At 64.8% G+C, this 115,343-nt stretch carries 95 protein-coding genes, 1 tRNA gene and 2 pseudogenes (1 of these 98 cut by a window edge); 52 read left to right on the forward strand and 46 right to left on the reverse strand.

The window, feature by feature from the left end; translation table 11 throughout:
- The 3 genes in view from ABIG06_RS13560 to ABIG06_RS13570 are tightly spaced (each overlapping or abutting the next) and all read right to left on the reverse strand, a layout consistent with a single transcriptional unit that may run on beyond the window.
- On the reverse strand, positions 1-144 hold the 5' end (the start) of the coding sequence (locus ABIG06_RS13560; RefSeq protein WP_370137048.1) for a hypothetical protein. 1,722 nt of this gene lie to the left of the window's left edge; 144 of the gene's 1,866 nt are visible here — the first part of the coding sequence; the start codon lies at positions 142-144; its stop codon lies off the left edge, out of view.
- Positions 145-1,425 (reverse strand): metallophosphoesterase family protein, encoded by a 1,281-nt coding sequence (locus ABIG06_RS13565; RefSeq protein ID WP_370137050.1) that lies wholly within the window; start codon positions 1,423-1,425, stop codon positions 145-147.
- Positions 1,418-2,242, reverse strand: a complete 825-nt coding sequence (locus ABIG06_RS13570; RefSeq protein ID WP_370137052.1) for a DNA adenine methylase — start codon at positions 2,240-2,242, stop codon at positions 1,418-1,420. The genes ABIG06_RS13565 and ABIG06_RS13570 overlap by 8 nt, the downstream gene beginning before the upstream one ends.
- A gap of 353 nt (positions 2,243-2,595) precedes the next feature.
- Between ABIG06_RS13570 and ABIG06_RS13575 the strand changes: the two genes are divergently transcribed.
- Positions 2,596-3,048: a hypothetical protein gene (locus tag ABIG06_RS13575; protein ID WP_370137054.1), complete on the forward strand. Its 453-nt coding sequence runs from the start codon at positions 2,596-2,598 to the stop codon at positions 3,046-3,048.
- Positions 3,049-3,331: 283 nt separating this feature from the next.
- Positions 3,332-4,192 (forward strand): DMT family transporter, encoded by an 861-nt coding sequence (locus tag ABIG06_RS13580; RefSeq protein ID WP_370137055.1) that lies wholly within the window; start codon positions 3,332-3,334, stop codon positions 4,190-4,192.
- Between the two features lie 10 nt (positions 4,193-4,202).
- On the opposite strand, the gene ABIG06_RS13585 is transcribed toward ABIG06_RS13580, so the two are convergent.
- Positions 4,203-5,417 (reverse strand): EAL domain-containing response regulator, encoded by a 1,215-nt coding sequence (locus tag ABIG06_RS13585; RefSeq protein WP_370137058.1) that lies wholly within the window; start codon positions 5,415-5,417, stop codon positions 4,203-4,205.
- A gap of 357 nt (positions 5,418-5,774) precedes the next feature.
- Here ABIG06_RS13585 and ABIG06_RS13590 point away from each other — a divergent pair, with 357 nt between their 5' ends.
- Positions 5,775-6,221 carry a hypothetical protein gene (locus ABIG06_RS13590; protein WP_370137060.1) on the forward strand — a complete coding sequence of 149 codons (447 nt, stop codon included), beginning with the start codon at positions 5,775-5,777 and terminating at the stop codon, positions 6,219-6,221.
- On the opposite strand, the gene ABIG06_RS13595 is transcribed toward ABIG06_RS13590, so the two are convergent.
- The gene (locus ABIG06_RS13595; protein WP_370137062.1) at positions 6,218-7,381 is read right to left on the reverse strand and encodes a hypothetical protein; all 1,164 of its coding nucleotides are present in this window, start codon (positions 7,379-7,381) and stop codon (positions 6,218-6,220) included. The genes ABIG06_RS13590 and ABIG06_RS13595 overlap by 4 nt on opposite strands.
- Before the next feature lie 324 nt (positions 7,382-7,705).
- Here ABIG06_RS13595 and ABIG06_RS13600 point away from each other — a divergent pair, with 324 nt between their 5' ends.
- Positions 7,706-8,329, forward strand: coding sequence for a helix-turn-helix transcriptional regulator (locus tag ABIG06_RS13600; RefSeq protein WP_124163580.1), 624 nt, complete (start codon positions 7,706-7,708; stop codon positions 8,327-8,329).
- Between the two features lie 72 nt (positions 8,330-8,401).
- Here the strand turns inward: ABIG06_RS13600 and ABIG06_RS13605 are convergent, their stop codons facing one another.
- The 3 genes from ABIG06_RS13605 to ABIG06_RS13615 form a co-directional block, all read right to left on the reverse strand.
- Positions 8,402-8,650: a hypothetical protein gene (locus ABIG06_RS13605; protein ID WP_124163581.1), complete on the reverse strand. Its 249-nt coding sequence runs from the start codon at positions 8,648-8,650 to the stop codon at positions 8,402-8,404.
- 201 nt (positions 8,651-8,851) lie between these two features.
- A complete protein-coding gene (locus ABIG06_RS13610) occupies positions 8,852-9,229 on the reverse strand; it encodes an Hpt domain-containing protein (RefSeq protein ID WP_370137065.1) in 378 nt (125 codons plus the stop codon).
- Between the two features lie 157 nt (positions 9,230-9,386).
- Positions 9,387-10,085: a Crp/Fnr family transcriptional regulator gene (locus ABIG06_RS13615; RefSeq protein ID WP_370140836.1), complete on the reverse strand. Its 699-nt coding sequence runs from the start codon at positions 10,083-10,085 to the stop codon at positions 9,387-9,389.
- Between the two features lie 902 nt (positions 10,086-10,987).
- Between ABIG06_RS13615 and ABIG06_RS13620 the strand changes: the two genes are divergently transcribed.
- The 6 genes from ABIG06_RS13620 (at position 10,988) to ABIG06_RS13645 (ending at position 16,597) form a co-directional block, all read left to right on the forward strand.
- The gene (locus tag ABIG06_RS13620) at positions 10,988-13,774 is read left to right on the forward strand and encodes a hybrid sensor histidine kinase/response regulator (RefSeq protein ID WP_424578297.1); all 2,787 of its coding nucleotides are present in this window, start codon (positions 10,988-10,990) and stop codon (positions 13,772-13,774) included.
- 29 nt (positions 13,775-13,803) lie between these two features.
- Positions 13,804-14,277 (forward strand): chemotaxis protein CheW, encoded by a 474-nt coding sequence (locus tag ABIG06_RS13625; RefSeq protein ID WP_370137069.1) that lies wholly within the window; start codon positions 13,804-13,806, stop codon positions 14,275-14,277.
- 32 nt (positions 14,278-14,309) lie between these two features.
- Positions 14,310-14,696 carry a response regulator gene (locus ABIG06_RS13630; RefSeq protein WP_028181013.1) on the forward strand — a complete coding sequence of 129 codons (387 nt, stop codon included), beginning with the start codon at positions 14,310-14,312 and terminating at the stop codon, positions 14,694-14,696.
- Positions 14,697-14,756: 60 nt separating this feature from the next.
- Positions 14,757-15,635: a CheR family methyltransferase gene (locus ABIG06_RS13635; protein WP_370137072.1), complete on the forward strand. Its 879-nt coding sequence runs from the start codon at positions 14,757-14,759 to the stop codon at positions 15,633-15,635.
- Between the two features lies 1 nt (position 15,636).
- The gene (locus tag ABIG06_RS13640) at positions 15,637-15,954 is read left to right on the forward strand and encodes a PilZ domain-containing protein (RefSeq protein WP_370137074.1); all 318 of its coding nucleotides are present in this window, start codon (positions 15,637-15,639) and stop codon (positions 15,952-15,954) included.
- A 139-nt stretch (positions 15,955-16,093) separates the two neighbouring features.
- The gene (locus ABIG06_RS13645) at positions 16,094-16,597 is read left to right on the forward strand and encodes a response regulator (protein WP_124163971.1); all 504 of its coding nucleotides are present in this window, start codon (positions 16,094-16,096) and stop codon (positions 16,595-16,597) included.
- Between the two features lie 54 nt (positions 16,598-16,651).
- Here ABIG06_RS13645 and ABIG06_RS13650 read toward each other — a convergent pair whose 3' ends face one another.
- Positions 16,652-16,954, reverse strand: a complete 303-nt coding sequence (locus ABIG06_RS13650) for a hypothetical protein (protein ID WP_124163972.1) — start codon at positions 16,952-16,954, stop codon at positions 16,652-16,654.
- Positions 16,955-17,103: 149 nt separating this feature from the next.
- Between ABIG06_RS13650 and ABIG06_RS13655 the strand changes: the two genes are divergently transcribed.
- Positions 17,104-17,739, forward strand: a complete 636-nt coding sequence (locus tag ABIG06_RS13655) for a response regulator transcription factor (protein ID WP_061880295.1) — start codon at positions 17,104-17,106, stop codon at positions 17,737-17,739.
- A gap of 159 nt (positions 17,740-17,898) precedes the next feature.
- Here the strand turns inward: ABIG06_RS13655 and ABIG06_RS13660 are convergent, their stop codons facing one another.
- Entirely contained in the window at positions 17,899-21,417 is a 3,519-nt protein-coding gene (locus tag ABIG06_RS13660) for a PAS domain S-box protein (RefSeq protein WP_424578298.1), read from the reverse strand.
- Between the two features lie 74 nt (positions 21,418-21,491).
- A pseudogene (locus tag ABIG06_RS13665) lies at positions 21,492-21,592 on the reverse strand (response regulator); the annotation flags it as partial.
- Between the two features lie 266 nt (positions 21,593-21,858).
- Between ABIG06_RS13665 and araD the strand changes: the two are divergent.
- Together araD and ABIG06_RS13675 are read left to right on the forward strand one after the other, a co-directional pair.
- Positions 21,859-23,598, forward strand: a complete 1,740-nt coding sequence (gene araD, locus ABIG06_RS13670) for an L-arabinonate dehydratase (RefSeq protein ID WP_370137077.1) — start codon at positions 21,859-21,861, stop codon at positions 23,596-23,598.
- Between the two features lie 128 nt (positions 23,599-23,726).
- Complete coding sequence (locus ABIG06_RS13675) at positions 23,727-24,446, forward strand: ribonuclease activity regulator RraA (protein ID WP_370137078.1); 720 nt, start codon at positions 23,727-23,729, stop codon at positions 24,444-24,446.
- A gap of 219 nt (positions 24,447-24,665) precedes the next feature.
- Here ABIG06_RS13675 and ABIG06_RS13680 read toward each other — a convergent pair whose 3' ends face one another.
- Together ABIG06_RS13680 and ABIG06_RS13685 are read right to left on the reverse strand one after the other, a co-directional pair.
- Positions 24,666-26,771 carry a S9 family peptidase gene (locus ABIG06_RS13680; RefSeq protein WP_370137080.1) on the reverse strand — a complete coding sequence of 702 codons (2,106 nt, stop codon included), beginning with the start codon at positions 26,769-26,771 and terminating at the stop codon, positions 24,666-24,668.
- On the reverse strand, positions 26,768-26,914 hold the full coding sequence (locus ABIG06_RS13685) for a hypothetical protein (protein ID WP_370137082.1): 147 nt from the start codon (positions 26,912-26,914) through the stop codon (positions 26,768-26,770). The genes ABIG06_RS13680 and ABIG06_RS13685 overlap by 4 nt, the downstream gene beginning before the upstream one ends.
- A gap of 107 nt (positions 26,915-27,021) precedes the next feature.
- Between ABIG06_RS13685 and ABIG06_RS13690 the strand changes: the two genes are divergently transcribed.
- The gene (locus tag ABIG06_RS13690) at positions 27,022-28,458 is read left to right on the forward strand and encodes an MBOAT family O-acyltransferase (RefSeq protein ID WP_124163994.1); all 1,437 of its coding nucleotides are present in this window, start codon (positions 27,022-27,024) and stop codon (positions 28,456-28,458) included.
- The gene (locus ABIG06_RS13695) at positions 28,458-29,558 is read left to right on the forward strand and encodes a hypothetical protein (protein ID WP_124163995.1); all 1,101 of its coding nucleotides are present in this window, start codon (positions 28,458-28,460) and stop codon (positions 29,556-29,558) included. Before ABIG06_RS13690 ends, ABIG06_RS13695 begins: the two co-directional genes overlap by 1 nt.
- 176 nt (positions 29,559-29,734) lie before the next feature.
- Here ABIG06_RS13695 and ABIG06_RS13700 read toward each other — a convergent pair whose 3' ends face one another.
- From ABIG06_RS13700 to ABIG06_RS13710, 3 genes are all read right to left on the reverse strand, one after another.
- Positions 29,735-30,922, reverse strand: coding sequence for a pyridoxal-phosphate-dependent aminotransferase family protein (locus ABIG06_RS13700; protein WP_370137085.1), 1,188 nt, complete (start codon positions 30,920-30,922; stop codon positions 29,735-29,737).
- A gap of 102 nt (positions 30,923-31,024) precedes the next feature.
- Positions 31,025-31,750, reverse strand: a complete 726-nt coding sequence (locus ABIG06_RS13705) for a thermonuclease family protein (protein ID WP_124162087.1) — start codon at positions 31,748-31,750, stop codon at positions 31,025-31,027.
- A gap of 260 nt (positions 31,751-32,010) precedes the next feature.
- Positions 32,011-33,741, reverse strand: coding sequence for a hypothetical protein (locus ABIG06_RS13710; protein ID WP_424578299.1), 1,731 nt, complete (start codon positions 33,739-33,741; stop codon positions 32,011-32,013).
- Between the two features lie 420 nt (positions 33,742-34,161).
- Here ABIG06_RS13710 and ABIG06_RS13715 point away from each other — a divergent pair, with 420 nt between their 5' ends.
- Positions 34,162-35,010, forward strand: coding sequence for a caspase family protein (locus ABIG06_RS13715; protein ID WP_124162089.1), 849 nt, complete (start codon positions 34,162-34,164; stop codon positions 35,008-35,010).
- 159 nt (positions 35,011-35,169) lie between these two features.
- On the opposite strand, the gene ABIG06_RS13720 is transcribed toward ABIG06_RS13715, so the two are convergent.
- Complete coding sequence (locus ABIG06_RS13720) at positions 35,170-36,063, reverse strand: efflux RND transporter periplasmic adaptor subunit (protein WP_199751972.1); 894 nt, start codon at positions 36,061-36,063, stop codon at positions 35,170-35,172.
- A gap of 286 nt (positions 36,064-36,349) precedes the next feature.
- On the opposite strand from ABIG06_RS13720, the gene ABIG06_RS13725 reads away from it, so the two are divergent.
- The 3 genes from ABIG06_RS13725 to ABIG06_RS13735 all read left to right on the forward strand — a co-directional run bounded on the left by ABIG06_RS13725 (position 36,350) and on the right by ABIG06_RS13735 (position 37,671).
- Positions 36,350-36,961, forward strand: a complete 612-nt coding sequence (locus ABIG06_RS13725; RefSeq protein WP_124162091.1) for a PAS domain-containing protein — start codon at positions 36,350-36,352, stop codon at positions 36,959-36,961.
- 299 nt (positions 36,962-37,260) lie between these two features.
- The gene (locus tag ABIG06_RS13730; RefSeq protein ID WP_370137087.1) at positions 37,261-37,437 is read left to right on the forward strand and encodes a hypothetical protein; all 177 of its coding nucleotides are present in this window, start codon (positions 37,261-37,263) and stop codon (positions 37,435-37,437) included.
- A gap of 111 nt (positions 37,438-37,548) precedes the next feature.
- Positions 37,549-37,671 (forward strand): hypothetical protein, encoded by a 123-nt coding sequence (locus tag ABIG06_RS13735; protein WP_370137088.1) that lies wholly within the window; start codon positions 37,549-37,551, stop codon positions 37,669-37,671.
- Positions 37,672-37,701: 30 nt separating this feature from the next.
- On the opposite strand, the gene ABIG06_RS13740 is transcribed toward ABIG06_RS13735, so the two are convergent.
- The gene (locus tag ABIG06_RS13740) at positions 37,702-38,073 is read right to left on the reverse strand and encodes a hypothetical protein (protein ID WP_370137090.1); all 372 of its coding nucleotides are present in this window, start codon (positions 38,071-38,073) and stop codon (positions 37,702-37,704) included.
- Positions 38,074-38,264: 191 nt separating this feature from the next.
- A complete protein-coding gene (locus tag ABIG06_RS13745) occupies positions 38,265-39,314 on the reverse strand; it encodes a GlxA family transcriptional regulator (RefSeq protein WP_370137092.1) in 1,050 nt (349 codons plus the stop codon).
- A gap of 139 nt (positions 39,315-39,453) precedes the next feature.
- Here ABIG06_RS13745 and ABIG06_RS13750 point away from each other — a divergent pair, with 139 nt between their 5' ends.
- A complete protein-coding gene (locus ABIG06_RS13750) occupies positions 39,454-40,500 on the forward strand; it encodes a class I SAM-dependent methyltransferase (RefSeq protein WP_370137094.1) in 1,047 nt (348 codons plus the stop codon).
- 335 nt (positions 40,501-40,835) lie between these two features.
- On the opposite strand, the gene ABIG06_RS13755 is transcribed toward ABIG06_RS13750, so the two are convergent.
- On the reverse strand, positions 40,836-43,499 hold the full coding sequence (locus ABIG06_RS13755; protein ID WP_424578300.1) for a bifunctional diguanylate cyclase/phosphodiesterase: 2,664 nt from the start codon (positions 43,497-43,499) through the stop codon (positions 40,836-40,838).
- Positions 43,500-43,859: 360 nt separating this feature from the next.
- Here ABIG06_RS13755 and ABIG06_RS13760 point away from each other — a divergent pair, with 360 nt between their 5' ends.
- Together ABIG06_RS13760 and ABIG06_RS13765 are read left to right on the forward strand one after the other, a co-directional pair.
- Positions 43,860-44,888, forward strand: coding sequence for a LysM peptidoglycan-binding domain-containing protein (locus tag ABIG06_RS13760; RefSeq protein WP_370137096.1), 1,029 nt, complete (start codon positions 43,860-43,862; stop codon positions 44,886-44,888).
- Between the two features lie 189 nt (positions 44,889-45,077).
- A complete protein-coding gene (locus ABIG06_RS13765; protein ID WP_370137098.1) occupies positions 45,078-46,346 on the forward strand; it encodes a Spy/CpxP family protein refolding chaperone in 1,269 nt (422 codons plus the stop codon).
- Between the two features lie 129 nt (positions 46,347-46,475).
- On the opposite strand, the gene ABIG06_RS13770 is transcribed toward ABIG06_RS13765, so the two are convergent.
- The 10 genes from ABIG06_RS13770 to ABIG06_RS13815 all read right to left on the reverse strand — a co-directional run bounded on the left by ABIG06_RS13770 (position 46,476) and on the right by ABIG06_RS13815 (position 58,274).
- Positions 46,476-47,519 carry a uroporphyrinogen decarboxylase family protein gene (locus tag ABIG06_RS13770; protein ID WP_370137100.1) on the reverse strand — a complete coding sequence of 348 codons (1,044 nt, stop codon included), beginning with the start codon at positions 47,517-47,519 and terminating at the stop codon, positions 46,476-46,478.
- A 51-nt stretch (positions 47,520-47,570) separates the two neighbouring features.
- Positions 47,571-48,440 carry a fumarylacetoacetate hydrolase family protein gene (locus tag ABIG06_RS13775; RefSeq protein ID WP_370137102.1) on the reverse strand — a complete coding sequence of 290 codons (870 nt, stop codon included), beginning with the start codon at positions 48,438-48,440 and terminating at the stop codon, positions 47,571-47,573.
- A 3-nt stretch (positions 48,441-48,443) separates the two neighbouring features.
- A complete protein-coding gene (locus ABIG06_RS13780; RefSeq protein ID WP_370137105.1) occupies positions 48,444-49,103 on the reverse strand; it encodes a polysaccharide deacetylase family protein in 660 nt (219 codons plus the stop codon).
- Between the two features lie 9 nt (positions 49,104-49,112).
- The gene (locus tag ABIG06_RS13785) at positions 49,113-49,922 is read right to left on the reverse strand and encodes an ABC transporter permease (protein WP_370137106.1); all 810 of its coding nucleotides are present in this window, start codon (positions 49,920-49,922) and stop codon (positions 49,113-49,115) included.
- A gap of 7 nt (positions 49,923-49,929) precedes the next feature.
- Complete coding sequence (locus ABIG06_RS13790) at positions 49,930-50,736, reverse strand: ABC transporter ATP-binding protein (RefSeq protein WP_424578301.1); 807 nt, start codon at positions 50,734-50,736, stop codon at positions 49,930-49,932.
- Positions 50,715-51,470 (reverse strand): ABC transporter permease, encoded by a 756-nt coding sequence (locus ABIG06_RS13795; protein WP_370137110.1) that lies wholly within the window; start codon positions 51,468-51,470, stop codon positions 50,715-50,717. The genes ABIG06_RS13790 and ABIG06_RS13795 overlap by 22 nt, the downstream gene beginning before the upstream one ends.
- 6 nt (positions 51,471-51,476) lie before the next feature.
- Positions 51,477-52,439, reverse strand: coding sequence for an ABC transporter substrate-binding protein (locus ABIG06_RS13800; RefSeq protein WP_370137113.1), 963 nt, complete (start codon positions 52,437-52,439; stop codon positions 51,477-51,479).
- A 48-nt stretch (positions 52,440-52,487) separates the two neighbouring features.
- The gene (locus ABIG06_RS13805) at positions 52,488-53,195 is read right to left on the reverse strand and encodes a GntR family transcriptional regulator (RefSeq protein ID WP_370137115.1); all 708 of its coding nucleotides are present in this window, start codon (positions 53,193-53,195) and stop codon (positions 52,488-52,490) included.
- Between the two features lie 318 nt (positions 53,196-53,513).
- Positions 53,514-55,961 carry an adenylate/guanylate cyclase domain-containing protein gene (locus tag ABIG06_RS13810; protein ID WP_370137116.1) on the reverse strand — a complete coding sequence of 816 codons (2,448 nt, stop codon included), beginning with the start codon at positions 55,959-55,961 and terminating at the stop codon, positions 53,514-53,516.
- A gap of 249 nt (positions 55,962-56,210) precedes the next feature.
- Positions 56,211-58,274, reverse strand: a complete 2,064-nt coding sequence (locus ABIG06_RS13815) for an AsmA family protein (protein WP_370137118.1) — start codon at positions 58,272-58,274, stop codon at positions 56,211-56,213.
- A 234-nt stretch (positions 58,275-58,508) separates the two neighbouring features.
- Here ABIG06_RS13815 and ABIG06_RS13820 point away from each other — a divergent pair, with 234 nt between their 5' ends.
- On the forward strand, positions 58,509-59,183 hold the full coding sequence (locus ABIG06_RS13820; protein WP_124162107.1) for a Crp/Fnr family transcriptional regulator: 675 nt from the start codon (positions 58,509-58,511) through the stop codon (positions 59,181-59,183).
- Between the two features lie 95 nt (positions 59,184-59,278).
- Here ABIG06_RS13820 and ABIG06_RS13825 read toward each other — a convergent pair whose 3' ends face one another.
- The 4 genes from ABIG06_RS13825 to ABIG06_RS13840 all read right to left on the reverse strand — a co-directional run bounded on the left by ABIG06_RS13825 (position 59,279) and on the right by ABIG06_RS13840 (position 65,862).
- The gene (locus ABIG06_RS13825; RefSeq protein WP_370137121.1) at positions 59,279-62,428 is read right to left on the reverse strand and encodes an efflux RND transporter permease subunit; all 3,150 of its coding nucleotides are present in this window, start codon (positions 62,426-62,428) and stop codon (positions 59,279-59,281) included.
- On the reverse strand, positions 62,428-63,357 hold the full coding sequence (locus ABIG06_RS13830) for an efflux RND transporter periplasmic adaptor subunit (protein ID WP_370137123.1): 930 nt from the start codon (positions 63,355-63,357) through the stop codon (positions 62,428-62,430). The genes ABIG06_RS13825 and ABIG06_RS13830 overlap by 1 nt, the downstream gene beginning before the upstream one ends.
- Positions 63,358-63,513: 156 nt before the next feature.
- Complete coding sequence (locus ABIG06_RS13835) at positions 63,514-64,179, reverse strand: OmpA family protein (protein ID WP_370137125.1); 666 nt, start codon at positions 64,177-64,179, stop codon at positions 63,514-63,516.
- 144 nt (positions 64,180-64,323) lie between these two features.
- Positions 64,324-65,862 (reverse strand): caspase family protein, encoded by a 1,539-nt coding sequence (locus ABIG06_RS13840; protein WP_370137126.1) that lies wholly within the window; start codon positions 65,860-65,862, stop codon positions 64,324-64,326.
- 367 nt (positions 65,863-66,229) lie between these two features.
- Between ABIG06_RS13840 and ABIG06_RS13845 the strand changes: the two genes are divergently transcribed.
- Entirely contained in the window at positions 66,230-67,036 is an 807-nt protein-coding gene (locus ABIG06_RS13845) for an N-acyl homoserine lactonase family protein (RefSeq protein ID WP_124162112.1), read from the forward strand.
- Positions 67,037-67,144: 108 nt separating this feature from the next.
- On the opposite strand, the gene ABIG06_RS13850 is transcribed toward ABIG06_RS13845, so the two are convergent.
- Positions 67,145-67,687: a MarR family winged helix-turn-helix transcriptional regulator gene (locus tag ABIG06_RS13850; protein WP_370137127.1), complete on the reverse strand. Its 543-nt coding sequence runs from the start codon at positions 67,685-67,687 to the stop codon at positions 67,145-67,147.
- Between the two features lie 110 nt (positions 67,688-67,797).
- Between ABIG06_RS13850 and ABIG06_RS13855 the strand changes: the two genes are divergently transcribed.
- The 5 genes from ABIG06_RS13855 (at position 67,798) to fahA (ending at position 73,349) form a co-directional block, all read left to right on the forward strand.
- On the forward strand, positions 67,798-69,411 hold the full coding sequence (locus tag ABIG06_RS13855) for an FAD-dependent oxidoreductase (RefSeq protein WP_370137128.1): 1,614 nt from the start codon (positions 67,798-67,800) through the stop codon (positions 69,409-69,411).
- 8 nt (positions 69,412-69,419) lie between these two features.
- Positions 69,420-69,644 carry a DUF2783 domain-containing protein gene (locus tag ABIG06_RS13860; protein ID WP_124162115.1) on the forward strand — a complete coding sequence of 75 codons (225 nt, stop codon included), beginning with the start codon at positions 69,420-69,422 and terminating at the stop codon, positions 69,642-69,644.
- 18 nt (positions 69,645-69,662) lie between these two features.
- Complete coding sequence (locus ABIG06_RS13865) at positions 69,663-70,619, forward strand: MBL fold metallo-hydrolase (protein WP_124162116.1); 957 nt, start codon at positions 69,663-69,665, stop codon at positions 70,617-70,619.
- Positions 70,620-70,621: 2 nt separating this feature from the next.
- Positions 70,622-71,968, forward strand: a complete 1,347-nt coding sequence (gene hmgA / locus ABIG06_RS13870; protein WP_370137131.1) for a homogentisate 1,2-dioxygenase — start codon at positions 70,622-70,624, stop codon at positions 71,966-71,968.
- A gap of 109 nt (positions 71,969-72,077) precedes the next feature.
- Complete coding sequence (gene fahA / locus ABIG06_RS13875) at positions 72,078-73,349, forward strand: fumarylacetoacetase (RefSeq protein WP_370137132.1); 1,272 nt, start codon at positions 72,078-72,080, stop codon at positions 73,347-73,349.
- Positions 73,350-73,358: 9 nt separating this feature from the next.
- Here the strand turns inward: fahA and ABIG06_RS13880 are convergent, their stop codons facing one another.
- Together ABIG06_RS13880 and ABIG06_RS13885 are read right to left on the reverse strand one after the other, a co-directional pair.
- On the reverse strand, positions 73,359-73,670 hold the full coding sequence (locus tag ABIG06_RS13880) for a DUF1272 domain-containing protein (RefSeq protein ID WP_370137134.1): 312 nt from the start codon (positions 73,668-73,670) through the stop codon (positions 73,359-73,361).
- A 74-nt stretch (positions 73,671-73,744) separates the two neighbouring features.
- Positions 73,745-74,224, reverse strand: coding sequence for an Lrp/AsnC family transcriptional regulator (locus ABIG06_RS13885; protein ID WP_124162120.1), 480 nt, complete (start codon positions 74,222-74,224; stop codon positions 73,745-73,747).
- A 121-nt stretch (positions 74,225-74,345) separates the two neighbouring features.
- On the opposite strand from ABIG06_RS13885, the gene hppD reads away from it, so the two are divergent.
- Entirely contained in the window at positions 74,346-75,464 is a 1,119-nt protein-coding gene (hppD, locus tag ABIG06_RS13890; RefSeq protein WP_370137136.1) for a 4-hydroxyphenylpyruvate dioxygenase, read from the forward strand.
- Positions 75,465-75,562: 98 nt separating this feature from the next.
- Here the strand turns inward: hppD and ABIG06_RS13895 are convergent, their stop codons facing one another.
- The 4 genes from ABIG06_RS13895 to ABIG06_RS13910 all read right to left on the reverse strand — a co-directional run bounded on the left by ABIG06_RS13895 (position 75,563) and on the right by ABIG06_RS13910 (position 80,595).
- A complete protein-coding gene (locus ABIG06_RS13895; RefSeq protein ID WP_370137137.1) occupies positions 75,563-76,669 on the reverse strand; it encodes a CaiB/BaiF CoA transferase family protein in 1,107 nt (368 codons plus the stop codon).
- Between the two features lie 199 nt (positions 76,670-76,868).
- A complete protein-coding gene (locus ABIG06_RS13900; protein ID WP_370137139.1) occupies positions 76,869-77,669 on the reverse strand; it encodes an FAD binding domain-containing protein in 801 nt (266 codons plus the stop codon).
- 13 nt (positions 77,670-77,682) lie between these two features.
- The gene (locus tag ABIG06_RS13905; protein WP_124162124.1) at positions 77,683-80,025 is read right to left on the reverse strand and encodes a xanthine dehydrogenase family protein molybdopterin-binding subunit; all 2,343 of its coding nucleotides are present in this window, start codon (positions 80,023-80,025) and stop codon (positions 77,683-77,685) included.
- A gap of 84 nt (positions 80,026-80,109) precedes the next feature.
- On the reverse strand, positions 80,110-80,595 hold the full coding sequence (locus tag ABIG06_RS13910) for a (2Fe-2S)-binding protein (protein WP_370137141.1): 486 nt from the start codon (positions 80,593-80,595) through the stop codon (positions 80,110-80,112).
- 688 nt (positions 80,596-81,283) lie between these two features.
- Here ABIG06_RS13910 and ABIG06_RS13915 point away from each other — a divergent pair.
- The 6 genes from ABIG06_RS13915 to ABIG06_RS13940 all read left to right on the forward strand — a co-directional run bounded on the left by ABIG06_RS13915 (position 81,284) and on the right by ABIG06_RS13940 (position 86,746).
- Complete coding sequence (locus ABIG06_RS13915; protein WP_124162125.1) at positions 81,284-81,730, forward strand: SRPBCC family protein; 447 nt, start codon at positions 81,284-81,286, stop codon at positions 81,728-81,730.
- A 251-nt stretch (positions 81,731-81,981) separates the two neighbouring features.
- Complete coding sequence (locus tag ABIG06_RS13920) at positions 81,982-83,697, forward strand: PQQ-dependent methanol/ethanol family dehydrogenase (RefSeq protein ID WP_370137143.1); 1,716 nt, start codon at positions 81,982-81,984, stop codon at positions 83,695-83,697.
- A gap of 165 nt (positions 83,698-83,862) precedes the next feature.
- A complete protein-coding gene (locus ABIG06_RS13925) occupies positions 83,863-85,041 on the forward strand; it encodes a c-type cytochrome (protein WP_370137145.1) in 1,179 nt (392 codons plus the stop codon).
- Positions 85,042-85,194: 153 nt separating this feature from the next.
- Positions 85,195-85,887 (forward strand): response regulator, encoded by a 693-nt coding sequence (locus tag ABIG06_RS13930; protein ID WP_370140837.1) that lies wholly within the window; start codon positions 85,195-85,197, stop codon positions 85,885-85,887.
- Positions 85,884-86,051 carry a hypothetical protein gene (locus tag ABIG06_RS13935; protein WP_370137147.1) on the forward strand — a complete coding sequence of 56 codons (168 nt, stop codon included), beginning with the start codon at positions 85,884-85,886 and terminating at the stop codon, positions 86,049-86,051. Before ABIG06_RS13930 ends, ABIG06_RS13935 begins: the two co-directional genes overlap by 4 nt.
- Positions 86,051-86,746, forward strand: a complete 696-nt coding sequence (locus ABIG06_RS13940) for a response regulator (protein ID WP_370137149.1) — start codon at positions 86,051-86,053, stop codon at positions 86,744-86,746. Before ABIG06_RS13935 ends, ABIG06_RS13940 begins: the two co-directional genes overlap by 1 nt.
- 140 nt (positions 86,747-86,886) lie before the next feature.
- Here ABIG06_RS13940 and ABIG06_RS13945 read toward each other — a convergent pair whose 3' ends face one another.
- On the reverse strand, positions 86,887-88,239 hold the full coding sequence (locus ABIG06_RS13945; protein ID WP_370140838.1) for a hybrid sensor histidine kinase/response regulator: 1,353 nt from the start codon (positions 88,237-88,239) through the stop codon (positions 86,887-86,889).
- Positions 88,240-88,244: 5 nt separating this feature from the next.
- Positions 88,245-89,411 carry an FIST N-terminal domain-containing protein gene (locus ABIG06_RS13950; RefSeq protein ID WP_370137151.1) on the reverse strand — a complete coding sequence of 389 codons (1,167 nt, stop codon included), beginning with the start codon at positions 89,409-89,411 and terminating at the stop codon, positions 88,245-88,247.
- Positions 89,412-89,673: 262 nt separating this feature from the next.
- On the opposite strand from ABIG06_RS13950, the gene ABIG06_RS13955 reads away from it, so the two are divergent.
- Positions 89,674-91,713, forward strand: coding sequence for a methyl-accepting chemotaxis protein (locus tag ABIG06_RS13955; protein ID WP_370137152.1), 2,040 nt, complete (start codon positions 89,674-89,676; stop codon positions 91,711-91,713).
- A 308-nt stretch (positions 91,714-92,021) separates the two neighbouring features.
- Positions 92,022-94,055 (forward strand): methyl-accepting chemotaxis protein, encoded by a 2,034-nt coding sequence (locus tag ABIG06_RS13960; protein ID WP_424578302.1) that lies wholly within the window; start codon positions 92,022-92,024, stop codon positions 94,053-94,055.
- Between the two features lie 143 nt (positions 94,056-94,198).
- Here the strand turns inward: ABIG06_RS13960 and ABIG06_RS13965 are convergent, their stop codons facing one another.
- Positions 94,199-94,573, reverse strand: coding sequence for a DUF3175 domain-containing protein (locus tag ABIG06_RS13965; RefSeq protein WP_370137154.1), 375 nt, complete (start codon positions 94,571-94,573; stop codon positions 94,199-94,201).
- Positions 94,574-94,752: 179 nt separating this feature from the next.
- Here ABIG06_RS13965 and ABIG06_RS13970 point away from each other — a divergent pair, with 179 nt between their 5' ends.
- From ABIG06_RS13970 to ABIG06_RS13980, 3 genes are all read left to right on the forward strand, one after another.
- On the forward strand, positions 94,753-96,240 hold the full coding sequence (locus ABIG06_RS13970) for an MFS transporter (RefSeq protein ID WP_370140839.1): 1,488 nt from the start codon (positions 94,753-94,755) through the stop codon (positions 96,238-96,240).
- 4 nt (positions 96,241-96,244) lie between these two features.
- Positions 96,245-97,063, forward strand: a complete 819-nt coding sequence (otsB, locus tag ABIG06_RS13975) for a trehalose-phosphatase (RefSeq protein ID WP_370137156.1) — start codon at positions 96,245-96,247, stop codon at positions 97,061-97,063.
- A 241-nt stretch (positions 97,064-97,304) separates the two neighbouring features.
- Positions 97,305-98,768, forward strand: coding sequence for a trehalose-6-phosphate synthase (locus ABIG06_RS13980; RefSeq protein WP_370137158.1), 1,464 nt, complete (start codon positions 97,305-97,307; stop codon positions 98,766-98,768).
- Between the two features lie 140 nt (positions 98,769-98,908).
- Here the strand turns inward: ABIG06_RS13980 and ABIG06_RS13985 are convergent, their stop codons facing one another.
- Positions 98,909-99,250 (reverse strand): hypothetical protein, encoded by a 342-nt coding sequence (locus ABIG06_RS13985; RefSeq protein ID WP_370137160.1) that lies wholly within the window; start codon positions 99,248-99,250, stop codon positions 98,909-98,911.
- Between the two features lie 196 nt (positions 99,251-99,446).
- Between ABIG06_RS13985 and ABIG06_RS13990 the strand changes: the two genes are divergently transcribed.
- The 4 genes from ABIG06_RS13990 to ABIG06_RS14005 all read left to right on the forward strand — a co-directional run bounded on the left by ABIG06_RS13990 (position 99,447) and on the right by ABIG06_RS14005 (position 104,829).
- A tRNA-Ser gene (locus tag ABIG06_RS13990) sits at positions 99,447-99,536 on the forward strand.
- Positions 99,509-99,907 (forward strand): hypothetical protein, encoded by a 399-nt coding sequence (locus ABIG06_RS13995; protein WP_370137163.1) that lies wholly within the window; start codon positions 99,509-99,511, stop codon positions 99,905-99,907. The genes ABIG06_RS13990 and ABIG06_RS13995 overlap by 28 nt, the downstream gene beginning before the upstream one ends.
- Before the next feature lie 578 nt (positions 99,908-100,485).
- The gene (locus tag ABIG06_RS14000) at positions 100,486-101,658 is read left to right on the forward strand and encodes an efflux RND transporter periplasmic adaptor subunit (RefSeq protein ID WP_370137165.1); all 1,173 of its coding nucleotides are present in this window, start codon (positions 100,486-100,488) and stop codon (positions 101,656-101,658) included.
- A gap of 24 nt (positions 101,659-101,682) precedes the next feature.
- Positions 101,683-104,829 carry an efflux RND transporter permease subunit gene (locus ABIG06_RS14005; RefSeq protein WP_370137166.1) on the forward strand — a complete coding sequence of 1,049 codons (3,147 nt, stop codon included), beginning with the start codon at positions 101,683-101,685 and terminating at the stop codon, positions 104,827-104,829.
- A gap of 22 nt (positions 104,830-104,851) precedes the next feature.
- Here the strand turns inward: ABIG06_RS14005 and ABIG06_RS14010 are convergent, their stop codons facing one another.
- The gene (locus ABIG06_RS14010; RefSeq protein WP_370137169.1) at positions 104,852-105,805 is read right to left on the reverse strand and encodes a LysR family transcriptional regulator; all 954 of its coding nucleotides are present in this window, start codon (positions 105,803-105,805) and stop codon (positions 104,852-104,854) included.
- Positions 105,806-105,903: 98 nt separating this feature from the next.
- On the opposite strand from ABIG06_RS14010, the gene ABIG06_RS14015 reads away from it, so the two are divergent.
- The 7 genes and pseudogenes from ABIG06_RS14015 to recQ all read left to right on the forward strand — a co-directional run bounded on the left by ABIG06_RS14015 (position 105,904) and on the right by recQ (position 115,258).
- Positions 105,904-107,085, forward strand: coding sequence for an MFS transporter (locus ABIG06_RS14015; RefSeq protein ID WP_370137170.1), 1,182 nt, complete (start codon positions 105,904-105,906; stop codon positions 107,083-107,085).
- A gap of 15 nt (positions 107,086-107,100) precedes the next feature.
- The gene (locus ABIG06_RS14020) at positions 107,101-108,135 is read left to right on the forward strand and encodes an aldo/keto reductase (protein ID WP_370137173.1); all 1,035 of its coding nucleotides are present in this window, start codon (positions 107,101-107,103) and stop codon (positions 108,133-108,135) included.
- A gap of 120 nt (positions 108,136-108,255) precedes the next feature.
- Positions 108,256-109,842 (forward strand): amidase family protein, encoded by a 1,587-nt coding sequence (locus ABIG06_RS14025; RefSeq protein WP_124162189.1) that lies wholly within the window; start codon positions 108,256-108,258, stop codon positions 109,840-109,842.
- Positions 109,843-110,094: 252 nt separating this feature from the next.
- A complete protein-coding gene (locus tag ABIG06_RS14030) occupies positions 110,095-111,396 on the forward strand; it encodes an O-acetylhomoserine aminocarboxypropyltransferase/cysteine synthase family protein (protein WP_124162190.1) in 1,302 nt (433 codons plus the stop codon).
- Positions 111,397-111,408: 12 nt separating this feature from the next.
- The gene (metA, locus tag ABIG06_RS14035; protein ID WP_424578303.1) at positions 111,409-112,410 is read left to right on the forward strand and encodes a homoserine O-succinyltransferase MetA; all 1,002 of its coding nucleotides are present in this window, start codon (positions 111,409-111,411) and stop codon (positions 112,408-112,410) included.
- A gap of 104 nt (positions 112,411-112,514) precedes the next feature.
- A complete protein-coding gene (locus tag ABIG06_RS14040; protein WP_370137175.1) occupies positions 112,515-113,258 on the forward strand; it encodes a polysaccharide deacetylase family protein in 744 nt (247 codons plus the stop codon).
- A 133-nt stretch (positions 113,259-113,391) separates the two neighbouring features.
- A pseudogene (gene recQ / locus ABIG06_RS14045) lies at positions 113,392-115,258 on the forward strand (DNA helicase RecQ).
- Positions 115,259-115,343: the final 85 nt, after the last annotated feature.

A 115,343-nucleotide genomic window follows, 5' to 3' on the forward strand; every position in this document is an offset into this window, starting at 1 on the left:
AGTCCCGCGCGCGCCCACAAGGAGTGAGTTCCCTGGCTGGATGAGTTGGCGAAACTGACTGGGCGCGATGAACGTGTCCGCGATCTGCGAAGGCGCTACATGGCGAGCGTTTAGGACATCGAAAATCGTTCGGGGTGTAGACATTTACGTTCCCCCTTCGTCGGCATGGGTGCACGCGAAGAGAAGTTTGGTCTTCTCCCTGGGACTTCTCCCCACGGATATTCCCTTCTGTTCGAGGCAATCCCTAAACTTCTCTCTCTCGCTGGGCAGGAGGAATGCGACATCGGGGTAAGCCTTGGCGATGTCGTCTTCCAGCATGATGACGTCACCGCCGCTCTCTGATGCGCGGGATTTCATTAGTGATGCGACTTGGTCCGCGAGAAAGGACGCCGGCAGTCTATTTCCAAAGCCACTTTGGGCGGGGATGGGGTCGTTCTCGCCGGCGGGATGCCAGCCTATGCCTAGATTCCAATTCCAAGCATTCACCCGCCCAAAAATGCCTGTACCTCGGCTCTCGATTTCCTGGAGATCAAACTGCAGTACGTAAAATTGATTAGGTGGCCGGCTTGGATAGAAATGAGTACTCAGTATAACGCCTACACTGCCAGCTGAAAATACGTATGCGCGATCAGTGTCGCCAGATGCCGCGTGGAAATGTGGGACATGGCGATGGCCGTGAATAACCATCCACGAGCCATACTTTCCCGAGCCGAGGATGTTCAGTAGACGGTCGCCCCGAACCATCCTTGATCCGTCGGTAAATGTTAGATCAGTAATGGTTTGAGGATGATGGTGAGTGAGCAGAATGTTTATTGGGCGTGGGGTGGATTGTTCAACTAGCTCAAGCAGCTTTGCTTCGGCTTCTTCAGAAAATCGCCCCTTAGTGTATTCGTCGGAGGACTCAAAGATGTAACCGTGACTAGCGCAGCTATTCAAAGTGATTACTTGGCAATGGCTGTCGGCATATTGGGCTATTTGGTCGGACCAATACCGTAGGCACTCTGCTTCGTTCGGCAACGGGAATCGAGGAATAAGGTCTCGAATCTTTGCATGAGGCGACGGGCTGACCCTAGTCGGATCGCTTCCCGCGGCGCGGCTATGTAGGTCGTGATTCCCTGCTGCGCCAATAAGCAGTTTGCACTTCATTGCTCGCGCAATTGATTGGAGTTTGTCCCAAGCATACTCCAATCCGGAGACGTCAGCTTTGTCAGAAAAATCACCCGGGCATAGTAGTAGGTCGACCTCGATCTTATGAGCGCTCACGTACTCTTCAAGATCGCGAAGGGGATTTCGATTCCGAGAAACTTCGGCCTGGGTAACCCATGAGGGCGGCGTTGCGTCGGCAGCGATTGAGGAAGCAGTGTAAGCGTGAATATCTGAGATGACTGCTACGCTATAGACTCGTTGCTGGGAGATTTCAGACATTCGTGATCAAGACCTCCTTAGCCAACTTTTCCCGTCTATCTCTGAAGCCCGCGATGTTGCCCAATCGCCAAGCGGTCTGAGTCCTCCAGCCTTTGGAAAGCATTTTCGCTTCGGGGGATGCCGCATAACTTACGACAAAGGCACTGCCTTGCTTATCGATCCACGCCATGAGACCACGCAGTCTCGCGATATCCTCGGTCCCGAAATCATCGTAGCGATACTGAAAAAAGATTCGCCGATTCCGCAGCGCAAACGGTGGATCAAGATAAACAAGATCGCCTGATTGGCAGTGGTTTTTGACAACACTCTCAAAATCACCTCTTACAATCTTTGCCCTTCTTAGGAGCCTTGCGGCCGAAGCCAGCTTCTCTTCGCTCGGGCATTTGCCAGCTCTGTCTCCGCCGTACGGCACGTTGAACTTTCCAGCCCTATTGAGGCGGAATATCCCGTTGAAGCAATTTGCGTTGAGGTAGATAAAATTTGCTGCAAGCTGGCAGTTGTCGCGCTCGGAAAGTGCTTGATCCCTCGCCTTGTAGTAGCCGTCCTCTGACCATTTGAGGCGCTGGAGCGTCTGAAAGACTTCGTGCGGTTCTCGACGTACCGCCTTGATCGTGCGGATTAGCAGCGGGTTTATATCGCTGAGAACGGCTGATTTGGGTTGGAGGTGAAAATACAACGCACACGAACCACAGAAGGGTTCGATGTAGCGGGAGAAGGGGGGCAAAATAGAGGTTATCGACGAAAGCATTTTTGATTTGCTTCCGGCCCAGCGCAAGAACTTCGGGTTCTCACTTCGATTGTAGGAGATCTCTGTCATACCAAGTCCAAAGCGGACCTCTGAGCGAATCTGAAACCTTCAAGAAAAGACAACAATTAATGGAACTTAAGCGATGGAGCAACCGTCGGCTGCTCTCCATCCCCGATTTGTCGCAGCAGGACGACGGGCGGGTTTGAGTTGCTAGGTCTGCAGCAGTGAGCCTAGCCGAGAGCTCGCGCCGCGGCGCGCTTGATCTGACACGGTGTTGTCGATGCCGGCCGCAATCGCCTTCCCGTAGACCTTGTCAACACGCGAAATCACCAAGATGATCGGCGCGTCGTAGCATCTGAGGCCTTCATGCGAAAATGCGAAGTCGCCGTGCTGGGTCTGGGGCTGATGGGCGGAGCAGCGCATTGCTGGATGCCGGCGTCGATGCGCTGGGCTTCGACCCTGTCGCAGCAGGTTCAGATCGAGGCTCGTCACATGGTTCATGTCGCATTTTCCGTCGCTTCAATTTCGAAAACCCCAACTACACCAGCCTGAGCGACGAGGCTCATGCTGGCTGGATTCGGCTGCAGACCGACAGCGGTCAAACGCTTCTGACGGAAACCCCTGTTTTGGACGCCGGCCGCCCCGGCTCCGCCATGGTGGCGTCCTTGCGCGCGGCCGCGATAGCGGAAGGGCGGCCGGATCCGATGTTGACCGCGGCTCAAGCGAACAAAGAATTCCGGCTTTCACTCCAGCCGACGACCGGGACGTCGTCGTGCAGGACGGACGCCTTCAAGAGAGCCGGGGCCAAAACCTTGCCTGTCCGACCTCCTGCGATGATGCCACTATGCTCCTGTTTTGCCCGACGAAGCAAATGACGGGAGGCGTTATTCGGAATGGACGACGACGACCGCGGCCGATTCTCGTCGGCTCACATGGGTACGCCGGACAGGCGTTTCAAACCACGCTCCCTCGACTTTTTGCCTCCCGAAACCCCGCCCGACCCGCCCCTCACCCAGCCCCCCACCTAACCCATTGATCTTGCAACCCCCGTCTACTGTGCATGGGGTTGTTTTCGCGCTTTTGTTATCCCATGCCATCACGCGAGGCGTTCAACCGCCCCGCAACCACCTCCTGGCCCCCCACCCAAGCGAGACCAACATGCACTCTTCGGCCAGCGGCTGGGGCAACGGGCTTCTCGGCGTCATCATCTTCAGCGGCTCGCTGCCGGCGACACGGGTGGCGGTTGGCGGCTTCTCGGCGCTGTTCCTGACCTCGGCGCGGGCGGTCATCGCGGCGCTGATCGGGGCAGTGGTGCTCGCCGTGCTCCGGCAGGCGCGGCCGCAGCGGGGTGATCTCGCCTCGCTTTCGATTGTCGCCATCGGCGTCGTGGTCGGCTTTCCCCTGCTGACGGCGCTCGCGCTGCAGCACATCACGTCGGCCCATTCGATCGTCTTCATCGGCCTTCTGCCATTGTCGACGGCGATCTTCGCCGTGCTGCGCGGCGGCGAGCGGCCGCAGCCGCTGTTCTGGCTGTTCGCGGGTCTCGGCAGCGCCACGGTGGCCGGCTTTGCCTTGTCCGGCGACGGATCGGCCTCGCTCACCGGCGATCTCCTGATGGTGGCGGCGATCGTGCTGTGCGGCCTCGGCTATGCCGAAGGCGCCGCGCTGTCGCGCCGCCTCGGCGGCTGGCAGGTGATCTCTTGGGCGCTGTTGCTCGCGCTGCCGTTGATGGCGGCGCTCGCGATTCTGACATGGCCGCCCGTCTGGAGCGGCGTCACTATGCCCGCCTGGATCGGGCTGGCCTACGTCTCCGTCTTCAGCATGTTCGTCGGCTTCATCTTCTGGTACCGCGGGCTCGCAATCGGAGGCATTGCCCGTGTCGGCCAGTTGCAGCAGCTGCAGCCGTTCTTCGGTCTCGCGCTCGCGGGCTTCCTGCTGCATGAGCCCGTCGCCTGGAGCATGATCGCCGCGACCGCGCTCGTGGTCGTCTGCGTCTTCTTCGCGCGGCGGTTCGCGTGAGGCCCGTGCCTCACGCCTCCCCCATCACGGTCCGCGTCAGCGCGCTCCTTGCAAACTTCTTCAGCGGCATCGGCTTGCCGAACAGAAAGCCCTGCACGAAGTCGAAGCCGAGCTCGTTTGCCGCGACGAGGTCGGCGCGGCTTTCGACGCCCTGCGCCACCGTGCGCGCGCCAAAGCCCTGCGCCAGCTCGACGATGTGACGGCACACCGTGCGCTTCAGCCGATCACTGCCGCTGCCGGTGACGAATTGTCGATCAGCCTTCAGCTTGACGAAGGGAATTCTGTCGAGCCCCATCAGCGACGGCCAGTTGGTGCCGAGATTGTCGATCGACAGGCCGATATTGTGCAGGCCCACCTCGCGCGCGACCTCGGTCAAGAGATCGACCTCGCGGATCGCCTCCTCGCTGTCGATCTCGACCGTCAGCCCGCCGAAGGCCGGATGCGTCGGCACGCGGCGGCAGAGATCCCGCACCGCCTGCGGTTCCCTCAGATAGGAGGCGGGGAGATTGATCGACAGATCGATCGGGCTTTGTTGCTCCAGAAGATAGTGCCAGTCCTGCACGGCGCGATCGATCACGAACTCCGACAGGCCGCGGAAATGCGGATCGTGCGGCTCCGGGATGAAATAGGCCGGCGGCACCACGCCCCAGGTCGGATGCCGCATCCGCACCAGCGCCTCGGCGCCGCTGCGGACGAGCGTGCGCGCGTCGATCTTGGGCTGGTACCAGAGTTCGAGCCAGCCAGCGTGCAAGGCCTCGCCGACATGCACCGCCGGGCTCGGCGCCGGCTCCTCCGGCAGCAGCATCGCAACACGCTCGCGCAGCGTCTCCGCGGCAAACGGCGTGGTGAGCGGCGGCAGCATCGCAAGGCCATATTCCTCACCGACCTGCCGCACGGCCTTGACGATGATCGACTCGCGGGCACCGACGGCGAGGACCCTGCCGGCAAATGCCTCGCGCACCAGGATTTCGAGGAATCGTCCCGGCTCGATGCCATCGGCGGCGACGCCGAGCAGGATCAGGTCCGGCAACTCGGTGGCGAGCACGGTCCGCAGCTCGTCGGCGCTGGCGCACTCGCAGGTGACGAAGCCGAGATCCTCGAGCACCTCGCTGAGAAAGGCGCGCAAGTGACGCTTGCTGTCGGCCACGCAGGCGCGCGGCGTCACCTTTCGCCGTCCGAAGGTCACAGGCCTTCGTACGGCGAGTTCAGTCGTCCCATCGTTCATCGTACACCACTCCCGTTCCGTGACGGTTTTTTAAACGGCGAGCGTGGGTTCAAATAAGGAGAGCTTCACTTCGTTCTTGAATAATTTGAGTAACGTTAAGCTCTGCAATTCGAGCTAATTTGTCGACAGAATCTTCAAAAAGAAACTGGCGTGACGAGACATCACGCGGGCGGCGACGGTCGAGGCGCGTGAAATGTCTCCCGCGCGCAATGGGCGTGCAACTTGCCAATCGACGGCGTCGCGCAATGCGGTTGCGCAGTCGCCGCGACACAGCGATGAGTCCGGCGGAGGATCAATTGCCGGCGATTATTTCGCGTCACGCCAGTCCGTGTGCTCGTTCAAGGAGCGCGGCTGGTCGTGTTTGTCGGCGTGGTCGGTGGTGCAATTGCGTTGCAGCGGCGACGTCTGCGCCATTGTCGTCGACGTGAGCGTCGGCGCGCGCACTGGCAACGCTACCATCATCAATCTCGTCGAGCCGAGCTCATCGGCATTCTACTTCCGCAGCTCTTGTCGCGCACCGGAGCGACCGCAGCACTGGAAGAATGCGTCTACCCGCCATGCGCGCATATCGCGCCTTCGCTCGTGACGGTTCTGCGAAAACGGGTCCGGGCCGGCGGCGGCGAATGTGAAGTGCATCACATGCACATTGCTGCACTTGCGCTATTGCTCCGCGCAGCCGGTGGTGGGCTGTCGAGGACTACAGCAATGACGATGCGGCGAATGATGTCTTGGTGGTTCAGATTCGTGGTGTCGGGGCGGTTTTTCGATCGCTTCCTGAGCCTGCCGCGCGCGCCGCGCGCCTAGTTCTGCCCGATCAGTTTGCGGAACGCCGCCGCACCGTCCTGCATCGCGTCGCGTCCCTTCCAGGCGAGATAAGTCAGCTTGCCGCCGAGCGTGTCGTGGCTGCGCAGCCGCCGCGATCCGAGAATATGGCCGACATTGGCGGGGAAGCGGCTCACCTCGGCGGATACCAGCGCCGCGATCGCGTCCATCAATTGCTGGAGGCGGACGCCCCATTCGCAGTGTTCGATGCGGTCGATGCGGACCTTGAGCGCATACTCGGTGTCATAGATCTCGGCGAGCAGGTCGCGGGCAACCAGCACCCGGTTGTTCCGGAGCGCGATACGAAGCGCGAGGCGCTTGTCGTCGAGCCGGTCGAGAACCATATGAACGACGCAGGCATAGGGCGTGGCGGCGACGTCTGCCGCGGCCTTGCTCGCAGCGGCCTTGGTGGCAAGCCGCACCAATTGCCAGGACGTCTTCAGACGTCGCGCGACCAGCGCCAACGCGAAGGGCAGCGCCTCGGGATGAGCTTTCTTGAAGGCGTCGAGCTGCATAGCGATCTGGACGACCTGGCCGTCGTCGAATTTCGCGATCCTCTCGGGCAGCTTCTCGTTGAACTTCGGTAGCGCATCGCCGGCGCGCAGCACATGCAGCATCTTCAAGACGTCATCGAAGGCGGTGCGCGAGGCCGTGTATTGCGCGAGCTTGGCGCGCGCCAGTTCGGTGCTCTCGGACGAGGTGAGGGTGCTCTCGAGGACCTTGACGACCTTGGTCTGGAAGGTCGACGCGATCTTCTGCACCTCCTTGGGGTTGTTGGCCGCGACCTGGTCGTTGACAGCCTTGATGTAGTCGCGCGCCATGGTCGGCAGCAGGTCGCGGCAGATCCACTCCCAGATCGGGGTGAGGGTGTTGCGCGAGATCCGCCCCATGTTGGCGTGCTCGGGCGCGCCGTCGATCAGCAGCAGCTCCAGCGGCGCGAAGAAATAGCGCGAAGGGCTGGTGGCGCGTGCCTGGGTCGATCCGTCCTTGCGGAACTCGGCGCGCAAGCGGGACTGGATGTCGGCCGATCCCGGCATGTCGATACCGCACAGTTCGAGCCGTTCGAGCTCGCTGAGCAGACAGCTGCGCGACAGCGGCGTCAGCCTCTGCAGGAATTCCGACAGTCGATCGATCTCGTTCATAGCACGCAATCTTTCGCAGCGTATCCCGCGGGCTCGCGGGCCCATGCGTGGAGGCATTTGCGCGCTCAACCTCCCTAGAGAAGCAAGTCGCCGTTAATTAATCCGTAAAACCCGGGGGACGGGCGGGCATCGGGGACCAAGAGGAGCCGTCCGACCGCTCAAGATCCGCGGCGGGAACTCAACCCCAGCGCGGTCGAGGGCGGCCGCACGCAAGCACAAATTGTGCCGAAGCCGCCTTTTCAGCGCAGAACTGCCCAAATCACCGTAGTCTTACGGAGAAGAAAGTTAAGCACAGACCCGCCCCGGTTCCGCTAAACGAGTGACATGGGGTCACAGAATGATACGGCCACTGATTCGCGGCCGTCGGAATGGGACGAAGGCGGCGCTGAGCGAGCTGAAGAGCGCGATTTCGTCCGTCTGAGCGCCGCCCGTGGCAAGGCGGCTGACGAAATGGCCGCTGCCATCGCCCGCGAGCTCAATGGCCCCCTGACTGCGCTCCTGCTCTACATGGGCGAGATCAAGCATCACAGCGATCAACTCGTGCCTGTTGCGGGCGATCGAGCCTATCTGCGGCGGGTGGTGGAGAACGCGCTGATACAGACCGAGCGCGTTTGCGGTCTGGTCAAGCAGCTTGCCGGCCCTGACAAGGGCGGCTTGCCGATTCCGTCCAGCACCGAGGAGGCGCAGTCGAAGGCCGCCCGCGCGCTGCAGCCGCCGCGCGCGCTGAGCGCCGAACTCGTCGGCCCGTCGGGCCAGAAACGGTTGACGAAGCGCGAGCGCGAGGTGCTGAGGCTGATCAGCGAAGGCTATTCGAACAAGCAGGGCGCGCTTCGCATGCAGATCAGTCCGCGCACCTTCGAGAGCCATCGCGCCGAGGCGATGCGCAAGCTCGGTGCGCGCAACACTGCGGATCTCGTCCGTGCGGCGCTGCTGCATTCGATCGATTGAGGCGGGCGCGTTGCGCCGCCGGCGAGCGGTGCGCCCGCGACATTTCTCGAGAGGCTCGGAAACCTGCCGCGGTCAGAAATAATCTTCGGCAAATGGGCGCGCGTGGGTGGCGGGACGCAGCGGCTTGATCTCTTCCTTCGGCGCGTTCGGAATGATCGTGATGATCCAGCGGGGAGGCACGCTCGATTCCTGCTCAAGCACCGAACGCACGAAGCCGGTCACGGTGGACCCCCCGGCCTTCACCGTCGCCATCCGGCCATTGAACTGTGCGATGCGGAAGCGACGAACCTCCTTCTGGTCGGCCGTCTCGTACTTGAACATTGGAAACCCTCCTGGTTTTCCAAGGACTATCGCCACCTATGATTAGCCATCTATGAAAATCCCAAACCGTAGAAGTACGGCGGGTTTGGCGCGGTCTGTGCCGGGGCGGCTTCGAGCGGAGTGGATGCCGGTTCGCGCGAGAACGCGTCAACGCGAGATGCTGCGCGATTTCCGTACGATTCCATAGAAAGGAAGATGGCTCTAGACCTGCGGCTCTTGCGCACGCGCGGCGGCATAGGCGGCATCCATCAGGTCCAGGAGAGCGTGGAAATCGGCCTCGCCGAGGCCCTGCGCGGTCTCCTCGAGCCGCAACGCCAGCGCGGCAAGCTTGAGATAGCCGAACGTCCCAGCCGCGCTCTTGAGCGAATGCGCCTCCCGCGCGATCCGCGCGTGGTGCTGCGCAAGCGAGAGCGTGCGGAACAGTTGCAGGCGCGCACAGGTCTCGCTCCAGAATACGTCGCGCACTTCACAGGCAGCATCCTCGCCGATCTCGCGGACCAGCGCTTCGTACGCGCCCGGCTCGCGCGCGGGGTCGGCATCGAGCGCCTTCCGCGCAGACGCGACGGTTACGTCAAACATGGCCTTGCCTGCCTTGAGCATCGTTCGTTGTCGCGCGGCACGTAACCGGCGCGAGGGCACATCCCGTGTCTACGGCATCCGAATTTCAGTTCCGGTAGCAGGATGGCCGGTGTTTGCAGGCCGATCTTAGCCGGCGGTTTACCACTCGCCCGGGGCTTCAGCGCGTGCCGAGCAGCCGGTCGTACTGGGCTTTCACGGTGGCGTAGCATTCGCACGCCGTCTGTCGCAGGCCATCCAGGTCGATGATCTGGATGTGTCCGCGGCTGTAGTGGATGAAATTGGCCTGCTGCAGGGAGTGGGCGACCAGCGACACGCTGTTGCGCCGCGCCCCGATCATCTGTGCCAGGGTCTCCTGGGTCAGCAGCAGTCGGGAGTCGCCCGACAGATCATGGGTGTGCAACAGGCACCGCGACAGCCGCGACTCCACCGGATGGGCCGCGTTGCAGCCCGCGGTCTGCTGCGCCTGGACGTAGACCGCCAACCCGTGGCGCGTCAGCGACGTGCGCAGGCTGCTGCTCTGGTCGGCGGCGATCCGCAGCGGGTCCAGATCCACCACCGACGCGACGCCGGGTACCTGCACAAGGGCGGTGTTCAACGCCGACGCCTCGCCCATGATCGAGAGCGTTCCGAGCAGGCTGTCGCGGCCGATCATGGCGACCTGCACATGCTCGTCCTTAGCCAACTCCACCACCAGCGAGATGACGCCACGGTGGGGAAAATAGGCACGCTTGAGCGTCTCGCCGGTCTGTACCAGCACCGCGTCATGGGGCAGATCAACCGTTCGCAGGTACGGACGGATCAATTCGTAGTCGTCCGCCGACAATGCGCTCAGAAAGCCGTTGGGTGGACGCGCCATCGTTTCCAAAGCTGCCTCCCCAGTACCTGCCCCCTCGAAACCGCGACGCGCGAAACCATGCCCTGCGCGGTGAGTTCATCATGTTCAGGCCGGGATATATTGGCAATTGAAATAGGTTGTCCGGCCGCGGCAATCGGTCCCTGCGGCGCTGTGTGCTTGCGAAACGATGCGCTTGCGGCAGCGACTGCACGGGAAGCTCCGATTCAAGCATGGAAGCAGTTCCGGGGAACATCACGACCGCGTTCCATCGGATGCCGTCGGCAAGTCCCCGGCTGTCATTTAGTTGTATGTTGAGAAAATACTACCTTAGAGATTGTGGCGCAGTCCAACAATTTTTGAGTGACGATCGTCAAGCCGGACTGTGCGCGCTTGAACACGAACAGTTCGATCCGGCGATCATCGACGTCGTCATGCCGCATTGCCTGGCAGGGCATCGCCGCGGCAGCGACATTGCCACGGCTGTGTGGCTAGGTTAGCGCCGCGCGAGCCGCTATGGCCGCAGGGTAAGAGTTCGTTTACCCCATGCGCGGACTGCGCACATCGGAGCGATGCTGCGAAACGCCGATCACGGGAGCATTGCTGGTTGCGGGCGGCTCGATCCAACCTCCCGCAGGCCGTCTCCAAATGCTCTTCACGAACAGGACTTTCCCGCGCGCCTCGCCCAGCTGTTGTCGGACCGTTTACCTCGCACATCGACTCGGTTGCGGCGTGGAGCCGGTTCTGCCGAAAAGCGCTGGGGCATGCCGACGAACCGCAAATTTCTCTTCAATATCCGTAGTAGGACGGAGGATGAAATTAACGGGACTGTGAAAGGGGATGTCTAACGATCGAGGAGAGGGCGTCCGTCCGTGCCAAGGGTGGCTCAGGCGTCCAGTTCAAGTCAGGTCAGTAAGGCGTAGCTCATGGATGATCTGTTGCGGGAGTTTTTGACGGAGACCAGCGAGAGCCTGGACACCGTGGACAATCAGCTGGTGAAGTTCGAGCAGGAGCCGAACAACGCCAAGATCCTGGATAACATCTTCCGCCTGGTCCACACCATCAAGGGCACCTGCGGCTTCCTCGGTTTGCCGCGGCTCGAAGCGCTGGCGCATGCCGGCGAGACCTTGATGGGCAAATTCCGCGACGGCATGCCGGTGACCGGGCAGGCGGTGACGGTGATCCTGTCCTCGATCGACCGCATCAAGGAGATCCTGGCTGGCCTGGAGGCGACCGAGGCCGAGCCCGAAGGCAACGACCGCGACCTCATCGACAAGCTGGAAGCGATGGTCGAGCAAGGCATGGCGGCAGGTGCAACTGCGGCCGCTCCTGTCGCTGACGCCCCGCCGCTGGCGCCGGAAGCACCGGCCGCCGCACCCGCCAAGGAGCTGACCACGGGCACGCTGATCGAGCAGACCCTGGAGCGCCCGTTGCGCCCGGGCGAGGTCTCGCTCGACGAGCTCGAGCGCGCCTTCCGCGAGACCGCGATCGAAGCGCCGGTGCCCGCGCCGGCTGCCAAGGCTGAAATAAAGGCTGAAGTGAAGGCTGAGCCCGCCCCCGAGGCGCCTGTCGCGAAGGAAGCAAAGCCCGCCAAGGAGAAGGCCGCGCCGAAGAAGTCGACGGCCGACGAGGGCGCCTCCGAGGGCGAGCGCATCGCCAACCAGTCGATCCGCGTCAACGTGGATACGCTGGAGCATCTGATGACCATGGTCTCCGAGCTGGTGCTGACCCGCAACCAGCTGCTGGAGATCTCGAGGCGCAACGAGGACACCGAGTTCAAGGTGCCGCTGCAGCGCCTGTCCAACGTCACCGCCGAGCTGCAGGAAGGCGTCATGAAGACGCGCATGCAGCCGATCGGCAATGCCTGGCAGAAGCTGCCCCGCATCGTCCGCGATCTGTCGAGCGAACTCGGCAAGCAGATCGAACTGGAGATGCACGGCGCCGACACCGAGCTCGACCGCCAGGTGCTCGATCTGATCAAGGACCCGCTCACCCACATGGTGCGCAACTCCGCCGATCATGGCCTGGAGACCCCCGCCGAGCGCCTCGCCAGCGGCAAGGGCGAGCAGGGCACCATTCGCCTGTCCGCCTATCACGAGGGCGGCCACATCATCATCTGCATCGCCGACAACGGCCGCGGCCTCAACACCGAGAAGATCAAGGCCAAGGCGATCTCCTCAGGTCTCGTCACCGAGGCCGAGCTGGAGAAGATGAGCGAAGCCCAGATCCACAAGTTCATCTTCGCGCCGGGCTTCTCCACCGCGGCCGCCGTCACCTCGGTGTCGGGCCGCGGCGTCGGCATGGACGTGGTGCGCACCAATATCGACCAGATCGGCGGCACCATCGACATCAAGAGCGTGGCCGGCGAAGGCTCATCCGTCACCATCAAGATCCCGCTGACGCTGGCCATCGTCTCGGCCCTGATCGTGGAAGCCGCCGGCGACCGCTTCGCCATCCCGCAGCTCTCGGTGGTGGAATTGGTGCGGGCCCGCGCCAACTCCGAGCACCGCATCGAGCGCATCAAGGACACCGCGGTCCTCAGGCTCCGCAACAAGCTGTTGCCGCTGATCCACCTGAAGAAGCTGCTCAAGATCGACGACGGCGCGGCCTCGGATCCCGAGAACGGCTTCATCGTGGTGACCCAGGTCGGCAGCCAGACGTTCGGCATCGTCGTCGACGGCGTGTTCCACACCGAAGAGATCGTGGTGAAGCCGATGTCGACAAAACTGCGCCACATCGACATGTTCTCCGGCAACACCATTCTCGGCGATGGCGCGGTGATCATGATCATCGATCCCAACGGCATTGCGAAAGCGCTCGGCGCCGCCGGTTCCTCGGCCCATGACATGGCCGACGAAGCGGCCGGCCATCACATCGGCAGCGGCGAGCAGACCACCTCGCTCCTGGTGTTCCGCGCCGGCTCGTCCCAGCCCAAGGCAGTCCCACTCGGGCTCGTCACCCGCCTGGAAGAGCTCCCCGCCGACAAGATCGAGTTCAGCAACGGCCGCTACATGGTGCAGTACCGCGAGCAGCTGATGCCGCTGGTGGCCATGGAAGGCGTCACCATCGCCAGCCAGGGCGTCCAGCCGATCCTGGTGTTCGCCGACGACGGCCGCTCCATGGGCCTCGTCGTCGACGAGATCATCGACATCGTCGAGGAGCGGCTCAACATCGAGGTCGGCGGCTCGTCCTCGGGCATCCTGGGCTCGGCCGTGATCAAGGGCCAGGCCACCGAGGTGATCGACGTCGGCCACTTCCTGCCCATGGCGTTCTCCGACTGGTTCACCCGCAAGGAGATGAAGCCGTCGATGCACTCGCAGTCGGTGTTGCTGGTCGACGACTCGGCCTTCTTCCGCAACATGCTGGCCCCGGTGCTCAAGGCCGCCGGCTACCGCGTCCGCACCGCGCCGACCGCGCAGGAGGGACTGGCTGCGCTCCGCGCCCAGAGCTTCGACGTGGTGCTGACCGACATCGAGATGCCCGACATGAACGGGTTCGAGTTCGCCGAAATGATCCGTTCCGACAACAACCTCGCCGCGACGCCGATCATCGGCCTGTCCGCGCTGGTGTCGCCGGCGGCGATCGAGCGCGGCCGTCAGGCCGGCTTCCACGACTATGTCGCCAAGTTCGACCGTCCCGGCCTGATCGCGGCGCTGAAGGAGCAGACCGCGGGCGCCGCCGGCGCTTCCGAGCTGAGCCGGGCCGCGGCTTGAGAGCAGGACAGGGACGAGGAGATACGCCTATGACCAGCAAGACCCAGTCCACCGAAGGCGCCATGGTCGAATACGTCACCGCGATGATCGGCGGCCAGCTGTTCGGCCTGCCGATCTCCCGCGTCCAGGACGTGTTCATGCCCGAGCGCGTCACCCGCGTTCCCCTGTCCTCGCGCGAGATCGCGGGCGTGTTGAACCTGCGCGGCCGCATCGTCACCGTGGTCGACATGCGCGCCCGTCTCGGCCTGCCCAGGGCCGAGGACGGCAAGGTGCCGATGGCGGTCGGCGTCGACCTGCGCGGCGAATCCTATGGCCTCTTGATCGACCAGATCGGCGAGGTGCTGCGCCTGCCCGAGGACGGCAAGGAGGAGAACCCGGTCAACCTCGACCCCCGCATGGCCAAGCTCGCCGGCGGCGTCCACCGCCTCGACGGCCAGCTCATGGTCGTCCTCGACGTCGATCGCGTCCTCGAGCTCGAAACCAAAACGCAAATGGCTGCCTGAACCGACGAAACCATCGAAGCCGGAGAAGCAAAATGAAGACGTGTTTGGTGGTCGATGACTCCAGCGTGGTGCGCAAGATCGCGCGCCGGATCCTGGAAGGACTGGAATTCGAAGTTACCGAGGCCGAGGACGGCGCGAAGGCGCTCGAAATCTGTCAGCGGCAGCTGCCCGATGCGGTGCTGCTCGACTGGAACATGCCCGTCATGGACGGCTTCGAGTTCATGGGCCACATGCGCCGCCTGCCCGGCGGCGACCAGCCCAAGGTGGTGTTCTGCACCACCGAGAACAACGTGGCTCATATTGCCCAGGCGCTCAGCGGCGGCGCCAACGAGTACATCATGAAGCCTTTCGACAAAGACATTATCGCCGACAAGTTCGCTGAAGTTGGTTTGATCCCGGTCGGACAAGCCATGGTCTGAGTGTGTCTGACCCGAGTGTTCGGGCCAGAGTGTTCCAGTACAGCTTCCGAGAGGCCATCCGTGACCCCGACCGAGTATGAGTATCTGCGTAAGTTCCTGAAGGACAGTTCCGGTCTCGACCTGTCCGCAGACAAGCAATATCTGATCGAAAGCCGGCTGCTGCCGCTCGCCCGCAAGGCCGGGCTCTCGGGTATCGCCGAACTGGTGCAGAAGCTGCAAGCCGGCTCGCGTACGCTGATCACCGACGTGGTCGAGGCGATGACCACGAACGAGACCTTCTTCTTCCGCGACAAGGTCCCGTTCGATCATTTCCGCGACCACATCATGCCCGAGATCATCAAGGCGCGGGCCGGCCGCCGCAGCGTGCGGATCTGGTGCGCCGCCGGCTCGACCGGGCAGGAGCCTTATTCGCTGGCGATGTGCCTGAAGGAGATGGGCGCGGCCCTCACCGGTTGGCGGGTCGAAATCATCGCGACCGACCTGTCGCAAGAGGTGTTGGAAAAGGCGAGAGCCGGCGTCTACAGCCAGTTCGAGGTGCAGCGCGGCCTGCCGATCCAGATGCTGGTCAAATATTTCAAGCAGACCGGCGAGACCTGGCAGATCAATCCCGAATTGCGGGCGATGATTCAGCATCGCCAGCTCAACCTGCTGCACGATTTTGCCCAGCTCGGCACCTTCGACGTCATCTTCTGCCGCAACGTGCTGATCTATTTCGACCAGGACACCAAGATCAACATCTTCAACCGGCTGGCACGCCACATCGAGCCGGACGGCTTCCTGGTGCTGGGCGCCGCCGAAACCGTGGTCGGACTGACCGATACGTTCAAGCCGATTCCGGAGCGGCGCGGCCTCTACAAGCCGAACGATCCGCGTGCGGCAGCAGCCAGGCCGGCTCTCGCCGCAGCGACGCCACGCATGGTGGCGATGGCGGGACAATAACATGGCCGAGGATGGCAAGGGCGCGGAGCGCGTGACGTTCAGCCGCGGTTATGATGTCTGCATCATGGCCATCGACGGCACCTGGCGGCGGGACTGCAAGCTCAACGCAATCTCCGACACCGACGCCATCCTCACGGTGGAGGGCTCGATCCAGGGATTGAATCTGAAGGAGTTCTTCCTGCTCTTGTCGTCAACGGGCCTCGCCTACCGCCGCTGCGAGCTGGTCCGCGTCAACGGCGCCGAAATGGACATCCAGTTCCTGCGCGGCAAGAACAGGAAGAAGCGCGGTGCGGCCAGCGACCACGACGCCGCGGCGTGATCTGGCCGCAGCTGCCGCCACTGTTTCCGGCACGTTGCTTCACATTCGCTGAACACATTCGAATCAATTGGCCGCAGCAGCTTTACATCGCCTAAGCGCGGGCCGTGTATCCATTGATGGTCTCAATCAGGATACGGCAATGCCCAGAAGTTCTCTCTCCCCCATCCCGTCAAACCTGCCCGACGTCGCCGAGCGGCGTCCGCTCCAGCTCCTGGTGGTCGACGACGACGCCACGCAGCGCCACCTGATCACGGTCGCGGCCAGGCAGGCCGGCCACGAAGTCACCGTGGCGCCATCCGTGACGGACGCGATCGAGAAGCTCCGCACCGCGCGCTTCGACTGCGTGACGCTCGATCTCGTGCTGGAGGATGGCGACGGCATCGACGTGTTGCGCGAGATGGCGAGCGCGAAATTCGCGGGCTCCGTGATCGTCATCAGCGGCATGGACGGCAGACGCCGCAGCGCCGCCCGCAGCTTTGCCCGTTCCGTCGGGATCGAGCTGCAGAGCCTGCCGAAGCCGCTCGATCTCGCGGCACTGCGCATCAGCCTCGCCAATCTCGGCAAGATCGCGATGGGCCTGCCTGCGATCCACACCTGGGGTGGTGTCGTCAACGACGCGATTGTGGAACGGCACCGCGCCTGAGCCGCGGAGCTGCCATGCAAGCGGCTGCGGCGGCTCCGCCGCGCTGATTGCGGCTTAGGCCGGACTGCCGGACTCCGACAATTGTTGCAGGGCGTGGTCGAGCCCCGCCCGGCAGGCAATGAGCGCTGCGCTCGCCGTGGCGTAGCGCGGCGTGACGTCGTCGAGCACGATAATTTCATGGGAACCCGCGACAACGCTCACGTGCCCTGCCGCGTCTTCCTCCGCCATGACTGCGTCGATCAGGCGCAGACTGATGTCGATGCGTGCGATCAGAGAGCGAAGATCGGTTGCGATCAACTGACGGCTGTCAGTTGCACGCGCCGTGACAAGCGGGGCTTTGCCAGCGAAATTTAGCATGGATAATCTCCGTGTCCCGCAATTAGGCACCTTGCCGCTACTTGTGCGTTAAGTCCATGTCCCGTACAAATACGGGTGGGCCGAATCCGCGCCGAGCGCCATAAGGGTTGGCGCGGACGCGAGTCCTTCATGCCAACCGGATGTGGCACATGGCCGAACAAAGCTCTCGCGGTGAAATCTTCGTAGTGGACGACGACCCTGCCGTTCGCGACACCTTGTCCATGGTGTTGAAGGCGGCGGGCTATGACGTGATCTGTTTTGCGGACGGTGCAGCGCTGCTCTCCGTCGCGCGAAGCCGCACACCGGCTGCGATTTTGCTCGACGTGCATATTCCAGGAAAGTCGGGCCTCGACATCCTGAAGGAGTTGCACGGCGAGGACTATCCGGCGCCGATCTTCATGATCTCCGGTCAGGGCGACATCGCGATGGCGGTGGGGGCGATCAAGAGCGGCGCCCTCGACTTCATCGAGAAGCCGTTCCGCGGCAGCGAGATCGTCGGCCGGCTCGACGAGGCGATCGGCGCCTATGCACGCAGGCAGGCGCAGAATGCGGCGCCGAAGTTCGGCTCGCTGCATTTCCCCGGACGCGAGCCGTTGACGCGCAGGGAGCGCGAGGTGCTGGAGCAGTTCGCCTCCGGTGCATCCAACAAGGAAGCCGGCCGCACGCTCGGGATCAGCCCGCGCACGATCGAGGACCATCGCGCCAACATCATGAAGAAGCTCGGCGCGCGCAATGCCGCCGATCTGATCCGCATCGTGATGACCGCAGCCCAGCGCGCGTCGTAGGCGGCTGATCTCTCTCGCGCCCCGGACGCGGTGCATCATGAAAATGATGCGCCGCTGAGCCGGGGGCTCATCTCTCCAACTTCACGGCTCAACATTCTCGGTCCCGGCTGCTGCACAGCAGCGCTCGCGCGCCGCAGTGCGTCCGGGACACGAGAGCAATCACCCGCTCAGCGCCTTGCGGATGATCCGCGCCAGGTCCGATTTGCGATAGGGCTTCGCCAGCAGGAGAACACCCGAATCCAGCCGGCCGTGATGGATGATCGCGTTCTCGGTATAGCCTGACGTGTAGACCACCTTGAGATCCGGACGCGTCTTCATCAGTTCGTCGGCGAGCTGCCGTCCGTTCATCTTGCCGGGCATGATGACGTCGGTGAACAGAAGGTCGAACGGCTTTCCGCTGGCGACGATCGCGAGCGCCTCCGCAGCGTTCGCAGCCTGCAAGGTGACGTAACCCAGCGAATGCAGTTGCGCCAGCACGTAGTCACGCACCAGCCGGTCGTCCTCGACCACGAGGATCGTCTCGTGTCCGCCCTCGATCGTCGCCGGCGTCACGCCCTCGCCGACCGCTGTCGCCGTCTTCCCGGGCGGCAGGTACATCTTGATCGTGGTGCCGTGGCCCTCCTCGCTGTAGATCTTGATGTGACCCGCGGACTGCTTGATGAAGCCGTAGACCATCGAAAGCCCGAGCCCGGTGCCCTTGCCCGGTCCTTTCGAGGTGAAGAAGGGGTCGAACACCCTGGGCAACATACTCGCAGGGATCCCGGTGCCGGTGTCGCTCACGGCGATCAAAACGTAATGCCCCGGCGGCGCATCGTTCGCACTGGCATAGACCTCGTCGAGATAGGCGGCGCCGGTCTCCAGGATCAGCTTGCCGCCGCCGGGCATGGCGTCGCGAGCATTGAGCGCGAGGTTGAGGATCGCGGTGGTGAGCTGGTTGGGATCGACGATCGCGACGCAATTCTCGTCCTCGAACACCGATTCGATCTGGATCTGCTCACCCAGCGTCGGCCGCAACAGTTTCGCGGTGTCGACGATCAGCGAGTTGATGTCGATCTCGCGCGGCTGGAGCGGCTGCTTGCGTGCGAAGGCGAGTAGATGCTGGGTCAGACCGGCGCCGCGCGCGGCAGCCTCGTCGATCATCTTCGTGATGGCCGCGAGCTGTGGTTCCCTCGCGACCGCCTCCGCGAGAATCTCGATCGTCCCGGTGATGACGGTGAGAATGTTGTTGAAGTCATGCGCCACGCCGCCGGTAAGCTGGCCGACAGCCTCCATCTTCTCGGCATGACGGATGCGTTCTTCGGCGGCGACCTTGTCGGTGAGGTCGCGGCAGAAGACGTTGAACAGAAGGCCCTCGCGACGCTTCAGGGCGGTGACGCTCAGCTCGGCTTTGAATTCCTTCCCGTCGCGGCGGCGGCACATGAGCTCGCGGCGGCGGTTCAGCGTCCTGCCGTCCTCATCATCGAGGAAGCGCCTCAGTCCCGCCCTGACCCTCTCGCGCTCGCTCTCGGCGACGATCAGATCGATCGCGCTCTTGCCGAGCACCTCGTCGCGGCGCCAGCCGAAGAGCTGTTCGGCCTGCGAATTCCAGCTCAGGATGCTGCTGGTCTCGTCGCTCTGGACGAAGGCGTCGAGCGAGGTCTCGACGATGTTGCGGGCGAGCCGTTCACTCTCGCGCAGCGATTCCTGCGCGAGCCGTGCTTCTGTCATGTCGCGACCGACGAAGAAAAATCGATGCGCCGGCTCGGACCAGTTACCGAGCCAGGACAGCCAGACTTCGTGCCCGTTCTTGTGGAAGCAGCGGGTGTCGGCGAGCTTTGGACGCTCGCCGTGCCGCAAGGCGCGCATCTCGGCGCGCGACTGCTCCAGATGATCGGGATGAATGAAATCGGCGCCGCTGCGGCCGATCATCTCGTCCGGCCGGTAACCGAGAATGGCTTCGCTGCTCGGGCTGATCTGCGCGATATGGCCCCGCGCATCCATGATCATGATCAGGTCCTGCGATGTCTCGAAGATCTGTCGCCGCTCCTCGAGCTGGTGCTGCAGCGCCCGCTCGGCGCGCCGCGCCTCGGTCAGGCTGCTCGCGCTCCCGGAGACGCCGACGATCTCGCCGGATGGGCCCCTGATCGGCGAGAGGCTGAGCGAGATTTCGACCGGCGTGCCGTCCTTGCGCAGGCGCACGGTCTCGAACCGTTCGATCGGCTCGCCCCGCGCGATCCGCTGCAAATAGTCATTGCCCTGCGCGCGACGGTCGGGCGGGACAATGATCGACGTGGGCCTGCCGATCGCCTCATCCGCCGAATAGCCATAGAGACGTTCGGCGGCCGGGTTCCAGCCCGTGATGACCGCATCGAGCGTCTGCATCACGATGGCATCGTCGGACGATTCCACCGCGGCGCTGAACAGCCTCTCGCGTGCCGCGTGATGGCTTCGCGCGGCCTCGGTGCGGCGATGCTCCTCGATCTCGCGTTCGAGAGCGGCCGTTTTAGCACGCGTCTCCTCGACCATCCGGGCAAAAGCGCGCGCCAGCACGCCGGTCTCGCCGCCGGCATCGACGGGAATCTCCGCTGGACGTCCGCTGCCGATGGCCTGCACCGCCGCGGTCAGGCGCCCGATCGGGCGGGTCAACGAACGCGCCAGCAGCACCGCGAGCGCGGCCGCCGCGAGGACGGCCAATATACCGACGAGCAAGGAGGTTTTCTGGATGGCACCTGGCACGAGGCCGAACACAGGCGCCGGAATCGTCTCGATGATTGCGACCCATTCCTTGCCCACGAGCAGCGCCGGCGCGATGGCCGCACCGCTCGGCAGGCCCGATCCATCCGTCATGAGCCGCGTGGATACGTCGAGCGTGCCGGCCAGGGCGGCGAAATATGGAAAGTCCTTGCGCCAGTCGTTGGGACGGTCACGCAATGCGCCGAATTCCCGCGTGCGATCGGGATGGATGAGATAATCGCCGCGCGAATTCACGACGTAGATCCCTCCTCCTGAGGTTGCGGTGGAGCGGAGGCGGTCGAGTGCCGGGCGCATGTCGATATTGGCGACGATGATGCCGAACGGCTTGCCGTCGTCTGCGAACAGAGGCATCGCAACCCGCAAAGTCGGAGCGTGAGCGGCCGTGGTTCCCCCGTGCCGGGTCGCGAGATCGACGGGGGATACGTAGATCTCGCCGGGTCCGAGCCGCATCGTTTCCTTGAAGTAGGCTCGGTCGCCCTTGCGCTCCAGTTCCCGATCCGGGGCGATCCGTGCCGTTCCGCCCGGCCCGGATCGGTCGACGCGGACCAGCTCGCGCTGGTCGTGGTCGACACCGATGATCCGGAACTGCCCATAGATGGGCTTGGCGTCGATCTCGGCCGCGAGCCGCGTCGCGATACGCTCGCGCCAGGTTTGTTCCGAGACGCCATCGATGGGATCGATTCCTCGCTCGGTGTGAGCGCGGATGAGGCCATTGATTGCCGCTGCGGCGCGATAGCCGATCAGATCGCCGCGCACTCCGGCAACGTAGGATTCGAGATTGGTCGCGAGCAGGCGTGACTGGGCTTCAACCCGCTCCAGGACCCGCGGAATGACGGCCTGTGTGGTGTTGCGATAGCCCAGCCATCCGACTGCGGCCACGGTCACCGCCACCAGCAGGATCATCGCGATGGCCAGCCGCGTTGCCAGCGTCGTTGCGAGTCTCATGGGGATTTTCGCCGGACTTGCCGTATCGCGCCTGTTCCGGCCCGGAGCAGAGGAGGTGTCCTGGTCATCTGCAAGCCATCGCCGGCGGCCGTCACGTGATGACCAGTCCGTTCCAGCAACGGCCGGCTCGTGATCTGTGCGGCCGGATCGTCCCGACGATCAGGATGTTGGCCACGTCTGAAATCCTCCGGGTCGGTGGGGAAGTCCCCGACGACCATAATCAAAGCCATGAAAAACATGAAATTGTTGCGCGGATTCTCGTCTGCCGGCAAGCACTTCGAAACCCCTGTGGTCTGAGGCGCCGGCTTATTGCGCTGCACCGCCGAATATGCACGCCTGAGTGCATAGCAGGGGTTCGCCTCCGGCCCGCCCAGCGCCTTGCCGGGTATGGACGGCCTGTGAGAAGAGCAGGGCGAATCCTTCGGACGGACAAGGAATAAAATGACCGACAAGAAGAAGACGCCCGACCAGCTCCGCAGCGCGCGCTGGTTCGCGCCCGACGATCTGCGCTCGTTCGGCCACCGCTCCCGCGCCATGCAGATGGGCTATGCCCCCGAGGAGTGGAAGGACCGCCCGATCATCGCGATCCTCAACACCTGGTCGGACGCGCAGCCGTGTCACATGCACTTCAAGTCGCGGGTCGACGACGTCAAGCGCGGTATCCTGATGGCCGGCGGCCTGCCGCTGGAGCTGCCGGCGCTGTCGCTGTCGGAATCGCTGCTGAAGCCCACCACCATGCTCTACCGCAACCTGCTGGCGATGGACGCCGAGGAATTGCTGCGCAGCCATCCCGTTGATGGCGTGGTGCTGATGGGCGGCTGCGACAAGACCACGCCGGCACTCCTGCTGGGCGCCACCTCGATGAACATTCCGGCGATCTATCTGCCGGCAGGCCCGATGCTGCGCGGCAACTGGAAGGGCAAGACGCTCGGCTCCGGCTCGGATGGCTGGAAATATTGGGACGAGCGCCGCGCCGGCAAGATCTCCGACAAGGACTGGCTCGACATCGAAGCCGGCATCGCCCGCAGCTACGGCACCTGCATGACCATGGGCACAGCCTCGACCATGACCGCGATTGCCGAGGCGATCGGCATGACGCTGCCGGGCGCCTCCTCGATTCCCGCCGCGGACGCCAACCATATCCGCATGGCCTCCGAATGCGGCCGACGCATCGTCGAGATGGTGTGGGAGGACCTGACGCCGAAGGTGATCCAGACCCGCAAGGCCTTCGAGAACGCGATCGCGGTCGCCATGGCGATGGGCTGCTCCACCAACGCGATCATCCATCTCATCGCGCAGGCCCGTCGCGCCGGCCAGGACATTGGCCTCGACGATTTCGAGACCGCGAGCCGCAAGGTGCCCGTCATCGCCAACGTCCGCCCAAGCGGCGATACCTATCTGATGGAGGACTTCTTCTATGCCGGCGGCCTACCGGCGCTGATGAGCCAGATCAAGCCGCACCTGCATCTCGACTGCATCACCGTCACCGGAAAGACGCTGGGCGCGAACATCGAGGGTGCCGAGGTCCACAATGCCGATGTCATCCGCGGCATCGACAACCCCATTTACAAGGAAGGCGCGCTCGCGGTGCTCAAGGGCAACCTCGCGCCCGACGGCTGCGTCATCAAGCCCAGCGCCTGCGCGCCGCGCTTCCTCAAGCACACCGGGTCGGCGCTGGTGTTCGACGATTACCCCTCGATGAAGAAGGCGGTCGACGATCCCGATCTCGACGTCACCGAGGATCACATCCTGATCCTGCGCAATGCGGGGCCGCAAGGCGGGCCGGGCATGCCGGAATGGGGCATGCTGCCGATCCCGACCAAGCTCGTGAAGCAGGGCGTGCGCGACATGGTGCGCATCTCCGATGCGCGCATGAGCGGCACCAGCTATGGTGCCTGCATCCTGCATGTCTCGCCGGAATCCTACATCGGCGGCCCGCTGGCCCTCGTGCAGAACGGCGACCGCATCACCCTCGACGTCGCCGCGCGCACCATCAATCTCGATGTCCCCGAGGCCGAACTGGAAAAACGCCGCGCCGCCTGGAAGCAGCCCGAGCGCCGCTTCGAGCGCGGCTATGGCTGGATGTTCACCAAGCACATCAAGCAGGCCAATGACGGCTGCGACTTCGACTTCCTCGAGACCGATTTCGGCGCGCCGATCGGCGAGCCGTCGATCTACTGATGACCCTGTCATTCCGGGGCATCGCGAAGCGATGAGCCCGGAATCCATCGGGCCGCACACTATGCCGCTCGATGGATTCCGGGCTCGCGCAGCGCGCGCACCGGAATGACGAGAAGTGAGAGTATGACATGACAAAACTATCCGAAGCCACCCGCACCAAACTCAAATCCGTCTCCACCGCCACCGTCGCCACCGCCTTGTTCAAGCGCGGCCTGCGCATCCAGATGATCCAGGACGTGCACCCGGTCGGCCCCGGCCAGCCGACCATGGTCGGCGAGGCCTTCACGCTGCGCTACATGCCGGCGCGCGAGGACCTCAACACCATCGACGTCTTCAAGGACCGTTCGCATCCACAGCGCAAGGCAGTGGAAGATTGCCCGCCCGGCGCCGTGCTGGTGATGGACAGCCGCAAGGACGCGCGTGCGGCTTCGGCCGGTGCGATCCTGGTGACGCGCTTGATGAAGCGCGGCGTCGCCGGCGTCGTCACCGACGGCGGCTTTCGCGACTCGGCCGAGATCGCCAAGCTCGGCATTCCCGCCTATCACCACCGCCCCAGCGCGCCGACCAATCTCACGCTCCACCAGGCCATCGAGATCAACGTCCCCATCGGCTGCGGCGATGCACCGGTGTTTCCCGGCGACGTCATCCTCGGCGATGACGACGGCGTCATCGTGATCCCTGCGCATCTTGCCGACGAGATCGCCAATGAGACTTTCGAGATGACCGCGTTCGAGGATTTCGTCACCGAGGAAGTCGGCAAGGGCCGCGGCATTTTCGGCCTCTATCCCGCCACCGATCCGCAGACGCTCACCGATTTCGCGGAATGGCGGAAGAAGAACAGGCGCTGAAGCAAACGAGTTCACGTCGGGAAACGAGCCGGCGCAACAAGCGCCGGCCCTACATTGCATAGCGAAAGAAGTGACGGACAATGCTGCCGTAGGGTGGGCAAAGCGTCCGACGCAGCTCGAAGAGCGAAGGCGGATGCGTGCCCACCTCGCCTTAGCTATTGAGAGATGGTGGGCACGGCGCTACGCGCCTTTGCCCACCCTACGAGACTGTGCGTGTGGCTATACCCCGGCCTCAGCCATCCCCGCCGCCCACAGCGCGAACGCATAGACGATCGCGACCTCATCGAGCCGATCGAACCGACCCGACGCGCCGCCGTGGCCGGCGCCCATGTTGGTGCGCAAGAGAACCGGGCCGCCGCCGGTCATCGTCGCGCGCAGGCGCGCGATCCATTTGGCGGGCTCCCAATAGGTGACGCGCGGATCGGTCAGCCCGCCCATCGCCAGGATCGCCGGATAGTCCTTTGCCGCGACGTTGTCGTAGGGCGAGTAGGACAGGATGGTGCGAAAATCCTTTTCGCTCTCGATCGGGTTGCCCCATTCCGGCCACTCCGGCGGCGTCAGCGGCAGCGTGTCGTCGAGCATGGTGTTGAGCACGTCGACGAACGGCACCTCGGCGACGATGCCAGCGAACAGCTCGCCGGCGCGGTTGGCGACCGCGCCCATCAGCATGCCGCCGGCCGAGCCGCCATGGCCGATGATGCGCTTGGCGCTGGTGTATTTCGCGTCGATCAGCGCGCGGGCGCTGGCGGCGAAATCGTCGAACGAGTTCGTCTTCTTCTCGCGCTTGCCGTCGAGATACCAGCCCCAGCCCTTGTCGGCGCCGCCGCGGATATGGGCGATGGCGTAGACGAAGCCGCGGTCGACCAGCGACAGGCGATTGGCATTGAAGGAGGCCGGCATCGCCATGCCGTAAGAGCCGTATCCGTAAAGCAAGAGCGGCGCGGTGCCGTCGAGGCTCAAGCCGCGGCGATACAGGATCGAGACCGGCACTTCGGCGCCATCAGGCGCCTTGGCCAGGATGCGCGTGGTGACGTAGTCGGCCGCGTTGTGCCCTGACGGAATCTCCTGCCGCTTGCGCAAGATGCGCGTGCGCTTGACCATGTCGTAGTCGTAGACCTCGGACGGCGTCGTCATCGACGAATAGGCAAAGCGCAAATTCGTCGTCTCGAATTCGTAGGAGCCCATCGTATCCAGCGAATAGGCGGCCTCGTCGAAGGCGATGGCGTGCTCTTCGTTCGTGTTGAGGTCGCGGATCACGATCGACGGTAGCGCGTTGGCGCGCTCCAGCCGCACCAGATGGCCGGCATAGAGATCGAGGTCGATGATGTAGATGCCGGGCCGATACGGGATCAAATCGCGCCAGTTCTTGCGCTCGGGCGAATTGAGCGGCGCGGTGACGATCTTGAAGTCGATGGCATCGTCCGCATTGGTGAGGATGAAGAGCTGATCGCCACGGTCGGCCAGCGAGTACTGCACGCCTTCCTCGCGCGCCGCGACGAGGCGCGGCGGCGCCTCGGGATGAGCGAGATCGATCAGCCGCTGCTCGCTCGTTTCGTGGTCACCGCCTGCGATCACGCAGAAGCGGCCGCTGGTGCTCTCGTGCAGATGGGTGAACCAGCCGGCATCCTGCTCTTCATAGACCAGTGTGTCTTCGGCCTGCTTGGTGCCAAGCTTGTGCCGCCACACCTGCATCGGGCGGTGATTGTCGTCGAGCTTCACGTAGAAGAAGCTCCTGCAGTCCGCGGCCCAGACCACGCCGCCATCGGTCTCCTCGACTAGATCGTCGAGATCCATCCCCGTCGCCCAGTCGCGGACGCGGATCGAGAAATATTCCGACCCCTTGGTGTCCGCGCTCCAGGCCTGCAGCTTGTGATCGTTCGAATGCCGGCTGCCGCCGAACTTGAAATATTTGTGGTCCTTGGCGAGCGCATCGCCGTCGAGCACGATCTCGCCGTCGCCGCCCTCGCGCGGCATGCGCCCGAACAGCTCGTGCTGCCCGCCCTCGCGAAACCTGCGGAAATAGGCGAACGGACCGTCGGGCGACGGCACGCTGGAATCGTCCTCCTTGATCCGTCCGCGCATCTCCCGCACCAGCGTCTTCTGCAACGGCGCGGTGTGCCCGAGCAGGCTGTCGGTGTAGCCGTTCTCTTCATCCAGATACTTGCGGATGTCGGGATCCAGTACGGCGGGATCGCGCAGCACCTCTTGCCACTTCGCGTCCTTCAACCAGGCATAGTCGTCGGTCACGGTGATCCCGTGATGCGTAAAGGAATGCGGCCGGCGCGGGGCGACGGGGGGCTGGGAGGGGGTCTTCGCTTGTGTCACTCGGTCCTCGTTCGTGTCTCGCCGGAAACCAGCTCGTCATGCGCGGGCTTGACCCGCGCATCCATCAAGACAAATTCCTTATCGATGGATTGCCGGGTCAAGCCCGGCAATGACGCCAGGGAAGGCGTCAGGTCGCGCATCATATGGCGACGCGCCTGCGGATTGCCAGCACGACTGCCTGTGGCCACCGGGTTGTTGATCGGCCCCCTGTATGCTTTAGGAACGATATCCCCACCGCCGGTCCAGCCTGATGCTGTTCAATTCCTACCCGTTCCTCCTGCTGTTCCTGCCGCTCGTGCTGGCGGGCTATTTCTGGCTGGGGCGGCGCAGCAATCTGACGCCGGTGATCTGGCTGGCGCTGGCCTCGATCGCCTTCTACGCCATCGGCAGCTGGCAATTCGTGGCGCTGCTGCTGTTGTCGATCGCCTTCAATTACGGCATCGGACATCTCCTGATCGTCGCGGAGCTCGGTCCATCGCAACGAAAGGCCGCGCTCGCGCTCGGCGTCGCCGGCGATCTCGTCGTGCTCGGCATCTTCAAATATGCCGGCTTCGCTGCCGAGAACATCAATGCGCTGCTCGGCACGCATGCCGCGGTCCACATCCTGCTGCCGGTCGGCATCTCCTTCTACACCTTCACGCAGATCGCCTTCCTGGTCGATGCCTATCGCGGCCAGGTCGCCGCTTACGCGCTGCCGCACTACGCGCTATTCGTGACGTACTTCCCGCATCTGATCGCAGGGCCCATCCTCCACCACAAGGACATGATCCCGCAATTCGAGCGCGAGGAGACCAAGCATCCGGATGCGCATCTCATGTTGTGCGGAATCATCATCTTCGCCATCGGCCTGTTCAAGAAGACCTGCCTCGCCGACGGCATCCAGCCGCTGGTCGCGCTCGCCTTCGAGGCGCGCTCGCCGAGCTTCGATCAGGCCTGGCTGGGTGCGCTCGCCTACACCTTCCAGCTCTATTTCGATTTCTCCGGCTATTCCGACATGGCCATCGGGATCTCGCTGATGTTCGGCATCTTCCTGCCGGTGAACTTCAACTCGCCTTACAAGGCCACCAGCATCGTCGAGTTCTGGCGCCGCTGGCACATGACGCTGTCGCAGTTTTTGCGCGACTATCTCTACATCCCGCTTGGCGGCAACAGGCGCGGCCGCGTGCTGCGCTACGTCAATCTGCTGATCACGATGCTGCTCGGCGGCCTCTGGCACGGCGCGGCCTGGACCTTTGTCATTTGGGGCGCACTGCACGGCGCCTATCTCTGCGTCAATCACGCCGTCAACGCGCTGGTGCCTGACGTGCCGGGCTTGCTGGTCCGTCCGGTTCGAATCGCAGGCGGCGTGCTGACATTCCTCGCCGTCGTGGTCGCCTGGGTGTTCTTCCGTGCTGCGAGTGTGGAATTTGCGCTCCGGATTCTCCATGCCATGGCCGATCCCTCGGCTATCGTGCTGGGCCGCGAGGAGATCGCAGCGCTGGTGATGGTCGCCGTCTACGCCGCGCTGGTGTGGCTGGCGCCGAACACCCAAGCGCTGATGGGCTACGACCATTCGGGCCGCAGGGTCGGCGAGGCCTTGCGGGCCGGGCGGATGCGCCCGCTGTTTCTCTATGCGGCGTCGCTGGTACTCGCATTCGGCATCCTGGGCATCCAGAGCCACAGCGAATTCATCTATTTCCGGTTCTGATGCGCGGGTCGTTCACACATCTGGGGCGTCTTCTGCTCGCGAGCATTGTATGCGTGCTCGGCGCCGCTTTGCTCACCTACGCCGTCGATCCCTTGCAACTGTTTCGCCCCTCGCCGCGCGCCTTCTATTCCGACGACACGCGCGTGCAGAATGCCGGGCTGATCCGCAGCCGGCCATTCGACACGGTCTTCATGGGCACCTCGCTCGCGATCCATTTTCGCCAGAGCGATATCGACCGTGAGCTGGGTGTCCGTTCGCTCAAGCTGGCGATGACCGGTTCCAATTCGCGCCAGCAGGCCTTCGTGCTGGAGCAGGCCATCGAGCACGGCGCAAAACGCGTGATCTGGGAGATGGACGATTTCATCTTCGTCGATGCCGCCGACATCGAGACCGACCCATATCTGTCGGTCGATCTCTATCGCCGGACCGCGAAAGGCATCGCCTCCTATCTGTTCAGCGCGACGATGACGAAGGAATCCCTGTTCACGCTGCTGCGGTCGATTCCGCCGCTGCAGGGGCCGCTGACCCGGGCCGCGCCTTACCTTCCCGTGAAGTTCGCGCTGCCAGACATCGACGACATCTACGCGCTGCCCAGGGATTTCGACGTCGCACGCGACTACAACGCGAAGAAGACGCTTGCCGCCTTCGCCTATATCACCGCTCCGTCGCGCCGCAGCTTCCTCGGCGAAGGCTACGGCTTCGAGGCCATGGTCCGGCATTTCGAGCAGGATGCCGCCAGCCTGATCGCGCGCCATCCCGACGTGAGCTTCGACATCTACTTGCCGCCCTATTCGATCCTGCAATTCGTCGCCATGCGCGATGCCTCGCCCGAGACGCTGAAGATCGTCACCGATCTCACGGCCGTGATTGTACAACGCCTGACGCAGCGTCCCAACGTGCGCCTGCACGATTTCCGCGCGATCAAGGCGGTAACTCACGATCTGAACAACTACGGCGACGTCATTCACCATTCGCCGGTGGTGGACGCGATGATATTGAAATGGCTGAGAAGCGGGGAGTATCGGGTTGACCCCCGCAATCCGACCGCATCGCTGGATGAGCTGAAGGCCCAGGTCGAGGCGTATCGCCTCGGTCGCTGATCTTCCCCTCTCCCCTTGTGGGAGAGGGTGGCTCGCCGCGAAGCGGCGAGACGGGTGAGGGGTCTCTTTCCTCACGAACAATCTTGCAAGAGGAGAGACACCCCTCATCCGGCGCTTCGCTGGACAAAGAAGCCTTGCGCTTGTCCGGGACGACAGCCGTGATTGTGGCCCGCGTCCTACACCGCCACCTCGTCCCCGAGATACGAAACCGCCGCTTCCAGCCCGCCCTTGCCGTGCGGGATCTTCAGCGCGTTCAGGCCGATCTCGATCACCCCGAGCGTTCCGAGCAGCATCGGCGCATTCACATGGCCCATATGGGCGATGCGGAAGGCTTGCCCCGAGAGATCGCCGATGCCGGTGCCGAGCACGACCCCGCACTTCTCCTTGCAATAGCGTTGCAGCACTGCGGGATCGTGGCCGTTGCTCATGGTCACGGTGGTCACGGTGTTGGACCGCTCGCTGGCCTCGGCCACGTTGAAGCCGAGCACCTGGCCTTCCGACCATGCAGAGACCGCACGGCGCGCGGCTTCGCCAAGCAGGCTGTGGCGGCGGAAGGCGTTCTCCAGGCCCTCCTCATGCAACAGGTCGATCGCCCGGCGCAGCGCGAACAACAGATGCACCGGCGCGGTGCCGGCATATTTGCGATAATTCTCTGTGCCTTCGCGTTCGCTCCAGCTCCAATAGGGCGTCGACATGTTCGCCTTCTTGTGGACCTCGAGCGCGCGCGCATTGGCGGCGACGAAGCCGAGGCCGGGCGGGGTCATCAGGCCCTTTTGCGAGCCGGACATCGCGACGTCCACGCCCCATTTGTCCATCTCGAACGGCATGCAGCCGAGCGAGGCCACGGTGTCGACCATGTACAGCGCGGGATGGCCGCTCGCCTTGATCGCCTTGCCGATCGCCTCGATGTCGTTCTGCACGCCCGAGGCGGTGTCGACCTGGACCACGACGACGGCCTTGATGCTGTGCTCCTTGTCGCGGCGCAGCCGCTCCTCGACCTCGTGCGGCCGCACCGCGCGGCGCCAGTCGCCCTTGAGCACCTCGACCTCGGCGCCCATCAGCGCGGCAGCATTGCCCCAGCCGATCGCAAAGCGCCCGCTCTCCAGCACCAGCACCTTGTCGCCGCGCGACAGCACGTTGCTGAGCGCCGCTTCCCAGGCGCCGTGGCCGTTGGCGATGTAGATGTAGGATTTGCCCTTGGTCGCGAACAGTTTCGAGATGTCGCCGAGCAGGCTCTCGGTCAGGTCGAGCATCTCTTTCGAGTAGATGTCGATCGCCGGACGATGCATTGCCCGCAGCACCTCGTCGGGCATCGTGGTGGGCCCGGGGATGGCCAGAAATTCCCGGCCCGCGCGAACGGTCATTGCTCTTGGTCCTTGTTGCTGGAGGACAGGTTGATGGGTCGCTGAGTCACACTCTTACGCGCTGCTGGAAGCCAAGAAAAGCACGCAAAATGCAGAGCTGGGTTATCGCTTGGTCTCGCGGCAGCCGGCAGCTTCGGCCTCTTCCACCGAGCAGAACCAGCGGGTGCCCTTGCTGATCTTCATCTTGATCTGGGTGTACCAGCGGCTGGTCGGCTGGTGGAAGATGCACTCGCCGGCGCTGTTGACGTTGCCCTTGATCGTGCAGTCCGGGGACGGCGCCACCGGCCCCGAGGCCGAGGCGAGCAGCACCGCATGCGCGCCGTCGGGTGGCTTGGTCGCGCCGAGGATGTTGGTCTTCTTGTTGCGGACGCGCCAGTCCCAGGGCGCGATGAAGGCGCCCTGCCACATTCCGGCCTTGGCCTCGCGCGCGGCCTTTTCATCCGCTTCATAGTCGTGCGACATGCGGGTGTAGGCCAGGGCCCAGCCGTTGCGCACCAGCCATTTCTGGATGTCCTCGCCGCCGACCTCGCAGCGCGCCACCGTGCGGCCGCGCCGGTCGATAGACCTCGTGTGGCAAGCCCAGCTTTTGCCCTCGGTGTATTTGGCAAGCTCGTCGCGAGCGGCGACGCCGCAGGTCCAGCGCTCGGTCTTTGTGTTGAGGCAGAGCTGGTCGACCGCGGGCGCGTCGATGCCGCCGAGACGAATCCGCGTGTTGCCGATCACGACGGCATCGCCGGCGCGCACTTTTGCGACGCCGGTGATGTCGGCGGCCTCGGCCAGCGAAGGGAGAGCGAACAAGGACAGCGCAATCAGGACTTTTCGCAACATGCCGATCCGGGTGTTCAGGAAAACGTCGATAAGCCGCGCGATTGTGGTCGGCTTTTGTCCGCCCGGCCAGCATGCCGAGCAGATTGGCTTTCAACTTCCTGTCATTCGCTCTCGTGTCCCGGACGCGGCGCGGCGTGCAACGCCGCTCCGCAGAGCCGGGACCCGGAGATTCAAGGGCACGTCTCGCGGTGGCATGGGCCCCGGCTCTGCAGCGCACCGCCGAGGAGGCGCTGGGCTGCGTCCGGGGCACGAGAGTGTCTCTATCCTCGGCCTGCCATCGCCCGCTTCGCCACCGCCAGTCCCATCAACACGAACGCCGACGTCACCTCGGGACCGCCCACCAGAATCCGCGTCGGCGTCTTCATCTTGTTCCATTCATAGGCGCGGAACGGGCCGCGGCGGCCGCCTTCGCCCAGGCTTGCGATGATGACGTTCAAGGCCGGCGCAAAGGCTCGCGGGTCGGCGCCGAGATGGCCGAGCGCGATCAGTGCCAGCGCGGCGTCGAACACGTTCATCTCGGCCGCCATCAGCTCGCCCTTGACGTAGGACAGCACGCGGTGGCGGATGAAATCGAAATCGCCGTCGGGATCGATCGCGGCCTGCGCCGCCAGCGGCATTGCCAGGAAGGCGGCATAGCAGCGGCCGAAATAGGCGCTGTAGAGCTCCGGCAGGTAATAGATGTGCGAGCGCGGATTGGCGAAGGCGCCGCTGGCCGCCAGACGCTTCTGGAAGCCGATGATCCGATGCACGGTCGCGAGCCGCGCCGGCGTCTCGAGGATTTTCCAGCGCGCCAGGTTGCGGAAGCTGACCTCGAGAATGTCGAGATTGAGCGTCGGATCGAGATCGTTGCCGTAGGGACGCTCGCCCGCGAGATTGTCGATCCAGGTCGCGACCCCGCCCTCATAGTCGATATTGTCGTTGAGCGGTACGGTCACGCGCGGCGCGTTGACGCCGGCGCGCACCTGATAGCCCGCGTAGAAATCCAGCAATGGCTGGTCGATGATCGGATCGGTGCAGCCGGCCTGCGTGGCCGCGGAGATCGAGCACGCCGTGGTGTCGCAATCCGGCACGTAGATGCCGAAGCCGAGATCCTGCTTGATCTGGGCGAAGAACCGGGAGAAGCGCGGATGCGGCGCCGGCGCGAGTGCGGTGATGACGTTGAACCGTGCGCCGTCGATGCCCTCGACCTCCTCGCGGCTGATGTTGACACAGAAATCGACCATGTCGGCGATCGCGCGCTCCGCCGCGATCTTGTCGGCAACCGAGGCGAGCCCGGTCTCGACGTAGCTCAGCAGCGCCTCGATGAAGAACGCATCGTAATAGGCCGAGCGGTGGCGGATCTGCACCGGCTCCCACATCGGCTCGGCAATGCCTTTCCAGGGCGGATTGACCACGGCGCGCGCCGACGAGCGCGCGATGAAGACGCGGGCGAGGTTGAACAGCAGCGAGGAGTTCTTGTAGCCGCGCGCGTTGAGGCCCGTCAGGGCCATGATCAGCTCGCGTCCGCGGAAATCGGGATCGCCGATCAGGTTGAAGGCGGCATAGGTCGGCAGGAAGCCGTTTCGGCGATACGAGCCGAGCAGATGCTGTGCGCAGTCGCGGATCGCGCCGTCGATCTGCGCGCTCTGCGGCATCGCGGCGGTGAACGGCGCCGGCGGCGGCTTGGGATGGTCGAGTGCGATGCTGTCGACGAGATCGGCGATCGGCCGCCCGACCGCTGCCCAGTCGGGCTCGACCTCGTCGCGGGCGTGGACGAGTGCCTCGCGCAGCTGGGTCAGCCTGGCCTCGTCCCGCAGCTCGGGCAGGCCGGCGCGACGGAGCAGCATCCGCAGCGCGGGATTGCCGAGTGCGGTCTTGTAGAATTTGGCCAGATGCAGATCGCCCCTGGCCGTGTCGGACAAGATGGGATCGCAGACGTCGTAAAGCGACGGGCCGTCCTTCCGCGCCGTCAGCGCCCGGCAGGCGGCGCCGGCAAAATAATGAAAGCTCATGAAATACCTGGTCGCGGGGGGCTCGTCGGGGCCGGCGAGCGCGCAGCCGTCCGCACACCACCCCCTGCAAGTCTTTGAAAAGGCTACCCGGATTCGCAGGAAAAACAAACGTGATGAACGTCACAGAAAAAGCCGGCACGCGGCCTGCATGATCGGTCTCCGGAATGCTACGGGGGAGGCAAAAATGTAGCAATCTGGACTGGGGAATTAATAAATACCTTCAATCACTTATCCCAAATTCCGAGCAATCTATTGCCGGAAGGCCTATATGCGGTTAAGGGTTTGTTTGGTGCGGCGCCGCAAATTGCGCGCAATTCGGGGGCACTCCCCCGGCCGATCCCTCAAACCTAAAGACGCTATCGCGCTACTCAAACAGTGTGCGCGCGCGTGGCTGGTCTTTGGCACAGGAAACGAACCGAGATGAATGTAAAGCAGCTCGACCTTTCCAGACGCACGATCGCCCTCGCCGCGGCCCTCATCGGCACGGTGTCGCTGGTGATCGGCGCCCATGCTGCTCTCAACATGCGTGCGATCGATGCCGCCAAGGCGGTCTCGACCGACCAGATCACCGGTTCGACGGGCCAGACCTCGCGCCTCGCGCTGGTCATCGGCAATGGACATTATCCCGACGCCAGCGCGCCGCTGACGCAGTCGATCAACGACGCCCGCGCGCTGTCCTCGTCGCTGCGCAAGAACGGCTTTGACGTCGACATGGTGGAGGACGCGACCAAGGACGACATGGTCCGCGCCGTCAACCGCCTGAAGTCCCGGATCAAGCACGACAGCGTCGTCATGCTGTTCTTCGGCGGCTTCGGCGTGCAGGCCGGCCGCGAGAGTTACATGCTGCCGGTCGATGCCGTGATCTGGAAGGAAAGCGATGTCCGCCGCCATGGCGTCTCCATCGAGGGCGTGCTCGAGATGATGAAGGAGCAGGGCGCCAAGGCCAAGCTCGTCGTGGTCGACGCCTCCCGCCGTAATCCCTACGAGCGCCGCTTCCGCTCCTACAGCCACGGCCTCGCGCCGATCAGCGCGTCGGACAACGCGCTGATCCTCACTTCGGCTTCGCCCGGCAAGGTCGTCGACGACGGCAAGGGCGAGCACAGCGTGCTGGTCAGCGAGTTCCTCAACAATCTCGGCAAGCAGGGCAGCGCCGAGAGCGTCTTCAACAAGACCCGCCTCGCCATCTCCCGCGCCAGCGAAGGCGACCAGGTCCCGACGGTTTCCTCCTCGCTGCTCGAAGACGTCCAGTTCGGCGAAGCCGGCGGCTAGTTTTTCTAGCGAAGTCCCGTGCCCCGGACGCGGCGCATCATGTAATGAGCCGGGGCCCGGGTCTCTCAGGCTGTCACTTCGCGATGAGATGGGTCCCGGCTCTGCGCAGCAGCGTTACACGCTGCAGCGCGTCCGGGACACCGGCCAAATCTTCGAGATCTACTTCGCGGCTTCCGCGCTCGCCATCACCGGGCGCACCGGATCGCCTTCGCGCAGCAGTGCGCCGGCGCGGGCGACGACGACGTCGCCTTCGTTGAGGCCGTCGCGGACCTCGATGTTGCCGGCCGACATCAAGCCGACCTCGACGCGCTTGGTCTCGACGCGGTTGCGGCGGATCACCTGCACCACGGTGCCCGCGGATGAATACTGCACGGCGGTCAGCGGCACCGCGACGTTGCAGCTCTGCCCGGTCTTGATCAGCGCGCGCCCGCTCGCGTTCAGGAGCAGACGCTTCTGCGAAGAGATGCCGATATAGACCATCCCCTGCTGGATGTTCGGCTCGACGGTCGCGCCGATGCGGCGCACCTTGCCGCTGATGTCGTCGGCGCCTGCGATCCACACGGTCGCCTGCTGATTGGCCGCGAGCTTGCGCACATCGGTGGTGGCGACGAGGCCGACGAGATCGTATTCGCTGCGCGCCACGATCGTGAACAGCGCCTCGCCCTTGGCCGAGGCGAAGTTGCCGATCTGCGCAGTCGATGTCGCGATCACGCCCGCCACCGGTGCGGTGACCTGAAGCGTGCCGCCTTCGGGCAGCGCCAGCCGCGCCAGCACCTGGCCGGCGGTGGTGGTATCGCCCGCTTCCGCCAGCACGTCCGTGACCTTCAGGCCGGGCCGCTCGGGCCGCACCGAGGTTTGCTCCCGCGCGACGATCGTGCCGGTCGCCTCGACGATATCCGAGAAGCAGGATTTCGCGACCTTCAGGACCGTGACCGCCGGCCCCTTGGGCGCGTCGTCATCGGCGGCTCCGGCCGGACAGGGGCTGAAGACGAGCAGGCCGGCGACGGCTGCGGGACACAGGCTTCGAACAACGGCACGAGGCAAATGACGCATCGGAAATTCCACAGGGGCTATGTCTCCAATCGATAGCAGATGGCCGCCGCCCACACTATGGCCGCGTCGTCCCAAAACAGGATGGCGCGCCGCAGGCGGTCGCGGCAAGCCTTTGATTAGTCGCGGGATTGGCGAACAGGTTCGCTCCTCTGGGCTCCTTCGCCGTGGGCCGTCCGGCCGCCCAGGCGCGGCGGATCACGATCTTCTCATCTGCCAGAACCACCTGTATGGAATTAGGATCAGGAACGATGCGGCGTTGCCGCCGTACAACTCATGGTCGAACGGAATGCAGCAGTTCGTTTGCGAGCAGAATATCGTCCATTTCGAGCGGCTGCTCAATGAGACGAGCGACCCGACCGTCCAGAGTACCGTGCGCGCGCTGCTGGCATCGGCGAAGCGCCAGCTGGCGCTGCTGAACTCGGCTGCGTCCGGTGCCGATACGACGCCGTTCGAACAGCGCCGGCGGCAGCACATCGACCCCGCAACGATCCGGCGGCAATTCCAGCCGGAGTTCGATGGCTCGCCGCACCCCTACATGTTGCTGGACCCCGGCCCGGGCCTGTCGATCGTCGACATCAACGACGCCTATGCGGCGGCGACCTTCATCAGCCGGGCCGACGTGGTCGGCCGGTCCCTATTCGAGATATTTCCCGACAATCCCGACGATCCGCTCGCCGATGGCGTCAGCAATCTCTACGGCAGCTTGCGGATCGTCGGCGAGACGGGGCAGGCCCATGCCATGGCGGTCCAGCGCTACGACATCCGGGATCCCGACGGCTCCTTCGTGGAGCGTCATTGGCAGCCGATCAACTCGCCGATCCATGATACGGCGGGCCATCTGGTCTTCCTGCTGCACCACGTCGAAGACGTCACGGCGCAGGTTGCGGCGCGGCGTTAACCGTCAGCCGCGTCGATCACCCAGCAGCTTGCCGGAGGCCCGATCGATCAGGTGTAGCCGCGTGCAGGCCGGGCATGACACGGACACGTGTGTGCGATCAGAGGGCTCATCGGTAAGCCGGTGCTGCACGTTCAAGCCGGTCTGGGGGCATTTGAAGACAATCTGTCGATCCATGGCCGGAGATATGCCGCCAAGCCGGACCTTGCGAAATTACGGATGTTTACGTAGGTCGGCCGCGGTCTCTCACGACAGGTCCAATGCTGTAGTGAACCAACGCCGCGCGAACGCATTGAACCGGCATGCCCCGTGAAAACGATCTGGAAGGCAAGCCCGACATGGGCGGCAAGCATGGCGGTCAAGCCGGCCAGCCCAAGCTTCCGCCGCGCCCGCACGAGGGCGAGCGCGACGAGGACGACGTGGCAAAGCGCCACACCGGCCAAACCGATCGCGCGCCGCCACCGACCAAACCAGAATAGCGCCTTGTCCGCCCGCGTGCTGCTGGACGGTCGTCGCGCCGGGGAACGGCGGCATCGCCACGCCGTTAGCGTGGTGCGGCGGGCGTGCGAGATGGAAACGGAGGCTGGCTCGTGTGTTGGATCTACTGGAACACCGCCTGGTCGCTGATCATCAGCGGCATCATGGTCGCCACCATCGTCAGCCACCCCGACGCCGAATTCGCCGAAGTGCAGGCGGCCCGACGATCGATGTGAGTTTTCCGCTGCTGCTGGATTCGTCTCGGTTCAGGTCATGCTGCCGGGCATGAAGCAGCGGATCATGGGACGGCCGTTGACGTAATAAGGCCAGACCATGGTGCGCCCGGCGCGGTTGGGCGCGGTGATCACCGCGTCGTCGGGCACCTCGATCCAGTTGCCGAGGAGCCGCACCAGGTAATGTCCGTCCCGCGTCTGCCAGTCGACATCGGCCAGCGCAGTGCCGTCGGCGTCGGCACAGCAGGGAGCGCCGCCCTTGCTGCGCAGGCTCTCGAACCAGTCCTTGAGGGGGGAGTTTGCGTAGCGCCCGTCGTCGCGGGCTTCCGCGGGGAGGCTGATCACGGCAGCAACTGCCAGGAGAGCCGCGGGGAGAGGGATCATTCTGAAAGCCACGATCGCCATGTCACCTCGTTCGATCTCGCACGCGCGCATCTAGGCGCAGGCAGAATTCGCCTGCGATGCGCGTGATGCAAGGTTGGCCGATACCCGCCGGCCGGAGTTCCCGGCCGTCTCAGCGAGGCGATAACCGCGGGGTCCGGGGTTTGATCCTATTTTCCAACCGGAGGGCAGAGAAGACGGGGGCGGAGCAGCTGCTATCCGCCGGCAGCCCGCCGCGGCCTGACCGGTTTGCCGGAGGTCGGGGGCCGCGATCCCGTCACGTAGTCGGGAAGCTGAAACTTGCGCCGGTAGTCCTTGGGCGATACGCCTGCCTGCCTTCGAAACAAACGACGAAAGGACGCCACGTCCTCGTAGCCGACCTCGCGGCAGATGTCCTCGATGCCCGTTTCCGTCGTCTCGAGCAGTTGCTTGGCTTCCTCGATGCGCAGCGTCTGCACATAGGCGAGCGGCGAATAGCCGGTCGCTGCGCGAAAGCGGCGATCGAATGAGCGTTTCGGCAATCCGGAGTGATGCACCAGCGCCGCAATGAGGTCCTGCCGCTGGTAGTTCTGCGCGATGTAATCCTGGCATCGCGTGATCACGCCGTCGCCGTGATCCACGTTCTGCACCATCGAGGCGAACGGTAATTGTCCTTCGCGATGCCATTGGTAGAGAAACAGCTTCGAGATACGGATCGCCTCTTCCGTGCCGCCGTATCTCGCGACGATCAGCAGCGCGAGATCCTGCCAGGACGATGCGCCGCCTCCGCAGACGAGATTGTGTCCGGGGCCGTTCTGCACCAGGACGCGGTCCATGCGGAGCTTGACCTCCGGGAAATGCTTTCGAAACACCGGCTCGTAGACCCAGTGTGTGGTCGCCTCGTACCCATCGAGCAAACCGGCTTCGGCGAGCACGAGCGACCCGCCGCAGGATCCGTACATCTGCGCGCCTGCCTCGTGCATCTGCCTGATCCATGCTATGAGCCGGCGATCGAGCACGGCGGTGCCCGTCTCTGTGGTGACGATCACATTCGGCACGAACACGATGTCGGTCGCTACGACGTGATCGGCGATGTCCTGCGGCATGATGCTGACGCCGGTGACCAACGTGATCGGGCCGGGCTCGGCGCCGACCAGCCGCGGCTCGAACAAGCCGTCCGGCGTGCCGCCTTTGACGCCGTCCCATATGCGCCCTGCGCCCCACAATGTGTCGAATACGCCGTAAATGATCGACGGATCGCATTCGGCAAACACCGGAATACTCACGCGTACACGTCCACGTGACATTCTGCAGCCTCTGGCTCGATTGGCTCGAAACTGACTATTCTGCCTCTGCATCCGCAAGTCCAGACCCCGTATGTCGCACCTCAACGGCGCATTGTCCGTGCCTTCGAAGGAGCAGGTCATGAACTTGGATGAGAGAAAGCTCGAGCAGTTGCTCGGACTCGTGGTCAACGAACTCGGCGCGGCCTCCAATGCGGCGCTCGTCGTGCTCGGCGACCGCCTGGGGCTATTCCGCGCGCTGGCGGAAAGCCCGATGACGTCAGCCCAACTGGCCGACCGAACCGGGACTCACGAGCGCTACGTTCGTGAATGGCTGTCGGCACAGGCGGCCTCGGGCTTCGTGAGCTACGATGCGACGAGCGATGCGTTCAGCATGACGCCGGAGCAGAGGGCGGTCTTCGCGGATGAAAACAGTCCGGTCGCGATGGTTGGCGGCTTCAGCCTGCTGCCGGCGGTCTATCACGACGAGCCGCGATTGGCCGAAGCGTTCAAAACCGGCAAGGGCCTGCGCTGGAGCGATCACTGCAATTGCATGTCCTGCGGCGTCGACCGCTTCTTCCGGCCCGGCTATCGCGCGCATCTGATCGCCGAATGGCTGCCTGCGCTGGGTGGCGTCGTCGAGAAGCTGGAGCGGGGTGCCAAGGTCGCGGACGTCGGCTGTGGCCACGGCTATTCGACAAGGCTCATGGCCGAAGCATTCCCGAACTCGGATTTCACCGGCATCGACTACGACGAGGCCTCGATCGACTGCGCACGCGCCGAGATCGCCGGCGTGCGCAATTTGCGATTCGAGGTCGCCAAGGCGCAGGATTTCGCCGGATCTGGCTTCGATCTCGTGACGATGTTCGATGCGCTGCACGACATGGGCGACCCCGTCGGTGCTGCCCGTCACATTCGTTCAGCGATGAAGGACGACGGCACGTTGATGCTGGTCGAACCGGCGGCGGGGGACAGCCTGGCTGACAATCTCAATTCGGTCGGGCGGGTCTATTACGCCGGCTCCACCCACATCTGCCTTCCGACGTCGCTGAGCCAGGACGTCGGTCTGGGACTAGGAGCGCAGGCCGGCGAAAAGCGTATCGCGCAGGTGTTGCGGCAGGGCGGCTTCTCGCAGATCGGCAAGGCGGCCGCGTCGCCCTTCAACATGATCCTGGAGGCGCGGCCATGAGGGCCGCGCACATCCTCGCGCGAGGCGCATCAGCGCGATGGCAGTCCAGCCGCACGCTGCGGATGCGAGGCGAGAACGGCCGTGATTGACATCGTCTCCCACCTCCTTCTCGCTCGTGCCTCGCTGGTGGCCGGCCTCTCCCGTCTGTCCTGGAGGCGGTTGGCTGCGCTCGGCCGCCGCAGGTGGCGCGCGTTCTGGACGGTCACGGCGGGGGCGTGAATGATGCCGGCGTGCGAGAGCGTTTTCGAGCGAAGTGGACGCCGGTTCGCGCCAAGAAAACGCGTCAAGACAGGAATCCAGAGCCCCGTTCCGATTCCGTCGGAAAGGAAAAGGCTCTAGGCCGCCACCGCCTGCGCCGCCAGCAGCTGCTTCAGCTTCGCCGCGGGCACCGCAGGGCTGAACAGCCAGCCCTGCATCTGGCTGCATCCGAGCTGACGCAGCACCTCGCGCTGAGCCTCGGTCTCGACGCCTTCCGCCGTCGTCGCCATGCGGCGGGCGGCGGCCATGTGCACCACGGCCTGCACGATCGGCGATGAGTCCTCGGGCTCGCCGATGTCGCTGATGAAGCTGCGGTCGATCTTGATCTTGTCGAACGGGAAGCGGTGCAGATAGCTCAGCGAGGAATAGCCGGTGCCGAAATCGTCGAGCGCGATGCGCACGCCGAGCTCGCGCAGCTGCTGCAGGATCGTCAGCGCTTCCTCGTCGTCGCGGATCAGCACGGTTTCGGTGATCTCGAGCTCGAGCCGCCCCGGTGCGAGCCCCGACTCCGCGAGCGCGGCCGCAACCTTGAGCGCCAGTGTCCGCGAGCGGAACTGGACCGGGGAGACATTGACCGCGACGTGGATCTGGCCGGGCCATGAGGCGGCCTCGAGGCAGGCCTGCTTCAGCACCCATTCGCCGATCTCGCCGATCAGGCCGGTGTCTTCCGCAACGGGAATGAAGTCGGCGGGCGAGACCATGCCGCGCTCGGGGTGACGCCAGCGCAGCAGCGCCTCGCAGCCGGTGACCACATTGGCCGCGAGGTCGACCAGCGGTTGATAATGCACCTCGAACTCGCCGCGCCCGAGTGCCTGACGCAGATCGAGCTCGAGCTGCCGGCGCTGCCGTGCCTTGGCGTCGTATTCGGGTGCGAAGAGGCGAAAGGTGCGGCGCCCTTCCGACTTCGCCGCATACATCGCAAGATCGGCGCGCTTGAGCAGATCGTCGAGATTGTCGCCGTGATCGGGCGCGATGGCGATGCCGATGCTGACATCGGTCGGGATGTCCTGGCCCTTGCAGTTCACCGGCGCGCGCAACGCCCCGAGGATCGTTTCCGCCAGCGCCGTCAGTTCGCCGGCGTCGTTCGTTCCGGCCTTGACGATGGCGAACTCGTCGCCGCCGAGCCGCGCGACCATGTCGTTGCCGCTCACGCAGGCGCGCAGGCGGTTCGCCACCTGGCGCAGCAATTCGTCACCGACCTCGTGACCCAGCGAATCGTTGATGCCCTTGAACTCGTCGACGTCGATGTAGAGGATCGCGAACGGCTTGCCCTGGCCGAGCTCGGTGATGCGACGCTCCAGATGCCCGCGCAGCAGCACGCGGTTGGGAAGGTCGGTCAGCGCGTCGTAATGCGCCATATGGGCGATGCGCTCGTCGGCGCGGATGCGCTCGGTGACGTCGTCATGGGTGGCGAGCCAGCCGCCGGCGGCGGCGGGCTGGCTCTTGATCTCGATCAGGCGGCCCTCGGCGGTCTGGACGATGGTGCTCTGGGTCCGGCCTATATTGTTCAGGATGCCGTCGCAATAAGCCTCGACGTCGCCCTCGAACGAGCCGGTGTCCCGGCGATGCCGGATCACGTCGCGGAAATGAACGCCGGGCTTCACCACCTCGGCCGACAGCCCGTACATCTCGACGTAGCGCCGGTTGCAGACGATCAGGCGCTCGTCCTGATCGAACATCAGGAGCCCCTGCGTCATCGTGTTCATCGCGGTGTCAAGCCGCTGCTTCTCGAGCGAGAGCCGGTTCGTCATCTGGCGGAAGATCAGATAGAGCGTGAGCACCAGCAGGCCCATCGACAGCACGGCAATGGTGACGAAGAATTTCGTCTGCGTGCGCCAGGTCGCCAGCGTCGCATCCAGCGACCTGGTCGCCAGCACGACCAGCGGCTCGCCCGCGAGCAGGCGCGAGGCGACGATGCGGTCCTTGCCGTCGATCGGGCTTGCGAGCTGGGTTGTGACGAAGGTGCGCTCGAACACCGCCATCTGCTCCGGCGTGCCCTTGCGGAAATTCTGCCCGATCATCGCATCCACATGCGGAATGCGCGCGAGCAGCTGGCCGTTCTGGTGGTGCATCGCGATCGAGGATTCCTCGCCGAGCCCCGTCGAGGCGAAGAAGGATTCGAGCTGCTCCGGCGCGATCGCGCGCGAGACCAGTCCGAGGAATTCGCCATGCGGGCCGGAGACACGCCGCGCGAACACGATCGCCGGTCCGCTGCCGAGCCGTCCGGGCACGACATCCACCTCTTCCTGCGAGGCGGGATCGTTCTTGAGCCGGTCGAAATAGCCGCGGTCGGCGACCGAGATATCGGCGACCGGCCATTGCCGCGACGAGTTGATCAGCACGCCCCGGGAATCGAACAGATTGGCGCCGGCGACGTCGGACCAGCCGCTGGCCTTGGCACGCAGCACCTCGTGCACGGCGAGCGTGCCCATCTCGCTGCGGAAGATGTCAGCGGATTCGATGCCGTGGCTCTCGAGTTCGGCGATGATGCTCTTCTGGAGCACCGCAAAGTCCTCGAACTCGCGGTCGAAATGCCCGGCCAGCATGCGGACGGCATTTTCCAGGCTGTCGCGGCCGCTCTCGATCGCGTTCTGCCGGAAGCGGTCGACGGTGAGCGCGGTGCCGATGGCGGTCGCAAGCATCAGCACGAAGCCGCCGATGATCAGCCAGGTCAGCGGCGCCCTGTGCCAACGGCGGAGCAACGCGCGCATTCGCGCGGTCCATCGGATCGATGCGCCCATCCAGCCCTCCCGTGGGATGCAAGATGCAGCAAAACCGACAAGACCCCGTTACCATTGAGGGTTAGGAAAATATGAATCGGAGCGGATTCAGCGGATGGTTTGGAAATTTTCGTTGCAGACGCCGCGCTTCCGCATTCGCCTTGGCGACCATTGCCGGCACGTCGAAGTTGCCGGTCTCGCGATCGTAGCGGTAGCGCCAGTCGGCCCGTCCCTTCGCGAATGAGGGGCGGCGGCGGGTAGCGCCGGTTCATCCCGGGCGCTGGGACGAAGGCTTGTCATCCCATCGACCGTCTTGCTGCCGCAGCCAAATCGGCGCACTTTGCCGCCTTCGGCTGATTTGCCACTCAAGGTCCTTTTCCGATGATGACCGCATCCAAGGCCTTTATTGCCCTCTGTCTGCTCGCACTGGTCGGCACCGCATTGGTGGTCGGCCCGACCGAGCTGCGCCGCCTGCTGCCGGACGGGACCAAGACCGCCGTTGCCGCCAGGCCGGAGGCCAAAGTCGAGCCCAAGGCGGAACAGCCCAAATCAGCGCTCAGGCCGGAACAGCCAAAGCTCGCCGCCGGCGCGCCGTCTGCGGCGCCGCCCGCCGAGCCGAAGGCGGGCGCGCTGGCCGAGACCCAGAGCCAGGTCACGGCCGCGCTCGCCGATCTCGCGCCGGTCAAGCCGCTGCCGCCGGTTGCGGATAGCGGTCCTCGTTTCGACGTCGCCCGCGTCGACGATCACGGCGAGGCGGCGGTGATTGCGGGCCGCGCCGCGCCGGGCGCAAGGGTCGAGCTGCTGCGCGACGGCAAGCCGCTCGATAGCGTGGTCGCGGACGCCTCAGGCCAGTTCGTGATGACTCCGCCGCAGCTTCCGCCCGGTTCTTATGAACTGACGCTCCGGGCCAAGGCACCGGACGGCACCGTGACCGAGTCCGGCCGGACCATGCCGGTGACCATCGCCGAGGCGGCGCCGCCGCCCGCGCGGCCCGCACCGGCAGCGAAGCAAGACGCGGGACAGGAGCCGAAGCAGGCCGAGAAGCCCGACGACAAGCCGGATGTCGTGGCCGCCCTGCCATCGGCCTCGCCGCGTCTGGCTTCAGCGCCTGACAGGCAGGCGGCCCGGCCGAGATTGACCGGCGCGCCGAAACCCAAGGTCCTCGCGCGTGCGCCGGCGGACACCGCGGTCGCATCGGCCTCGCCGGCAGACGTGCTCACCGCCGCACCGGCGCAGGCCGGCGGCAGCCGGGTCATCGCCCGTGGCGACAGTCTGTGGGCTCTGAGCCGGCTCGCCTACGGTGACGGCGCCCGTTACGCGGTGATCTTCAAGGCCAACCGCGACAAGATCAACAACCCCAATCTGATCTATCCCGGCCAGACTTTCGTGATGCCGCAAAAGGCGGAGTGAGGGCGCGGTCCGTCCTCTCCCCACCCAGGGGGCGACTTGAAAGTCGCTGTCCGCGAGCAGAGCGCGCGGTCGCCCGCGACGCTTTGCCCTGTGTCTCTCCGGAACAATCGGTTCCCTCGCGCGTCATTGTGATGCGGCGCATTGCGCTTGGCGCTGGGAGGAGGGGCCGAGGTGCTCAGGTCCGCGATCATGGCGAGACGCATGAAGCTGGCGCTGGCTGGCGCCGCTCTCGCGATTGCGGCAATGCTGCTGCCTGACAGAGCCGAGGCGCAGTTCGGATTGCGCGGCGGTCCGCTCGGGGTCGCACGTTTCGCCTTCGGCCATATGCTCGGCCTGTCGCGCCTGCGCCACTCCCGCATGGCCGTGCGCGGCAGCCGATACCGCTCCGCCGCGCTGAGGGCGCAGGATCCGCGCGGGGCCGAGCGCGGCCGGCTGACCAACCCATACGTCCTGCGTGCGGCCCTCACGGCGCAGGCCGCGCTGTCGGGCTGGCATGGCGGGCGCCGCCCGCAGGGCTGGTGGCGTCATCCCGACGGCAGCTACGGATGGACCGGCCCGGTGTTCTGGCCGTTCGCGCATGACGATCTCACCACAGCGATCATGTTCGGCGACACCACCAGCCTGTCATTGTACGGCTATGGCGACATCTATGCCGCGATCTTCTCGCCCTATGCGGTGTCCGAGCTCGCCGCCTACACCGCGCCGCAAAGCCGGCGCGGACGAAGGGTCCCGACGGCTGAGACGCTCTGCGAGGCCAGCGACACCGGCGGCCTGCCGGTCGACCGCATCGCCGCGGCCGTAACACCGAACGAGTTGCAGCGCACTGCGCTCGACGAGCTCGCATCCGCCTGGAATGCGGCGCGCGACACCATCGGCACCGCCTGCCCGGCGCAGGCGCCCGCCAATGCGTCGGAGCGCCTCGGCCTGATGCGCGGGCGCATCGAGGCCATGATCAGGGCAATTGACGCAATCGAAGCGCCGCTTTCGAAGTTCGTCGATCTCCTCAATGACGACCAGAAAGCCAGGCTCAATGCCCTCGCCAACGAGCGTCGCGCCGCGCTTGCCGCGGTTCAGGGCAAGGACACGCAGGCCGCCGCCGCCTGCCAGCCCGACTACGATCCCCGCTATGACGAAAATGCGCAGCGCCAATATGAGCAGCTCGTGCAGCAGCAATGGCCCGCCGCCGAGATCGCCTCGACGCTTCGCCTCGACGAGGTCGGCCGCGCCCGCCTCGAGGTGCTCCAGGACACCACCCTGCGCACCATGCAGACGCTCAGCGCCTGCCCGGCCGAGCCCGCCGCGACACCGCAAGCCCGCCTCGCGGCCGTGAAGGCGCGGCTGCAGACGATGCTGCAGGAACTCGGCGGCGTGACTGATGCACTCGACGATTTCCAGGCAGATCTGAGCGACGAGCAGAAGGCCGGGTTCGAGGCGATCGGGCCGAAGCGGGGGGCGTGAGACCGAAGCCGCAGTGCCCCTCGTGAAGGTCGGAGCATGATCCGGAAAAATGCGCAGCCGTTCTCCGAAAGATCATGCCGAAACAACAACCTCAAGCGCGATGACGATTCATTCTAATCGCATCGCGCTTTAGCCGATTTCCCGCCGGACCTTCGCCGCTGCGTCGCACATGGCCTTCAGCTTCCCGAACGCTGTCGCGCGCGGCATGTATTTCATGCCGCAATCCGGCGCCGGGACGAGACGATCCGGCGAGACATATTTCAGGCCCTTGCGGATGCGGTCGGCGACGGTATCGACGCTCTCGATGGCGGGATCCGCGAGGTCAAGCACGCCGAGCATGATCTTCTTCGACGAGAGGTCCTTGAGCACGCCGAGGTCGAGCTTCGGCTGGGCCGCCTCGATCGAGATCTGGTCGGCAATGGTGTCGTCCAGCTCGGCAAGGAAGGAATAGCCGGCGGGCTTGTTCGAGCCGGGCACGACGGCGGCATAGCCAAAGCAGAGATGCACCACGGTCGGCACCGTGATGCCCTGCAGCGCGCGATTGATCGCCTTGACGGCATAGCGCTTGGCGAGCTCCGGATTGTTGCGCACCCAGGGCTCGTCGAGCTGGATCACGTCGGCGCCGGCTTTCTGCAGGTCGAGCGCCTCGGCATTGACGGCCTCGGCGAGCGCCATCGCGAGCTCTTCCTCGTCCTTGTAGAACTCGTTCTTGGCCTGTTGGCTCATCGTGAATGGGCCAGGAAGGGTGATCTTCGCCGCGCGCTCGGTGTTCTCTCGCAGGAACCGCATGTCATGCAGCTCGACCGGGCCTTTGCGCCTCACAGGGCCGACGACGCGCGGCACCGGCGTCTGGGTGTTGCCGGTGCGCGCCACGATCATCGCCGGATTGTCTCCGTCGATGCCGTCGAGCGCGGTGGCGAAGCGATTGGAGTAACTCTCGCGGCGGATTTCGCCGTCGGTCACGATATCGATGCCGGCGCGCTCCATGTCGCGGATCGCGACGATGGTGGCGTCGTCCTGTGCTTCTTCCAGGTGTTCCGGCGGCAACCGCCACATGTCGTGCAGGCGGGTGCGCGGCACCACCTTCGACAGCATCGCGCGATTCACCAGCCATTCCGGCTGCGGATAGCTGCCGACCACCGTGGTCGGCAGGATGTGCGCTGGCATGGGCATGGGGTTCTCCTTCTTCTTGTTGTTGTGGCTTGTCGTTGATGAGCGCGGCTGTCAGGCCGCGCGCGTTGCCGCGGCCGATTTCTCGTCCTTGACGGGATTGCGCAGGATGCCGATGCCGGAGATCTCGATCTCGACGACGTCGCCGCCCTTCATCCACAGCGGCGGCGTGCGATAGGCGCCGACGCCGCCGGTCGTGCCTGTCACGATCACGTCGCCGGGCACCAGCTCCGTGAAGGTCGAGCAATAGGCGATCAGGGCCGGCACGTCGAAGACGAGATCGGAGATCGGAGCCTTTTGCACCTCGACGCCGTTGAGCCGGGTGATCAGCGTCTGCCTGGTGACATCGGTCAATTCGTCGGTCGTGACCATCCACGGCCCGAAGCCGCCGGTGCCGACGAAATTCTTGCCCGGCGCGAATTGCGAGGTGTGGCGCTGCCAATCGCGGATGCTGCCGTCATTGTAGCAGGCATAGCCGGCGACATGGCTGAGCGCAGCCTCGCGCGAGATGCGGCGGCCGGCCTTGTCGATGATGACGGCCATTTCGCCCTCATAGTCGAAACGCTCGGACTCCAGCGGCCGGATCATCGGCTGGCCATGGCCGACCTGGCTGTTGGCGAAGCGGGTGAAGATCATCGGATGCGCCGGCGTCGGGTGGCCGCTCTCCGCCAGATGGGTGGCATAGTTGACGCCGATGCAGAAGATCTTGTCTGGATCGGGAATGGTCGGCAGCAGCGCGACGTCCTCGAGCGCGTAATCGGGCTTCTCGCCGGCGAGCTTCTTCAACTCGTCCAGCGAGCCCTTCGCGAGCAGCGCCTTCAGCGTCGGATAGGCCTTCACGCGCTTGCCGGCGTCGATGACACCCTTGTCGGTGACGATGCCATAGCTCGCCGCGCCTGATATCGTGAAGCTTGCAACTTTCATCGGTCAAACACTCTCTTCGATGGAGGAAACATAATCGTCGATGGGAAGCGCGATCTCCCCGTCGCGGATGGGAACGCAAGGCGGCGGAAAGTCTTGGCGGAAGCGAGCGCCGGCCGCAGTGGCGCGATCGAGAAAGCGTTCCAGATGATCCATCGCGCCGGTCGGCAGATCGTGCAGCACCATCAGCGTCCAGGGCTGCCGGCTGCACTGGTCGAGTGCGCGCTCGGTCCAGCCGTCGGGGTCGTCCCAGTCGCGCGGAATGGAATTCCAGAGCACGCAGCTGTGCTTCTTGCGCGCGAGATAGTCGATGACGGACGGCTTGAGCAGCCGCTTGTCCAGATTGCCGCCGCCACCGAACGGCCGGAACCAGCGCTGCGGATGCGCGAGATCGCCAATGGCGTCCTGCGTACGGCCGATCTCGCTCTCCGCGGTATCGCGTCCGGATTGCTCGCCAAGCGGAATGCTGTGCGTAAAGGTGTGATTGCCGATCCAGTGTCCCTCGCGGTGCGCGCGCTCCGCAAGGCCGCGCCGCTCGGGATCGACAAGCTTCTCGCCGATGACGAAGAAGGTAGTCTTGATGCCGCGCTGGCCGAGAATGTCGAGCACGCGCGGCGTCACGTCGGGATCGGGGCCGTTGTCGAATGTCAGGGTCAGGTCGTACACGCGCGTACCTCAGGTCGCCGGCTGCATCGCGCCCGAGGCGATGTCGTCGTTGGCCTGACCGGCGCGGGTGCCGGTCTGCCAGATCACGGCCTTGCGCTCGATCCAGCGGATGGCGGCGTTGAAGGCGATGGCGAGGAACAGCACGAGCAGCACGCCTGCGAACACGTGCGGGCTGTCGAGGATCGTCCGGTAGCGCGAGATCAGGTAGCCGATTCCGGCGGAGGAGATCAGCATCTCCGAGACGACGACGCCGACGATGACCAGCGCACCGCCGACGCGCAGACCCGACAGCACTGTCGGGATTGCCGCCGGGATAATGACACGGACCAGCCGCTGGCTCAGCGTCGCGCCCATGCTCCGCGCGGCGAGCAGAAGTTGCGGATCGATGGTCTGGATGCCGGCCGCAGTGGCGAGCATCGTCGGCAGGAACCCGTAAATCGAGGCGAACGCGATCTTGGATTCGGAGCCGATGCCGAGCCACACCGTGAAAACGGGATAGAGGATCACAAGCGGCACCGCATAGAGGCTCGACACCATCGGCATGATCAGCACGCGCGGACGCGGCAGGCTGCCGACGATGGCGCCGAGCAGGATGCCGCCGCCGCAGGCAAACGCCATGGAGACCACGACCTCGTAAAGTGTCACCCCGAGCGCATGACCGTATTCACCGGCGTCGGTCCACCCCGCCATCAGCGTCGACGACAGCGACGGCAGGAATAGCTCGGGAATGAGGCCGGTGCGCGGCAGCAGCTCCCACAGCGCAATCAGGCCGATCACGATCAGATGTCGCAGCGTCTTCGCACTGATCCTGGCACTCATCTCCGCCTCACGCCGATTTGCGGATGTGCCGCCAGATGCGATCGCGCAGGCTGCCGAAGGTATCGCCGCTCAGCATCTCGTAGGTGCGCGGCCGCGGCAACTGGACCTGGAGATGGTCCACGATCCGGCCGGGCCGCGCCGACATCACGATCACCTCGTCGGCGAGATAGACGGCTTCGGTCAGGCTGTGCGTGACGAACACGACCGTCTTGCCGGTGGCGGCCCAGATGCGCAGCAGCTCGTCGCCCATGGTCATGCGCGTCTGCTCGTCGAGCGCCGCGAACGGCTCATCCATCAGCAGCACCGGTGGGTCCTGCACCAGCCCGCGCGCGATCGAGACGCGCTGCTTCATGCCGCCCGAGAGTTCATGCGGATGACGTCTGCCGAAGCCTTCGAGCCCGACCAGCTTCAATGCATCCTGCGCCTTGGCTCGCCGCTCGGCCTTGGGAACGCCGCGGAGCGCCAGCGGAAATTCGACATTGTCCTCCGCCGTCAGCCAGGGAAACAGGCTCGGCTCCTGGAACACCACGCCGACCCTGTCGGGGTCGGGCTGCAGGATCGGCGCGCCGCTGATCGTGATGGTGCCCGCGGTCTGCTGACGCAGCCCCGCCATCATCATCAAGAGAGTCGACTTGCCGCAGCCGCTGGGGCCGACCAGCACGACGAAGCGGCCGGGCTTGACCTCGAGCGAGACGTCCTCCAGCGCGACGACGTCCTGCGACCGGGTCTTGAACACCTGGCCGACATCCTTCACGTCGATCGCGCCGGCGCGCGCGGCGGGCTTGAGCGGGGTCACGTTCGCCAATGGCTGCATCGCGTTTCCACCCATCTGACAAGTTCGTTGAAGGTCATGGCGATCGCGGCCACCATCACGACGCCGGCGAGAAGCTGCTTCATCTGGAAATTCTCGCCCCAGATTGCGATCTGGTGGCCGATCCCGTCGCGTGAGGCGTACATCTCGGCGAGGATCACGCCGGTGAGGTTGAAGATCATGGAGATCCGCAGCGCCTCCAGCAGAACCGGCAGCATGCTCGGCAAATAGACCCGGAATGCCGTCTGCCATGGCGTGGCGCCATAGGAGCGCGCCACCGTCAGATGCTCGACCTTGACGGACTCGACCGCCGTCGTGGTCGACATGATCACGATGAAGATCGTGGAGAAGAAGCCGAAGCCGACCTTCTGGGCAAAGCCGACCCCGAACACCAGGATGAACATCGGCAGGAAGATCGACTTCGGGATGCTGAAGGCGAAGAACAGCAGCGGCTTGGCGACATCGGCGAAGTAGCGGTTCTCCGCGATCAGGAAGCCGATCACCGCGCCGAACGGCACGGCGAGCGCGAATGCCGTCAGCACCTCGGTCGCGGTGACCATCAGGTCCTTCTGCACGGCCGCGCGCTGCAGGAGATCGCCGAGCGTCACGAATGTGTCGGACGCCGACGGCAGCAGGCGCGGATTGACGATGCCGGTGCGCGACAGCACCTCCCACAGCGCCAGGATGGCGACGATGATCGCGGTCCGCGCAAGGTTGATGGCGAGCGTGCTCTGCATCGCCAACTACTTGGTCGGGACGGGCTTGAACTTGGTCGAGATCACGTCCTCGACCGGCACGATGTCCTTGAGCCCGCCGAGCTTGGCGAGGTCGAGCGAGAGCTGCACCGCCGCGCTCACGTTGGCCGCGCCCATGTCGCCGCTGGTCTCGAGCTTCATGATCGTGTTGTCGTATTCGAGACCGGCGATCTCCGGCGGCATCTCATAGAGCTCGGCGATCAGCTTGACGGTGACGTCGCGATTGGCGCGCATGAACGCGACCGCGCCGTAGAGAGCGTTCACGGCCTTCTGCACCAGCTGAGGCTTGGCCTCGGCGAACTTGTCGAGCACGATCCAGCCCGCGGTCAGGTTCGGCGGAACCGCGGTCGCGTAGTCGAGTATGGACTTGGCCTCGCCGGACTTCGAGATCTGGAAGCTCAGCGGCGAATAGACCACGGCGGCGTCGACATTGCCGGCCAGAAGGTTCGGCACCAGGCCGCCGCCGCCGACCGGGACGCGCGTGAAGTCGATCTTCTTGTCCTGGATGGTCCACAGCGCAAGCAGGTCCGAGCCTGAGCCGGCCGCGGTGATCGCCACCTTCTTGCCGTTGAGGTCCTTGACGTCGAGCGTCGATTTGGCCGGCACCATCAGCTGCCAGCCGAAATTGCCCATCGCGGCGTTGGCAACGATGCGCGACATCACGCCCTTCTTGCGTCCGGCGGAGACCAGCGATGGCGGATCGAGGATGATGTCGGCCGCGCCTGCAGCCATGCCTTCGAACGTCTCCGCACCGCTGCGATAGATGGTCAGCTCGGCCTTGATGCCTTCCTTCTCGAACAGCCTTTGCCGCACCGCCGTCTCGGCGATCGTCGTCGGCCAGTATGTTTTCGTGGGCAGGCCGACGCGAATGGTGTCGGCGGCGTTCGCAGGGCCGACGAAAATTGCGGCGGCAACGAGCGACATGAACGCGTGACGGCGATTGATCTTCATTGTTTCCTCCCAGTCTCTCTTTTTTGTTTGCCGGATTCTTCCGGATCGTCAGGTCGTGCGGCTCACCTCCGCAATGCGTGAGGCGGCGAGCTCGACGAACTCCTTGGTGGTGCCGAAATGCTTTGACAAGGCGCGAACTGCCGCATCCGCGTCGCGCTTCACCACGGCGGCGACGATCGCCTCGTGTTCAGCCTCGACGTCGCGCGGCTTGACGCCGGGCTCGCGTCGGATCGAGAGACGGCGATATCTCTCGCTTTGCTCATGCAACACGTCGCGGAAGCCGAGCAGCCATGGCGAGCCGCAGGCGTTGACCAGCGCGCGGTGGAAAATGCGGTGACGGATCACCCATTCCTCGTAATGCACGGTCGGATCATCAGGGTAGTGATAGGGGACGGCCTTCAGGTCCCTCCACGTCGACTCCACCGACGCGAGCCAGGCATTGTCGCCCCGCTCGATCGAACGGCGCAGCGCGAGGCCTTCGATGTCGATCCGGGTCTGCGTGACGTCAGCGAGATCGGCGAGCGACACCGGGCTCACGCGGAAGCCGCGCTGGTCGGATGCCTGCACGAGGCCGTCGGCGACGAGACGCGACAGAGCCTCGCGAACGGCGGCAAGGCTCACCGAGAACGTCTTGGCGAGGCCGGCGATATGCAGCTTCTGACCCGGAAGAAGCCGAGCTGCCAGGATGTCTGCGCGCAACCGCTCATGCAGCGCCGACGTCAGGCTGCGCGGACCGTCGCCGGGGTTTCCGGACATATCGAACTGAAGCGGACCCATTGCGGGATGATTGCAAGGCGGTACCCGTGCGGTCAACAAAAAATCGAAAATCGATTTATTGGACTGGTGAGGGCTGAGTGAGATCTACGCCAAGCTGCTGGAGAAGCTCTCAAACCGGGGCGGCATCACCGGCGCGATCTTCCTGAAGGCGCAGAGCAAGATTCAGGACCCGCCAAACTCAAAATTCCGTCCAGCTCACGCCGTCGTCGCCGCCTACCCCGAATGCCCGCGTAAGTCATTGATCTCAAAGCCTCTGCCTACTGTGCATGGGGTTGTTTTCGCATTTTTTGTTTGCGGCTACCCCCGCATCCGCACCGCCGACGCATCCACCACGTTCTCCACCTCCTCGCGCCAGCTCAGGATCTCCATCGCCAGCACGGGGTGGTTGAAGCCCTTGAGCTGGAGATCGTCGAGGGCGCGGGCCTCCACCCAGGGCTCGACCATGCCGTAGACGCGGCGGCTGACCACGATCTGGTTCGGCTTGGCTTCGCCGCAGAGGCGGGAGGCGAGGTTGGTGACGCTGCCAATCGCGGCATATTCCAGCCGCTGCTCGAAGCCGACCTGGCCGAGCGTGGCATAGCCGAGTGCGACGCCGATGCCGAAGCCCAGGCTATGCCCGCGGTTGCGCCAGCGCTCGGTCAAGGGGCCGATGGTGTCGCGCATCTCCACCGCCATCTTCACCGCGCGCCTGGTGTGATCCTCGAACTGGATCGGCGCGTTGAACAGGATCATCACGCCGTCGCCGGCATATTTGTCCAGCGTGCCCTCATACTTGAAGATCAGCTTGCCGAGCGCTGCGTGATATTCGCGCAGCACGTTCATCGCCTCTTCCGGCTCGGTCGCTTCCGTGAACGCGGTGAAGCCGCGCAGGTCGCAGAACACGACCGTGACCTCGCGGCGCTGGCTGGTGAGCAACCCTTCCGGGCTGTCGGAGGAGGCGATCAGCTGCGCCACCTGCGGCGCCAGGAAACGCTCGAGCTTGCGGATGCGCTCGATCTCGCCGAGCTGGGTCCTGACGCGTGCCTCCAGCGACTTGTTCCAGTCCTTGAGCTGCTCGGTCTGCTGCTTGAGCTTGTCGGCCTGGGCGCGCACGGTCGTGTTCGCCGCCTCCAGCGCGTGGCTCTTGTGGTCGACCTCGGTGAACAGCCGCGCATTGCGCATCGCCAGCACGGCCTGGTTGGCGAAGGTGCGCATCAGGCCGATGACGCTGCCGGCAAACTCGCCGCCGGCGCGCCGCAGCACCACCAGCGAGCCGAGCGTGCCCTGCTGGTCGATCAGCGGCACCACCAGCACCGAGTTGAAGCCGGCCGCGAGCGCGACCTCGCGCAGCGGCTGCTCGGCGGCTAGGCCGAGCTCGGCAAGCGCGATCGGCTCGCCGCCGGCGGCGGCATCGCTCAGGATGTTCTCGCCTTGCGCGATGGTGACGTGCGCGCCGTCGGCGGATGTGTCGATGCCGCCCGCCTCGACCAGGTTGAAGCGCCGCGTCTCGGCGTCGAAGCCGTAGATCAGCACCGCGTCGGCATGGGTGATCTCGATCGCGCGGGCGGCGATCGTCGCAAGCACCGCGTTGAGATCGAGCGAGGAGGCCACCGCGCGCCCGACCTCCTCCAGCACCTTGAGCTCGTGGATCGACTGCGCGAGATCGCGGGTGCGCTCCTCGACCTTGGTCTCCAGGTTCGAATAGGTCTCCTGGATCTGGTCGGCCATGCGGTTGAACTGCCCGGCGAGGTCCTCCAGCTCGTCGGAGGTGTGCACGTCGATACGGTGGCTGAAATCGCCTTCGCCGAGCCTGTAGGCGCCGTCGCGCAGCGCCGTGATCGGGATGATCATGCGGCGTGCCAGCAGCGTGCCGGCGAGGATCGCGACCATCAGGCCCATGCCGATCAGAAGCGCGATGCGCACCAGCTGGTCGCGGATCGGCATCAGGGCCTGCGTCGTGGGCTGCTCGAACAACACGCTCCAGCCGAGCTTTGGCACGAGGCTCGCGGCGCTCATCACCCCATGGCCGTTGAAGTCGGTGCCCGACGAGTCCGGCTCGTGGCCGGGCGCGATCGCGGCGGCGACCTGCGGCAGCCTGGAGAGGTCCTTGCCGATTTCGGGCCCTTTCGAGGACGTCGCCAGCACGCGCCCGCGCGGATCGACGACATAGGCAAAGGCCGCCTTGCCGACCTGGGCGTCGGACAGGAAGTCGGAGAGGAAGCTGAGATCGATCTCGGCCACGGTGACGCCGGCATTGAAGCCGGAATGCGCCACCGAGATCGACATCATCGGGGTACGGTCGGCGAACCAGGCCGGTGCATAGCTGACGCCGCGGGCGACGGCGTCGGTGAAGCGCATGTCGCGGGAGAGGTCGGCGTTGCCGCCGGTCGTGGTCGACTGCCGGGAGACGCGCAGCACCTCGCGGCCGTCGCCGTTGAGCTGGAACAGCTGGTTGACGTCGGAGACCTGGTGCAGCAGCGACGCATAGTCGGCACGGCGCTTCTCCAGCGTGTCCTGGCTCGCCCGCGTCACCCAGCTGATCTGGCGATCGAGCTCGGAGATCGACTGCTCGATCCGCCGGGCGGCTGCCTGCGCCTTGTCCTCCAGCCCGTCGGCCAGCTGTGTCCTGGTCGCGCGATAGGAGATCCAGGTCTCCATCGCGCCGTTGACGGCGAGGACGAACACGACGAGGCCGACGAGGGAGACGACGTATTTGGCGAACAGGCCCTCGCGCAGAAACCGTGTCTTGTCGCTCGCTCCTGCCATCCCGATCCTCTCGCGCCGCCATCGACGCCGGCGCTACGGGCCGTGCAGGCCCCTTCGGGCCGTTCTACCACAATTTGGGCCGAAGGGCCGTCGCGCGGCCGGGGACCGGCCGGTGTGGTTACCCCTCGCGGACTTCCGGTCAGGTGGAAGGGCGGTGAATTGTCGCAGCCTCATGCGTTCGGAGGAAGCCGCAGGCGTGCAAGCGGATGCAAGGATTTGCCAGTGAAGCCCAGCCCGTCAGTCCGCCGATCATCGGTTGAAGAGCTGCCGCAGCACGTCCTTCATTGGCTGACTGTCCTGCTGCGCGACCGGCGGGTCCTCCACAGCGGGGGCCTCAGGCGAGGCCTGCGGCGCCGGGGTGGAGGGTGTTGCCGGCACGCTGCGGCTGCGGCCGGAGCCGCTGCCGGTTGCGGCGCCATTGGAAAGCCCCTGCTGGATCAGATTGCCGATCGCCTCCCCCAGCGGGCCGCCGAGCAGATTGTTCTGCCCCGGCTGCTGGGCTTGCGGATTGGCGTTGCCAGGAGCATTGCCGCCTGGCGCGGTGGTGCCACCCAGGCCCAGGTTGCTGCCGAAGCTGCCCAGAATGTTGCCGAGCCCGGCGCCGTCGGGGCCGAACAGGCCCTTGCCCATTTCGCGCAGCTTGGCATAGGCGGCATCCGGATTGTCCAGCATGCCGGCCATGTCAGGATAGATCCGCGGCTGCGACCAGCTGCCCTGGATCATCACGGGGATGCCGAAGCCGACCGGCTCCGAGGTGCGGCCCTGGCCTTCGGTCGTCATCACGAGCTTCGGCTCGACGCGAAAGCCCATCATCTTGGTGTCGAGCGCGATGGTGCCGGCGCCGGTCACGCGCACCAGCGGCCCAATCAGATTGAGATCGGTCGTCACCGCCTGGCCCTTGTCGATGCGGAAGGAGGCCGAGAGCTGCGACAGATCCGTGCTCTGCTCCTGGGCGGGGTCCTGATTTGCCTGCCAGCCGGACAGCATGCCCGTCGTCAGCGAGCGGATCATCTGCGCGACGTTGATGCCGCGGATGGCGCCGTCCTGGAAATTGACGAAGGCCGTGCCCTGCATGTTCGCCATCAGCGCGCGCTGACTGTTGCCGGCGCTGCGAAGGGCGAGCTTGGCCTGCAGCTTGCCGTCGATGCGGTCGAATTCGGCAAGACCCTGCAGCAGCGGCAGCGCGCGCACGCCGACGAGATCGGAATGCATGGCAAAGCTCGGCGCACCGCTGGTCGCATCCAGGATTACTTCGCCCGAGACCTGGCCGCCATAGGCGCCGAGATTGGCGGTGCCGGCCTTCAGCACGCCGCCGGCGAGCTTGGCGTCGAGCGCCAGCGGCGCGATGCGCGCATCGCCGATCAAGGCTTCGTTCGCGGAAATCCGCAACTGCGCATCGACATAGTTGAGCCCGGACAGGTTGATCGGCACATTGCTCCAGGGCTGCCCGGCCGTGCCCTCCGGCGATTTCGCCAGCGGCATCGCGAGCCGCTGGAAGTCGAGGTCGACCTTGACCAGAGGCTTGCTCGCAATGTCGACCGAAGCCCAGCCGTTGAATGCGCCGTCGCCGAGCCTGCCGTTCAGGCCGTTGATCATCACGACATCGCCATTGAGCCGCATCTCGGCGTGACCGGTGAGCTGGGACTTCAGCACGTCAGGCATGTCGATGGCGAAATCTACCGGCACCGTCGGCCGCTCGGCCGGCGACGCCGGCGTCGCTGTCTTGATATCGAACTTGGTGGGATGATCGCCGACGCGCGCGGTGCCGGTGATATTGACCTTGCGGTCGCGATCGACGGTCGCGTCGGCGTTGATGGCGCTGATGCGGCCCTCGACACGATCGCGCAGGCGCGAGAATGCAACTTCGCCGTCGGTGACCTTGATGCGGTCGATGATGGCGCCATTGGTATCGAGCGCGAGCGGCCTCGACGGGGCGCCGGCACTCGGCAGGCGCTCACGCAGCAGCGGCTGGTAGAGCACGGGATGGGTGACGACGAGCTCGCCGATCTCAGGGCGGCCGGACCATATGCTTGCGAGCGACACGTCGGCCTGCACGCTGTCGACCGTCAGGCGCTTGATGCCGCTGCGGTCCTTGGGGTCGGCAAGCGTGAGGTCGTTCAGGGTGACGTTCAGCGTCGGCCACAGGCTGATCTTCGTGGTGCCGTCGATCGACAGGCGATAGCCGGTCGCGCTCTCGACGCGCGAGGCGATCGTGGAGGTCAGGAAGCCCGAGGGGATTCCTACCATCAGCAGGAGTGCGATCACGATGATGACGGCGGCCAAAGCACCGCCGACGAATTTCAATGCTCTCATGTCGACTTTCCAACGACGGACGATCGGCGTCGAATCCGGCAGATGACCCGTCCTTTGCGCCTTCAGTTTATCCCCGGACGGGAAGCGGCTCCAAGCGCGTAAAAATAGACAGGGGGTGCTGCAAAGTTATGTGACTTATGACACACTTCTCCGGCGCGGTTTTACGCGATCCTGAAGTTCATGGTTCAAGCGATTGCCAGGAACAATGACCAGGACGTTCACAGGGACATTGAAATGAGCAAGCAGGCCGAATTTGCGGTCATCCTGAAGATGAACCCGATGTTCGCCGATCTCGGCGCAGACGAGCTCCAGCGGCTGTCCAATCTTTGTCACACCCAGCATTTGGGGAACGGCGAGGTGCTGTTCCAGAAGGGCGATCCCGGCGATGCGCTGTTCGGCGTGCGCCGCGGCCAGGTCCGCATCGAGACCGGCGCCTCCGACGGCAGCCGGTTGACGCTGAATTTCATGGGGCCGGGCGACCTGTTCGGCGAGGTCGCGGTGCTGGACGGCCAGAACCGCACGGCGGACGCCACCGCGGGCGAGACCAGCGAGCTGTTTGTGCTGCGGCGCGAAGATTTCCTCGGCTTCCTCGAGCGCGAGCCAAAGGTCGCGATCAAGATCATCGCACTGCTGTGCCAGCGCATCCGCTGGCAGAGCGAGCGCATGGAGGAATCCATGCTGCAGCCGCTGCCGGTTCGACTGGCGCGGCGGCTCTGCGCGCTCGCCGCCGATTTCGGCTCCGAGGTCCACATTTCGCAGGAGCAGCTCGGCGTCTTCGTCGGTGCGGCCCGCGAGAGCGTCAATCGCCAGCTTCAGACCTGGCGCAAGGAGGCGATCCTCGATCTCCAGCGCGGCCGGATATTGCTGCGGAACATGACCAAGCTGACGGCGATCGCGCGGAACGAGTAGGGGAAGCGGTTGCTCGCGGCGTCCGATCTTCTGGCTCGCCGCGCACTCATCATCGCACCCAAAAGGCCGACGTCGTCAGTTTGGGCGACGCGATCTTACTCCGCCGCGGGGTGCACGAAGTTCTTTGGTACGCGGGGCGCCTCCGCTGGTGCCGCTCCGTGATGATCGTCCGTCTCGGCGTCCTCGCTGTGCACGATCAGCCGCTTGCCGAAGCGCCAGATCAGGGCGCCGAAATCATCCATCACCATGAACATCGCGGGCACGAACACCAGCGACAGGATGGTCGAGAAGATCAGGCCACCGATCACCGCGAGCGCCATCGGCGAGCGGAATTCGCCGCCGGCGCCGACCGCGAGCGCGCTCGGCATCATGCCGGCGGCCATCGCGATCGTGGTCATCACGATCGGCCGGGCGCGCTTCATGCCGGCGTCGATCATGGCTTCCTCGCGCGGCTTGCCGGCTCGAATGGCTTCGATCGCGAATTCCACCAGCATGATCGCGTTCTTGGTGACGATACCCATCAGCATCAGGATGCCGATCCACACCGGCGTGGTGAGCTGCTTGCCGGTGACGAGCAGTGCGGCAATGGCGCCGCCGATCGAGAGCGGCAGCGAGAACAGGATGGTGATCGGCTGCAGGAAGGTGCCGAACAGCAGCACCAGCACGGCGTAGACCATCATCAGGCCCGCCGTGATCGCGGTGGCGAAGCCGTCGGATAGTTCGTTCAGGCTTTCGGCATCGCCGGACGGTGAGACCTTCACGCCTTTCGGCAGGGTCTTCATGACGGGCAGGTCGTAGATCTTCTTGGTGGCATCGCCGAGCGCGGCGGAGCCGACGAGGTCGGCCGCGACGGTTGCCTGCCGCTCACGGTCGTAGCGGTTGATGCTGGTCGGACCCTGGTCGAGCTTGACGTCGGCGATAACCGAGAGCGGCACGCCGCCCTTCTCGCCGCGCTCGCCGAGCGGCACGCGGAGCTGCTCGAGCGTCTTCAGATTGCCGCGCGCGGCATCTTCGAGCTGTACCCGGATCGGGACCAGGCGATCGCCGACGTCGAATTTGGCCAGGGCAGGGCCGACGTCGCCGATGGTGGCCACACGGATGGTCTGCGACAGGCTTTCGGTGGACACGCCGAGCCGTGCGGCGAGATCGGCGCGCGGTTCGATACGCAGCTCGGGACGCTCCAGCGAGGTCTCCGAGATCACATTGGAGATGGTGGGAATGCGCTTCATCTGCGTCGCAAGCTCGCTCGCGACGTTGTTGACGATGTTGGGATCGACACCGGTCACCACCAGCGAGATCGCGCGCAGGCCGTTCTCGTCCAGGAACCAGAAGCGGATATCGGGAACGTTCTCCAGCTCCTGGCTGATCGAGAATTCAAGCTCGCGCTGGGTGATGTCGCGGCTGTTCTTGGGCGTGTAATTGATGATCAGGGCGGCGCGCCGGACTTCCTGGGTCCCCGGCGGGACGCGCCCGCCGTCGACGAAGATGCTCTTGACCTCGGGCCGCTTGCGTAGGCGCGCGACGATGTCCTCGGTGACCTTTTCGGTGTAGGCGAGCTGGGTGCCCGGCGGCAGCTCGAGGGCAAGCAGCGAGCGGGCGCTGTCCTGCGCCGGCAGGAAACCCTGCGGCAGCAGCGTGATGCTCCAGATCGAGGCGGCGAAGACGCCGAGGCCGATCAGCACCGTGATGAAATAGTGTCTCACCGACCAGGCCACGATTCGATGATAGGACCGCAATATGCGGCCGGGCGGCGGTTCCACATGCGTATGGTGCTTGAGGAAGTAGGCTGCCAAAACTGGGGTGACGAAGCGGGCCGCGAGCAGCGAGAAGAACACCTGCACCGAGACGGTGATGCCGAACTGCTTGAAGAACTGTCCGGCGATGCCCGACATGAAGCTCGCGGGTGCGAAGATCGCGATGATGGTCAGCGAGATCGCGATGACCGCGAGGCCGATCTCGTCGGCGGCTTCCAGCGCGGCGCGGTAGGGCGACTTGCCCATGTTCATGTGCCGGACGATGTTCTCGATCTCGACGATGGCATCGTCGACGAGAATGCCGGTCGACAGCGTGATGGCGAGAAAGCTGACGAGGTTCAGCGAGAAGCCGAGCAGGTCCATCGCCCAGAACGCCGGGAAGATCGACAGCGGCAGCGAGATCGCGGCGATGACGGTCGCGCGCAGGTCGCGCAGGAACAGGAGCACGATGACGACGGCGAGGATGGCGCCTTCGAACAGGGTCGAGATCGCCGCATGGTAATTGCCGTTGGTGTATTCGACCGAGGTGTCGATCACCTTCAGATCGACGTCGGGATAGGCGGCTTTCAGCGCGTCAATCCGCTTCTGCACGGCTTCGGCGACCTTCACGTCGCTGGCGCCCTTGGAACGCTTGATGCCGAGCGCGACCACCGGCTCGCCATTGAAGCGGGCGAAGGTGCGGCGGTCGGCGATGGTGTCGGTGACGGTGCCGAGATCATCGAGCCGGACCTCGCCGCCGCCGAACAGCGGGATCATGGTGCCGGCGAGATCGCCCAGCGTCTTGGCGCCCGCGAGCGTGCGGATCGCCTGGTCGTTCTTGCCGATCTCGGCGCGGCCGCCGGCGACGTCGACATTGGTGCCGCGCAGGCTCTGGCTGACATTGACGGCAGTCAGGCCCATGGCCTGCAAGCGATCGGGATCGAGCGAGACCAGGATCTCGCGCTCGACACCGCCGATGCGCTCGACCTGCGCGACGCCGCGCACGCCCTGCAGCGCGCGCTTGACCACGTCGTCGACGAAATAAGAGAGCTGCTCCGGCGTCTTGCCGGGTGAGATCGCGGCATAGGTGACGATCGGCAGGCCGATGACGTCGACGCGCTGGATCAGCGGCTCGGTGACGTTCTGCGGCAGGTTGGAGCGCACGCGCGTCACCGCGTCCTTGACGTCGTTGAGCGCGCGGTCGGTGTTGGTCTCGAGTGCGAACTGGATCGTGGTGACCGACAGTCCGTCGGTGATCGAGGAAGTGATGTGCCTGACGCCCTCGACGCCGGAGACCGCGTCTTCAACCGTCTTGGTGACCTGGGATTCGAGCTCGGCTGGCGCTGCGCCAAACTGCGAGACCGCAACCGAGATCACGGGGATGTCGGCCGAGGGCAGCCGCGTCACCGCAAGCTTGGTGAAGGAGGTCCAGCCGAGAACCAGGAGGATGATCGAAAAGACGACAGACGGCAGCGGATGACGTATAGACCATGCCGAGATATTGAGAGCCATCAGCGTACCCGCGTGCGATCGAGTTCATCGGCGAACATGGTCTTGATCTGGTCGCCGTCATGGAGCGAAGAGCCGGCGTCGGCCACGACGATTTCGCCGACCTCGAGGCCTTCCAGGATTTCCGTCGAGGTGTCGGACGACAGTCCGACCCGCACTTTGCGCGTCTCGACGACATTGCCTTTGACGACCTGCACCATGAGATGGTCGATCGCGGTCTTGGGGATCGAGACGCCGCAGCTGCGCTTGGCGTCGATCGAGGCGCGGGCGAACACGCCGACCTTGAGTGATGGATTGTTGGCGACGCTGATGCGGACGCGCCCGAGCTGGGTCGTGCGGTCGATTTCGGGGGCGACCAGCCGGACGCGTCCGATCAGATCGGGCGCGTCGTCGCGGCTGATGCGCACGGTCGCGCCGGGGCTGAGCTTGGACATGTGCACGGCCGGCACCTGGGCGTCGAGCTCGATCTCGTTGTTGACGGCGATGCGGAACATCGGACCGGCCTGCGGCGAGGCCGGCGCTCCGACGATGGTGCGGACCTCGGTGATGAGCCCCGGCGCGGTTGCTTTCAGCGAGATCGGGCCTTGTGGGCCGGGTCGCTGCGGCTGGCCAGGGATCTGCGGCGGCGCAGTCAGGCGCGCCAGCTCCTGGTTGTCGGCGACGACGGCGCCCTCGGCGACAAAGAGATCGGTGACCCTGGAGCCTTCCTGGTCGGCAACGACCACCGCCTCGCGGCGCGGCACGAAGAAACCGGTCACCCGCACCAGGTCGGAGAAGCAGGCGTTGGTCGACTTCGTCACGATGACGAGCGCCTCGCCCGGCGTCTCCTTCGCTTCGGGGCGATGCCGATGCTCGAACAGATAATAGCCGACACCGAGCGCGGCGACGAACACCAGGGTTCCGACTGGCTTGAGATATTCGGTCAAATTCATCGCCGGATCATCCTGGCCTGGCTCACGGCCATCCGCACGAGGCCCAAACAGAGCGTTTCCCTGAAACAAAGCGTCCCGCAAGGTTGCGGGACGCGCTTTGGAAGCGAGACCTTACACCACATCACGACTCGTCACTGCAAAGGATTGAAGTCGAGCTCACTTCGACGCGGTGGTCTTGTTTTCCATGTTGACGACCTGCACGCGGCGATTGACCTCTGCCAGCGGCTGGCTCGGATTCTTGAGCTTGCTCTTGCCATAGCCGACGGTGACGAGATCGGTCGCGGAGATGTTGTATTTCTCGATGAGGTAGCGTTTGATCGAATCGGCGCGACGCTCCGACAGGTCCTGGTTGTAGGCTTCGCCGCCGGCGGCATCGGTGTGGCCGGCGACCACGAAGGTCGAGCCCTTCAGGTCGGGACTGGTCAGCGCCCGGCCGAGCGCCTGCACCGACGGCATCGATTTGGCGCTGATGTTGGCGGAGTTGTAGTCGAACGTGATTTCGAGATCGATGTTCGGCTTGTCCTTGGCGACTGAAGCAATTTCCTCGCGCTCGGTCGAGGACAGCGAACGCGTTGAGCGGCCGCGCACGGACTGCAGCAGCCTGGTCTCCGCCGCGTTCGGCGTGGCTTCGGTCGGCGGGGCGATCGAGAGGCCGCGGGTCAGGGGCTTCTTGGCTGGCGGTGCGAGTGCGCGGACGATCTCGTCCTCGGTGATATTCTTGCTGTTGCTGTCATCTGCTGCGTATGCGCGCGGCAATGACAGAGCGGCGCCGACGACGATGATGGACAGGATCGCCGTAAGTCCCTTTGCAGCCAATCTCATAGCCAGTCCCTCCTGCTCAGCCAGCTTGCGTGCTTCCAAGTTTCAGCAATAAGCCTCGGAAAAGGCCTCTTGCGGCATCCGCCCATTAGTCTTTCTTGGCCCGTTCAAGGTTCGAGGCTTCGACTGCCTCAACTCGAAAAAATATCAACGCACTCCGTAGCTTGCGAATTCCTGAACGATGTTCGGATCCATCGCCTTTGCATTGGCGATGTCCAGCGCTCCTTCCTGGGCGGAGCCGTTGCGTTGCTTGGCAAGGCCCCGTCCGTAGAGCGAAGAGGTCAGGCGCGGGTTGATCTTCAGGGCCGCGTCGAAATCGGCGATGGCGTTCTTCACCGCGCCCGACTTGAGGTTGACGAGTCCCCGGCTGTCCAGTGCATCGACGAAGTTCGGCCGCAGCCGCAATGCCTCGTTGCAATCCTTCAGCGCCCCCTGAAGGTCGCCGACCACGGTGCGGGTCCAGCAACGGTTGTTCAGCGCTTCGACGTCCTTCGAGTTGATCCGGAGGGTGTCGTCGAAATCCTTGATGGCGAGGTTGTAGGCGCCCTTGCTGGCATAGACCTGGCCGCGCCGGTACAGCGCGTTCACGTCGTCCGGATTGGCGGCAATCTTGGCGGTCAGGCCCTTGATCGTGGGATCATCGGCCAGGACGGCGGCACTTGGACCGCTCTCTGTGCTCGGCGCCGGACCGGGATCAATCGGTTTCACCGGAGGCGGTGGTGGCGGCAAAGCAGCCTCGATCTGCGGCTTCGGCGCGGGAGCCGGTGCGGGCGCAGGCGGCGCAGGAGGAGCCGGTGCTGCAGCGGTGTCGGCCGGCTTCGGCGGCGGAGGCGGCGTCGGTGGGGCGGGCGGAGCCGGCGCCGGGTTGTTGGCGACGACGGCCGGCGCAGCCGGAGGCGCAGGCGGCGGCGTCGTTGCGGGACGCGATCCGCCGGCGCCCGGAATGAACGAGAAGTCTTCGGCCAAGGAGGAGGAAATCCACGGCACCTGCTCGCCGCGCGAGGCGCGGGTAACGCCCATCTTGGTGCGGTTCAGCGTCTCCTCGGCCATCAGGTCGGGGACGCGGATCTCCTTCAGCAACTCTTGGACGAACAGGCTGTGATCGCCACCGGCGTCCGAGACCACCGAGGCCAGCGCCGCCGAGTACATTACCAGCGTGCCGTTGGGCGCGATGACCGGGGTCAGGCCGGCCGAGAAGCTGCGGAACCGGCGCTCGAACGGGTTGCGCCTCGACGCATCGATCAGCGCGATCTTGACGCCGGCGCCGCGGCTGTTGAGCTCGCCGAGCACGGTCTCGAGGCTGAAACCATCGCGGCGCACGTCGGACTCCGTCCAGATCTGCGCATCGACCGGCAGCAAGTAGCTCTGGCGCGCCGACTGGACGCCGAAACCGCTGAAGAACACCAGCGCCACCGATCCCGGCTTGATCTTGCCGTAGAGCTTGTCGAAGGCGCGGCGCATCGCGTCGCCGGTCAGGTTCTCGCCGATCTCGACCGAGAAGCCGTCCCGCTTGAGCTCATCGGCTACGTCGCGCGCATCGTTGATCGGTTCCTTCAGCGGAGCATCCGCGTCCGGATATTTGGCGTTGCCGATGACAAGCGCAAAACGGTCGCCGGCCGCAAGCGATGGGGCAGTCGGGACAAGCGAGACGAGCAAGAGCAGAAGAACAAAGAAGCGAATTTTCATAATCAGCGCGGTCCAGCCAAAAAGGCGCCGTTCCAGCTTGCGCCGCGGCGACCTTAACTTACGCTTCCTGCATTATCAAACCGGGGACGGGGGGCGTCAACCGCTTGGAGATTCGGCACTATCGTAGCGATTGACCGCAACGTATGGGCGTGCCGCGAGGGGGATAGACGGGCTGTCATGACGGTGCTCGGCGCGGCCTGGTTCGATCCTATCGGCAGCATGTTAGGGCAACAGTTGCGATGAAAAATGTGATTGGTCTCACATTGCGGGACCGGCTCCCGGCGCAATGCCCCGTTTGACCTTTCCTGCCGACGATGGCTTGGTGTGCTCGATCGTCCCGGAAGATCCAACTCAGAAAAGCAAGACCATGGGAAACGTCTACGAAATCTACGCCCTTCGCTATGCGACGATGTCGCCGCGCACCCCCAGCATGAACTTCCTGGCGCCCGATCCACATGACAGTGCGGCGCAGGACCTCGACTATTTCGTCTGGCTGATCCGCGGCGGTGGCCGCGACATTCTGGTCGATACCGGCTTCAATGCCGAGGAAGCGAGCGCGAGGGCGCGCAAACTCACGCTCAATCCCGTCGATGCGCTGGAGCGTTTCGGCGTCGCGGCTTCGAGTATCCGCGACGTCATCGTGACGCATCTGCATTACGACCATGCCGGCAATCTCGACCGCTTCCCGAACGCGCGTTTCCATCTGCAGGAGCGCGAGATGGCTTACGCGACGGGACGCTGCATGTGCAACGGACTGCTGCGACATCCGTTCTCGGTCGAGCACGTCACGCAGATGGTGCGCCATGTCTATGGCGAGCGTGTCAATTTCTATTCCGGTGACGGCGAGGTTGCTCCAGGCATGACCGTGCACCGCGTCGGCGGGCATTCCGACGGCTTGCAGGTGGTCAGGGTCGAAACCGCGCGCGGTCCGGTCGTGCTGGCATCCGATGCCGCGCATTACTACGCCAATCTGCAGCGCAGGAGCCCGTTCCCCATCGTCTACAATGTCGGCGACATGGCGCAGGGTTGGGAGACGATCGAGCGTCTCGCCGGGCACCCCGATAGATTCATCCCCGGCCACGATCCGATCGTGACCGAGATCTATCCGCGCGCCAGCGACAAGGTCGACGCCTGGGCACTGCATTTGCCACCGACGCGATCGTTTGCGAAGTGACAGTGTAGCCGTCATTCCCGGGCGCGCGGCGCGCGAACCCGGAATCCAGAAGTTGTGGCGCGAGATTCCGGGTTCGCCGCTCTGCGGCGCCCCGGAATGACGGAGGAGCTAATACGCCTGCTTGGCGTCGGCTTCTTCGCTGGTCTGGATCAGGTCGAGGCTCTGCTCGATCTTGCCGAGCAGGGCCGAGAGTTGCTTGCGCTCCTGCGCCGAGAGGCAGGCGAGGATCTCGTCTTCCCGCCGCAGCAATTGCGGGAAAAGCTCTTCGTACAGCGCGCGGCCCTTCTTCGTCAGTTGCAGGCGGAATTCGCGGCGGTCGGCCTCGTTCTCGACCCGTTCGATCAGGTCGTCATTGAGCAGCGTGGTCACCGCGCGGCTGATGGTGGATTTATGCGTGCGGGTGCATTGCGCGACGTACTGCGCGCTGCAGGCGTCGTTGCGGAAGCCGAGGGTGGCGATCACGCGCCAGGCCGGAATGTCGAGGCCATGTCGTTCCTGATATTCGACCGAAAGCGCGGAACTGACTTCCGCTGCGAGCCGGTTGAGGCGGAACGGCACGAACTTGAACAGGTCGAGCCGTGGCTTTGGCCGCGCTGAAGCCTCGCCGGCCTCACGCGCCTTCAGCGCGATGTCGCTGGATGTCCTCGCCAAGCAAAGCGCTCCGAATTCCAGTTGACGGCCGGCCGGCTCCGGTCCAAAATAGTTGCACGTGAGACTATCTAGCAGATCAGTCCTCTCCTGACCAGAGCCGAGGTTAGTGTATGGCGCAGGCCAAGTCCCAGTTCGGCTATCGACGCCACCCCGATCAGGATCGCTCCGGCCAGAGCCCGGCTGAGCACGCGGTCGTGGTCGTCGGTGCGGGCCTGGTCGGGCTGTCGCTCGCGATCGATCTTGCTCAGCGCGGCCAGCGTGTCGTCCTGCTGGACGATGCCGACCGCATCGGCGAGGGCTCGCGCGCGATCTGCTTCTCGAAGCGCTCGCTGGAATATTGGGACCGGCTCGGCGTCGGCGACCGCATGGTCGACAAGGGTGTGGTGTGGAGCGTCGGCCGCATCTTCCACGGCGAATCCCAGCTTTACCAGTTCAACCTGCTGCCGGAGGAGGGCCACAAGCGGCCGGCCTTCATCAATCTCCAGCAATATTACGCCGAGGCCTATCTGGTCGATCGCATCAACGATCTGCCTGAGATAGATCTGCGCTGGCGCAACAAGGTGACGGCGCTCGAGCAGCGCAACGATTCTGTCGCGTTGACGATCGAGACGCCCGAGGGCGCCTATCGGCTGCATGCGCAGTATGTCATCGCCTGCGACGGCGCGCGCTCCTCGCTGCGGCAGATGGTCGGCGCCGAGTTTGCCGGCCAGGTGTTCGAGGACCAGTTCCTGATCGCCGACGTCAAGATGACCGCGGAATTCCCGACCGAGCGCTGGTTCTGGTTCGATCCGCCGTTCCATGCCGGCCGTTCCGCGCTGCTGCACCGGCAGCCCGACGACGTCTGGCGCATCGATCTCCAGCTCAATCGCTATGCCGATCCTGTTCTCGAGAAGAAGCCCGAGAACGTGCGGCCGCGGATCGCGCGCATGCTCGGTCACGACAAGTTCGCGTTCGAGTGGATCTCGCTGTACAAATTCCAGTGCCGGCGGATGGATCGCTTCATCCATGGCCGCGTCATCTTTGCCGGCGATTCCGCGCATCAGGTCTCACCCTTCGGCGCACGCGGCGCCAATTCCGGGCTCGAAGACGCCGAAAACCTGTCCTGGAAGCTCGATCGCGTGCTGCGCGGCACTTCGCCAGCGAGCCTGCTCGAGAGCTATCACATCGAGCGCAGCGCAGCAGCCGACGAGAACATCCGCGAATCCACCCGCTCGACCGACTTCATGGCACCGAACTCGCACCAGGAGGCGCGGCTGCGCAAGGCGGTGCTGTCGCTGGCCAAGGAGACCGAGTTCGGCAAGCGTATGGTCAATGGCGGCCGGCTGTCGGTGCCATGCAGCTATGACACGCCGTTGTCCTCGCTCGACGCGGATACGTGGCACGGTGGACCGTCGCCCGGCTGTTCCATGCTCGACGCCCCCGCTACCACGCCCACCGGCGAGCAGATCTATCTGACGGATGCCTTCCGCCAGGGTGGAACGGACTTCACCTTGCTGTCGTTCAGCAATGGTGCGCCCATCGATGCGCCCGGTGGGGTCAAGGGCATCCGCATCGGCGGTGAGGGCGGGTTTGCCGATCCCTCGGGCTCCATCGCAAAGCGCTACGGCGCCGAACCGGGCGCGGCCTATCTGCTGAGGCCGGATGGTTATGTCGCGGCGCGCTTCCGCCATCCGGCGCGTGCGACGATCGCGGCAGCGCTGGTGCGTGCCGAAGGCTTGTATTGAGGTTTCGCATGCCGCTTTCCACCAGCTCCAACTTCGCACGCCCCGACGACGCCTTCCGCGCCATTGTCGAGGCGCATCGCGGTCTCACCGAGGAGCAGAGCGCCGATCTCGATTCGGCGCTGGTGCTGATCCTCGCCAACCATATCGGCGATATCGACGTGCTGCGCGAGGCGATCGGGCTGGCGAAGCGCCGCATGGTCGACGGTCAGCAGCAACAACAGCAACAGCAATAAACCTGTAAGGACGAATTGATGGCGAAGAACTTCGCATCCACCGGCGATCTCTCCGAGAAGAAGATCACCTTCTCCGAGATCGGTACCGATCTCTATGCTTTCACCGCCGAGGGCGATCCGAACACCGCCGTCATCGTCGGCGACGACGGCTGCCTCGTGTTCGACGCGCAGGCGACGCCCGCGATGGCGAACAAGGTGATCGAGCGCGTGCGTGCCGTCACCGACAAGCCAATCAAGTATGTCGTGCTCTCGCACTATCACGCCGTGCGCGTGCTCGGGGCCTCCGCCTACAAGGCGCAAGGCATCGTCGCTTCGCAGGAGACGCATCGGCTGATCGCGGAGCGCGGCAAGCAGGACTGGGATTCCGAATACGGCCGCTTCCCTCGGTTGTTCCAGGACGCGCAGAGCATTCCCGGCCTGACCTGGCCGACGCTGACCTTTGAAGGCGAGATGACGATCTACCTCGGCAAGCGCGAGGTTCGCCTGATGCAGCTGGGCGCCGGCCATACCTCCGGCGACATCGTCGCCTGGGTGCCGGACGCGGAGGTGATGTTCTCCGGGGACCTCATCGAATATCACTCGGCCTGCTATTGCGGCGATGCGCATTTGCGCGAATGGCCGATGACGCTGAACGAGATCCGCAACTTCAATCCCAAGGCGATCGCGCCGGGCCGGGGCGATGCGCTGAAGGGCACTGCCACGGTGCGCGAGGCCATCGCGATGACGCGCGATTTCGTCACCTCACTCTATGGCGCGGCCGAGATCTCCGTTGCCCGGGGACGTACGCTGAAGGAATCGATGGCGGCCACCCGCGAGGTGATGGATCCCAAATTTTCCAGCTTCGCCATCTACGAGCACTGCCTGCCATTCAACGTGTCGCGCGCCTACGACGAAGCGTCCGGGATCGACGACCCCGTGATCTGGACCGACAAGCGCGATCAGGAAATGTGGGCCGCCCTGCAAGGAGGAGGATAGTCATGAACATCAATACCTCGCCTGACCAGATCATCCGCAGCTCGGCTCAGGTGACGCCGGGCTACATGTCCGGCTTCGGCAACAGCTTTGAGACGGAAGCGCTGCCGGGCGCGCTGCCGATCGGGCGCAACTCGCCGCAGCGCTGCGCCTACGGGCTCTATGCCGAGCAGCTCTCGGGCTCGCCCTTCACGGCGCCGCGCGGCAGCAATGAGCGCTCCTGGCTCTACCGCATCCGTCCCTCGGTGAAGCACTCCGGCCGCTTCGAGAAGGTCGATGCCGGCTTGTGGCGCTCGGCGCCGTGCCATGAATACGACCTGCCGATCGCGCAGCTGCGCTGGGATCCGACGCCGCTCCCCAAGGAGGATGTCACCTTCGTTGAGGGCGTGCAGACCATGACCACGGCCGGCGACGTCAACACGCAGGCTGGCATGGCCGCGCATGTCTACCTCATCACCAAATCGATGGTGGACCAGCATTTCTACAATGCCGACGGCGAGCTGATGTTCGTGCTTCAGCAGGGCAATCTTCGCCTCCTCACCGAGTTCGGCCGCATCGATGCCGAGCCCGGCGAGATCGTGGTGATCCCGCGCGGCGTCAAGTTCCGCGTCGAGATTCCGAATGGCCCGGCGCGCGGCTATCTCTGCGAGAATTACGGCGGCGCCTTCACCCTGCCGGAGCGCGGCCCGATCGGCGCCAATTGTCTCGCCAACGCCCGCGACTTCCTCACGCCGGTCGCAAGCTACGAGGACAAGGACACGCCGACCGAACTGTTGGTGAAGTGGGGCGGCTCGCTGTTCAAGACGACCTTGCCGCATTCGCCGATCGACGTCGTCGCCTGGCACGGCAATTACGCGCCGTATAAGTACGATCTGCGCACCTTCTCTCCCGTCGGCGCGATCGGCTTCGACCATCCCGATCCCTCGATCTTCACGGTGCTGACTTCGCCGTCGGAGACCGCGGGCACCGCGAATATCGACTTCGTGATCTTCCCCGAGCGCTGGATGGTCGCCGAGAACACCTTCCGTCCGCCCTGGTACCACATGAACATCATGAGCGAGTTCATGGGGCTGATCTACGGCGTCTATGACGCCAAGCCACAAGGCTTCGTCCCCGGCGGCATGAGCCTGCACAATTGCATGCTGCCGCACGGTCCGGACCGCGACGCCTTCGAGCACGCCAGCAACGGCGAATTGAAGCCAGTGAAGCTGACCGGCACCATGGCCTTCATGTTCGAGACCCGCTACCCGCAGCGCGTCACCGCGCACGCCGCGAACTCCTCGACGCTGCAGGACGATTACGCGGATTGTTGGAAAGGGTTGGAGAAGCGGTTCGATCCGAGCAGGCCGTAAGTCCTTGTCGCTCGTCATCGCCGGGCTTGACCCGGCGATCCATCCCCTTGAGATGATGGATGCCCGGGTCAAGCCCGGGCATGACGAATTTTTCAATCGGAGAATTCGCGTGCCCCACCCCAACGACCCCAGCCTCCGCTCGTTCATCGAGGTCGATCCTTCTTCCGACTTCCCGATCCAGAACCTGCCTTATGGTGTGTTCTCGACCGCTTCCAATCCGACGCCGCGCGTTGGCGTTGCGATTGGAAGCTATGTGCTTGATCTCTGGGAGCTCGAGCAGGATTCCCGGCTCGACGTCGGCCCGCTCGGCGTGTTCTCCGGCGCCTCGCTCAATCCCTTCATGGCGCTGGGACCGAAGGTCTGGAGCAAGACCCGCGCGCGCATCAGCGAATTGCTGCGTCACGATCATCCGGAGTTGCGCGACAACGAGGAGCTGCGCAGCCGCGCGCTGGTGCCGATGGGCTATGCCAAACTGCATCTGCCCTTCACCGTCTCCGGCTACACCGATTTCTATTCCTCGAAAGAGCACGCCACCAATGTCGGCGTGATGTTCCGCGGCAAGGACAATGCGCTGCAGCCGAACTGGCTGCATATGCCGATCGCCTATAACGGCCGGACCTCCACCGTCGTGGTCTCCGGCACGCAGGTGAAGCGGCCTCGCGGGCAACTGAAGCCACCGAATGTGGATGTACCGAGCTTCGGGCCGTGCAAGCGGCTCGATTTCGAGCTGGAGATGGGTGTCGTGATCGGTCAGCCCTCGCCGATGGGCGGAATGCTCACAGAGCAACAGGCCGAGGAGATGATCTTCGGCTTCGTGCTGCTCAACGACTGGAGTGCGCGCGACATCCAGCAATGGGAATATGTGCCGCTCGGGCCGTTTCTCGCCAAGGCGTTTGCGACCTCGATCAGCCCCTGGGTGGTGACGCGCGAGGCATTGGAGCCGTTCCGGCTGAAGGGGCCGGAGCAGGAGCCGGTGCCGCTCGACTATCTCAAGCAGACGAAGCCGCAGAACTACGATGTCGCGCTGGACGTCTCCTTACGTGCTGCCGGTGCCAATGCACCCGCCAGCATCAGCCGCACCAATTTCAAGTACATGTACTGGTCCTCGGTGCAGCAGCTGATGCACCACGCCTCCAGCGGCTGCGCCATGAATGTCGGGGATCTCCTGGGCAGCGGCACGATCTCTGGGCCGGAGAAGAACCAGCGCGGCAGCTTGCTCGAGATCAGTTGGAACGGCACCGAGCCGGTGGAATTGCCCGGCGGCGCCAAGCGCTCGTTCCTCGAAGACGGCGACAGTCTCGTGATGCGCGGCTGGTGCCAGGGCAGTGGTTATCGTGTCGGCTTCGGCGAGGTCGAGGGGACGATCGTGGCGGCGGAATGACGGGCCAAATCACCGTCTCTCCGGCGGCACGTCGCGCACCCGCGCACAATGCGCCGCGACATCCTCCACACTGTACTTCAGATGCACCCGATTGTCGGACGGCGCCTGCTTCGCTGTGCAAACGCCGGGGCGCCACTCCTGCGTCGGTCTGATCGGGCGCGGGGCAAAACCGCCGCCGCAATTCGGGCAGACGTTGAACAGCTTCGTCTCGACGCAATCCGCACAGAACGTGCATTCATAGGAGCAGATCCGCGCGTCCGTTGCGTTCGGCGGCAGGTCGCGGTCGCAATATTCGCAGTTCGGCCGAAGCTGGAGGGCCATGTCGAATCTCCGCACGTGGAGCTGCGATCATCGCAGATCGCGTAGCCAGCGCGAATGCCATAGTTCCCTCGATTTCAGCCGGCTCTGATTTCCTTGAGCGGCAGCCGTGAGCTTTCCTTGAGCCTGTCGAGCACGATCGAGGAGCGCACATGTGCCACGCTCTGGTGCGGCATCAAGATGTCGTTGACGAGGTTGGAGAGGCCCTTGAGGTCGCGCAGCACGGCCTTCAGCACATAGTCGGCGTCGCCCGTGAGCGAATACGCCTCCTGGATCTCGTCGATCCGGTTCACCAGCGCGCGAAAGCGCTTGGAATTGTCCGGGGAGTGGGTCGCAAGGCCCACCTGGATGAAGGCGATCACGCCGAAGCCGAGCGCCTCGCTGGAGAGGTCGGCATGGTAGCCCGCGATCACCTTCTCCTCCTCCAGCCGCATCCGCCGGCGCGAGCATTGCGAGGCGGAGAGGCCAGCGAGCTCGGCGAGCTCCTGGTTGGTGAGACGGCCGTTGTCCTGGAGTGCACCCAGGATCTTGAGGTCAAAGGCGTCCACAGGAATCATGCGTCAATCGTCCATTTCTTGCACAAGCCGTGCATAGGGTAGCGAAATCACGTCCCGTTTGCACGCCCCTTGCGCACCCTATGAAGGATAGTTCCTCCCGGCAGCAAATTGGGAGAACAGCATGGGTCCGTTTCCGCACGATGCACCGCCGGCCACCATCAGCGCCGACAATCCGATGGGCACCGACGGGTTCGAGTTCGTCGAATACGCGCATCCCAATCCGGAAGAGCTGCACGCGCTGTTCAAGCTGATGGGCTATGCGCCCGTCGCGCGCCACAAGATCAAGAAGACCACGGTCTACCGCCAGGGCGACATCAACTATCTCGTCAACGAGGAGCCCGGCACCCACGGCTACGAGTTCGTTGCCGCCCACGGCCCCTGCGCGCCATCGATGGCGTTCCGAGTCGTCGATGCCAAGGCGGCTTATGACCGCGCGATTTCGCTCGGCGCCGAGCCGGCCGATGTATCATCCGCTCAGAAGACGCTCGACGTGCCCGCCATCAAGGGGATCGGCGGCAGCCTGCTTTATCTCGTCGACCGCTACGGCGCCAAGGGCTCGGCCTATGATGCCGAGTTCGAATGGCTCGGCGCGCGCGATCCCAAGCCGGTCGGCGCCGGCCTGTTCTATCTCGACCATCTCACCCACAACGTTCATCGCGGCCGCATGAACGTCTGGGCCGGCTTCTATGAGAAGCTGTTCAACTTCCGCCAGATCCGCTTCTTCGACATCGAGGGCCGCGCATCCGGCCTGTTCTCGCGCGCGCTGACGAGCCCTGACGGCAAGATCCGGATTCCGATCAACGAGGACGCCGGCGAGTCCGGGCAGATCGAGGAATATCTGCAGACCTATCGCGGCGAAGGCATCCAGCACATCGCCTGCGGCTGCCGCGACATCTACCGCACCATCGAGGGTCTGCGCGAGGCTGGACTGCCCTTCATGCCGTCGCCGCCCGACACCTATTTCGAGAAGATCGATATGCGCCTGCCCAAGCATGGCGAGGACGTCGCGCGGCTCCGGAAGAACGGCATCCTGATCGACGGCGAGGGCGTGGTCGAGGGCGGCCAGACCAAGGTGCTGCTGCAGATCTTCTCGGCCAATGCGATCGGCCCGATCTTCTTCGAGTTCATCCAGCGCAAGGGCGACGACGGCTTCGGCGAGGGCAATTTCAAGGCCCTGTTCGAATCGATCGAGGAGGACCAGATCCGCCGCGGGGTGTTGAAGGTGGATAGCGCGGCCTGACCGTCATTCCGGGGCGCGCGTCAGCGCGAACCCGGAATCTCGATGTGATAATCTCCAGATTCCGGGTTCGCTCGCGACGCGAGCGCCCCGGAATGACGTCAGCCTTTCCACGCCTGCATCACCGCCGCGATCTCCGCCGCTTCCGGCTCGCGCACCGCCGAGGGCGTGCGCGAGAAGCGCGGCGCCGGTGCCGGCTGCTTCACCCCGTGGCGCTCGATGAAGACCTTTCGCGCGACCATGTGCGGATGCTGCGTGGCCTCCGACATGGTCAGCACCGGCGCGAAGCAGATGTCGGTGCCTTCCATGATCTTACACCAGTCCTCGCGCGTCTTGCTCTTGAACACGGCCTTGAGCTTCTCCTTCAGCGCGGGCCAGGCCTTGGGATCCATCTGCGCGTCGAAATCGGCGTCGGTGAGACCGGCGTGCTCGCGCAGCAGCGCATAGAATTGCGGCTCGATCGAGCCGATCGAGACGAAATGGCCGCAAGCGCATTCGTAGACGCCGTAGAAATGCGCGCCGCCGTCGAGGAAGTTCTGGTTGCGCCCTTCGGTCCAGCGTCCCATCGCCGTCATGTCGAAGAAGAAGGACATCAGCGATGCCGCGCCGTCGCACATGGCGGCATCGACCACCTGGCCCTTGCCGGACTTCTGCGCTTCCAGGAGCGCCGCGAGCACGCCGACGACGAGATAGAGCGCACCGCCGCCGAAATCGCCGACCAGGTTGAGCGGCGGCACCGGCGCCTCCTTCGTGCCGATCGCGGCGAGCGCGCCGGTGATGGAGATGTAGTTGATGTCATGGCCGGCGGCGTTGGCGAGCGGACCTTCCTGGCCCCAGCCGGTCATGCGGCCATAGACCAGTTTCGGGTTGCGCGCGAGCACGATTTCGGGCCCGAGCCCGAGCCGCTCCATCACGCCGGGGCGAAAACCCTCGACCAGCGCGTCCGCGCTCGCGAGCAGGTCCAGCACTTGCGCGATCGCCGCCTTGTCCTTGAGGTCGAGCTCGATCACCTTGCGGCCGCGCCCCGCCACCGACTTCATGCTCTTCTTGGCGCCGACGCGGTCGAGCGTGACGACATCGGCGCCCATGTCGGCCAGCATCATGCAGGCGAACGGGCCCGGCCCGATGCCGGCGAACTCGACGATGCGGAAGCCCGAGAGCGGGCCGGAGGTGCGGACGGAGGAGGTGGGGGCTGGTTTGTCGAGCACGTTGTTGTTTCCTCGGGTCGCGGGCGCATGCGCCTGATGTGGCGATCGCCTCTGACGTTTCTTCTGTTGAGCGAGTTAATCGGCCGATTAACTTTTCTCGCCTTCACGTCAGCGAGGCAAGCGGTTTTCATGCCGCATGGCCAAAATAAAACGGCGCGCACCGAAATGCGCGCCGCGGAAAATTTGCGTGGAGACGCTATCAGCGCGCAGCAGCCACCGCGCGCTGCGCCATCACCTTGATCAGATTGGCGCGATATTCCGCCGTGCCGTGGATGTCGGCCAGCAATCCGTTCGCCGAGATGCTGACGCTGTCGATCGCCGATGGCGACCAGTTCGCCTTCAGCGCGGCCTCGATCGCAGGCACCCGCATCACGCCATTCTGGGAGGCGCCGGTCGCCGCGACGCGAACCTCGCCGGATTTGGTTTGCGCGACGAACACCCCGGTCAGCGCGAAGCGCGAGGCGGGATGCCGCATCTTCTCGTAGCCCGCCTTGGCCGGCACCGGGAACGACACGGCGGTGATGATCTCGCCGTCTTCCAGCGCCGTGGTGAACAGGCCCTGGAAGAAATCATCCGCCGCGATCGACCGCTTGTTGGTCTTCACGGTGGCGCCGAGCGCGAGCAGCGCCGCCGGGAAATCCGCAGCCGGATCGTTGTTGGCGATTGAGCCGCCGATCGTGCCGCGATAACGCACCGCGGGGTCGCCGAGCACCGAGGTGAGATAGGCGATCGCGGGGATCGCCTGCTTCACATCGGCATTCGTCATGATGTCGTAATAGGTCGTCGCGGCCTTGATGGTCAGCGTGTCGCCCGACAGATCGACGCCCTGCAGCTCCTTGATCCTGCCGAGGTCGATGACGTCGGATGGACCTGCGAGGCGCTGCTTCATGACCGGCAGCAGCGTTTGACCGCCGGCGAGGAACTTCGACTCGCTGCCCTTGGCGAACAGGCTGGCGGCCTCGTCGACCGAGGAGGCGCGATGATAGGTGGTCTGGTACATCTTCGGTCCTCCCTTAAGCCGCGTGGATGGTGCGCCACACCCGGTCCGGGGTTGCGGGCATTTCCAGGTTGTTCTTGCCGATCGCATCCGTGATCGCGTTGATCACGGCCGCCGATGCCCCGATCGCGCCGGCCTCACCGCAACCCTTGATGCCGAGCGGATTGCCCGGGCACAGCGTCGTGGTGTGAGACAGATTGAATGACGGCACGTCGTCGGCGCGCGGCATGGCGTAATCCATGAACGAGGCCGTGACCGGCTGGCCGTTGGCATCGTAGATCGCATGCTCCAGCAACGCCTGTCCGATGCCCTGCACGAGGCCGCCATGGACCTGGCCTTCGACGATCATCGGGTTGATCAGCCGGCCGAAATCGTCGGCCGCGACGAAGTTGACGAAGGAGGTCTTGCCGGTGCCGGGATCGACCTCAAGCTCACAGATATAGGCGCCGGCCGGGAAGGTGAAGTTGGTCGGGTCGTAGAAGGCGCTCTCCTTCAGGCCCGGCTCCATGCCTTCAGGCAGATTGTGCGCGGTGTAGGCCGCAAGCGCGACCATCGGGAAGGCGATGGCTTTGTCGGTGCCGGTCACCTTGAACTCGCCGTTCTCGATGACGATGTCGGCTTCCGAGGCTTCGAGCGCATGCGCCGCGATCTTCTTGGCCTTGGATTCCATCTTCTCCATGGCCTTCAGGATCGCGGTAAGGCCGACGGCCGCCGAGCGCGAGCCGTAGGTGCCCATGCCGAACTGCACCTTGTCGGTGTCGCCATGGACGATCGAAACCTGGCTGATGGGAACGCCGAGACGGTCTGCCACGAGCTGGCAGAACGTGGTCTCGTGACCCTGGCCGTGGCTGTGTGATCCCGTGAGGATCTCGATGGTCCCGACCGGATTGACGCGCACCTCGGCCGATTCCCACAGGCCGACGCCGGCGCCCAGGCTGCCGACCGCCTTCGACGGCGCGATGCCGCAGGCCTCGATATAGCAGGACACGCCGATGCCGCGCAGCTTGCCGTCGGCCTTCGCCTTGGCCTTGCGGGCGGGGAAGCCGGCATAGTCGATCGCTTTCATCGCCGCATCGAGCGAGGCGTTGAAGTCCCCGGTGTCGTAGGCCATGATGACAGGCGTCTGGTGCGGGAACTGGGTGATGAAATTGGTCCGGCGCAATTGGGCCGGATCGACGTTGAGCTGCCGCGCCGCCGTTTCCATGAGACGTTCGATCAAATAGCTCGCCTCCGGGCGGCCCGCGCCGCGATAGGCGTCGACCGGCGTGGTGTTGGTGTAGACGCCGATCACCTCGGCATGGATCGCGGGGATGTTGTACTGGCCCGACAGCAGCGTCGCGTAGAGATAGGTCGGCACCGAGGACGAGAACAGCGACATATAGGCGCCGAAATTGGCGTAGGTCTTCACCTTGAGGCCGGTGATCTTGTTGTTGGCGTCGAACGCCATCTCGGCATGCGTGATGTGGTCGCGGCCATGCGCGTCGGTGAGGAAGGCCTCGGTGCGGTCGCCGGTCCATTTGACGGGACGGCCGACCTTTTTCGAGGCCCACAGCGCCACCATCTCCTCGGGATAGATGAAGATCTTGGAGCCGAAGCCGCCGCCGACGTCGGGGGCGATCACGCGCAGCTTGTGCTCGGGGGCGATGTTGTAGAACGCCGACAGCACGAGGCGGGCGACGTGCGGGTTCTGCGAGGTCGTGTAGAGCGTGAAGTGCTCTTCCGCTGCGTCGTAATCGGCGATCGCCGCGCGTGGCTCCATCGCGTTGGGGGCGAGACGGTTGTTGGTGACGTCGAGCTTCACCACATTGGCGGCCTTGGCGAAGGCCGCATCGGTGGCGCTCTCGTCGCCGATCACCCAGTCGTAGACCTGGTTGCCCGGAGCCTCGGGATGAAGCTGCGGCGCGCCGGCCTTGATCGCCGCCTGCATGTCGGCGACTGCAGGAAGCTCCTCGTAATCGACGACGACGGCTTCCGCCGCGTCGCGTGCGAGATTCTTGCTTTCGGCGATCACGACGGCAACGGCCTGACCGACGAAGCGCACCGTCTCGGGCGCCATTGCCGGCCATGCGCCCATCTTCATCGGGCTGCCGTCCTTGGAGGTGATGGCCCAGCCGCAAATGAGGTTGCCGACCTTGTCGTCGACGAGCTGCTTGCCGGTGAGCACCGCGACCACGCCCGGCATCTTCAGCGCGGCGGAGGAGTCGATCCCCTTCACCTTGGCGTGCGCGTGCGGGCTGCGGACGAAATAGGCATGGGTCATGCCCGTCAGCTTGATGTCGTCGACGTAACGGCCCTTGCCGGTAATGAAACGCTTGTCTTCCTTGCGCACGACGCGTGCGCCGATGCCTTCAACACCCATGTCTGGTCCTCCCGACCGGAATTTTGTTGACCCGCGCTTTCCCTCGAAAGCGCAGCGGTGGTTTCTTGCTTCGCGACGGCCGCTCTACTCGGCGGCCTGCGCGACCTTCATGCGTCCGGCCGCATCCAGCACGGCTTTCACGATGTTGTGGTAGCCGGTGCAGCGGCAGATATTGCCCTCGAGCTCGGTGCGGACGGTCGCCTCGTCGAGCTGGCCACCATGGCGTTGCACGATGTCGATCGCGGACATGATCATGCCCGGCGTGCAATAGCCGCATTGGAGGCCGTGATTGTCGCGGAAGGCAGCCTGCATCGGGTGCAGCTCGTCGCCCTTGGCGATGCCCTCAATCGTGGTGATGCTGGCGCCATCGGCCTGTCCTGCCAGCATGGTGCAGGATTTCACCGCACGGCCATCCATGTGCACGACGCAGGCGCCGCACTGGCTGGTGTCGCAGCCGACGTGGGTTCCTGTGAGGTTGAGGTGATCGCGCAGGAGCTGGACCAGCAGCGTGCGGTCCTCGACGTCGACAGCAACGGCCTTGCCGTTGACCGTCAGTTTGACTGTAGACACTTGAAGTCCTCCCAAAGTGATTTTGATTGGTTCTAATTAGAGACAGCGCCAACGAAACTTTGCAACTGGGTTTTTGCTGACCGCGGTCATGGAAGGATCATCGTGGTGACGGTCGCTGATGTGCGATTCGGCCACGACCACTCGTGCCGCAGCCATCATGTGCTGCGACATTGCGGGCGATACACATCGCCGCTGAATCTGCGATGGCGTGCTTGGCGGCCACCAGAATAGGCGCGTGACCTGGTCGCGCGTGCCGTGATCATTCTTGCCGCTTGCCCCTGGACTTCGGGCCCGGTCGTGCGTCGTTCCTCCCTCGCATGACTTGCTCGTTGCGCGAATAGGAGCATGCGCCGCCGCCTTTGTAATCGCGATCTTGGTAGTAGGGCGGCACGATTTAAGTCATTGATTTTGCTTATGGCAATGCAGCGAAGTGCCGCTGCCAGATCGCGCCGGCCAGGACAGCCTACTCCGTCATTCCGGGGCCCGAGCGGAGCGAGGGAGCCCGGAATCCATCCGGCCGCAGAATCCGCGGGGAAATGGATTCCGGGTTCGTGCCAGAAGACGCGCCCCGGAATGACGTCGAGTGATGAGAGGTCAGGAAAGCAGCACTAGTACTTCCTGGCGATTGAACGCAGCCGCCTGTCCCCCTAGTCGAGCCCTACAAGCAACGGCAACAAGGGTGGAAGCGATGCAGATGAACGACAGTCAGCGGATCCCGGCGTCCAAGCAAACGGTGTGGGCTGCGCTCAACGATCCCGATATTCTCAGGCGCTGCATTCCCGGCTGCCAATCGCTCGAGATGGCATCGCCGACCGAGATGACGGCGACCGTGGTGCTGAAGGTCGGCCCGGTGAAGGCAACGTTCAGCGGCAAGGTGACGCTGACCGACATCGATGCGCCCAACGGCTATCGCATCGTCGGCGAAGGCGCCGGAGGCGTCGCCGGCTTTGCCAAGGGCGGCGCGAAGGTCAGGCTGGAAGAAGAATCGCCCGACGTCACCATCCTGCACTACGAGGCCGACGCGCAGATCGGCGGCAAGCTGGCGCAGCTCGGCGCGCGGCTGATCGATTCGACGTCACGCAAGCTCGCCGCAAACTTCTTCGACAACTTCGCAAGTTTGGTAGCGCCATCATGATGATCGAAGCGCGATGCCGCCTGAATTCGAGTGCGCATTTCGAGCTGGAAAACAAGGGTAAGACGTAAGTCGGCACAACGAGATGAGCGGCGAAAGCCGCCAATGATTTGCACTACTACCTTCCGCCTATACTAAGCGCGAAAAGGCGATGCTGTAATTCGAACGATAGTTCGCAGGCCAACTGCGCATCACGAGCGCAACGCGCTCAGGCGCCCAACGGGGCGTGCACAACAACATCGCGGAGGAAATACATGACCTTTGGAACGAAAGGCTTCTTGGCCGGCATCTCCATGATGGCGATGCTTGCGGCCGTTGCACCGGGCGTTCACGCCAACGACTCCCTGCTCAAGGCGCAATCGGATTCGAACCAGTGGGCGGTTGCGGGCCACGACTATGCCAACACCCGCTTCAGTCCGCTCAAGCAGATCAACACCGAGAACGCCGGCAAGCTGACGCTCGCTTATTCCTTCTCGCTGGCGTCGCTGCGTTCGAACGAATCCTCCCCGATCGTCGTCGGCAACACGCTGTACGTGTCGAGCTCGTGGGGGCCGAAATACGTCTATGCGCTCGATGCGGCCACCGGCGCGCGGAAATGGACCTGGGAGCCCGATATTCCCGAGGACGTGCTGCAATATGCCTGCTGCGACGTCAACAATCGCGGCGTCTCCTATGCGGACGGCAAGATCTTCGTCGGCCGCCTCGACGGCAAGCTGACCGCACTCGATGCCGCGACCGGCAAGTCGCTGTGGACGGCGAAGGTGGTCGACTACAAGCAGGGTTCGGTCATCACCTCGCCGCCGCTCGTCGTGCGCGACAAGGTCATCACCGGTTTCGGCGGCGGCGAATACGGCGTGCGCGGCGCACTGCACGCGTTCGACATCAACACCGGCAAGCAGGTGTGGCAGACCTACACCGTTCCCTCGCCGGACGAGCCCGGTGGCGACACCTGGAAGGGCGACTCCGCCCAGCATGGCGGCGGTGCGGCCTGGCTGGTCGGCTCCTACGATCCGAAGACCGACACGGTCTATTGGGGCACCAGCAATCCCGGCCCCTGGAACACGGCGGTACGTTCGACCGGCGATGGCAATTTCGGCAAGCTGACCAACCTCTACACCGCCTCGACGCTCGCGCTCGATCCCAACACCGGCAAGATCAAGTGGCATATCCAGACCACGCCGGCCGACGCTTGGGACTATGACGGCGTCAACGAAGCGGTGCTCGCGGATCTGAAGATCGGCGGCAGCACCGTTCCGGCGCTCATGAAGGCCGACCGCAACGGCTTCTTCTTCGTCGCCAATCGTGAGACCGGCAAGGTGTTGTCGGCGGAGAAATACGTCTTCTCCAACTGGGCCAAGAAGTGGGACGTTGCCACGATGCGCGCGGTCGAGGATCCCGACAAGCGTCCCGGGCCGAATCATCCGGCCAAGGACATCTGCCCGAACCTGATCGGCGGCAAGAATTGGCAGCCGATGTCGTTCAATCCGCAGACCGGCCTCGTCTACATCCCGTCCAACAATGTCTGCATGGACTGGTCGGTGAGTGATGTCGCCTACAAGCGCGGTGTGTTCTATCTCGGCGCCGAATTCCCGACCAAGGAAGGCCCCGGCGGCTTCCTCGGCGAACTCGTGGCCTGGGATCCGGTCGCGCAGAAGAAGGTCTGGTCGATCAAGGAAGACCTGCCGTTCAACGGCGGCACGCTGACCACCGGCGGCGGCCTCGTGTTTGCCGGCAACATCCATGGTGACTTCCGCGCCATCGACGCGAAGTCCGGCAAGGTGCTGTGGAGCAAGAATCTCGGCTCCGGCATCGGTGCAGGGCCGGTGACCTACCAGGTCGACGGCAAGCAATATGTCGCCATCGTCGTCGGCCGCACGGCTGCGCTGCCCGCGTTCCTGGGCGAGGTAGGAAAGAAGATGACGGCCGCAGCTCCCGAGGGCGGTTCGCTCTTCGTGTTCTCCGTCCAGTGACCACTCGCGCGCGTATCCCCGAGATGACGGGATACGCGCGCGCTTTCTCCAGACCGGAGTCGCGGCACCGGCCGAGGCTTGGCGCCGCCGCGCCTGGCGACGAGCTGCGGCCCAACACCGCCAAGGGAAATGCCAAGAAAACGCAAAACGGGAAGGGAGACGAGGATGCGTCCGAATCGTTCTGGCATCGGTGCGAGCCGACATCGCACCATCGCAGGCCTGCTCGCATGCGCCGCCGCGGCGCTGGTTGTTGCAGCCTCGCCGCTGCACGCCGAAGAGGCGCAACCGTTCCGTCTCTGCGCCGATCCGACCAACCTTCCATTCTCGAGCGACAGCCCGTCCAGGCCGGGCTTCTATGTCGAGATCGGGCAGGCCCTGGCGCGGGCGCTTGGCCGGCCGATCGCCTATGACTGGTACAAATCCTATTTCGGCAAGCGCACCGTGCGCGTCACGCTGCTCGGCAGGCAATGCGACGCCATGATCGGGCTGCCCCGGTCCGAGGATTTCATGGGACCGGCCGTGATCTTCTCCAACAGCTTCGCGAAGGAGGGCTATGCTCTCGTGGCCGCCAAGGGCCAGGCGCTCGGCGGCATCGACGCCCTCAGGGGCAAGCGGGTTGCCGTGCAGTTCGCCAGCACGCCGCAAAACCTGCTCGCGAGCCGCGACGACATCCAGAAGGTGACGGTGCTGTCGCCCGAGGAAGGCATGCAGGCGCTCGACCAGGGCAGGGCCGACGTCGCCTTCATCTGGGGACCGGTCGCCGGCTGGCTGAACAAGACCAGCTACAATGACCGCTATGAAATCGAGCTTACCGAAGGCGAAGGCCTGTCGTGGGATGCGGCCATCGGCTTTGCGAAGACCTCGATCGAGCTGCGTGACCGCGTCGATGCCGTGTTGCCGCAGCTTCAGGGCACGATCGGCGATCTCGCGGTGAAATACGGCCTGCCGACCGGCGCGCCGGTCCGCTTCGGCGCGGCGACGGCGGGAACGACCATTGGGACTGGAGCCGGCGCGGGCGTCGCCCAGGTCGCCAATGTCGTGGCGACCGAGACCAAGGGCGACGCGGTCGCGTCAGGCGCCCAGGCTGTCGGCGCGGGCAAGGAGATCTTCAACGGAACCTGTGCGCATTGCCACGGTCCCGACGCGATCCAGAGCGAGCGGAAGATCGATCTGCGACTGCTGCGTCACCGCTATGGCGACGAGATGCGCGAGAAATTCTGGACCACCGTTCATGAGGGACGGCCGAACAAGGGAATGCCGGCCTGGAAGGAGGTCTATACCGACGACCAGTTCGACAGCATCTATGCCTTCCTGCTGACGGTCCAGACCGAATCGAACGACTGAACGATCTTGACCGAACCGGATCGGGAGAATGTGGTAGCGTGCATCCAGCGCCATCCCGGCGCCGGACGGGTGCCGGATGGTTCTGCCTCTTCTGTTGCGACGGCCGAGGCCTGTCCGGTGCAGCATTCGGCGGTGCAGTCCTGTGAAGTCGCCATGACCTGCTTCCTGATCATCGACGACCATCCGCTGTTCCGCGAGGCGCTCGGCAATGCGGTGCGGCTGGCCTTGCCGGAGGCGCGGATCGTCGAGGCGATGTCGATCGAGGATGCCCTTCACATCCTGACGGCCGAGCAGGGCAAGGGCATCGACCTCGCGCTGCTCGACCTCCTGCTGCCGGATGCGACCGGCTTCTCTGGCTTTCTGCGTTTGCGCGAAGCCTATCCGCGCCTTCCCGTCGCCATCGTCTCGAGCGACGAGGACCAGCGCGTCGTCCGCGAGGCGCTGGAGCTCGGGGCCGCCGGCTATCTGCCGAAATCGATGTCGAAGCGCGAGCTGGCGCAATCGATCGAGGGCGTGCTGAATGGATCGGTGTCGGTGCCGAAGGATTTCGTGGCTGCGCCGCAGCGGCGCCGGGCCGAGGCCAGCAAGGCGCTCGAGGTCAAGCTGCGCGAGCTCACGCCGCAGCAGCTTCGCGTGCTCGATCTCCTGCGGCGCGGCTATCCGAACCGGCAGATCGCCCAGGAGCTTCAGCTCGCCGAATCCACGGTGAAGGCGCACATCACCGAGATCCTGCGCAAGCTCGGCCTGTTCAGCCGCAACAAGGCGATCATCGAGATCGGCAAGGTGGACTTGCCGGATCCGAAGGCCCGGCCCCACGCGCGAGCTGACCGCGGGCGGCCGCAATGACGCGCGATCTCGCGCTTGACATCGTGCTTGTCGCCGCGCTTGACCTGGATCAAGCCGGCCGGACCGGGCCGGGACATTCTCGTTCCGACTTCGGACCGGACGATCGTCTGGACAATAATCGGGGCAATCATCGGGGCAATCATCAGGGAACGGCTCGCGCGTGATGCGATTTCTGATTGTCGAAGACCATCCGCTGTTTCGCGAGGCGCTCGAGGGCGCGCTCCAGATGGTGGCGCCCGCGGCCGAGATCCTTCAGGCGACGTCGATCGACGGCGCGCTCGAACATGTCGCGGCGACCACCGAGCTCGATCTCATCCTGCTCGATCTGTCGATGCCGGGCACCACGGGTCTTTCGGGTATCATCCGCATCCGCAAGGCCTTTCCCAAAATTCCCGTCGTCATCGTGTCCGGGCATCAGGATCCGCAGATCATATCTGGCGCCTTGTCGCTCGGCGTCTCCGGCTACATCCTCAAATCGTCCTCGAAGCAGGAGCTGGCGCAGTCGATTGGCGAGGTGCTGCGGGGCGCAGTCTGTGTCCCTGCCGTCTATCGCGGGCTGGTCCGCCCGCAACGCGCCGCCGGCCCCGCGCAGGATCTCATCAGGCGCCTGCACGAGCTGACACCGCAGCAACTGCGCGTGCTCGAAATGCTCAAGCGCGGCCTGCAGAACAAGCAGATCGCCTATGAGCTGAACATTTCCGAGACCACCGTGAAGGTCCACGTCTCCGACATCCTGCGCAAGCTCAACGTGCTGAGCCGCACCAAGGCCATCGTCGAAATGTCCCGGATCGATTTCGCGACGCTGGCCGGCGAGGGGGCTCCGGCAAGGCGCGAGCATGCACCGCCAGATCGGCAGTGATCTGATTCGTCGCTTCTTGCCATGCGGGACGCGTCACAGGGGGCAGGTAATTCGTCCATGTCAAAGCCATAGAATGATGTAAAATGTTACCGGTACTGTGCATGGGGTTGTTTCGCGACTTTTGATGTGAGCCGCGCGCTTCAGCTCAGCAGGAACGACAGCAGCGCCCGCATCTCGGCGGGCTTGATCGGCTTCTTCAGCACTTCGAGGCCCTGCAGGCTCGCCTGCTTCGCCGCCTGCTCGGAGTAGTCGGCGGTGATGATCATGGCGGGCGTGTCGAGCTTCAAATGCTCCCGGACGTCGGCGATGGCCGACAGGCCGCTCTCGCCATGATCGAGATGGAGGTCGGCAATCACGACATCGGGCGCGCCGAGCTCGCTGAGGCGCACCAGCGCGTCCGCGGCTGATCGCATGGTCGCGACATCGCAGCCCCATCCCTCCAGCAACGCGGCCATCGCCTCCGAGCCGTTCGGATCGTTTTCGATCAGCAGGATCTTGGCGCCTTCGAGCCCGCTATAGTCGTAGGGCCGCTCGGCGAGGTTGACCTCCTGCACCTCGTCGTCGACCTCGGCGAGGTCGGCGCGCTGCAGCTCCAGGGTGAAGGTCGATCCCCTGCCGAGCTGCGACGACAGCCGCACCTCGTGCCCGAGCACGGTTGCGAAACGGCGCACGATCGAGAGGCCGAGCCCGAAGCCGGCCTGGTCGGTCGCAATCGCCTCGCCGCGCTGGAACTCGCGGAAGATCGCCTCCTGCTGCGCCTGCGCAATGCCGGGCCCGGTGTCGGAGACCTGGACGCAGATCCGGTCGCCGCGCGGCCGGCATCCCATCACGACGCCGCGGCTGCGGGTATAGCGAATGGCATTGGCGAGCAGGTTCTGCAGGATCCGCCGTAGCATCATCGCATCCGACCTCACCGCCAGCTGTGAGGTGCGGATGCGCAAGGACAGGCCTTGCCGCGCGGCGACCGGCTCGAATTCGTTGCGGAGCTGCTCGAACAGCGGCGCCAGCGCGATCGCGCGCACATCGGGCTTCAGCGCGCCGGCGTCGAGCTTGGCGATCTCCAGCAGCGAGCGCAGCAGGTCCTCCAGCATCACCAGCGAGCGGCTGGCCTGGTCGATCAGCACGCCCGCCTCCTGCGATTCCATCATCTCGGTCAGCGCGGACAGCGTCAGGCGCGCCGCGTTGAGCGGCTGCAACAGGTCGTGGGTGACCGAGATCAGCACCGAGGACTTCAGCGAGCTCGCCGCCTCCGCCTGCTGCTTGGCACGGTAGAGGCCCTCATTCGCAAGCTCGACCGAATGCAGCGCCTCGCGCAACTGGTGCGTCCGGTCGCGAACCTTGTGGTCGAGCGCAATCGCGGTTTCGAACAATGAAAAGGCGTTGAGCTGCTGGTCCATCGAGCGCTCGACGCGGGACATCAGGGCGGCATTGATTTTCCTCAGCTTGGCGGTCTCGCGACGCAGCTGGTCGACCGTTTCGGGGCCTTGCCACATGTCCGTCACGATGGGCGCCTTCCGATCGCAACCCCCGTGAAGGTCTGGTTCACATGCATGGAGCCGAACTGTTCGCCATAGGTGTGAAAGCCGACGACCCGATTCTGCCGGTACAGTTCGGACATGTCGCGAGCGAGCTGATGCTGCTCGGCGTCGAGCCGCCGGAACAGGCACTCGAAGCCGATGTAGAGCGAGACGTCTCCGATCTCGTCGTGGATTTCGGCGAAGGTCTCGCGGGTCGCGCCGACCAGGCTTCGCGATGTCGCCGCCGTCAGCACCATGCCCTCGTCGATGGCGCAGAAGAAATGCAGCGAGCCGTCCGGCTCGACGCGCTGGATCGAGCGCGCGTAATAGGAGCCGCCGACGCGGACCAGCACCGGATGCGAGGCAAAGGAGAACGGATCGAGCTTGGCGTCCATGATCCCGACTACGCGCGAATATTCCTGGGCCGCAGGCTCGGCGTTCAGCTCCCGGACCGTTCGGTTTTCGATGTCGGCTTCGGTGACCACCATCTTCTGCGGGCTCGGCTCGAAATTGTCGCACTTGAAGACGCGGAACGGCAGCGAGGTGTTCAGCAGAATCAGCAGGGCGGCATTGGTGTGTGCCTCGCCGTCGAATAACACCCAGGTTCTCTCGAAGCGCAGCCCATCCCCTGCGGACCCGCCGACAACAGGAATGTCGTCCAGCGATGCATAGATCGCGGACATCAGCGCTTCCTCGCGCCGGCACAGGCCGTCGATCAGGACCAGTCCGAACGGATTGCCTCGGCCGACCTGCGGCGTCGCGCGCAACAGCTCGTGCCGGAGCTCGACGCCGATCCGGCGGCCGTCCTCGACCTGGAAACTGTCGAGATTGAGGATGGGCCGCACCACCGCGGAGAAGTCGGCACGGTTGAACGCCAGCGCCACGACGCTGTTCTCGTCCCAGCCATCGGGGGCAAGCTCGCCCGCGGTGGTACAACCGCAGACCCGGGTGTCGTCGAACCGTCGGGTGATCTCGGCGATGAAGTGATGAGGATCGTAGCTCGGAGAGAGGAACACCAGGATCAGCGCCAACTCGTCGCAGGGGAGCTGGGCGGCCAGCTCGGCCACGGCTTCATCGACGCTCGCAGCCTTCGACTTGGCCACGGCAACGCCAGACGCACCGCCAAACCGAAAGTCGGTTTGCCCCACTCCGTTTCTCTCCTCGAGGACCAGCTCGGTCTAACGCCAAGTGCCTGATAAGTATTCAAGAGTAAGGCGTTTTCCGGTCAGCTGCAACATGGCCCCCGACCCCTTGCAATTCCGGACAAGCGTGTGGCGGAGCTCTCGTCGAGGGTGCGGGCCCGACGGATTTACCACCCCTTGACGATTCTGCCCTAATTTCCCGTACGGTTCGGAAGGGGCTGCTTCCGGGCCGCAGAATCGCTGCAAGAACATGAGCTGGGGGTTGGGAATGTCCGGGCGTATCGCGTCGCCGTCCAAGCGCACATTGTTTCCGACCCTCAGGTTCCGCGCAAAGATCATTCTCGGCTTCGCCGCCGTGCTGGTGATTTCCGCCGGCAGCATGGCTTTCTCCTATCTCGGCTTCGAGCGGGTCGCCTCCGGGGTCGGGTCGTACCGCAGCAGCGTTTCCGAGGCCGATCTCGCCCGCAACATCGATCGCGAGCTGCTGGCCTATCGTTCGGCCGCCCGTTATTTCGTGGTGACCGGCAAGGAAGACGACGCCAAGGCGGCGCTGGATACTGAAGGCAGCCTGAAGAACGCCATCGACCAGGCGGTGAAGGGCGCCAAGACACCGGCGCGGCAGGAGAGCCTCGACAAGCTCGCCAAGGAGTTTTCCAACTTCTCCGCGACCTTCGCAAAGGTGCTCCAGGCCAAGCGCGACAGTGCGCTGCTGGTGCAGAACCAGCTCAGTCGCAACGCCAATCTCTTGAAATACAAGCTCGACGATATCGGCAACAACGCCTCCGACTCCGAAGCGCAGGCGATCGAGTTCGGCACCAAGCAGGTCAACGCCCAGTTCCAGACGGCGAGTGCGGCGGCGACCAATTTCGTGCTGACCTCCGACCAGTCGATTGCCACCAGCGCGCTGGCGCGGCTGAAATTCGTCGAGAACTCGCTCGGTGCGATCTATTCCATGGACGACAAGGTCGTCGCCGGCCTGAAGGATGCCAAGGCGCTGCTGGGGGCCTATCGCGAAGCGCTGGAGAAGCTGATCGCCAATGCCAAGCTGGTCGATGATCTCGTCACCGAGATGAACGGCTTCGCCGGTACGATCCAGCAAGGAGCGACCACCATGAAGGCGGAGCTCCTCGCCGAACAGCAGCGGCTGGATTCGGAGTCGGAAGCGACCATCGGACAGACCGAGCAAATGGTGCTGATGCTGGCCGTTGGCGGCACCCTGGTTGGGATGGTACTGGCCTTCCTGCTCGGCACCGGCATCTCGCGTCCGATGATTGCGATGTGCAAGGCGATGCGCGAGCTTGCGTCGGGCAATTTCGACGTGGTGCTGCCCGGCCTCGGCCGCAAGGACGAGATCGGCGAGATGGCCGGCGCGGTCGAGGAGTTCAAGGTTCAGGCGGTCGCCAAGGCCGAACGCGACGCCGCCGCCAGCGAGGTCCAGAACCGGGAGCAGGCCGCAAGCCGCCGCGCCGAACTGATCCGCTTCGCCGACGATTTCGAGAGCGCGGTCGGCGCCATCGTCTCCAACGTCTCGGCCTCGGCCGTGCAGCTGGAATCGGCGGCTTCGACGCTGACCCGCACCGCCGAGACCACGCAGAGCCTGTCGAGCCAGGTCGCCGGCGTCTCCGAGCAGGCGTCCAGCAACATGCAGTCGGTCGCGACCGCGACGGAAGAGCTCTCGGCCTCGGTCGAGGAGATCGGCCGCCAGGTCCGCGATTCCAGCCGCATCGCCGAGGCTGCCGTGGTGCAGGCCAAGGAGACCGACGGGCGCATCGGCAAGCTGTCGCATGCCGCCCAGCAGATCGGCGAGGTGGTCAAGCTGATCACGGCGATTGCCGAGCAGACCAACCTTCTCGCGCTTAACGCCACCATCGAGGCGGCCCGCGCGGGCGAAGCCGGCCGCGGCTTTGCGGTGGTTGCGAGCGAAGTGAAATCGCTGGCGAGCCAGACGGCGAAGGCAACGGACGAGATCTCCTCGCACATCGCGGGCATGCAGGGCGCCACCGCCGAATCGGTCGCCGCGATCAAGGAGATCGGCGCGACCATCGGCCAGATCTCGTCGATCTCGACCTCGATCGCGAGCGCGGTCGAGCAGCAGGGCGCCGCCACCCAGGAGATCGCCCGCAGCGTCCAGACCGTGGCGCAGGGCACTCAGACCGCGGCCACCGATATCGGCCAGGTCAACCGCGGCGCCGCCGAGACCGGCTCGGCCTCGGAAGAGGTGCTGAATTCGGCCAAGACCCTGTCGAGCGAAAGCACCCGTCTTCGCGCCGAGCTCGACCGCTTCATGGCGAATATCCGGGCGGCATAGGTTCGCGGCCTCCGAGGTCCGCGCTGCCGCAACTCCGGTATGGGTCTTGGATCAGCGCTTCGCTTCCGCGCAGCGCTGCGCGCTGTCAGGAGGCTCGCCGGTCCCGGACGACAGCAGAGGATGGCGGCCGTCAATCTGTAACGGCGGGAGAAAGCGCGCCTTAACAATTCCCTTCGTCGCCTAACCGCCAGTTGCGGCGCCACAAATTTACTACAGCTTATCCTTTGCCCCGTAACGTGCAGAAGAGCCGGGAAGCGGGCTGCTTCCGGGTTGCGCCTGGTTTTCCGCGAATGGAATGGGGTGGGGGAATGTCTGCTACGTCGAAGTCGAGCAAATCGAAGCTGCCAACGTTGCGCTTTCGCGCAAAAATCATCCTCGGCTTTGTGGCGGTGCTAGCCATCCTCGCCGTCAGCATGGCGTTCGCCTATTTCGGCTTCGAACGAATCGCAGGTGCCGTGGCGTCCTACCGCACCAGCGTATCCGAAGCCGACTTGGCGCGAACGGTCGATCGCGAACTGGTCGCCTATCAGGGGCTGGCAAGGGCCTATACCCTGACCGGCGCGGCGGATGATGAGACCGCAGCCAAGGCCGCTGAAGGCAATCTGAAAGGCGCGATCGCCAAGTCGATGGCGGCGACGATCGGCGCCGCCCGCCGTGAGCAGGTCGGCAAGCTCGAGGCCGAGTTCCAGAATTTTACGAAAGTCTTCGGCGAGATCATCACTCTGACGCGCGAGAACAACAAGATCGCGGCCGACGAGCTCAACAGTGTCGGCAACAAGATCCGCTTCAAATTCGACGATCTCGCCGACACCGCGGCTCTGGCGGGCCTGAACTCGGTCCAGACCACGGCCAAGGACGTCACCTCGCAATATCTGGCGGTCTCCACCTCGGTCGGCGCCTTCGTGGCCAAGCCGGAGCCGAAGACCGCCGACGGCGTGATCGCCCGCATCAAGTTCCTCGAGACGCTGCTGGTCTCCATCTACGCGAATGACCAGAAGATCACGGACCGCGTCAAGGAGATCGGCGATCTCCTGAAGCAGTACCGCACCTCGTTCGCAAAGCTGAATGAGAACGTGAAGGTCATCATCAAGCTGAACGGCGAGATGACCAAGACGGCTGCGACCATCCTCAAGCTCTCGGCGGAGCTGCGTTCGGATCTGACCGCCGACCAGCAACGCATCGAGGCGAGCGCCAATTCCACCATCGTGGAAACCGAGCAGCTGATGCTGATGCTGGCGCTGGGCGGGCTGGCCGTCGGCACCGTGCTGGCCTTATGGCTCGGCAACGGCATCTCGCGTCCGATGATTGCGATGTGCAAGGCGATGCGCGAGCTTGCGTCGGGCAATTTCGACGTGGTGCTGCCCGGCCTCGGCCGCAAGGACGAGATCGGCGAGATGGCCGGCGCGGTCGAGGAGTTCAAGGTTCAGGCGGTCGCCAAGGCCGAACGCGACGCCGCCGCCAGCGAGGTCCAGAATCGGGAGCAGGCCGCAAGCCGCCGCGCCGAGCTGATCCGCTTCGCCGACGATTTCGAGAGCGCGGTCGGCGCCATCGTCTCCAACGTCTCGGCCTCGGCCGTGCAGCTGGAATCGGCGGCCTCGACGCTGACCCGCACCGCCGAGACCACGCAGAGCCTGTCGAGCCAGGTCGCCGGCGTCTCCGAGCAGGCGTCCAGCAACATGCAGTCGGTCGCGACCGCGACGGAAGAGCTCTCGGCCTCGGTCGAGGAGATCGGCCGCCAGGTCCGCGATTCCAGCCGCATCGCCGAGGCTGCCGTGGTGCAGGCCAAGGAGACCGACGGGCGCATCGGCAAGCTGTCGCATGCCGCCCAGCAGATCGGCGAGGTGGTCAAGCTGATCACGGCGATTGCCGAGCAGACCAACCTTCTCGCGCTTAACGCCACCATCGAGGCGGCCCGCGCGGGCGAAGCCGGCCGCGGCTTTGCGGTGGTTGCGAGCGAAGTGAAATCGCTGGCGAGCCAGACGGCGAAGGCAACGGACGAGATCTCCTCGCACATCGCGGGCATGCAGGGCGCCACCGCCGAATCGGTCGCCGCGATCAAGGAGATCGGCGCGACCATCGGCCAGATCTCGTCGATCTCGACCTCGATCGCGAGCGCGGTCGAGCAGCAGGGCGCCGCCACCCAGGAGATCGCCCGCAGCGTCCAGACCGTGGCGCAGGGCACCCAGACCGCGGCCACCGATATCGGCCAGGTCAACCGCGGCGCCGCCGAGACCGGCTCGGCCTCGGAAGAGGTGCTGAATTCGGCCAAGACCTTGTCGAGCGAAAGCACCCGTCTTCGCGCCGAGCTCGACCGCTTCATGGCGAATATCCGGGCGGCATAGGTTCGCGGCCTCGGAGGTCCGCGCTGCCGCAACTCCGGTATGGGTCTTGGATCAGCGCTTCGCTCCCGCGCAGCGCTGCGCGCTGTCAGGAGGCTCGCCGGTCCCGGACGACAGCGGAGCAGTCAGGGGACGCCATTCGGGCCTCACTCCTTCCCGAAGGCCCGCCTCAACTCGACCTTCGCGCGCTCCAGTCGCGTTCGCTGCGTCTTCGGCAGCGTCTTGCCGGCGCGGTTGATGTAGAATGTCAGCATCGACAGCGCCGAGCGATAGGCGCCGGTCTTGCGACGCGAGCTGTGCTCCGCCGAGCGTTTCAGGGAGGCTGCGATCTTCCGGGGATCCCTAAGCTTGAACACTCCGCGCTTGAGATCGAGTGCGTCGCTCTCCTGCGTCACCCGTTGCGACCAGCGCTTCGGTGCTGCACGGCGATTTGACCTCTTGCGCGTCGTGCTCGCCTTGCGACGCGCGGTGGTGCGCGCGCCAGTCTTCCTTGAATGTGTCGTCTTTCTGACGTGAGCCATGCGTCAACTCCTTGCGGCTCCATCGGAAACGAGCGGTGCCAACGGGCGTTCCCATGGGAACCTGGCCTCGCCGCAGGCGTTGTCGCAGGTGGCAGGCGAATTGCCGCACCCCGATGATCGGATCGACCCGTCCACATCGCGTGAGAGGGTCCTTTCCATTGATCAGACGCAACAACCCGATGGAATTGCAGCAAAGCCCAGCGCTGAACTATGCACCCGTAGTCCCGGCGGCGACCGCGACCGACCGTATCGTCGAGACCAGCATTCCCTCGCGGCTGGACGCGCTGCCGTGGAGCGGCTTCCACACCCGTGTCGTGCTCGCGCTGGGCATCACCTGGATTCTCGACGGGCTCGAGGTGACTCTGGCCGGTGCACTCTCCGGTGCGCTGAAGCAGAGCTCGTCGCTGCACTTCTCCAATCTCGACCTCGGCATCGCCAACTCCGCCTATCTGGCGGGTGCCGTGCTCGGTGCGCTCGGCTTCGGCTGGTTGACTGATCGCATCGGCCGCAAGAAGCTGTTCTTCATCACGCTTGCACTCTATCTCTCGGCAACGGCCGCGACCGCTCTGTCATGGGATGTCGCGAGCTACGCGCTGTTTCGTTTCCTCACCGGCGCCGGCATCGGCGGCGAGTACACCGCGATCAATTCGACCATCCAGGAATTGGTGCCGGCGCGCTATCGCGGCTGGACCGATCTCGTCATCAACGGAAGCTTCTGGATCGGGGCCGCGATGGGCGCCGTGGCGGCCATCGTGCTGCTCGATCCCGCGATGATCGGGCCCGATCTCGGCTGGCGCCTGGCTTATCTCATCGGCGCGACCCTCGGCCTCATCGTGCTGTTGATGCGAATGTGGATTCCGGAAAGTCCGCGCTGGCTGATGATCCATGGCCGTCCCGACGAAGCCCATGCCATCGTCGACGGGATCGAACGCTCGGTGATTGGGCATGATCAGGACCTGACGGACGGGCGCTTCACGAAGATACGCCTGAGGATGCGTGATCACACGCCGATCAGCGAGGTCGTGCATACGTTGTTCTCGGCCTATCGCCAGCGCGCGGTGGTCGGCCTCGTGCTGATGAGCGCCCAGGCGTTCTTCTACAACGCCATCTTCTTCACCTTCGCGCTGGTGCTGACCGACTTCTACGGCATCAGTGCCGATCACGTCGGCTGGTACTTGCTGCCGTTCGCGGCCGGCAATTTCCTCGGTCCCCTGCTGCTCGGCCGCCTGTTCGACACGTTGGGACGCCGCACCATGATCATGTTCACCTATGGCGCATCGGGCGTGCTACTGGCGCTATCGGGTTATCTGTTCTCGATCGGCGTGCTGAGCGCGCAAGGGCAGACCGTGGCCTGGATGGTGATCTTCTTCTTTGCCTCGCCCGCTGCGAGCGCGGCCTATCTGACCGTCAGCGAGACGTTTCCGTTGGAGGTTCGCGCGCTGGCGATCGCGGTGTTCTATGCGGTCGGGACCGGCATCGGCGGTGTGATCGGGCCGGCGCTGTTCGGCGCACTGATCGACACGGGATCACGCAATAGCGTGTTCGCCGGCTATTTGCTGGGGGCAGCCCTGATGATCGCGGCTGCGATCGTGGCGTGGCGCTACGCCGTCTCCGCGGAGCGCAAATCGCTCGAACAAATCGCGCGGCCGCTCGCCTTTATGGAGTAGACTGATGAAATCGGAACTTGCGGAGATGGCCTTGGACCAGAAGCGTACCATGCTGGATGACGATGCGTCCGAAGCGGTGCCGGTGCCGCATGCGCTGATGCCGCATCTCGACGAGATCGCCATCCTGCTCGACATCGACGGCACGTTGCTCGACCTGATGCCGACACCGCGCGAGGTGTGGGTGCCGCCGGGCCTGTCGGAAACGCTGGGCAGGCTGACCGAGCGTACGTCCGGAGCGCTGGCGCTAGTCAGCGGCCGGTCGCTCAACGACATCGACCTGATCTTCGCGCCGGACGTGTTCCGCGCCGTTGCGGGCCACGGCGCGGAGATGCGGCTGTCGGTGGACAACGAAGCGGATGATGTGCACGCGCCGCCGCTCGACAAGGAGCTGAAGCGACGCCTGGCCGCCATTGCCAAGCTCAGCCCCGGTATTCTGCTCGAGGACAAGGGCTATTCGCTCGCGCTGCATTACCGTCTGGCGCCGCATGCGGAGAAGGCGATCTACGAATCCGTCTCGTTGATCCGCGCCGACCTGCCAAATGCGCCGATCGAGGTGCTGCCCGGAAAGTTCGTCTGCGAGATCAAGCATTCCGGCTTCACCAAGGCGAGCGGCGTGCGCGAATTGATGAAGCACGAGCCGTTCAGGGGACGGCGCCCATTGTTCATCGGCGATGACGTCACCGACGAGACGGTATTCGCGATCATGCCCGACATGGACGGACTCGCCTTCTCGGTCGGTCGCCGCGCCATCGGTGTGAACGGACACTTCGAGGCGCCGAGCGACGTGCGCGCATTTCTCGCGCGACTGCTTGATCCGAGGTGAAACCAAGGCAGCGCCACTTCGCGGACATGAATATCTCTGGCGCAGCCCACTGCGCGCCGCGATGCCTGCTGCGCAGCAGGATCGGAAATGCTGTCTTTGCAACGAAATTCCAGGGTTCCGCAAGCGAAACCAGTTCCAACGCGCGCGCCCGATTTTGGTTTCAATTGGTTGAAACGATGATCAGGAACCATATTGATGAACGGCAGTTAAACGGGGTGGAATGAACAGGAGGGGACGACCTGTGAACTTAGTTGTCGTTTCAAATCGCGTCGCGCGCGGCAAACCCAACGAGCCCATGACGGGCGGCCTTGCCGCGGCACTGCTTCCCGTGGTGGAACATTCTGGTGCGATCTGGGTCGGTTCCTCCGGCCGGGTGCGTGATGGTCATCAGAAGGAACCCTTCGCAGAGATCGAGGCGCTCGGAACGGGTGCGATTGCGACGCTGGACCTGCCGGCGGCGCATTATGGCGGCTATTACGAAGGCTTTGCCAATTCGGCCCTGTGGCCGGCATTGCATTCGCGCAGCGATCTGATCCGCGTCTCGCGAGAGGATTATGTCAGCTATCGCGAGGTCAACGCCTTCATGGCGCGCGCTCTGCTGCGCTTCCGAAAAGCCAAGACAGCGTTCTGGGTGCAGGACTATCATTTCCTCGCGCTTGGCGCTGAGCTGCGCGACCTCGGCGTCGATGATCCGATCGGCTTCTTTCTCCATACGCCGTGGCCCGTCGCCGCGGTCGTGCAGGGCGTGCCCAACCATCGCGAACTGATCACGGCGATGCTTGCCTACGATCTGCTCGGCTTCCAGACCGAGGAAGATCGCCAGAATTTTCTCGGTTATGTCGGCGGTGAGCTCGGTTTCGCCATCGAGGATGGCGTTGCGATCTCGCAGCATGGGCGCACGCGCTGCGAAGTGTTTCCGATCGGAATCGATGCGGAGAAGTTTGCGCAATACGCTGCGAAGTCCGCCTCGCATCCCGATGTGTCGCGGTTGCGGCGCAGCCTCAACGGCGAGCGGCTCGCGATCGGCGTCGACCGGATCGACTATTCGAAGGGGCTCGTCAACCGCATCAGCGCGTTCGACCGGCTCTGGACCGAGCAGCCGCAGTTTGCGCGCAGCATCTCGCTGCTCCAGATCGCCAATCCCTCGCGCGGCGGCATCGAAGCGTATGGCACTCTCCAGAACGACGTCGCGCGCCTCGTGACCGACGTCAACGGCCGTCATGGCGAAGTCGACTGGACGCCGATCCGCTATCTGAACAAGGGCTTCAGCCAGGCCGTGCTCGCGGGCCTCTACCGCACGGCGCAGATCGGCGTGGTGACGCCGCTGCACGACGGCATGAACCTCGTCGCCAAGGAATATGTCGCCGCGCAAAACGCGGCCGACCCCGGCGTGCTGGTGCTGTCGAAATTCGCAGGCGCCGCCAACGAGCTCGACGCCGCATTGCTGGTCAATCCGCACGATATCGACGGTATGGCGCATGCGATCGCGGTCGCGGCCGCCATGCCGCTCACCGAGCGCAGGATGCGCTGGGATGCGATGATGAAGAAGCTGCGTGGCCACACCATCCAGCAATGGTCCGCCGACTTCGTCGCTGAGCTCGAGAAGTGCCGGACGGAGAAGGCGGCGGCCGCCCCGCTCGCAGCCCAGCCGCCGCAGGCGCTGCGCTGGCTGAAGTCCGCGATATCAGGCGTGCGGTTGATTTAGGATTTTCGCAGGCTCTATCCACGCGTGATGGCCGGGCATTCCTCGGCCATCGCGTCCTGCTATGCTGATCCGGGAACGTGGATGCCCGTGACGAGTCAGGACGAGCCCGGCATAAGGGCCGACGGCGAATGGCGCGAACCTCAATAGCAATACGACACGCCGTCCAGAATCGCGCATTGCCGCTTGTTCGGCGCGTTGGGATCGTCCAGCGGCACCACGCCCTTGCCCTGCCCGACGAACACGCCGGGCCCGACATGGACCGAGCTTTTGTTGCCGACGATCACGCTCTGATGCGGTGTCGAGCTCGAACGCGTGCCGTCCGGCCAGAGGATGGCATCGCCCGAAAACACCCCGCGCCGGCCGTCGTCGCAGCTGACGTCGACTCCTTGCCGGGTGCACACCTGCGCGGCGGCGGGCACGGCGAGGGTGGAGCCGATGGCCGAAATCAGGCCAAGGGCGGCGATGGTCCTGCAGATGGTCATGGCGTCCCCGATCGTGTTTGGCGGCTTCTCGTGAATCGTCGCGCCAAACCCGCCTGCGGTTCAGCCGATTGGCGGGCCAAGGGACACGTAGAGCGCCAGATATTATCCTGTAAATACAATAAGTTGCGGAAAATCGCCCGATTTGCCCCGCGATCCCTTGCAAAATCATTGGCGCCCCTTCAAGAGAGGGCGCTCCGGAGAGATGGCCGAGTGGCTTAAGGCGCACGCTTGGAAAGCGTGTGTGCGGGAAACCGTACCGTGGGTTCGAATCCCACTCTCTCCGCCAGTGCCCGATTTGACCGCACCGTTCGCCGGCTCACGATTTCCAAAATTCGTACGATCGATGGAGGCGGTTCGCCAGCCATCCCGGAGAAGCCCGCGGTCAAGCTTGGACATCGAGTGTACCGGGACATCATGCCCCATGGTGCAAGCGAAGTATTTATCCCGCCGTCACGCACTCCTGGTACCGACATCGCTCGCCATGACATTTCGCGTGGCGAGGAGAAGATCAGTCTTCCCAGGTTAGGCGCTTTGCGTGAACAGGTGCAGACAGGTTCGGGCGATCTCCCGCGACACGGTTTCTGTATTTCCGGAAATCCGCAAGGGGTGGATGGATGGCGTGGTGATCAGCAACAGTACATTCGCACCTTTCACTGAGTTTACGATCTCACGGCGACATTGTCTTGCGGAGGGGAAACGCTGCCAAGGCCGTCGTTGCCGCGAGCGGCTGCAAGCTCCGCCTCACAAACACCGTCCGCGGAAAATGCGCCGGCCCTGCTTTTTCTGTATATAGCTCGGCCAATCGATTGATTCTCGATCGCGTCAGCGCGGTAACTTGATCCGCAATGCTGCAGCTGCCGCAACGCGCCAAGAGGCATCAAGAGGCATTCATGAGCGCCAGGCTCGGGCACTGGCCAACTCCGTGGCCGCTTGCGCCGGCGAGGTGATGTTGCGATCGAGTCAGGTGCGGCCCAAACGATCGCGGCGCTGATGCTCGCTTTGCGTGAGTCCCCGGCGCAGGGAATGTCCGGCGCCGTTTCGGAGACGACCGCGGGCGGTGCTCCGGGTGCAGAGTGCCGCACCGGAGCGATGGATATGCAGACGAAACAGACCGCGGCCGACATGGATGGTCCGCATGGCGGGGGATGGCAGAGATGGAGATGTTGGTACTAACGGGGCGTGGTTTTGCCGGCCGGCCGGCCCGCTTGGCGATTGTCGCGGGCCTGGTTTGCGCAATGCCGGCCCTGTCCGGCTGTAACGAGAAAAACCGGTATGCCGCGCCGCCGGCGGCCAAGGTGGCGGTGGCAGGCCCGATCCAGCGGCCGGTCACCCTATACGCCGAGTTCACCGGCAACACTGCCCCGCTCGCCGCAGTCGACGTGGAGGCCCGCGTTCAGGGCTTCCTGACGGCGATCGGCTATCGCGACGGCGAAGCGGTCAGGAAGGACCGCGTGCTGTTCGAGATCGAGAGGGACCAGTACCAAGCGCAATTCGATCTGCAGCAGGCGCAGGTGGAGAGCGCAAGAGCCAAGCAGGTGAATAGCAAGCGGGAATACGATCGGCAGGTCACGCTGGGTCAGAAGGACGTTGCCACCCAGCGTGCGGTCGACGAGGCGACGATGAACTACGAGATGGCGAACGCCCAGCTCGCCGCCAACGAAGCGAGTCTCAAGCTCGCTCAGACATCTCTCGGCTATACCACGGTGCGCGCGCCCTTCGACGGCGTGGTTACTCGGCACCTTGCCGAGGTCGGTTCGCTGGTCGGCCAGTCCGGCCCTACGAAGCTCGCGACGGTCCTTCAGGTCAATCCGATCTACGTCTATTTCAACATCTCCGAGCAGCAGCAGATCGACATGCGTGATGCCCTCGCCAAACAGGGCAAGACGCTCAGGGATCTGCGCGAGAACGCCGAGGAGCAATCGGTCGAGGTGGCGCTCGCCGCGGATGCCGCGTTTCAGTACAAAGGCAAGATCGATTACATCGCCCCGCAGCTCGATCCCAACACCGGCACGCTGCAATTGCGAGGGGTGTTCGAAAATAAGGATATCGCGCTGGTGCCCGGCCTGTTCGTGCGTGTTCGTGTTCCGGTCGGCAAGATCGAGAACGCGCTGCTCGTCAATGACACCGCGGTGCAGTCGAACCAGACCGGCAGCTATGTGATGGTGGTCGGCGAAGACAAGGTGGTTGCCCAGCGTCAGGTGACGACCGGTCCGGTGGAAGGCCAGCTTCGTGTCATCACCGGCGGGCTCAAGGCCGACGACAAGGTCGTGATCGGGTCGATCCAGCGTGCGGTCGTCGGCAACACGGTCGATCCGGTCTCCGGCACAATGGCTGCCGCCGGCCAAGCCTCGACGTCCGCACCTCTCTCGCCGGTCCCGGCGGCGGGGTGGGGACGAAGCTCGCAATAGGTCTCCGGCACTCACAAGGCTCTCATGTTCTCGCGCTTCTTCATCGAACGGCCGGTGCTCTCGAACACGCTGGCGTTCCTCATTGTCCTGGTCGGCGCGCTGGCGTTGGCGAGCCTGCCGGTGTCGCAATATCCAAATGTGGTGCCGCCGAGCGTATCGGTGACCGCGACCTATCCCGGCGCCAGCGCGCGCACCGTGATGGACACGGTCGCTCTTCCCGTCGAGCAGCAGGTCAATGGCGTCGACCACATGATCTACATGCAGTCGACCAGCGCGAGCGACGGCAGCTATAGTCTTGTCGTCACCTTCGACATCGGCACCGATCCGGACACGGCGCAGGTTCTGGTGCAGAACCGAATCTCGCTGGCGAGCGCGCAGCTGCCCAGCGCGGTCTCGACGCAGGGATTGAATGTCCAGAAGAAGCAGACCTCGATTCTCCAGTTCATCAATCTCTACTCTCCCGAGGGCCGCTACGATAACCTGTTCCTCGCCAACTACGCTACCATCCACCTCCAGAACGAGCTGGCGCGCGTGCCCGGCGTCGGCAACGTCACGGTGCTGGGGTCGGGATCATACGCCATGCGCATCTGGCTCGATCCCGGCCGCCTGCAGGCGTTCGGCTTGACGCCGAGCGATGTGACCTCGGCGATCCAGCAGCAGAGCAACGAGGTGACCGCCGGGCTCGTCGGCGCGCCGCCGACGCCGGACACCATCAACTTCCAATACGTGCTCAATGTCACCGGCCGGTTTTCCGAGGCCGCCGAGTTCGAGAACATCGTGGTCAAGGTGGCGAGCGGCGAGGGAGGCAGGATTGTCCGCATCCGCGACATCGGCCGGATCGAGCTCGGCGCTGCGTCCTACGGCCAGACCGCGACGCTGAACGGCCGGCCGTCGGCGGCGATTGCGATCTCGCAGCTGTCCGGCGCCAATGCCCTGACGATTGCCGAGAGCGTCAAGAGCAAGATGGACGAGCTGTCGAAATCGTTCCCGTCCGGGCTCGCCTACAAGGTCTCGTTCGACAGCACCAAGTTCATCACCGCTTCGGTCCGCGAGGTCTACGAGACACTGGCGATCGCCGCCGGCCTTGTGCTGATCGTGATCCTCGCATTCCTGCAGGATTGGCGGGCGATGCTGGTGCCGGCGACGACGGTGCCGGTGACGATCATCGGCGCGTTCGCCGCGATGTCGCTGCTCGGCTTCACCGTCAATACGACGAGCCTGTTCGCGCTGGTTCTTGCCATCGGCATCGTGGTGGACGACGCCATCGTGATCGTCGAGGGCGTGACGCGTCATCTGGATGCCGGCAAGTCCAGCCGCGAAGCTGCGGTGAAGGCGATGTCCGAGCTGTTCGGCCCCGTGATCGGCATCACCCTGGTGCTGATGGCGGTGTTCCTGCCGGCGGCGACCTTGTCCGGATTGACTGGAAAGATGTATCAGCAGTTCGCGCTCGTGATCGCGGCGACCGCAATCATCTCCGCCATAAACGCCGTGACGCTGAAGCCGACGCAATGCGCGTTGTGGCTGCGGCCATCGGTGCCGCCGCAGGAGCGCAACGTCGCCGCTCGCGCCTTCAATGCCGTCTACGGGCGCGCCGAGATGCTGTACACGGCGCTGATCAGCCGCATCGTCGCCTTCAGCGTTCCGGTTGCATTGCTCGGCCTCGCCTTGATCGGTGCTGCATTCTACAGCCTGTCGACGGTGCCGACCGGCTTCCTGCCGGACGAGGATCAGGGCTATTTCGTCGTCAGTCTCAAGCTGCCCGACGCGGCTTCCGCGCACCGGACGGAGACTGCCGTCGCGGACGCGGTCAAGCTGGTGCAGGCGGTCCCCGGCGTCGAGGATGTGATTGCGGTGTCCGGCATCTCGCCGCTCGACAACAACGCGACGCTGTATAACGCCGGCATGCTCTACGTGGTGCTCAAGCCCTGGGACGACCGAAAGACGGGTGATCTCAGCATCGGCAGCATCACGGCCACTGCCCGCGCCGCCCTCGACGGCATGGACAGCGCGACGGCGCTGATCATGCTGCCGCCGCCGATCCAGGGCATCGGCAATGCCAGCGGGTTCACGATGATGGTGCAGATCAAGGACGGCAGCTCCGATTTCGTGGCGTTGCAGAATGCCGTCGACCAGCTCGCCGCCAATGCGTCGACGCAGACCGGACTTGCCCATGTCGCGCCGAACTTCAAGGGGGCGGTCAAGCAGTTCCGTCTGGTGGTGGACCGCACCAAGGCCGAGGCCATCGGCATCACCGTCGGCCAGGTCTTCTCGGCGCTGGAGACCTATATGGGGTCGACCTACGTCAACCAGTTCACCAAGTACAATTACGTGTTCAAGGTCTACGTACAGGCGGATGCCGCGTTCCGGCTCCAGCCCGACGACATCCTCAAGCTGAAGGTCAAGGGTGCCGATGGCCGGATGGTGCCGTTGGGCACAGTCGCCGCCATCAGGGATGAGGTCGGCCCGCCACTGATCACGCTGTACAATCTCTATCCCGCGGCCAGCGTCACCGGCAGTCCGGCGACCGGCTTCAGCTCCGGAGAGGCGATGTCGCTGATGAGCGAGGTCGCCGCCAAGTCGCTGCCGCCCGGTATGGGCACCGCCTGGACCGGCATGTCCTACCAGGAACAGATCGTCGGCAACCAGATCTATCGCGTCTTCCTCATCGCATTGGTGCTCGTCTACTTCATCCTCGCCGGTCAATATGAGAGCTGGCTGCAGCCGCTCGCGGTGATCCTCGCCGTGCCGCTCGCCCTGCTCGGCACGGTCGTCGCGCTGGATGCGACGGGCATGCCGAACAACCTCTACACCCAGATCGGCATCGTCCTGCTGATCGCGCTCTCCGCCAAGAATGCCATCCTGGTGGTCGAATATGCGCGCGAGAAACGGGCCGAGGGCATGGAGATCGCCGAGGCGGCGATCGAGGCGGCGCGGCTGCGCCTGCGCCCGATCCTGATGACCTCGTGCGCCTTCATATTCGGCATGCTCCCGCTGGTGTTCGCCAGCGGGGCCGGCGCCGGCGCCCGCGTTTCGATCGGGCTGGCTGTCGTGAGCGGCATGTTGGCTTCGACCTTCCTCGCCGTGCTCTTCGTGCCGCCGTTCTTCGTGGTGCTCGAACGGCTGAGCGTCGCAATGGCAGCGAGGAAGCAGGAGGTGGCGGCGGCTCCGTGATTCCGGCGGTTACCGCACGACTTCATCCCACCAATTTCCACCTCCCATCCCCCGTCCGCTTCAATGCCGGATCGCTCACCCGCACGTGCTCGGCTAGGAAATCGATGAACGCGCGCACGCGTGCGGGCAGGGGCGCGGTGTGGCCGACATAGACGGCGTGGATGTCTTCGCGGTCTCCGGGATTGTAGCCTTGCAGCACCGGGACGAGGCGGCCGGATTCGATGTCGGGGCCGATATGGAAGAGGGCGAGCCGGGCAAGCCCGACGCCGCCCAGCGCAAGGCGGCGGGCGGCTTCGCCGTCGCTGGCGCGCGCGACGGGCGGGGGCACGGCCTCCTCGGTGTGGTCGCCGCGCTTGAACGGCCAGCCGCGGATACTGCGTGGAAAGGTCCAGCCGATGCCGCGGTGATCGGCGAGATCCGCCGGCGCCTTCGGCGTGCCGCAGCGGGCGAGATAGTCCGGCGCGCCGACCACGACCATGCGACTGCTGCCGAGCTTTCGCGCGACGAGACGCGAGGCGCGCAGTGGACCGACGCGGATGGCGACGTCGGCGCGCTCCTGCATCAGGTCGATCAGCGTGTCGGTCAGCACGAGATCGAGCGTGACGTCGGGATGCTGCTCCAGGAAGCGCGGGATCGACGGCACCACATGCAGCATGCCGAAGGGAATGTTGCAATTGACCGTGAGGTGGCCGCGCGGCGCCGCGCCTGAGGCCGCCTCGCGCTCGGCCTCCTCCATTTCGGCAAGGATGCGCAACGAGCGCTCGTAGAAGGCCTGGCCTTCCTCCGTCAGCGTCAGCTTGCGCGTGGTGCGGTTGACGAGCCGCGCACCGAGCCGCGCCTCCAGCCGCGACATCAGCTTGCTGACGCCCGACGGCGTCAGCCGCAGTTTTCGCGCGGCCTGGGTGAAGCCGCCGAGGTCGACGATGCGGACGAAAACCTCCATCTCGGCAGAGCGGTTGGTGTCGAAACGGGCCATGTTGAATTCACGTCATAAATGATTGGATTGCCGACATTCTAATGGTTTTGCCGCAGCGCCGCTATCTGCGTGGCTCGTCTCATCCATCGGAGTCACGCATGCCTCCCGCCGTTCTCGCGCTCACCGCCGGTGCCTTCGGCATCGGCACCACCGAATTCATCATCATGGGCCTCTTGCTCCAGGTCGCCGCCGACATGCACGTCTCCGTGCCGGTCGCGGGCCTGCTTATCTCAGGCTATGCGCTGGGCGTGTTCGTCGGCGCGCCGGTGCTCACGCTGGCGACGCGGCGGATGCCACGGAAAACAGTGTTGCTCGCGCTGATGGCGATCTTCACGCTGGGCAATGCGGCTTGCGCGCTGGCCCCGAATTACGAGCTGCTGATGGCTGCGCGCGTGCTGACATCGCTCGCCCACGGCACGTTCTTCGGTGTCGGCTCGGTGGTGGCCACCAGCCTCGTCGCCGAGGACAAACGTGCCTCCGCGATCGCCACCATGTTCATCGGCCTGACGGTCGCCACGCTCCTGGGCGTGCCCTTCGGCGCCTGGTTCGGCCTGATGCTCGGCTGGCGCGCCGCGTTCTGGGCCGTGACGGTCATCGGTGTGATTGCGTTCGCGGTGGTCGCCGCGCTCGTGCCTGGCCATGTCGGCAATGGCGACAAGCCGATCTCGCTCGCCGAAGAGGTCGCCGTGCTCGGCCGTCCGCAGGTGCTGCTCGGCCTTGCCATGACCGTGTTCGGCTTCGCCGGCCTGTTCGTCGTCTTCACCTATATCCAGCCGATCCTGACGCGTTTCACCGGCTTCCCGGAGGCCGCCGTCTCGCCGATCCTGCTGGTGTTCGGCGTCGGGCTCGCAATCGGCAACGTCGCCGGCGGCAAGCTTGCGGACCGCGGCCTGGCACGGGCCCTGACCGGGACGCTGGCGGCGCTCGCGATCGTGCTGCTTGGCCTGGCAGCCGTGCTGTCGATCAAGATCCTTTCCATCGCGCTGATCCTGCTGCTCGGCATCGCCGCCTTCGCGACCGTCGCCCCGCTCCAGCTTCGCGTATTGGAGGCAGCCGGCCCCGGCGGTCGCACGCTCGCCTCCAGCCTCAACATCGCCGCGTTCAATCTCGGCAACGCGCTCGGCGCCTGGGCAGGCGGCGTCACCATCGACCGCGGGTTCGGCCTTCCCGCGCTGCCGCTGGTCGCGGCCGGCATCACCGCGATCGGTCTCGCGCTGGCACTGTGGAGCGTTCGGCTCGATCGCGCGCCGGTCGTCGCCGCGGCGTGTCCGGCGGAATAGCGGAGGAGACCCACCATGGAATACCGCAATCTCGGCGCCTCCGGACTCAGGGTCCCCGTCCTCAGCTTCGGCACCGGCACCTTCGGCGGCCAGGGCCCCCTGTTCTCGGCCTGGGGCCGCAGCGATGCGGACGAAGCGCGCAGGCTGATCGATATCTGCCTCGATGCCGGCGTCAATCTGTTCGACAGCGCCGACGTCTATTCCAACGGCGCGTCCGAGGAGATTCTTGGTGCTGCGATCAGGGGCCGGCGTGACAAGGTGCTGATCTCGACCAAAATGAGCCTGCCGATGGGCGAGGGGCCGCACGATGCGGGCTCGTCGCGGCAGCGGCTCCTGGCCTCGGTCGACGCGGCGCTGCGCCGGCTTGGCACTGACCACATCGACCTGCTCCAACTCCATGCTTTCGACGCCTTCACACCGATCGAGGAGGTGCTGTCGACGCTCGATATGCTCGTGCGCGCGGGCAAGCTGCGCTATGTCGGCGTCTCCAATTTCGCCGGCTGGCAACTGATGAAGTCGCTCGCCATTGCGGACCGGCATGGCTGGCCGCGCTATGTCGCGCATCAGGTCTACTACTCGCTGCTCGGCCGCGACTACGAATGGGAGCTGATGCCGCTCGCGCGCGATCAGGGTGTGGGTGCGCTGGTCTGGAGTCCGCTCGGCTGGGGCCGGCTCACCGGAAAAATCCGGCGCGGCCAGCCGCCGCCGCCGAACAGTCGCCTGCACGCGACCGCACAGTTCGGTCCGCCGGTGCGCGAGGAAACGCTCTACGCCATCATCGACGTGCTGGACACGATCGCCCTGGAAACCGGCCGTACCGTGCCGCAGGTCGCGATCGCCTGGCTGCTGGGGCGCCCTACCATCGCCTCCGTGATCATCGGCGCTCGCGACGAAGCGCAGCTGCGCGACAATCTCGGTGCAGTAGGCTGCTCGCTGAGCGCGGATCAGGTCAAGCGTCTCGACGAAGCCAGCACGGTGACGCCGCCCTATCCCTATTATCCCTATCGCATCCAGCCGGGTTTTGCCCGGCTGAGTCCGCCGCTTGTGTAGGCCAGGGGACGCAGGCAATTCGTCGCATCGGTGTACCATCGCAATGCGCCATGCAGAAACGCGGCTGTACACGCCTCATCGTCGTCCGTAACCTCCGCCGCACAATTCAGGAGATGCGACGTGGCGAAGAAGACGGCGACCAAGACGAAAAGTACTTCCAGGAAAGCGGCAACGAAAACGAGCAAGAAGGCATCGAGCAAGAAGACCTCAGTCCGGAAGGGCGTCGCTGCGAAAATGGTCAAGCCGGCCAAGAAGCCTGCCGCGCGCAAATCAGCCGCCGCGCGCCGGCCCAGGGGACCGGCCTGGCAATGGTCCGCGGTCGATACCGCGGCCGCGATACGCTCCGGCGCAATCTCCGCGGTCGAGGTCGTGGAAGCGCATCTCGAGCGGATGCGCGCCTTCAATCCAGGGCTCAATGCGGTTGTCGTGGATCTCTCGGAAGAAGCGCTCGCGGCCGCGCACGCCGCCGACAAGCAGCGCGCCAAGGGCGGCGAGCTCGGTCTCCTGCACGGTGTGCCCATCACCATCAAGGAAAATGTCGACTATGAAGGCCGGCCGAACTTCAACGGCGTTCCCGCCAACAAGGATCTCATCGCGCCGTCGGATGCGCCTGTCGTCCGCAACCTCAAGAAGGCCGGCGCCATCGTCCTTGGTCTCACCAACACCCCGGAATTCTCCTTCCGCGGCTTCACCGACAATCCCCTGCACGGGCTGACGCTGAACCCCTGGGATCCTGATATCACCTGTGGCGGCTCCTCGGGCGGAGCGGGTTCGGCGGTCGCGGCAGGCATCGGCACCATCGCCCATGGCAACGACATCGGCGGCTCGCTGCGCTGGCCGGCGCATTGCAACGGCGTCGCCACGATCAAGCCGACGCAGGGCCGCATCCCCGCCTTCAACGGAAGCGCAACGGCCGAACGTCCGATGCTGGCGCATCTGATGTCGGCGCAGGGGCCGCTCGCGCGCCACGTCGCGGACGTTCGCCTTGCGCTCGAGGTGATGAGCCAGCGCGATCCGCGCGATCCCTGGTGGGTGCCGGCGCCGCTGGTCGGCGAGAAGCCGAAGGGGCCGATCAAGGTCGCGCTGGCCAAGATCCCCGAGGATATGGAGGTCGATCCATCCGTCACCGCGGCGCTGCGCCAGGCCGCCGATCATCTCGAACGCTCCGGCTACCGCGTCAGCGAGGTCGAGGTGCCCGACATCAACGGTGTCTGGCAGACCTGGTGCGACATCATCACCAACGAGACCGTGGTGATGCAGGAAGCCGCCATGCTGAAGGTCACCTCGGAGGATTTCCACAAGGCTTGGGGCGGCATGAAGGCCAAGGCCAATGTGCTCGATCTCACGGCCTGGATGCAGGCGACCGCCGCGCGCAACGGCCATATCCGTGCCTGGCAGATGTTCTTCGAGGAGTACCCGGTCGTGCTGGCGCCGACCACGGTGAAGCCGACGCCGGGCCCGCGCGAGGACACGGTCAGCGCCGAGCGCGTGCGCGAGATCTTCTGGGGCGAGATCCGCTTCATCTCCGCGATCAACGTGCTGGGCCTGCCCGGCGCGGTGGTGCCGGTGGCCGTCCACGAGGGCAAGCCGATCGGTGTGCAGCTCATTGCCGGCCGCTATCGCGAGGACCTCGCGCTCGATGCCGCCGCCGCGATCGAGAAGCGCGCCGGCGTGCTCGCACATCGGCTGTGGCAAAGAATGGGGTAGTGGCGCGTACCTCCACCTTCTCCCTTCGTGGGAGAGGGTGGACGCCCGGCGCGACGTATCAAATCAGCAATTCGTTAATCCGCTTTAACCCGAATCCTTGGCAATTCCCCGCCAAGCATTAGGGTTACTTCCTCGATCTCTAGGCGAATTATTGTCCGCTTTACCACCCGCCTCTAACACGAGGACGGCGGACAACGCACATGCCTCATTCTAGGCCAATAAGTGCGGCCCGCTCCACGCGGAGGTGGCATAATGCGCAACGAGACGATCGCTATTCACGCCGGCTATGAGCCCGAGGCCACGACGCATGCGGTGGCCGTGCCGATCTACCAGACTGCGGCCTACGCCTTCGACAGCGCCGACCACGGAGCCGCCCTGTTCAATCTCGAGACCGAAGGCTTTCGCTACAGCCGTATCGCCAATCCGACCAGTGCGGTGCTGGAGAAGCGTATCGCCCAGCTTGAAGGCGGGGTCGGCGCGCTTGCGGTCGCGACCGGTCAGGCTGCCTTGCATTTTGCCTTCGTCAATGTCGCCGATCATGGCGGCAACATCGTTTCCGTGCCGCAGCTTTACGGCACCACGCATACGCTGCTCTCGCATATCCTGCCGCGCCAAGGCATTATCGGCCGTTTCGCCGAGAGCGACAGGCCTGACGCGATCGAGAAGCTGATCGACGAGAACACCCGCGCCGTGTTCGCCGAGACCATCGGTAATCCCGCCGGCAATGTCTGCGACATCGAGGCGCTGGCGAATATCGCGCATGCGCATGGCGTGCCGCTGATCGTGGACAACACCGTGGCCACGCCGATCCTGCTGAAGCCGTTCGACTACGGCGCCGACATTGCCGTGCATTCGCTGACCAAGTTCCTGGGCGGTCACGGCACCACGCTCGGCGGCGCCATCGTCGATTCCGGGAATTTCCCCTGGGCTGAGCACGCCGACCGCTTCCCGGCGTACAACAAGCCCGACGCTTCTTATCACGGGCTCGTCTATGCCGAGCGCTTCGGCAAGACTGCCTATATCGAGCGCGCGCGCAGCGTCTATCAACGCACCATGGGCTCGGTGCTGTCGCCGTTCAACGCCTTCCTGCTGCTTCAGGGCATCGAGACCGTGGCGCTGCGCATGGAGCGCCATGTCGAGAATGCGCGCAAGGTCGCCGAATTCCTCCGCGGCGATCCGCGCGTCGCCTGGGTCAATTACACCGGTTTTCCGGACAGTCCCTATTATCCGCTGGTGCAGAAGTACCTGAATGGCAGCGCCTCCTCGCTGTTCACCTTCGGCATCAAGGGCGGCATGGAGGCCGGCAAGACCTTTTATGATGCGCTGAAACTGATCACGCGGCTCGTCAATATCGGCGATGCCAAGTCGCTGGCCTGCCATCCGGCCTCGACGACCCATCGGCAGATGTCGGCGGAGCAGCAGCGCGTTGCCGGCGTGCTGCCGGAGACGATCCGCTTGTCGATCGGCATCGAGCATGTCTCTGATATCATCGAGGACATCGACCAGGCGCTGAAAAAGGCCTGCCCGTCGGCGCAGCTCGAGGCTGCGGAGTAGGCGACGCCGTCCATGACGATCTTGATCGACAGGGATCAAGCGATATCGAGCCCGGCACTGGTGCCGGGCGAGAGCGATCTCGCACGCGACCATGCCGGCGCCGACCTCACGATCGGACTGATCAACAACATGCCGGATCCGGCGCTGAAGGCGACCGAGCGGCAGTTCATGAAGCTGCTCCAGGCCGCAGCAGGCCCGCGGCGTATCCGCTTCCACTGCTTCTCGCTTCCCAGCGTGAAACGGTCGCCCGAAGCGAAGTGGCATGTCGAGAGCGAGTATTCCGACCTTTCCGATCTCGAGCGCGGCAAGTTCGATGGGCTGATCGTGACCGGCGCAGAGCCGATCGCGCCCGAGCTCGACCAGGAGCCATACTGGCGGGATCTCACGAACCTCATCGACTGGGCCAAGACCAACACGCGCTCGACGATCTGGTCGTGCCTCGCCGCGCATGCTGCGGTGCTGCACCTCGACGGTATCGAACGGCGGCGGCTGCCGGTCAAATGTCACGGCATTTTCGATTGCGACGTCGTGACGAGCGATTCGTTGACCCGTGCTGCGCCTGCGCCGCTCAAGGTCTCGCATTCACGCCTGAACGAGATCGCCGAGAGTGACCTCGTGCAGGCCGGTTACCAGGTGCTGACGCGCTCGGCCCAAGCCGGCGTCGACGTCTTCGTCCGCCAATATGCCAGCCACTTCGTATTCTTTCAGGGCCATCCGGAATATGACGCGCTGTCGCTCCAGCGGGAATATCTGCGCGACATCGGCCGCTATCTCGCGCGGGAGCGCGAGACCTATCCGCGACTGCCGGTGAGCTATTTTGACGCAGCGACGGAAGACAAGCTGGCTCGCTTCGAGAAGAAGGCGGCGCATCAGCGCCACCCGGCACTCGCCAACGAGCTGCCCGGGCTGAACTTGCGCGCCGATATCGGCGCCGGCAACGCGGCAGCGGTGCTATTCCGCAACTGGTTGCGCTATCTCGGCGCGGGCGCCGACGCCTCGGCAGCGGCGCGCTAGCCGAAGCGGTCTTGGTCTCACGTTAGGATTACCCAGGCGTTAGGCTTGCCTCAACCTGCGCACGAATGTTTCAGTAGAGGAATGGGAATCACGGGAAGCGCAGCGTGTGGTCGGCACTCCAGGGACGCGTGAACAATCGGCTGGCCCGGCATTTCCATGCCGCGCCGCACCGGTTGCCCGCGCATACGCCGATGGTAAGCTTCACCTTCGACGATGCCCCCGATAGCGCCGCAGGCGAGGGTGCCGAGCTTCTGGAGAAGCATGGCGGCCGGGGAACGTTCTACCTTGCCGGCAGCTTGATCGATCAGCCGTCGGCCCATTGGCACGGTCTGTCGAACGATGCGATCGTGCGGCTTCACAGGACCGGTCATGAGATTGCCTGCCACACCTTCTCGCACCGGAGTTCGGCCACTCTCGACGAGGCCGCGATGGCTCGCGAGATCGAGCGGAACCGCAGTCATTTCCGCGGTATCGATTCCTCGATCACGCTGGAGAACTTCGCCTACCCCTATGGGATCGCCTCTGTTTGGCGCAAGCCGCAACTCGCGAAAGCCTTCCGCTCCGCGCGGGGCATCCTTCCCGGCGTCAACAGCGATGTCATCGATCTCCAATTCCTGCGCGCCTCGCCCTTGATCGATTGCGAGATCGACGAGGCGGGCGTCGATCGCTATTTCGACGAGGCGGTCGCACGCGGCGGCTGGCTGATCTTCTACGGCCACGACGTAGCCAGCGCGCCAAGCCCCTACGGCTGCACCCCGCACCTGATGCGCCACGCGCTGGAAGCGGCCGGCATGCGCAACATGCCGATCGTGACGGTCGCAGAGGCACTGCGGCAAATTGGGGCGTAGTTTCTTCTTCCCTTCTCCCCTGTGAGGGGAGAGGGGGAGACAGCGCCTTTGCTTCGCAAACAGCCTTGCCACGCTCGTGCCGGCATGCGACTGGCCTTGTGACGAATCTCACGGCCCTGTTCCCGACACGCCCATGTCCGTTCCCTCCACCGCTTCGCTGTCTTCGCCGGCCAACGGCCGCGACGCGCTGTCGGTACTGCATTCGGTGTTCGGCCTGCCGGGCTTCCGCGGAGCGCAGGGCGAGATCATCCGGCATGTCACCGACGGCGGCAATTGCCTCGTGTTGATGCCCACCGGCGGCGGTAAGTCGCTATGCTATCAGCTTCCGTCCTTGCTGCGCGAGGGCTGCGGCATCGTGGTGTCGCCGCTGATCGCCTTGATGCGCGACCAGGTCGCCGGGCTGATCGAGGCCGGCGTCAATGCCGCCGCGCTGAACTCGTCGCTGACGCCGCAGGAGGCCTCCGACATCGAGCGCCGCCTGCTTCGCGGGCGATCTCGACCTGCTCTATGTCGCGCCGGAACGCCTGGTCACGCCGCGCTGCCTGTCGCAGCTGGCGCGGGCGAAGGTGTCGCTGTTTGCGATCGACGAGGCGCATTGCGTCTCGCAATGGGGCCATGACTTCCGTCCCGAATATGTCGGCCTTTCCGTCATCGCCGAGCGCTTTCCCGACGTGCCGCGCATCGCGCTGACCGCGACCGCCGACGAACTGACGCGCAGGGAGATCGTCGAGCGGCTGCAGCTGACGGGCGCGCCGCAATTCGTCTCCAGCTTCGACCGGCCCAACATTCGCTACGAGATCGTCGACAAGCGCAACGCGGTGTCGCAGCTGAAGGAATTGATTCGCGATCGCCACATGGGCGATGCCGGCGTGGTCTATTGCCTGTCGCGCAACCGGGTCGAGGAGGTCGCTGCCGCGCTTCAAGACGCCGGCATTGCGGCGCTGCCCTACCACGCCGGGCTTGATGGCAGCGTGCGCTCGCGCAACCAGGACCGCTTTCTCAACGAGGACGGCATCGTCATCGTCGCGACCGTGGCGTTCGGCATGGGCATCGACAAGCCCGACGTGCGCTTCGTCGCCCATCTCGACCTGCCCAAGAGCATCGAGGCCTACTACCAGGAGACGGGGCGCGCCGGCCGTGATGGCAAGCCGTCGACGGCCTGGATGGCCTACGGCCTCTCGGATATCGTGCAGCAGCGCCGAATGATCGACGAGTCCAGCGCCTCCGATGAGTTCAAGCGGGTCTCGATCGGCAAGCTCGATGCGCTGGTCGGCCTTGCCGAGACGCCGCATTGCCGACGCCGCCGGCTGCTCGCCTATTTCGGCGAGATCGCGATGGGCGAGAGCTGCGGCAATTGCGACAATTGCCTGACGCCGCCCAAGATGCGCGACGGCAAGGTGCTGGCCCAGAAGCTGTTGTCCTGCGTCTATCGCACCGGGCAGCGCTTTGGCGCGATGCATTTGATCGACGTGCTGGTCGGACGCCTGACCGAGAAGGTGACGCAGTTCGGCCACGACAAGCTGTCGGTGTTCGGCATCGGACGCGAGCTCAACGAAAAGCAGTGGCGCACCGTGCTGCGGCAATTGGTGGCGATGGGGCATCTGCAGAGCGACAGCGAGGCCTATGGCGCGCTGAAGCTGACGGAGACCGCGCGCGGCGTGCTGCGCGGCGAGACGGAGGTGTGGCTGCGCGAGGAAGCGCCGGGGACCCGCCTCCGTTCGAGTCGCGCCAAATCCCGCCGCGGCGATCTCGCGCCGACGGCCGGCGCACCACAGGGCGATGTCGATCCCGAGCTGCGCGCGCGGCTGCGCTCATGGCGTTCCAACGTGGCGCGCGAGCGCGGCGTTCCGGCCTACGTCGTGCTGCATGACGCAACGATCGATGGCATCGTCCGGGCTTGGCCGACGACGCTGGACGAGCTGCGCAACGTGCCGGGGATCGGCGACAAGAAGCTCGAGCATTACGGCGAGGAGCTGCTGCAGATCGTCAGGACGCGGTAGGGAGCGCTAAGCTTGTTGGAGCGCTCAACTCCCTCCACACGTCATCCCGGACAAGCGCGCCTCGAGCGCGCGCAGATCCGGGGTC

The organism is Bradyrhizobium sp. USDA 326, assembly GCF_049739485.1.
Lineage (GTDB): Bacteria > Pseudomonadota > Alphaproteobacteria > Rhizobiales > Xanthobacteraceae > Bradyrhizobium.

Coding starts and splice junctions, on each gene's coding strand:
- ABIG06_RS13565 (WP_370137050.1), bottom strand. CDS start 1,425: ATGTCTGAAATCTCCCAGCAACGAGTCTATAGCGTAGCAGTCATCTCA.
- ABIG06_RS13570 (WP_370137052.1), bottom strand. CDS start 2,242: ATGACAGAGATCTCCTACAATCGAAGTGAGAACCCGAAGTTCTTGCGC.
- ABIG06_RS13580 (WP_370137055.1), top strand. CDS start 3,332: ATGCACTCTTCGGCCAGCGGCTGGGGCAACGGGCTTCTCGGCGTCATC.
- ABIG06_RS13585 (WP_370137058.1), bottom strand. CDS start 5,417: ATGAACGATGGGACGACTGAACTCGCCGTACGAAGGCCTGTGACCTTC.
- ABIG06_RS13595 (WP_370137062.1), bottom strand. CDS start 7,381: ATGAACGAGATCGATCGACTGTCGGAATTCCTGCAGAGGCTGACGCCG.
- ABIG06_RS13600 (WP_124163580.1), top strand. CDS start 7,706: ATGGGGTCACAGAATGATACGGCCACTGATTCGCGGCCGTCGGAATGG.
- ABIG06_RS13605 (WP_124163581.1), bottom strand. CDS start 8,650: ATGTTCAAGTACGAGACGGCCGACCAGAAGGAGGTTCGTCGCTTCCGC.
- ABIG06_RS13610 (WP_370137065.1), bottom strand. CDS start 9,229: ATGTTTGACGTAACCGTCGCGTCTGCGCGGAAGGCGCTCGATGCCGAC.
- ABIG06_RS13615 (WP_370140836.1), bottom strand. CDS start 10,085: ATGGCGCGTCCACCCAACGGCTTTCTGAGCGCATTGTCGGCGGACGAC.
- ABIG06_RS13620 (WP_424578297.1), top strand. CDS start 10,988: ATGGATGATCTGTTGCGGGAGTTTTTGACGGAGACCAGCGAGAGCCTG.
- ABIG06_RS13625 (WP_370137069.1), top strand. CDS start 13,804: ATGACCAGCAAGACCCAGTCCACCGAAGGCGCCATGGTCGAATACGTC.
- ABIG06_RS13630 (WP_028181013.1), top strand. CDS start 14,310: ATGAAGACGTGTTTGGTGGTCGATGACTCCAGCGTGGTGCGCAAGATC.
- ABIG06_RS13640 (WP_370137074.1), top strand. CDS start 15,637: ATGGCCGAGGATGGCAAGGGCGCGGAGCGCGTGACGTTCAGCCGCGGT.
- ABIG06_RS13645 (WP_124163971.1), top strand. CDS start 16,094: ATGCCCAGAAGTTCTCTCTCCCCCATCCCGTCAAACCTGCCCGACGTC.
- ABIG06_RS13650 (WP_124163972.1), bottom strand. CDS start 16,954: ATGCTAAATTTCGCTGGCAAAGCCCCGCTTGTCACGGCGCGTGCAACT.
- ABIG06_RS13655 (WP_061880295.1), top strand. CDS start 17,104: ATGGCCGAACAAAGCTCTCGCGGTGAAATCTTCGTAGTGGACGACGAC.
- ABIG06_RS13660 (WP_424578298.1), bottom strand. CDS start 21,417: ATGAGACTCGCAACGACGCTGGCAACGCGGCTGGCCATCGCGATGATC.
- araD (WP_370137077.1), top strand. CDS start 21,859: ATGACCGACAAGAAGAAGACGCCCGACCAGCTCCGCAGCGCGCGCTGG.
- ABIG06_RS13675 (WP_370137078.1), top strand. CDS start 23,727: ATGACAAAACTATCCGAAGCCACCCGCACCAAACTCAAATCCGTCTCC.
- ABIG06_RS13685 (WP_370137082.1), bottom strand. CDS start 26,914: ATGATGCGCGACCTGACGCCTTCCCTGGCGTCATTGCCGGGCTTGACC.
- ABIG06_RS13690 (WP_124163994.1), top strand. CDS start 27,022: ATGCTGTTCAATTCCTACCCGTTCCTCCTGCTGTTCCTGCCGCTCGTG.
- ABIG06_RS13695 (WP_124163995.1), top strand. CDS start 28,458: ATGCGCGGGTCGTTCACACATCTGGGGCGTCTTCTGCTCGCGAGCATT.
- ABIG06_RS13700 (WP_370137085.1), bottom strand. CDS start 30,922: ATGACCGTTCGCGCGGGCCGGGAATTTCTGGCCATCCCCGGGCCCACC.
- ABIG06_RS13705 (WP_124162087.1), bottom strand. CDS start 31,750: ATGTTGCGAAAAGTCCTGATTGCGCTGTCCTTGTTCGCTCTCCCTTCG.
- ABIG06_RS13710 (WP_424578299.1), bottom strand. CDS start 33,741: ATGAGCTTTCATTATTTTGCCGGCGCCGCCTGCCGGGCGCTGACGGCG.
- ABIG06_RS13715 (WP_124162089.1), top strand. CDS start 34,162: ATGAATGTAAAGCAGCTCGACCTTTCCAGACGCACGATCGCCCTCGCC.
- ABIG06_RS13720 (WP_199751972.1), bottom strand. CDS start 36,063: ATGCGTCATTTGCCTCGTGCCGTTGTTCGAAGCCTGTGTCCCGCAGCC.
- ABIG06_RS13725 (WP_124162091.1), top strand. CDS start 36,350: ATGCAGCAGTTCGTTTGCGAGCAGAATATCGTCCATTTCGAGCGGCTG.
- ABIG06_RS13730 (WP_370137087.1), top strand. CDS start 37,261: ATGCCCCGTGAAAACGATCTGGAAGGCAAGCCCGACATGGGCGGCAAG.
- ABIG06_RS13740 (WP_370137090.1), bottom strand. CDS start 38,073: ATGGCGATCGTGGCTTTCAGAATGATCCCTCTCCCCGCGGCTCTCCTG.
- ABIG06_RS13750 (WP_370137094.1), top strand. CDS start 39,454: ATGAACTTGGATGAGAGAAAGCTCGAGCAGTTGCTCGGACTCGTGGTC.
- ABIG06_RS13755 (WP_424578300.1), bottom strand. CDS start 43,499: ATGGGCGCATCGATCCGATGGACCGCGCGAATGCGCGCGTTGCTCCGC.
- ABIG06_RS13760 (WP_370137096.1), top strand. CDS start 43,860: ATGATGACCGCATCCAAGGCCTTTATTGCCCTCTGTCTGCTCGCACTG.
- ABIG06_RS13765 (WP_370137098.1), top strand. CDS start 45,078: ATGGCGAGACGCATGAAGCTGGCGCTGGCTGGCGCCGCTCTCGCGATT.
- ABIG06_RS13770 (WP_370137100.1), bottom strand. CDS start 47,519: ATGCCCATGCCAGCGCACATCCTGCCGACCACGGTGGTCGGCAGCTAT.
- ABIG06_RS13775 (WP_370137102.1), bottom strand. CDS start 48,440: ATGAAAGTTGCAAGCTTCACGATATCAGGCGCGGCGAGCTATGGCATC.
- ABIG06_RS13785 (WP_370137106.1), bottom strand. CDS start 49,922: ATGAGTGCCAGGATCAGTGCGAAGACGCTGCGACATCTGATCGTGATC.
- ABIG06_RS13790 (WP_424578301.1), bottom strand. CDS start 50,736: ATGCAGCCATTGGCGAACGTGACCCCGCTCAAGCCCGCCGCGCGCGCC.
- ABIG06_RS13795 (WP_370137110.1), bottom strand. CDS start 51,470: ATGCAGAGCACGCTCGCCATCAACCTTGCGCGGACCGCGATCATCGTC.
- ABIG06_RS13800 (WP_370137113.1), bottom strand. CDS start 52,439: ATGAAGATCAATCGCCGTCACGCGTTCATGTCGCTCGTTGCCGCCGCA.
- ABIG06_RS13805 (WP_370137115.1), bottom strand. CDS start 53,195: ATGTCCGGAAACCCCGGCGACGGTCCGCGCAGCCTGACGTCGGCGCTG.
- ABIG06_RS13810 (WP_370137116.1), bottom strand. CDS start 55,961: ATGGCAGGAGCGAGCGACAAGACACGGTTTCTGCGCGAGGGCCTGTTC.
- ABIG06_RS13815 (WP_370137118.1), bottom strand. CDS start 58,274: ATGAGAGCATTGAAATTCGTCGGCGGTGCTTTGGCCGCCGTCATCATC.
- ABIG06_RS13820 (WP_124162107.1), top strand. CDS start 58,509: ATGAGCAAGCAGGCCGAATTTGCGGTCATCCTGAAGATGAACCCGATG.
- ABIG06_RS13825 (WP_370137121.1), bottom strand. CDS start 62,428: ATGGCTCTCAATATCTCGGCATGGTCTATACGTCATCCGCTGCCGTCT.
- ABIG06_RS13830 (WP_370137123.1), bottom strand. CDS start 63,357: ATGAATTTGACCGAATATCTCAAGCCAGTCGGAACCCTGGTGTTCGTC.
- ABIG06_RS13835 (WP_370137125.1), bottom strand. CDS start 64,179: ATGAGATTGGCTGCAAAGGGACTTACGGCGATCCTGTCCATCATCGTC.
- ABIG06_RS13840 (WP_370137126.1), bottom strand. CDS start 65,862: ATGAAAATTCGCTTCTTTGTTCTTCTGCTCTTGCTCGTCTCGCTTGTC.
- ABIG06_RS13845 (WP_124162112.1), top strand. CDS start 66,230: ATGGGAAACGTCTACGAAATCTACGCCCTTCGCTATGCGACGATGTCG.
- ABIG06_RS13855 (WP_370137128.1), top strand. CDS start 67,798: ATGGCGCAGGCCAAGTCCCAGTTCGGCTATCGACGCCACCCCGATCAG.
- ABIG06_RS13860 (WP_124162115.1), top strand. CDS start 69,420: ATGCCGCTTTCCACCAGCTCCAACTTCGCACGCCCCGACGACGCCTTC.
- ABIG06_RS13865 (WP_124162116.1), top strand. CDS start 69,663: ATGGCGAAGAACTTCGCATCCACCGGCGATCTCTCCGAGAAGAAGATC.
- hmgA (WP_370137131.1), top strand. CDS start 70,622: ATGAACATCAATACCTCGCCTGACCAGATCATCCGCAGCTCGGCTCAG.
- ABIG06_RS13880 (WP_370137134.1), bottom strand. CDS start 73,670: ATGGCCCTCCAGCTTCGGCCGAACTGCGAATATTGCGACCGCGACCTG.
- ABIG06_RS13885 (WP_124162120.1), bottom strand. CDS start 74,224: ATGATTCCTGTGGACGCCTTTGACCTCAAGATCCTGGGTGCACTCCAG.
- hppD (WP_370137136.1), top strand. CDS start 74,346: ATGGGTCCGTTTCCGCACGATGCACCGCCGGCCACCATCAGCGCCGAC.
- ABIG06_RS13900 (WP_370137139.1), bottom strand. CDS start 77,669: ATGTACCAGACCACCTATCATCGCGCCTCCTCGGTCGACGAGGCCGCC.
- ABIG06_RS13905 (WP_124162124.1), bottom strand. CDS start 80,025: ATGGGTGTTGAAGGCATCGGCGCACGCGTCGTGCGCAAGGAAGACAAG.
- ABIG06_RS13915 (WP_124162125.1), top strand. CDS start 81,284: ATGCAGATGAACGACAGTCAGCGGATCCCGGCGTCCAAGCAAACGGTG.
- ABIG06_RS13920 (WP_370137143.1), top strand. CDS start 81,982: ATGACCTTTGGAACGAAAGGCTTCTTGGCCGGCATCTCCATGATGGCG.
- ABIG06_RS13925 (WP_370137145.1), top strand. CDS start 83,863: ATGCGTCCGAATCGTTCTGGCATCGGTGCGAGCCGACATCGCACCATC.
- ABIG06_RS13930 (WP_370140837.1), top strand. CDS start 85,195: ATGACCTGCTTCCTGATCATCGACGACCATCCGCTGTTCCGCGAGGCG.
- ABIG06_RS13935 (WP_370137147.1), top strand. CDS start 85,884: ATGACGCGCGATCTCGCGCTTGACATCGTGCTTGTCGCCGCGCTTGAC.
- ABIG06_RS13940 (WP_370137149.1), top strand. CDS start 86,051: ATGCGATTTCTGATTGTCGAAGACCATCCGCTGTTTCGCGAGGCGCTC.
- ABIG06_RS13945 (WP_370140838.1), bottom strand. CDS start 88,239: ATGTGGCAAGGCCCCGAAACGGTCGACCAGCTGCGTCGCGAGACCGCC.
- ABIG06_RS13955 (WP_370137152.1), top strand. CDS start 89,674: ATGTCCGGGCGTATCGCGTCGCCGTCCAAGCGCACATTGTTTCCGACC.
- ABIG06_RS13960 (WP_424578302.1), top strand. CDS start 92,022: ATGTCTGCTACGTCGAAGTCGAGCAAATCGAAGCTGCCAACGTTGCGC.
- ABIG06_RS13965 (WP_370137154.1), bottom strand. CDS start 94,573: ATGGCTCACGTCAGAAAGACGACACATTCAAGGAAGACTGGCGCGCGC.
- ABIG06_RS13970 (WP_370140839.1), top strand. CDS start 94,753: ATGGAATTGCAGCAAAGCCCAGCGCTGAACTATGCACCCGTAGTCCCG.
- otsB (WP_370137156.1), top strand. CDS start 96,245: ATGAAATCGGAACTTGCGGAGATGGCCTTGGACCAGAAGCGTACCATG.
- ABIG06_RS13985 (WP_370137160.1), bottom strand. CDS start 99,250: ATGACCATCTGCAGGACCATCGCCGCCCTTGGCCTGATTTCGGCCATC.
- ABIG06_RS14000 (WP_370137165.1), top strand. CDS start 100,486: ATGCCGGCCCTGTCCGGCTGTAACGAGAAAAACCGGTATGCCGCGCCG.
- ABIG06_RS14005 (WP_370137166.1), top strand. CDS start 101,683: ATGTTCTCGCGCTTCTTCATCGAACGGCCGGTGCTCTCGAACACGCTG.
- ABIG06_RS14010 (WP_370137169.1), bottom strand. CDS start 105,805: ATGGCCCGTTTCGACACCAACCGCTCTGCCGAGATGGAGGTTTTCGTC.
- ABIG06_RS14015 (WP_370137170.1), top strand. CDS start 105,904: ATGCCTCCCGCCGTTCTCGCGCTCACCGCCGGTGCCTTCGGCATCGGC.
- ABIG06_RS14020 (WP_370137173.1), top strand. CDS start 107,101: ATGGAATACCGCAATCTCGGCGCCTCCGGACTCAGGGTCCCCGTCCTC.
- ABIG06_RS14030 (WP_124162190.1), top strand. CDS start 110,095: ATGCGCAACGAGACGATCGCTATTCACGCCGGCTATGAGCCCGAGGCC.
- metA (WP_424578303.1), top strand. CDS start 111,409: ATGACGATCTTGATCGACAGGGATCAAGCGATATCGAGCCCGGCACTG.